Here is a 101,259-nt window from a genome sequence, read left to right as displayed (position 1 = left end):
GATGGATCAGCGCTTGTCTTCAACCTTCCAGGCATTGCCATCGTAGAACGCCTTCCAGCCGGTCGGCTTGCCATCGACCTCGGACTGCACATACTGCTCCTTGGTCTTTCGGCTGTAGCGAATCACCGCCGGGCGGCCATCCGGGTCTTTCTGCGGTGCATCGCACAGGAAGTGGTACTTCGGGTCAATCTCATGTTTGTGCGGCACAATCTCCAGCACCAGCGGCGCACGGGTTTCGCGGTTCTTGGGGAACTGGCTGGCAGCCAGGAACAACCCAGAAGCACCGTCGCGCAGCACGTAGGTGTCGTCGACCTTCTCGCACTTGAGCTCCGGCATGTCCACCTTGTCCATCTTCGGTGGCGCCGCCTCGCCGCTCTTGAGCAGCTTGCGAGTGTTCTTGCACGTCGGGTTGGTGCAGCCGAAGAACTTGCCGAAACGGCCGGTCTTCAATTGCATCTCGCTACCGCACTTGTCGCACTCCAGGCTCGGCCCTTCGTAGCCCTTGATGCGGTAGTTGCCTTCTTCGATCTCGTAACCGGCACAATCCGGGTTGTTACCGCAGATGTGCAGCTTGTGTTTCTCGTCCAGCAGGTAGGCGTCCATCGCCGTGGCGCAGATCGGGCAACGGTGCTTGCCCAGCAACACGCGCGATTCCGATTCGCCCTCATCGTCAGCGGCAATCTCGTCGCCCGGCACCAGGTTGACGGTAGCCTTGCAACGCTCTTTCGGCGGCAGGCTGTAGCCAGAGCAACCCAGGAACACGCCTGTAGAGGCGGTGCGAATCATCATCGGCCGACCACATTCCTTGCACGGAATGTTGGTCATGGTCGGCTGGTTGGCGCGCATGCCGTCTTCGCTGGACTCGGCAGTCTGCAGTTTTTTGCTGAAGTCGCCGTAAAACTCGTCGAGCACGTTCTTCCAGTCACGCTCGCCCTGGGCCACGTCGTCGAGGTTCTCTTCCATGTCGGCGGTAAAGCCGTAGTCCATCAGGTTGGAGAAGCTCTCCGACAAGCGCTCGGTGACGATGTCGCCCATCTTCTCGGAGTAGAAGCGGCGGTTGTGCAGCGTCACATAGCCACGGTCCTGGATGGTGGAAATGATCGCCGCGTAGGTCGATGGTCGGCCAATACCGCGCTTTTCCATCTCCTTGACCAGGCTGGCTTCGGTAAAGCGTGCAGGTGGCTTGGTAAAGTGCTGGCTCGGGTCGATCTGGATCAGTTTCAGCGCTTCACCCTGAACCATCTCTGGCAGCACGTCGTCTTCGCCCGGCTTGCTCTGCTGTGGCAGCACACGGGTGTAGCCGTCGAACTTGAGGATGCGGCCCTTGGCACGCAGCTCGAAATCACCAGCAGCGACGGTAACGCTGGTGGACAGGTACTGCGCTGGCGGCATCTGGCACGCCAGGAACTGGCGCCAGATCAGCTCGTACAGGCGCTCGGCGTCACGCTCCATGCCGCTGAGCTTGGTCGGGTGGGTATTCACGTCAGAAGGCCGAATCGCTTCGTGCGCCTCCTGGGCGCCCTCCTTGCTGCCGTAAACCAGCGGCGCCTCCGGCAGGTACTGCTTGCCGAACTCCCGCTCGATGTAGCTGCGAGCCATGTCCAGGGCGTCAGCCGACAGGTTGGTCGAGTCGGTACGCATGTAGGTGATGTAACCGGCTTCGTACAAGCGCTGAGCCATCATCATGGTTTTCTTCACGCCGAAGCCCAGGCGGTTGCTGGCCGCTTGCTGCAAGGTGGACGTAATGAACGGTGCTGATGGCTTGCTGCTGGTCGGGCGGTCTTCGCGCTTGACCACGCTGTAGCTGGAAGCCTTGAGCTTATCCAGCGCAGCCATGGCCTGAGCTTCGTTCAGCGGCTTGAAGGCCTCGCCCTTCTCGCGCGCCACCTCGAAACGCACCTTGGCGTTCTTGGCGGTGCCGAGGTCGGCGTGGATTTCCCAGTACTCTTCCGGGATGAACGCGCGGATTTCACGCTCACGCTCAACCACCAGCTTCACCGCCACGGACTGTACGCGGCCAGCGGACAGGCCACGGGCAATCTTGGCCCATAGCAGCGGCGAAACCATGTAACCGACCACGCGGTCGAGGAAACGCCGCGCCTGCTGGGCGTTGACCCGGTCGATGTCCAGCTCGCCTGGCTGCGAGAACGCTTCCTGAATGGCTTTCTTGGTAATTTCGTTGAACACCACGCGCTTGTAGCGGGTGTCGTCACCCCCGATGGCCTCGCGCAGGTGCCAGGCAATGGCTTCCCCTTCGCGGTCCAAGTCGGTTGCGAGATAGATGGTGTCGGCATCCTTGGCAAGGCGGCGCAGCTCTTCGATCACCTTTTCCTTGCCAGGCAGGATCTCGTACTTGGCCTTCCAGCCATGATCGGGATCGACGCCCATGCGTGCCACCAGCTGGCGACGGGCCTTTTCTTTCGGCGACAGTGCCGGTGCCTCACCCGCAGCCTTGCCACGCTTGGCGGCCGGCTCTTTGCTCGCGCTGGCCGAACCGCTGGTGGGGAGGTCTCGGATATGGCCGATACTCGACTTCACCACGTACTGGTTGCCCAGGTACTTGTTGATGGTCTTGGCCTTGGCCGGGGATTCCACAATGACCAGCGATTTGCCCATGGATCGGAGTATTCCTGAATCTGAAGATAAAAAACGCGCCAAGTGCCAGACGCGGCACCGCTATATATAGTGGCAAAAGTGTGAGGTCAAGCTCGGACGATCACGGGTGCGACTTGCCCAGCAACCCGGCCAGCCCCTCTTCGGCCTTGACCAAAGCAAAGCGTGGCACCTGCTCGCCGTCAAATTCGACCGACTCCTGGAACATCGAAAGGGGACGTACCCAGAAGCTGTAATCACCATACAGGCATTGGTAGAACACCATCCACTCTTCGGTTTCGGAGTGCCGCGCAACACTGAAGACACGGTACTCAGGCCCTTTGTAATGCCGGTATACGCCTGGCTGTATCTGCATGTTGCACACCTCCTGAATAAAACCTGAAAAAACAAAACCGGGGCACAAGGCCCCGGCTGCTGTCCCGCTACGCGATCAGACGCGTTCGAAGACAGTGGTGATACCTTGGCCCAGGCCGACGCACATGGTCGCAACACCCAGCGTACCGCCATTTTGCTTCATGACGTTGAGCAGGGTGCCGGAAATTCGCGCCCCGGAGCAACCGAACGGGTGGCCCAAGGCAATGGCGCCGCCGTGCAGGTTAACCTTCTCATCCATCTTGTCGAGCACTTTCAAGTCTTTCAGCACTGGCAGGGCCTGTGCAGCGAAGGCTTCGTTGAGCTCGATGAAGTCGATATCGGCCATGGTCAAGCCGGCACGCTTGAGGGCTTTCTGGGTCGATGGCACCGGGCCGTAGCCCATGATTGCCGGGTCGACACCGGCCACTGCCATCGAACGGATCACCGCCAATGGCTGGATACCGAGGTCCATGGCGCGCTGGCCGGACATGACAATCATGCACGAGGCGCCATCGGTGATCTGCGACGAGGTACCGGCCGTGACCGTACCGCCTTTCGGGTTGAACGCAGGCTTGAGCGATGCCAGGCCTTCGAGGGTGGTTTCCGGGCGAATGGTTTCGTCGAAATCGAACACCTTCAGGAAGCCGTTCTCGTCATAGCCCTGCATCGGGATGATCTCGTCCTTGAACTTGCCTTCGACCGTGGCCTTGTGGGCCAGCTGGTGCGAACGCAAGCCGAACAGGTCCTGCTGCTCACGGGTGATGCCGTGCATCTTGCCGAGCATTTCTGCAGTCAGGCCCATCATCCCGGAAGCCTTGGCGGCATGCAAGGACAGGTGCGGGTTGGGATCTACGCCATGCATCATGCTGACGTGGCCCATGTGCTCCACGCCACCGACCACGAACACATCACCGTTACCGGTCATGATCGCCTGGGCAGCAGTGTGCAGCGCACTCATGGACGAGCCGCACAGACGGCTGACCGTCTGCGCTGCGGAAGTGTGCGGGATCTGGGTCATCAGCGAGGCCATGCGGGCGATGTTCCAGCCCTGCTCCAGGGTCTGGTTGACGCAGCCCCAGATCACGTCCTCGACTTCTTTCGGGTCAACCTTACCGTTGCGTTCCAGCAGCTTGCTGATCAGGTGCGCCGACATGTCTTCGGCGCGGGTATTGCGGTGCATGCCACCCTTGGAGCGGCCCATTGGCGTGCGACCGAAGTCGACAATCACCACGTCTCTTGGATTCAGGCTCATATCAAATCTCTCGCTCTAGCTCGTTGACCGCTCAGTTGAAGAAGCGCTGGCCGTTCTTGGCCATTTCACGCAGCTTGGCGGTCGGGTGGTACAGCGGCCCCAGGTCGGCATACTGATCGGCCAGGGCGACGAATTCGGCCACACCGATCGAGTCGATGTAACGCAGCGCACCACCGCGGAAGGGAGGGAAACCAATGCCGTAGACCAAGCCCATGTCGGCTTCGGCAGCGGTTTCGACGATGCCGTCCTCCAGGCAACGCACGGTCTCCAGGCACAGCGGGACCATCATCCAGTTGATGATGTCTTCGTCAGTGACTTCACGCTGCTCGAACACGATCGGTTTGAGCACGTCGAGCACGGTGGCATCGAAGACCTTCTTCGGTTTGCCGCGCTTGTCGGTTTCATAGGCGTAGAAGCCCTTGCCGTTCTTCTGGCCCAGGCGGTTGGCCTCGTACAACGCGTCGACCGCCGAGCGGCGCTCGTCCTTCATGCGGTCCGGGAAGCCTTCGGCCATGACGTCACGGCCGTGGTGGCCGGTGTCGATGCCTACCACGTCCATCAAATAGGCCGGGCCCATCGGCCAGCCGAACTTTTCCATGACCTTGTCGATGCGCACGAAGTCAACACCGGCGCTGACCAGCTTGGCGAAACCGCCGAAGTACGGGAACAGCACGCGGTTGACCAAAAAGCCCGGGCAGTCGTTGACCACGATCGGGTTCTTGCCCATTTTCTTGGCGTAGGCCACGGTGGTGGCGACCGCCACGTCACTGGACTTCTCACCACGGATCACTTCCACCAGCGGCATCATGTGCACCGGGTTGAAGAAGTGCATGCCGACGAAGTTTTCCGGGCGCTTGAGCGCCTTGGCCAGCAGGTTGATAGAGATGGTCGAGGTGTTGGAGGCGAGGATCGCATCGGCCTTCACCTGGCCTTCCACTTCCGCCAGTACCGCTTGCTTGACCTTCGGGTTCTCGACCACTGCCTCGACAACGATGTCGACATTGGCGAAATCGCCATAGGACAGGGTCGGGCGAATGGCGTTGAGGGCTTCGGCCATCTTGGCCGGGGTCAGGCGGCCCTTCTCGACGCGGTTGCCAAGCAGCTTGGAGGCCTCGTTCAGACCCAGCTCGATGGCTTCCTCGCGGATGTCTTTCATCAGGATCGGCGTACCTTTGACCGCCGACTGGTACGCGATACCGCCGCCCATGATGCCGGCGCCGAGCACGGCGGCCTGCTTCACGTCGTGGGCAATCTCGTCATGCGCCTTGGCCTTGCGCTTGAGTTCCTGATCGTTGAGGAACAAGCCGATCAGGCTCTCGGCGACCGAGGTCTTGGCCAGCTTGGCAAAGCCTGCGGCTTCGACTTCCAGGGCCTTGTCGCGACCGAAGTTGGCGGCTTTCTGGATGCTCTTGATCGCTTCGACCGGGGCCGGGTAGTTCGGGCCGGCCTGGCCAGCGACGAAGCCCTTGGCAGTCTCGAAGGCCATCATCTGCTCGATGGCATTGAGCTTGAGCTTTTCCAGCTTCGGCTGGCGCTTGGCCTTGTAGTCCAGCTCGCCACTGATGGCACGCTTGATCAGGTCGAGGGCACCGGCCAGCAGCAGCTCAGGGGCGACCACAGCGTCGACGGCCCCCACTTTCAGGGCATCTTCGGCACGGTTTTCCTTGCCGGCGGCGATCCACTCGATGGCGTTGTCCGAGCCGATCAGGCGCGGCAGGCGCACGGTACCGCCAAAGCCCGGGTAGATACCCAGCTTGACTTCCGGCAGACCGATCCTGGCGCTGGTGGACATGACCCGGTAGTCGGCCGCCAGGCACATTTCCAGGCCACCGCCCAGCGCGATGCCGTTGATGGCGGCAACGGTCGGCACTTCGAGGTCTTCGAAGGCGTTGAAGATGCGATTGGCTTCCAGGTTGCCAGCGACCAGTTCGGCCTCGGGCAGCTTGAAGTTGTCGACGAACTCGGTGATGTCGGCGCCGACGATGAACACGTCCTTGCCACTGCTGACGATTACGCCTTTGACCGAGGCATCGGCCTTGATGGCATCGACGGCCTGGCGCAGCTCGTTCAGGGTAAGGCGGTTGAACTTGTTGACGGACTCACCCTTGAGGTCGAACTTGAGCTCGACGATGCCACTTTCAAGAGCCTTAACCGTGATGGCTTTACCTTCGTAAATCATCAACTGATCTCCACGATATGGAAGCTGAACTGTACACGCCGATCGCTGCAGCAGAAGCAGGCCTAAGCTGCCTTGCCCCAGGCACACCCGTCAGCGCGCTAGTCGGAAGTATGGCTTGGCGTCATGACATACAAACGCTCAATTCATACGCCCGTTTGATTTGGGTGTGCACACATTCTCCGAAAAGATCGGCGTTGTCAAATGCTCACGAACAAGGCGAAAACGCGACTTTCCAGTCATTTTCCATCGTCCGGGTACAAAACATGATGACAGTGATCGCCGGTCATTCATGTCAGCGATTGACCACAGGCATTGGCTGACTGCTTTGCGCTTGCGCGGCGAGCCAGGGCGACTACACTGGCACTTGCTTGAATGAATAACCCGGCCTGCCTGGCCTTTTCTGCGCAGCAGAACGCAAAGCGGCGACTTGGCACCCCACCCCTTCAGGGTTATGCCAAGTCGCCGCTTTGTCGTTAAGAAACAGATTTACCAGGCTGGACGCCGACGCTGTGTAGGAGCGGGTTTACCCGCGAAGCAGGCACCGCGCAGTCTGGCACCGGCTATGCCGGTGTTCGCGGGTGAAGCCGCGCCTGCAGGGGCTGCGTATGGGCGGCGCTCAGGCCAGGGTTTCAAGGGCGTAGGCAACATCCTGCAACACAGCAGTATCGCCGCGCTCGGTCCAGTACAGGGCAATCATCCGCGCATCGGCCTCGACCTTGTACACACTCGCCGGCAAGCGCGACAAGGCGCCCAGGAAACGTGGGTCTTCGCAGGGCTCGCGCCACTGGTTCCACCACACCCCGGGGCTGACCTGCCAGAAGCTGAAGCTGTCCTCATGCCCACGGCGCCGGGCTCGGTGATACTGCGGGCAGGGGCTTGGCGGCTCCTTTTCCAGCCAGTGCGGCCACTGCTGCGGCGCCAATTGCATGGCCAAACCCATGCGCCGTGCCTCCAGGCGCAACTTCATCTGCTCGCTCTGCTTGCGCGAACTGCGCAGCCAGGAAAGCGGGCTGAGAATCAGCGCAAGGATTGACACCACCAGCAATACCGTCATATCAGTAGTTCCCATAAAACGTTGCAAATGAGCTGGTTAGCCATTTTTCACGGTAGACCCGCCCTAAAGCGACCATACTTCTTCTATCGCGATTGTCAGGAGTACCGCTCATGCAATACGAACATTTGTTGGTCGCCGTCGACCTGACCGAAGAATGCGACCCGGTGATCAAGCGCGCCATGGCCCTGGCCGCACCTTCGAATGCCAAGGTATCCCTGGTGCACATCGTCGAACCGATGGCCATGGCCTTCGGCGGGGACGTACCGATGGACCTGTCGCAGCTGCAACAGCAGCAGTTCGACCAGGCCAAGGAGCGCATGGACCGGCTGTTCAACAAATACCCGGAAATCAACCGCGGCGACTCGCACCTGACCTACGGCCAGCCGCGCCAGGAAATCCACCAGTTGGCCAAAGAGCAGAAGTGCGACCTGATCGTGGTGGGCAGCCATGGCCGCCATGGCCTGGCGCTGCTGCTGGGCTCCACGGCCAACGATGTGCTGCACGGCGCGCCGTGTGACGTGCTGGCGGTACGCTTGCTGAAGAAGGACTGACTGGACCTGAACCGGCCTCTTCGCCGGCAAACCCGCGCCTACAAGGGTATTGCGATCCCTGCAGGCGCGGGTTTACCCGCGAAGAGGCCGGAACAGGCTAACGCCAATCAGCCTTCCAGCTCAGCCCAGCGCTCTACCAATACATCCAGCTCGCCCTGCAGCTTCTCGATCCGTGCCAGCACCGCCGACGTTTCTGCAATCGGGCGCTGATAGAAGCCCGCCGCATTCACTTCTTCCTGGGCTTCAGCCATACGCTGCTCCAGCTCATCGATCTGCCCCGGCAGCATCTCCAGCTCACGCTGCAGCTTGTAGCTCAGCTTCTTCTTCGAAGCTTCTTCCACCACCGGCGCCGCAACAGGCTCAGGCTTGGCCTCGACCTTCTCCACCACCGCGCTGTTGAGCGCAGACTTACCGCCCTTGCTCTCGGTCACACCCAGCAGCTTCGGCGAGCCGCCCTGGCGAATCCAGTCCTCGTAACCGCCCACATACTCACGCACCTTACCCTCGCCTTCGAACACCAGGGTGCTGGTCACGACGTTGTCAAGGAAGGCCCGGTCGTGGCTGACCATGAGCACGGTGCCCTTGTAGTTGGACAGCACCTCTTCCAGCAGCTCGAGGGTTTCCACGTCCAGGTCGTTGGTCGGTTCGTCGAGCACCAGCAGGTTGGCCGGCTTGCTGAACAGCTTGGCCAGCAGCAGCCGCGCACGCTCACCACCCGACAACGCCTTGACCGGCGTGCGCGCACGCTGGGGGCTGAACAGGAAGTCGCCCAGGTAGCTCAGCACGTGGCGGTTCTGGCCATCGATCTCGATGAAATCACGGCCTTCGGCCAGGTTGTCGATCACGGTCTTTTCCAGGTCAAGCTGGTGGCGCATCTGGTCGAAATAGGCCACCTCAAGCTTGGTGCCGCGCTCCACTTTGCCCGCAGTGGGCTCAAGGTCGCCCAGCATCATCTTGAGCAACGTGGTCTTGCCAGTGCCGTTCGCGCCCAGCAGACCGATGCGATCCTGCCGCTGCAGGACCATGGAAAAGTCCTTGACCAGCAGCGGGCCGTCCGCGTGATGGAAGCTGACATTTTCCAGCACCATCACCTGCTTGCCGGATTTATCTGCGGCTTCGATCTGGATGTTGGCCTTGCCCTGTCGTTCACGGCGCTCGCCACGCTCCACACGCAGGGCCTTCAGTGCACGCACGCGGCCTTCGTTGCGGGTACGGCGGGCCTTGATACCCTGGCGGATCCACACTTCTTCCTGGGCCAGGCGCTTGTCGAACAGCGCGTTGGCGGTTTCTTCGGCGGCCAGTGCGGCTTCCTTGTGCACCAGGAAGCTGGCGTAGTCACCGTTCCAGTCGATCAGGCCGCCGCGGTCCAGCTCGAGGATACGGGTGGCCAGGTTCTGCAGGAACGAACGGTCGTGGGTGATGAACAATACCGCGCCGTTAAAGCCACGCAGGGCCTCTTCGAGCCAGGCGATGGCACCGATGTCCAGGTGGTTGGTCGGTTCGTCGAGCAGCAGCAGGTCGGGCTCGGACACCAGCGCCTGGGCCAGCAGTACGCGGCGGCGCCAGCCACCGGACAGCTCGGCCAGGGTCTTGTCGGCCGGCAGCTGCAGGCGGCTGAGCGTGCTTTCCACCACCTGCTGCAAGCGCCAACCGTCACGGGCCTCCAGCTCGTGCTGGACGTGCATGAGCTTTTCCAGGTCTTCATCGCCTTGGATGTTCATGCTCAGGTGATGGAACTGCGCCAGCAACTCGCCCACGCCGTCCAGACCAGCGGCTACCACGTCGAACACTGTGCGCTCGTCGGCCACCGGCAGCTCCTGTGGCAACTCACCGATCTTCAGGCCAGGGGCACGCCAGATTTCGCCGTCGTCGCCCTTCTGCTCGCCCTTGACCAGGCGCAGCATGCTCGACTTGCCGGTGCCGTTGCGGCCGATGATGCACACCCGCTCGCCACGAGCGATCTGCCAGGACACTTTGTCCAGCAGCGGCATGGCGCCGAATGCGAGGGACACATCGCTGAATTTGAGCAGGGTCATGTTCGTCTCCATAAATCGGGCGCGCATTCTACCTGACTTGGCCCCCGACGGCATCCGCCAAGCCAATCGGTGGGCACCTGGCGACATCTGGTCGAACTTAATATCCCGATACAAGCACAGTGCTTTCACCCACTGCCGGCAAACAGCTAAGCTAAGGCAATAGCTTTCAACAGTGCTGGCTCCGCCGACACTTCCCATGGTTCAACTGCCCGGACGTATCATGCGCAGCCGCCTGTTACATATCGCATCCTGCCTGCTGCTTACCGCTGCCACCTGCGCAGCGCAGGCCACCGACCTGACCCTGCAACGCCAGTACTATGACGAGGCCAAGCGAGCGCTGGCCAAAGGCGACAAAGGCCCGTACCTGCGCTATGCCCAGGCCCTGAGCGACTACCCGTTGACGCCCTACCTGGCCTACGACGAACTCACCGCCCGCCTGAAAAGCGCCAGCAACCAGGAGATCGAAGCTTTCCTTGCCAAGCATGGCGACCTGCCCCAGGCCAACTGGATGAAATTGCGCTGGTTGCGCTGGCTGGCCGAACGCGGCGAGTGGGATACCTTCGTCAAGTACTACGACCCCAAGCTCAACTTCACCGAACTGGACTGCCTCAACGGCCAGTACCAGCTCAGCCACGGCTTGCGCGCCGAAGGTTACGCCACCGCCGACAAGCTGTGGAACGTCGGCAAATCGCAACCTGAGGCCTGCGACACGCTGTTTGGCATGTGGGCAGCCGAAGGCCAACTGACCGAGGCCAAGCGCTGGGAACGCACCAAGCTGGCAGCCCAGGCGCGCAACTACGCCCTGGCCAACACCCTGGTCAAGACCCTGACCACCCTCGGCCCGCAAGGGCGCCTGCTGGTCGACGTCGCCCAGAAGCCCGAGCTGCTCAACCAGCCGTCGCGCTTTACCCCAGTCAACGAAGCCATGTCCGACGTGGTCAGCCTCGGCCTTCGTCGCCTGGCCCGGCAGGACCCGGAGCGGGCCATGGCACTGCTCGACGATTACGCCCAGCGCATGCACTTCTCGCGAGACGAAAAGGTGGCCATCGCCCGCGAAATCGGCCTGACCCTCGCACGCCGCTACGACCCACGCGCACTCGACCTGATGACCCGCTATGACCCCGAGCTGCGTGACAACACGGTCAGCGAATGGCGCCTTCGCCTGCTGCTGCGCCTGGGCCGCTGGGAGGACGCCTACGAGCTGACCAAGCGCCTTCCCCAGGACCTGGCCAGCACCAGCCGCTGGAGGTACTGGCAGGCTCGCAGCCTGGAACTGGCCCAGCCAAACAACCCGCAGATCCCGCTGCTTTACAAGACCGCAGCGCGTGAGCGCGACTTCTATGGCTTCCTCGCCGCCGACCGGGCGCAGACACCGTACCAGCTGAACAACAAGCCGCTGCTGCTGAGCCCACAACTGGTCAAGAAGGTCCGCAACACGCCCGGGATCCAGCGCGCACTGGAATTCCACGCCCGCGGCCAGATCGTCGACGGCCGCCGTGAGTGGTACCACGTCAGCCGCCACTTCACCCGTGACGAAATGGTTGCGCAGGCACGCCTGGGTTATGAGCTGCGTTGGTACTTCCCGGCCATCCGCACCATCAGCCAGGCCCAGTACTGGGACGACCTGGACATCCGCTTCCCCATGGCCCACCGCGACACGCTGGTGCGTGAAGCCAAGGTTCGCGGCCTGCATTCGAGCTGGGTATTCGCCATCACTCGCCAGGAAAGCGCCTTCATGGAGGACGCACGCTCACCCGTGGGCGCCAGCGGCCTGATGCAGCTGATGCCGGCCACGGCCAAGGAAACCGCACGCAAGTTCAGCATCCCGCTGGCCTCACCGGCGCAAGTGCTGAACCCGGACAAGAACATCCAGCTGGGTGCAGCCTACCTGAGCCAGGTACACAGCCAGTTCAACGGCAACCGGGTGCTGGCTTCGGCAGCCTACAACGCCGGGCCAGGGCGCGTGCGACAGTGGCTCAAAGGGGCCAAGCACCTGAGCTTCGATGTGTGGGTGGAGTCCATCCCGTTCGACGAAACACGCCAGTATGTACAGAACGTGTTGTCGTATTCGGTGATCTACGGGCAGAAGCTGAATTCACCGCAGCCGTTGGTGGATTGGCATGAACGGTATTTCGATGACATGTGATTGCTGTTGAGCCTGTACCAGCCTCTTCGCGGGTGAACCCGCTCCTACAACGACCGCGTAGCCCTTGTAGGAGCGGGTTCACCCGCGAAGAGGCCGGTACAGGCAGCACACCTACTCCAGGACTTCTACTTCCATCCCCACCTCCAGCCACCCGCTGCCATCCACCGCCAGGTTCTGCCCGAACAGCACATCCCCCTCCTTCTCGCGAAAGGTCTTGAGCGTCGCCATCGGCTCGCGGTCGGCAGTGCGCTCACCGGTAGCCGGATCAATGGTCGTGAAGATGCACCGCACACTGGGCTTGAGCACGCGAAACGCCAAGCTGCCGATGCGAATTCGCTTCCAGCCATCCTCGGCAAATGGCTCCGCACCCTGCACCACCAGGTTGGGCCGAAAACGCCGCATCGACATGGGCCGGCCAATACGCCGGTTAAGCTCGTCCAGCGAGCCCTGCCCAATCAGCAGCAAGGGGAAGCCATCCGGAAACGCCGCGCGGTCACTGTTGAAACCGTAACCATTGGGTAGGTAACGCGCACGCTGCTCCGGGCAATGCACCAGTCGTACGGCCCTGCCCAGCAACTCACTCAACCAGGCCGCTGCGGCATCGCCAGCGTCCGGCACACGCAGGGTATCGCGCCAGATCGTCACGCCGCGCAGGGCCTCATCGGCAGGCGGTACAGGCACCCGCAACGGCGCCTGTCCAGGGGTTTGCAGCAGCAACTGGCCGCTGTCGTCATCGCTCGCGTCGATCTGGCCAAGTTGTGGCCAGGCACGCTGGGTCAGGAAGCGTCCGTTTTCTTCCTCGACCACCATCCAGCGCCGGTCGCCTTGCAACCCCAGCAACCCCACCGGTGATGCCTTCAGGCTTTGCGCCTGCGCCGACTTCACCGGGTATCTATACAACTCACTGAGAAACATCCCTGCTGCCTCGCTTCATGCCAAAAGCCCAGCTTATACCTGGCCGGCACAACGTTCACGCGGCAGTGCTATCCAGCAGCAGGCGTTGCTTGACCACATCGACCAGGCGATCGGGCTGGAACTTGGAAAGGAAGTTGTCACAGCCCACCTTCTTCACCATGGATTCGTTGAAACTGCCCGACAGCGATGTGTGCAGCACCACATAGAGCCGGCGCAGACGGGCATCGCTGCGGATCTCGGTGGTCAGCCGATAGCCGTCCATCTCCGGCATTTCTGCATCGGTGAACACCATCAGCAGCTTTTCGCACACGTCCTCACCGGCGTCGGCCCAGCCCTTTAGCAAGCGCAACGCCTTCAGGCCATCACTGGCCACATGCAGCTTCATGCCCAGCTGTGACAGGGTATCGCGCAATTGCGCCAAGGCCACACTGGAGTCGTCCACCAGCAGCACTTCGCGGCCGCGGGCCCGGGCCAGCACCGGGTCGGCCAGCTTGTCGCCAGAGACCCGGGCGTTGTAGGGCACGATTTCGGCCAGCACCTTCTCCACGTCGATCACCTCTACCAGCTTCTCATCGACCTTGGTGATGGCAGTCAGGTAGTGCTGGCGACCGGCACTGGAAGGCGGCGGCATGATCGACTCCCAGTTCATGTTGACGATGCGGTCAACACCGCCCACCAGGAAAGCCTGCACCGAGCGGTTGTATTCGGTGACGATGATGGTGCTGTCCGGCCCCGGCTGTAGCGGGCGCATACCGATCGCCTGGGACAGGTCGATCACCGGCAGGGTCTGCCCACGCAGGTTGACCACACCGCAGACATAGGCGTGGCGCTGGGGCATCAGGGTCAGCTTGGGCAGTTGCAGGACTTCCTGCACCTTGAACACGTTGATCGCGAACAGCTGGCGACCGGCCAGACGAAACATCAGAATTTCCAGGCGGTTCTCACCCACCAGTTGCGTGCGTTGGTCTACCGTGTCGAGAATGCCAGCCATTGGAAAGCCCCCAGGCTTGAGTCTTAAAAGGTGAAATCATCTACCCTGTATCGGCGGCTTCCTGCACACCTTGACCCTTGCGGGAAAATGCAGCGCAGATAATTGATATCACTTTACCATCATGTTTTACTGACGAGACGCCAGGGCAAATCAGGGACACGATAAAAGTTCCCCACCCTAGCCCTTGATCAGGGAAACCCTTAGCGGCAATCAGGTGCAACCTGATGTTCGCGATATCCTTTAGCCATTAATGTGACGCCATTCTCATTGCATGAATGGAGTCAGGCTTTTGCTAGCTATCGTTTCGGCGTGCCCGCCCCCTGCGCCTACCCCACGCGCGGGGACTTGATGATGGACACTGCCTTATCGTTCGATGACGCCCTGCAAGGCTTCCTGCTGGACGCCCAGGTACTGCTGACACAGGCTCAGGAATGCCTGCAGCACCTGGAACTGATAGACAACGACCCGGATGCCTGCAGTTGCCTGGACAGCACCCTCGACACTATCGCCCGTCAAGCTGCGTGCCTGGGCCTGCGTGAAGTTGCCCACTACACCACCGCCCTGCAACAGTTGCTCGCTCCAGCCTGTCACGGTGGTTGCCTACAGCGCGACGCCCTACCCGCAATAGGGGCGTGCCTGACCTTGCTGGCCTGGCAATTGGAACTGGTCGATAGCCGTACAGGGCGGCTGAACCTGGACATCGGCGAACAACTGGTGCTACTGGGTGAACTGGCCAAAGTCGTACAAGCCCCCTTTGCACCAGCCTGCGGGTCCTGCGATGAAGAAGGCGGCACCTGCATTCACCCGCATAGTGACGTGGCAACCGGCAACCGCCCCAGCCGCTCTAATCGCATGCATTAACCTGATGCAAAGTGCAACTAAGCAACTTTATTCAAACCCTGCCATGGCTGAACTTGGAAAGCGCTCCAGGTTTTCAGTGCAGGTCGTTGAATGATTGCCGCGCTAGTTACAGCACAAGTGGGTACTGCGCGATTAAAGGGTGGCACTTTGCTACCCGAAAAGGCCCGCCCTGTGGGCGTTTCAAGGCGTTAGCCGGCCGCGACCGATGCAATGCAAAGTGGTAATATGCGCCCCCACACACGCTTGCTACTGGAACAAAGGTGGCAGGAATGTGTGTTCGAAAATACATCGAAAGTACTGCGCCAAAGCCTCTGACCAGCATTGTGCAAGGCCTCCATCAGCAATACTTCAGTGGCCTCCCTACCTATGTTCCCACGCTTGAAGACTTCTTTGCATTGCTGCTCCCGCGCCGCCGTGCTGCGCTGGGCAACGGTCGGGCTGTGCGTGGCCTCAATGGTTGCCAACATGGCGCTGTACCTGGCCAACCAGACAATCCCGGCCAGCCTGCTGGTGTTGCAGTTGGCCGCCACACTGGGTGCTGCTGTGCAACTGGGCCTGGGCGCGAGGTCGATCCACCTGCGCCCGGCTGAACTGGCCGAGCGCATGCTCAAGGTGCAAGAAGACGAGCGTCAGCATCTGAGCCGGGAACTGCACGACGACATCGGCCAACTGCTCACCGCCGCCAAGCTGCAATTGCAGTGGCTGCAACGGCGCATGCCCGATGAGTTGCAGGGGCACTGCGACGCCCTGCGCAGCACGCTGGATGACACCCTCGGTAACGTGCGCGATGTTTCCGCGCTGCTCAACCCCCGGCAGTTGGCCAGCCTTGGCCTGGAAGCCAGCCTGCGCGCACACCTGGTACGCACCCTGGCCAGTAGCGGTGTGCACTGGAGCCTGGCGTGCAACCAGCGCCTGGGCGGCATCGACGAAGCCGTGGCCATGGCGGTGTTCCGTATTACCCAGGAGGCAGTGACCAACATGCTGCGCCACGCCCAGGCACACAACCTGGTCATCCGCCTGCAACGCACCCCAGAGGGGCTGGCGTTGTCGATCCACGACGATGGTCGTGGTTTCGCCCCTGCCCGGCACCCGGCCGAGGCCGGTCAGCGCGGCCTGGCCGGCATGAAGGAGCGGGTAATCGCGCTGCGGGGCAGCCTCGACATCACCAGTCAGCCTGGCCGAGGCACGCAGATCGAAGCGATGTTCCCGTGGTCCCCGCGCACTCAGCAACGCGCCAGGAGTATTACCAACCATGACCTGTAGACTACTGCTGGTAGACGACCACTCGCTGATCCGCGCCGGGGTGCGCGCACTGGTCTGCGATATCCCCGGCTATGACGTGGTCGGCGAAGCCGGCGACGGCAACCAGCTATTCGACCAGGTACGCACACTGGCGCCCGACATCATCCTGCTGGACATCTCCATGCGTTCGACCAGCGGCCTGGACGCCCTCACCCAGCTGCGGGCCAGCGGCAGTACCTGCAAAGTGCTGATACTGTCCATGCACACCGACCCGGACCTGATCATGCGGGCCCTGGAAAGCGGCGCCCACGGCTACCTGCTCAAGGACACCAGCGCCACCGAGCTGGAACAGGCGCTGGATGCGGTACGCCACGGTGAGCGCTACCTCAGCCCGGCCATCGCCCACACCGTCATCAACCAGGCGCTGCGACACACCAAGCAAGGCAAGCAAAGCGCTGGCGAACGGCATAATCTGACTTCACGGCAGCTTGAAATCCTGCGCCTGATCGTGCGCGGCAAGTCCACCCGGGAAATCGCTGCGGGCCTGGGCCTGTCGATCAAGACCGTGGAAACTCACCGCTCGCAAATCATGAAGCGCCTGCAGATTCACGACGTGGCCGGCCTGGTGTTGTTCGCCGTACGTGAAAAAATCATCAGCCTGGACGACTGAGCAACGGCGACCCGGCTGGCAGGTGCAGCTGCAACGCCGCAGGCCTTGCCTGAAAGCGCAGGTTGGCAGCCTGCAACGGCTCGCCATCGAGGTTGATGTCCAACCCTTGCGAACTCTTGATCTCGACCCATGGCAGCCTGGCCCGAACGAACAGGCCGTCACCGCCCAACAAGTCCCGCAGAGCCCCTACCACTTCCTGTGGTGCAGGCAGAATGGCGACGTCAAGCAAGCCGTCGTTGACCATGGCCTCTGGGCACAGCACCTGCCCACCCCCAGCCTGGCGGCCATTGCCGATACCCAGCGCCAGCAAATCCCCTTGCCAATGGAAGCCTGGCCCCTGCAGCTCCACCGAAGCCGCCTGTAGCTCACTGAAGCGGGATAACCCGGTGAACAGATAGGCGGCAGCGCCCAGCACTTTCTTGAGGTCTTCGGAGGTATTGGCGGTGACCTGGCTGCCAAAGCCCCCCGTGGCCATGTTGAGGAACAGCTGATCGCCTGCCTGCCCCAAGTCTATCGGTTGTGGCGCGACATTCAGCAAGGCCAGCGCCGACGCCGGTTCCAGGGGGATGCCAGCGGCTTTGGCAAAATCGTTGGCCGTCCCCAATGGCAACAACGTCAGGCTGGCTTGGGTAGCGGCCAAGCCCATGGCCTCGGCCACATCACGCAACGTGCCGTCCCCGCCACCGGCGACGATATGGCTGTAACCCGCCGCCAGTGCCTCGGCGACCAACCGTTGGGCGTCGCCCGCCTCCCAGGTAACCCGTACATCCAGCACCCAGCCGCTTTCGCGCAGGTCGCGCACGGCGCTGCGCACGTCTTCGTTCATCGCCTGCTTGCCGTGCAGCACCAGCATTGCCTTGCGCCCTTGCATGTGCGCGTCTCCGTAAAATGGACCAACCCCTATCTCGACCACTGGCCCGCCCGGATCGTTGCATGCCCTGGAAAAAACAGTGCGCCAGCACCAGGCCTGCAACTGATCGCGTCGCCGGTCATTTTTTCCACACTTGGCAATCCCGGCTATGCTCAGCAGATACCCCTATTGCCATGGACGCGCCCGGCAGTGGTTCCCCCACTGCTGCCACGGGCGCGTTTTGCTATCTGCAGCCTTTCGCGAGGACTTCGGGTCATGCGCATTCTCTGGACACTGCCCTATCTGCCTTGGCCGACCACCAGCGGCCACAAGACCCGGCAATACCATCTGCTGCGCGCACTGGCCCAGCGCGGTCACCGGATTACCCTGCTGGTGCAGTCGAAAATTCCTCTCAGCGATGCAGCACGTGAGGCCCTTGAGCCACTGCTCGAACGCCTGATCGTGCTACCCCGCAGACCGCTGCACAGCCCACTCAATCTGCTGGCTTCCCCCATTATCGACTACCCCATGCGGGCAATCATCAATGGCCTGGCGCCTTGCCTGCGGCACCGGTTCGAGCAACTGCTGGACGAACCCTGGGACGTGATCCAGATCGAGCACAGCTACAGCTTCCAGCCGTTCGAAAAAGCCCTGCAGGCTCGCAGGCTGCCCTACATGCTTAGCGAGCACACCCTGGAGTCAGTAATGGGCGGTGCCTGCCACGATCGCCTGCCGCTGTGGCTGCGCCCCCTCAACGCCTTCGACCGCTGGCGCTACCGGCGCTGGGAGCACCGTGTGCTGCGCCAGCCCACCGAACTGGTGGCAGTCAGTGCCCATGATGCCGAGCTGATCGCGCAGATCAGCGGGCGCCCGGTGAATGTGGTGGTCAACGGCGTGGACTGTGATTTCTACCAGCAGGTGCAACCTGCGCTGCACAGCCAGCGTCTGTTGTTCGTCGGCAATTTCGAATATGGCGCCAATCTGGAGGCCATCGAGTGGGCACTGGACGACATCATGCCGAAGGTGTGGATGAGCAACCCGGCGGTGCGCCTGGCGATTGCCGGGCATGCCATGCCGGCCAACTGGAAGCTTCACTGGAACGACCCACGCATCGAATGGTTCGGCTACCGCCCCGACCTGCGTGAGCTGCAACGACGTTCAGCGCTGTTCTTTGCCCCCCTGCGCTATGCCGGTGGCTCGAAAGTGAAAATTCTCGAAGCGATGGCCGCCGGCTTACCCGTGATCACTACCGACAAGGGCGTTTCAGGCCTGAGCGTGAATAACGGCGAACACTACCTGGGCAGTGACGACGGTGATCAACTGGCATTGCTGATCACCCAGCTGCTCAATCAGCCCTGGCGCATGAGCCAGTTGAGCGCCGCCGGGCGCCAGTTTGCCCGCCAGCGCCACGACTGGAGCGTGGCGGCCCAACAACTGGAGAATGTGCACATACGCCTGACCCAGGCGGCACCGGCCGAGGCGGCGCCGCTGGCCAGTGCCTGGCTGGGCCGTTCAGCCAAGTAGCTCGCTGAAGGGGATGAATGGCACGCTGTCGCCCTGCTTCGGCGTGCTGCCTTCACGCACTTCCACCAGCCCCTCGGCCCAGGCTGCGCTACGCAGCACACCCGAGCTCTGGTTCTTGTAGATGCGCACCCGGCCTTGCTCGATGCGCGCGCGCAGGTATTCGCGACGCGTACCCGGCTTGGGCCAGTCAAACCCGGCCGGCATGTCGAAACGCAGCGGCATGACGTCATTCACACCCTGACGACGCAGCAGATAGGGTCGGGTCAGCAGACCGAAGGTGACCAGGGTCGAGGCCGGGTTGCCCGGCAAGCCAATCACCGGTACGCCCTGGAAGTGGCCGAAGGTCAGCGGCTTGCCCGGTTTGATCGCCAGCTTCCACAACGCCAGTTCGCCGGCCTCGCGCAGGGCGGCACCGAGGTAGTCGGCTTCGCCCACCGAGACACCGCCGGTGGACAGGATCAGGTCTACGCCACCCAGTTCAGCCAGGCAGGTGCGAGTACGCGCCAGGTCGTCCGGCAGGATGCCGGCATCAACCACTTCGCAACCCAGCCGCTGCAACCAGCTGACCAGCAGCCTGCGGTTGCTGTTGTAGATCTGCCCGGGCCCGAGCGGCAGGCCTGGCTCGACCAGTTCGTCGCCGGTAGACAGCACCGCCACTTTCACCTTGCGCACCACGTCCAGGCGACCATGCCCCAAGGTCGCCGCCAGGCCAAGCTCAATCGGCCCAAGGCGGGTGCCGGCGCTCATCACCTGCTCGCCCTTGCGGGTTTCCTGCCCCTGAGGGCGGATGTTCTGCTCGGTGCGCAACCCTTCGAGAAAGCGCACCCGGCCATCTTCGAGTACTTCGGTGTTTTCCTGCATTTCGACGCAGTCGGCCCCCTCCGGCACAGGCGCACCGGTGAAGATCCGCGCGCAGGTACCTGGTTGCAGCGGCTGGGGCGCATGACCGGCGAAAATACGCTGGCTGACCGGCAGCGGCTGGCCCTGCCAGTCAGCCAGGCGCAAGGCATAACCGTCCATGGCGCTGTTCGGCCAGGGCGGCAGGTCGAGCGAGGCCACCAGGTCGGTGGCCAGCACGCGGCCTTCGGCTTCGGCCAGCGGCAGGTTTTCGGTCTCGCGTATGGGGGCAGCCTCGGCCAGCGCCAGCAGTTGTTCCAGCGCCTGTTCCACCGGCATCAGTGGCCGGGCCAGGATGGCCTCAGCCACGGCTGTCACAGGCCGCTGCCTGCTTCAGGTGCGCCACGAAGTTGCACGGGCGATGACGGGCATCAAGCTGCTCGGCAAGGATGCCATCCCAAGCGGTGCGCACAGCGTTGGTCGAGCCCGGCAGGCAGCACACCAGCGTGCCGTTGGCCAACCCGGCCAAGGCACGCGACTGCACGGTGGAGGTGCCAATGTCGGCCACGGAAATCTGCCGGAACAGCTCACCAAAGCCGTCCACCTGCTTGTCCAGCAGGCAGGCCACCGCCTCGGGGGTGCTGTCGCGGCCAGTGAACCCGGTACCGCCTGTGATCAGCACCACTTGCACGCTGTCATCGGCGATCCACGTGGCGACCTGGGCTCGAATCTTGTACAGGTCATCCTTGAGCAGCACGCGCTCGGCAAGGCGGTGACCGGCGGCGCTCAGGCGGTCGACGAACAGCTGGCCAGAGGTGTCGGTGTCGAAGGTACGGGTGTCGCTGACCGTGAGCACGGCGATGTTTAGCGCCACGAAGGGGGTATCTGCCTTGGCTTTCATGGGTGTCCGTCACAACTGGATGAGATGGACGCAGTTATATCACAGCGCATCTTTTCCAGCGTTGCCCCCTCAGCCTTGCCCTGGGTCAAGGAGACGAATTAGTCGCTATGCTGAACTTGGAGTGAACTTGCACTAACGTCCCGCGTCATACATGTCATCTAGCACCATCGCACTTGGAGAAACACGATGATCAAACGGACCCTACCCGCCTTCCTGCTTGCCTTGGGTTTGGGCGCCCTTGCTGGCTGCTCGACTCCAACCGTCATTACCCTGAACGATGGCCGGGAGATCCAGGCAACCGACAAACCGTCCTACGACGAAGACTCTGGCTTCTATGAATTCGAGCAACTGGACGGCAAGCGCACGCGCCTGAACAAGGACCAGATCCGCACCGTCAAAGAGCTCTGATCTAGGCCCCGTTCAGGCATGGCCCTTTAAACAACAAGGGCTTGCGGGCAAAAACGGGATGCAGTAGGATTTTGGTCATCGGAGTGTAGCGCAGCCAGGTAGCGCGTCTCGTTCGGGACGAGAAGGCCGCAGGTTCGAATCCTGTCTCTCCGACCAAATCCTTGTCAAAAAGCCCGCCTTGCGCGGGCTTTTTGTTGTGTGCGAAAACGCGTCAGGCGGTCAGCCGGGACGTCACTTCGCCCAACTGCCCTGACAAACCATGCAGGCGCTGCCCCGCCTGCTCGGTATGCTGCACCGCTTCCTGGTTGGCCGTGGCAATTCGGGTAATTTCGATCAGGTTACGCGAGATATCTTCGGCCACGCTGGTCTGCTCCTCGGCCGCTGTGGCGATCTGCCGGTTCATGTCGCGGATCGCCTCCACCGCCTGGGTGATACGTTGCAGCATCTGCCCGGCCTGCTCGACCTGCTCAGCCCCTTCCTGGCTACGTTGCTGGCCACTTTCGATGGCCTTCACCGCCTCCACAGCCCCCGACTGTACCGCTTCGATGATCTGGTGAATTTCGGCAATCGACGCGGCCGTGCGCTGGGCCAGGCTACGCACTTCATCGGCGACCACCGCAAAACCACGCCCGGCTTCGCCAGCACGGGCCGCTTCGATGGCCGCGTTAAGCGCCAGCAGGTTGGTCTGTTCAGCAATGCCGCGGATCACTTCAAGCACTTTGCCTATCCGTGTGCTGTCATGCTCCAGATCGCGAATGACCGTCGCCGTGCCGGCGATTTCGCGGTTGACCGCGCCGATAGTGTCGATGGTCTGCTTCATCACCTGCTCGCCGGCCTGGGCACTGTGGTCGGCGTCATCGGCCGCACGGGCAGCCTCGGCGGCGTGGCGAGCGACCTCTTGGGCAGTGGCGGACATTTCGTGCATGGCCGTGGCCACCTGGTCGGTACGCTGGAACTGGTCATGAGTACCGCGGGCCATGTCACCGGCAATACTGCGCAACTGGCCGCTGGCACCTTCCAGCTCCTGAGCGTTGTCCTGCAGCCGGCCGACAGTATCGGCAAGGAAGTCCCGCAGGGTGTTGGCCGCCCGCGCCAGGCGCCCCAGCTCATCTTCCCGACGGCTGTCGACCCGGGCCGCAAAGCAGCCTTGGCTGAGCTGCGCGACGTACTCGATCAACTGGCGGATCGGCCCGATCAGGCTACGGTTGACCAGCCACAGGCTGAGCAACCCCACCAGCACCGCCGAAGCCAGCATCACCAGCAGGCCCAACCACACCGTGCGCTCGGCACTGGCATTGAGGCTGGCGGCACGCTGGCGCGCATCGACGCGCAGTTGCTCGACCAGTTCACTCATCTGCTCACTGGCGGCACGATCCACACCTTTGACCGCCCGGTCGCCCGCTACCGGGTCACCGCCTGCCGCAAGGAACGCCTGGCGGCCTTGCGCATAGGCCTGGCCCAACTGGCGGTGGCTGTCGCGCAATTGCTGCAGCGACGCCTTGAGCCTGGCATCGCTGTTGTCGATCAATTGCCCGAGCAGGTGTTGTACTTGCTGTTCGCGGGCCTGGAACTGCTGCCAGTACTTGTCCATCTCCGCAGGCTGGCGCCCGCGCAACAGCACGTTCTTCCATTCCTGCACCTGGATCTTGAACTGCAGGTTGGCTTCGTCAATCAATTGCGAGGCCCGCAGCGGCCCGTCGACCAGCTCGGCGTAGCCTCGCACGCTGGACGACAGGAACTGGAAACACACCAGGGCGATCAGCAACATCGCCAGCACACTGCCGCCGAGCAGGGAGAGAATTTGCACGCTGAGGGATTTACGCAACATCGAGGGTCTCGGAACCAGAGGGAGTAGGCTGAGGCCGCTGAAAGCCCCATTACTGGCAGGCCAAAAAAAAGCTGCCATCACGCAATGGCAGCCAGGTCGAGCACTTACGCAACAGTTGAGGCCAATCTTCTCAGGCAATTACTACAGAAATGTTACAAAGCCACGACACGCTAACCCGTGGTGAACTGCAGCGCTGCCAGCCGCGCATACAGCGGGCTGTCCTCGATCAACTGACGGTGGGTGCCCACCGCCACCAGCCGGCCCTGGTCGATGACCGCGATGCGCTCGGCATGCTGTACCGTGGCCAGGCGATGGGCGATCACCAGCGTGGTACGGCCGGCCATCAGGCTGGGCAGCGCTTGCTGGATCAAGTATTCGCTTTGTGCATCAAGGGCACTGGTGGCTTCGTCCAGCAACAGGATCGGCGCATCGACCAGCAGGGCCCGGGCAATCGCCAGGCGCTGGCGTTGCCCGCCGGAAAGGCCGATGCCGCCCTCCCCAAGTTGGGTCTGGTAGCCTTGGGGCAGTTGCCGGATGAATTCGTCGGCATGGGCGCCGCGGGCTGCTGCTTCAACTTCAGCCAAGGTCGCTTCGGGCCGGCCATAACGAATGTTGGCCTCCACCGTGCCACGGAACAGCGAGGGGTTCTGTGCCACCAAAGCGAATTGCCGGCGTAGCTGGTCGGGATCAAATTCGGTAACCGGCTGGCCATCAAGCAGGATGCGCCCTTTTTGGGGGTCGTAAAAGCGCAGCAACAAATCGAACAGGGTCGACTTGCCTGCCCCGGAAGGGCCTACCAGGGCGACGGTCTGCCCGGGCTCGATGGTCAGGCTCAGGCCGTCGACGGCTGCCACCGTGGGCCGTGAAGGGTAAGCGAACACTACCTGCTGCAGCTCGATACGCCCGCTGGCCCGCTGCTGTGGCAGCACCTGCGCCACGGCGGGCGGCAGGATGGCACTACGCGCAGCCAACAGTTCGGCAATGCGCTCGGCGGCACCCGCGGCCCGCTGCAGTTCGCCGATCACCTCACTGAGGGTACCGAAGGCGCTGCCGACGATCAGGCTGTAGAACACGAATGCAGCCAGCTCGCCTGCAGATATACGCCCGGCGATCACATCCATGCCGCCAACCCACAGCATCACCCCCACCGCCCCCAGCACCAGCACGATCACCAGGGTAATCAGCCAGGCACGCTGGGTAATCCGCTTGCGGGCAACAGTAAACGCTGCTTCGACCGTATCGGCGAACAGTTCGCGGTCGTGCGCCTGATGGTTGTAGGCCTGCACGGTCTTGATCTGCCCTAGCGTCTCAGACACGTAGCTGCCCACATCGGCGACCCTGTCCTGGCTCTGCCGCGACAGGCTGCGCACCCGACGGCCGAACAACAGGATCGGTGCCAACACCAGCGGCAGCGTGACCACCACGATGCTGGTGAGCTTGGGGTTGGTGATGAACAGCAATGCCACACCACCAATGACCATCAGCGCGTTGCGCAGGAACATCGACAGCGATGAGCCGATCACTGATTGCAGCAAGGTGGTGTCCGCAGTCAGCCGCGACTGGATCTCGGAGCTGCGGTTGTCCTCGAAAAAACCCGGATGCAGGCCGATAAGATGATCGAAGACGGCACGACGGATGTCGGCTACACAACGCTCGCCAATCCACGACACCAGATAGAATCGGCTGAAGGTACCCACCGCCAGCGCTAGCACCAGTAGCAGGAACAGCCCGATGGTCTGATTGAGCTGGTGAGCGGAGCGGGTCATGAAGCCTTGATCCACCAGCAGGCGGATGCCTTGGCCCATCGACAGGGTGATAGCAGCGGTGACCACCAGCGCCAGAAGTGCCAGTAGAACCTGACGGCGATAAGGGCGAACGAACTGCCAAGCCAGGCGCAAGGCGCGGCGTTGGCGCGGGGAAACCGATTCGGGCATGGCAACGACCACAAGGGGGTGGGGAAGCCGCAGCCTACCACTCATCCCGGTCGGGAGACTGCATGAAGGTTGCTATAACGCATCGATCTAACCCGCTTATGGAGCTTTCACAGAGTTTCTGCTGGACTGTTGCTGCCGTGACCAGCAGCTGTCACAGGCCAGTCACGGCGCAGGGCTACCCTGAGCTTGAACCTGAAGAGGAGACAGTGCATGAGCTTGCAGCATGGCAGTGATAACCAGAAGCCCCAGACAACGCCGCAACCGCAAGTATGCGGTTCGATCATCGACGCCAAGGGGCGCGAAGTGCCGATCACCGAGCAGATGATCCAACAGGCCTGCAAGGCCCTGGAAGAAAGCCGTGTCGAGCGCGTACGCAAAGGTTGATCGGCGAATTCTTTGCAACCCGGCGCTTGCGCCGGGTTTTTATTTGCCCAGCCAGTGGGCTTGGCCGCCCCCACAGGCAACCGCACTTACCTGCAAGCTCAAGACAAGGCTTGCCTAGACCAACACCCCACCCAGGGCACTGACCAATTGCGCCAACTGCGGCGCCTCCCCGTGCAAGCGCACTGCCAGCCCCTCGATCTCGCGCCTTGGCGGGTATTGCTTGCGCAACTGGTCGAACGCCGCTCGCTGTTGCTGCGGATCATCGCTGAGGCTACGGCGGAAATCGGCATCATCACGGCGCGGGTCATACACGGCGCGACACAGGGTGGCCAAGGCCCAGGACAGGTCGGTGCTGGCATCCAGCTCGATCTGCGCCAGCGGTGGCCTGGGCAGCAGCTCGGCCAGTCGCACCTGCTCGTTCACACCGAGGAAGCGGCACAGCGCCTGGTAGATCTGCGCCGTGCCACGCTGGCGGCCGTCGAGGCTATAGCCGGCAATGTGCGGCGTAGCCAGGGTGCACAGGTCAGCCAACTGCAGGTCGACCTGCGGCTCCCCTTCCCACACATCCAGCACCGCGTGCACGTCTTCGCGGTCCAGCAGCAGCTCGCGCAGGGCCAGGTTGTCCACCACCGGGCCACGGCTGGCGTTTACCAGCCAGGCACCAGGGCGCAACTGTGCCAGCTGCGCCTGCCCCAGCAGGTGCCAGGTCGGGTGCTGGCCGCCGCGTTGCAACGGGGTATGCAAGCTGATCACATCGCACTGCTGCAGGATGGTATCGAGGCTGACGTAGTCGCCGCCTTCTGCGGCCTGACGCAACGGGTCGCACACCAGCACCTTCCAGCCCAGGCCATGCAGCACCCGCACGAGGCGGCCACCCACTTCTCCCGCGCCCACAACGCCATACACGCGCTCAGGCAGTGCCACGCCATCCAGCTCGGCCAGGGTCAGCAGGCTGCCCAGTACGTAATCGACCACGCCGCGGGCATTGCAGCCAGGTGCGCTGCTCCAGCGGATGCCAGCTTCTGCAAAGTAGTTCAGGTCCAGGTGATCAGTACCGATGGTGCAAGTGCCGACGAAGCGTACGCGGCTGCCTTCGAGCAGCTGACGGTCGACCTTGGTCACCGAGCGCACCAGCAGGATATCGGCGTCCTTGACGCTGGCAGCATCGAGGCTTCGGCCGGGGTAGCGGCGAATTTCACCGAAGCCCTGGAAGAAGGCATCGAGCAGCGGGATGTTCTCGTCGGCAACTATCAGCATGGCGCTCTCCTGTCTGGGGAGCGCAGTGTAGGCGCAACGCCGGGCGTGTTCCAGAGCGATTCAGTCGGCTTTCTTGCGGATCCAGTACAGGAAAGTGCCGGCGTCCTCTTGCTGCCGCAGCAGCTCGTGGCCGAGGAAGTTGCAGAACTTGGGGATGTCGCGGCGGGTCGACGGGTCGGTGGCGATGACCTTGAGCAGGCCGCCGGCGGCCAGGCTGCGTACGTGCTGGTGCAGCATCATCACGGGTTCCGGGCAGTTCAGGCCGGTGGCATCGAGGATGGCGTCGGGGGTGAAATCGGTCATGGGGGGCTCCGAAAATGATCGCTATTGTCGCGCATAGCGCGACGCGGTCCAAGCACAGCGTTCTAACCCGGCGCGCTTGATCCTTCTTCTTGCTTCTTGCTTCTTGCTTCTTGCTTCTTGCTTCTTGCTTCTTGGATGTGGGCATTCACACTGAGTAGGTATTCATTCACGCAGGTGGCGCATAGTCACCTTTCCGCCCTTACGGCGGGTCCCTTTTTGTCGTGGCAAAAAGGAACCAAAAACCGTCGGCTCCCATCATCCGGCCCCTGCGCTACGCTCCGGGGTCCCCTCGCTCCGGGCTTGCTCCCGGGAGGACCGCGCTGCAGGCCCCATCCTGGGGCCCAGCGCTTGACGGGCATCCATGCCCGTCACCTCCCTTCGCAAGCCCTGCGCTCGGCCTCCTGAAGTCGCAATCTGCGTCGCCTGAACTACCGCGCGCTTAGAAGCAAAAGCAAAAGCAGAAGCAGAAGCAGAAGCAGAAGCAGAAGCAGAACGACGCGCTGGATTCAGCGTGGCTTCAAGTCGAGCCGCCGCAGGTGACACGTCACTTCCTCTCGGTCGTGGTACAGCTGCTTGCAGGCAATCGACACCTTGATCTTGCGTGCCTTGAATGTGGCCTCCATACGGTCAAGCAGGCGCCGTACTTCAGCGTAACGCTGCTTCATCGGCAACTTCAGGTTGACCACCGCCTCGCGGCACAACCCCTCACCCAGCCAGGTTTCAATCAGCGAGGTGGTACGCGCCGGCTTCTCGACGATATCGCACACCATCCAGTCTACCGGCTGCTTCGGCTGCCAGGTAAAGCCATCGGCCATCAAGTGCTGGACCAGGCCTGTGTCCATCAGGCTTTCGGCCATCGGCCCGTTATCGATGGCTGTCACCAGCATGCCCCGGCGCACCAGCTGGTAGGTCCAGCCACCCGGCGAGGCTCCCAGGTCGACGCCGGTCATGTCATCACCCAGGCGCTGCTCCCACTGCTCACGCGGGATGAACTGGTGCCAGGCCTCTTCCAGCTTGAGTGTCGAGCGGCTAGGCGCCTCGCGAGGGAACTTCAGGCGCGGGATGCCCATGGGCCACAAGGCGCTGTTGCTGGCCGATGCAACGCCGACAAATACTCGCCGGCCGCTGATGAAGGTCAGCAGCAAGCGTGGGCGGCCAGGGTCGTCGACCAGGCGGCCGGCCTTCTCCAGGGCCTTGCGCAACGGCACTTCGAACTTTCGGCAAAAGGTGGACAATTCCTTGCCATCGTTGCTGTCCAGCACCTCCAGCCAAAGGCTACCGAACACCGGGAAGTCAGCCAACTGCGCCAGCAAAATGCTGATGCGGTCACTTTCCGGCAGTTCGACGTAACCGCCACGCGCCCACTGCCGCGGGAAGATAAGCTGGTTGAAACGCAGTTCCCCCATCAAGCGCTCGGCACCGCCCTCCTCGCTACAGACAAACTCGGCACTGGCACTTTGCGGCTTGCCTTTGGCATAGCCGGCAACACCCAGGCGGGCGGCATGTTCGCTGATTTCGGCGCAAACCTCGCCCTCGAAACCGGGCCGGCAATGCATGAACAGGGTATTCATCTCTCACTCCACGACGGCTGGCGCACCACAGGCGCCGGCAGGGCGGCGATGATAAAGGAAGTTCGGAACCTGCGACACGCCCCGCCGGTCCAGAAAAGGGTCAGGTAGCGTAAACCGGTCTAACCTGACCATTCAGCCAGGTCCGTGCCGTGCGGACCGATACAGAGCGGTGCTGCCGGCAAACTGTGATTATTTGCCGGGCACCGGCGCAGAAGGAGTTGGCAATGCCCTCGCTCGATAGCCTGAACACCCTCAAGCCCCTCAAGGTTGGCGACCAGACCTACCACTACTTCAGCCTCACCGAGGCCGCACGCCAGCTGGGTGACCTGCAGCGCTTGCCCATGTCGCTGAAAGTGCTGCTGGAAAATCTGCTGCGCTGGGAGGATGGCGCGACCGTCACCGGCGACGACTTGCGCGCCATTGCCCATTGGCTTGGCGAACGGCGCTCCGACCGCGAGATCCAGTATCGCCCGGCGCGGGTGCTGATGCAGGACTTCACCGGCGTACCCGCCGTGGTCGACCTGGCCGCCATGCGCGCCGCCATGGCCAAGGCCGGCGGCGACCCGCAACGGATCAACCCGCTGTCACCGGTCGACCTGGTGATCGACCACTCGGTAATGGTCGACCGCTACGGCACGCCGCAAGCCTTCGCCGAGAACGTCGACATCGAAATGCAGCGCAATGGCGAGCGCTACGCCTTTCTGCGTTGGGGCCAGAGCGCCTTCGACAATTTCCGCGTGGTCCCCCCGGGCACCGGCATTTGCCACCAGGTCAACCTGGAATACCTGGGCCGCACGGTTTGGACCCGTGAGGCTGATGGCCGCACCTATGCCTTCCCCGATACCTTGGTGGGCACAGACTCGCACACCACCATGATCAACGGCCTGGGCGTACTCGGCTGGGGTGTCGGCGGCATCGAAGCGGAGGCAGCCATGCTCGGCCAGCCGGTATCGATGCTGATCCCCGAAGTGATCGGCTTCAAGCTGACCGGCAAGCTGCGCGAGGGCATCACTGCCACTGACCTGGTGCTGACCGTGACGCAGATGCTGCGCAAGAAAGGCGTGGTGGGCAAGTTCGTCGAGTTTTACGGCGACGGCCTGGCCGAGTTGCCCCTGGCCGACCGCGCGACCATCGCCAACATGGCACCGGAATATGGCGCCACTTGTGGCTTCTTCCCGGTCGATCAGGTCACCCTGGACTATCTTCGCCTTTCGGGCCGACCCGAAGCGACCGTGCAGCTGGTCGAGCAGTACTGCAAGGCGCAGGGTATGTGGCGCCTGCCCGGCCAGGAGCCGTTATTCAGCGACACGCTGGCTCTGGACATGGACCAAGTCGAAGCCAGCCTGGCCGGGCCGAAACGGCCGCAGGACCGCGTAGCGCTGGGCGAGGTCAGCCAAGCCTTCGACCAGTTCATCGAGCTGCAGCCCAAACCGCTGGCCAAAGAAGTTGGCCGCCTGGAAAGCGAAGGTGGCGGCGGTGTGGCGGTGGGCAACGCCGACCAGGCCGGTGCAGTCGACTACAGCCATCAGGGCCAGACCCACACCCTGCGCGATGGGGCCGTGGTGATTGCCGCGATCACCTCTTGTACCAACACCTCCAACCCCAGCGTGATGATGGCTGCCGGGCTGGTGGCAAAAAAAGCACTGGAAAAAGGCCTGCAACGCAAACCATGGGTCAAGAGCTCGCTGGCGCCAGGCTCCAAGGTAGTCACCGACTACTTCAAGGCAGCCGGGCTCACGCCTTACCTCGACCAACTGGGTTTTGATCTGGTCGGTTATGGCTGCACCACCTGCATCGGCAACTCCGGCCCGCTGGACGAGGCGATCGAAAAAGCCATTGGCAGCGCCGACCTCACCGTGGCTTCGGTGCTATCGGGCAACCGCAACTTCGAGGGCCGCGTGCACCCACTGGTCAAGACCAACTGGCTGGCCTCGCCGCCGCTGGTGGTGGCCTACGCGCTGGCCGGCAGCGTGCGCCTGGACCTGACGCGCGACCCGCTGGGCTTAGGCAAGGACGGCCAACCGGTCTACCTGCGTGATATCTGGCCGAGCCAGCAGGAAATTGCCGAGGCCGTGGCCAAGGTCGATACGGCGATGTTCCACAAGGAATACGCCGAAGTGTTCGCCGGCGATGCGCAATGGCAGGCCATCGAGGTGCCCCAGGCCGCCACTTACGTGTGGCAGGCTGACTCCACGTACATCCAGCACCCACCGTTTTTCGACGGCATCGGCGGGCCGCCGCCACAAATCGCCAATATTAACGGCGCACGGGTGCTGGCGCTGCTGGGCGACTCAGTGACCACCGACCACATTTCCCCTGCGGGCAACATCAAGACCGACAGCCCGGCCGGGCGCTACCTGCGGGAACAGGGTGTTGAGCCACGCGACTTCAACTCCTACGGTTCGCGACGGGGCAACCACGAAGTGATGATGCGTGGCACCTTCGCCAACATCCGTATCCGCAACGAAATGCTGGCAGGTGAAGAAGGCGGCAACACCTTGCATGTGCCCACTGGCGAGAAGCTGTCGATCTACGACGCGGCCATGCGTTACCAGCAGGAAGGCACCCCGCTGCTGGTGATTGCCGGTCAGGAGTACGGCACCGGCTCGAGCCGCGACTGGGCAGCCAAGGGCACCAACCTGCTGGGGGTCAAGGCCGTGCTGGCAGAAAGCTTCGAGCGTATTCACCGCTCCAACCTGGTGGGCATGGGTGTGTTGCCACTGCAATTCATGGCCGGGCACAACCGCAAACAGCTGGGGCTGACGGGCAAGGAGCAGATCGATGTACTTGGGCTGGACGGCGCACATATCCGCCCCGGCATGAGCCTGCCCTTGCGCATTACCCGCGAGGATGGCCAGCAGGAACAGATCGAAGTGCTCTGCCGGATTGATACCTTGAACGAGGTGGAGTACTTCAAGGCAGGGGGGATTCTGCATTATGTGTTGCGCCAGATGATCGCCGGTTGAGACGGAGCGTCTGGCCGAAAATCTGTTCCGTTCTCGAAACCGAGCGCTGCGTTGGCGGCGCTCGCTCTCCTAGGCGCCGATGCCCAAAGCCATACGCTTCTGAGTCCCTCGCAACAGCACTGGCCCTTGGCCATCCATTCGGTCATCATCTGACCTACCCGTCATTGAATGCAATCAATGAACCAAATATCCATTCAATAAAACCAGCGGCTTGCCGATACCTGTCGAAAGCCCTGCGGACTATCACCCATGCGTAACAACCAGCCGATTACCCAGAGAGAACGGACTTTCCCTGCCCAGCAGCGGTTGATCTCCACTACCAACGCCAAGGGTGTGGTCACCTACTGCAACGATGCCTTTATCGAAATCAGTGGATTCACCCGCGAGGAGCTGACTGGCGCACCACACAACCTGGTGCGTCACCCCGACGTACCGCCTGCCGTGTTTGCCCATATGTGGCAAACCCTCAAGCAGGGCCAGCCGTGGATGGGTATCGTCAAGAACCGCTGCAAGTCCGGCGACCATTACTGGGTCAACGCCTATGTCACGCCCATCTTCGACAACAACCAGGTTGTCGGCTTCGAGTCGGTGCGGGTCAAGCCCACCGCCGAGCAGATCCGACGCGCCGAGGCCCTGTACCAGCGCATCAACCAGGGCAAGCCAGCGGTGCCGCGCCGCGACAAATGGCTGCCAGTGCTGCAGGACTGGCTGCCGTTCATCCTGATCAGCCAGGTGGGCTTCCTGATCGGCAACTGGCTGGGGCATTCCTGGGGCTTTGCCTTGGCCGCTGGGCTTTCGGTACCACTGGGCCTGCTCGGCCTGAGCTGGCAGCAGCGCGGCCTCAAGCGCCTGCTGCGCCTGGCCGAGCAAACCACTTCCGACCCGCTGATCGCGCAGATGTACACCGACAGCCGTGGCGTGCAGGCGCGCCTGGAAATGGCCATGCTCAGCCAGGACGCACGCATGAAAACCTGCCTGACCCGCCTACAAGACAGTGCCGAACACCTGAGCGACCAGGCACGCCAGTCCGATGCCTTGGCGCACAAGAGCTCTACCGGGCTGGAGCGCCAGCGGGTGGAAACCGAGCAAGTCGCCGCTGCGGTAAACCAGATGGCCGCCACCACTCAGGAAGTGGCCAACCATGTGCAGCGCACCGCCGATGCCACCCAGGAAGCCAACCGCCTGACCAGCCAGGGCCGGCAGATTGCCGGAGAAACCCGCGAGGCCATCGAGCGTCTGTCGGCGGCAGTGGGCGAGACCGGCCAGACGGTTACGCAACTGGCCAAAGACAGTGACGAGATTGGTGGCGTGGTCGACGTGATCAAGGGCATCGCCGACCAGACCAACCTGCTGGCACTGAACGCCGCCATTGAAGCCGCGCGCGCCGGTGAAATGGGCCGTGGATTCGCCGTAGTGGCTGATGAAGTGCGTCAGTTGGCCCAGCGTACCGCCGAATCCACCGGGCAAATCCACGGCCTGATCGCCAAGCTGCAACAGACCGCCAGTAACGCAGTGCTGACCATGGAAACCGGCCACCGCCAGGCACAGGAAGGCGTCGACCGGGTAATGCAGGCCGACGAGGCGCTGGTAGGCATCAGCGAAGCGGTGGCCAATATCACCGACATGGCCACCCAGATTGCAGCTGCAACCGAGGAGCAGACCGCTGTGGCTGACGAGATCAGCCGCAACATCAGCACCATTGCCGAACTGGCCGACCAGACCGCCGAACAGGCGCAGCACTCGGCACTGCTGAGCGAGGAACTGACCAGCACCGCGGGAAGCCAGTATTCGCTGGTGGAGCGCTTCAACCGCTAAAGCTCGCGACTTCCGCTGGGGGTGGCACCGGCTCCGCCGGTGTTCGCGGGTGAACCCGCTCCTACGACGGCTGCGCCCAACCACCGAGGTGTGTCCACCATCAATCTGTGTAGGAGCGGGTTTACCCGCGAATACGGTGGCGGCGACAACGGTGAACAGCCAATGGTGATTGGCCAGCAGGCCCGGTCCTTTCGCGGGTGAACCCGCTCCTACGACGGCCTGTGTCCAACCACCGAGGTGTGTCCACCATCAATCTGTGTAGGAGCGGGTTTACCCGCGAATACGGTGGCGACGGGAACGCTGAACAGCCGGTGGAGATTGGCCAGCAGGCCCGGCCCTTTTGCGGGCAAGCCTGCTTGCTGTGTTACCAGTCCAACCGCAAGCGGCTCTCGAAGTAGCGCTCTTCGCCACTCAGCGGGTCCTCGAAACGCAGGCTCTGCGCCAACAGTTTCAGCGGCCGCTCGTAGTCATCCTCTTCATTAAGCAATTGCGGATAGAACGGGTCATTGCTGATCCCTGCCCCCAAGGCAGCCATGTGCACACGCAACTGATGGGTCTTGCCGGTCACGGGCGACAGCCCATAGCGCCATCGCTCACCGTTCTTCTCCAGCACCTCGGCCAGGGTTTCACTGTTGGCCTCACCCTCCACCTCATGCATGCGGAAAAAGGGCTCGCCATGCACCAGGCGGCTTTTGTGCACCAACGGAAATGCGTGCTGCGGCATGGCAGCGGCAATGGCTTGGTAACGCTTGTCGATACGCCGCTCGGGGAACAGCCGCTGGTAGGCGCTGCGGCTGTGCGGGTTGGCGGAAAACAACACCAGCCCGGCGGTGTGCCGGTCGATGCGGTGCAACGGCACCAGGTGCGGATTGTCCAGGCGTCGGATCAGGCGGCGCAACAAGGTCTGCTCGACGTATTCACCGGTCGGCGTCACCGGCAGGAAATGCGGTTTATCGGCCACCACCAGGTGCTCGTCCACATGCAGCACCACCTCCTGCACCGGAATCGGCCGTTCGTTCTGCACTTCGCGGAAGTAATGCAAACGCATGCCACGCTTATAAGGCAGGTCGGCGGCAACTGCCTGCCCCTTGGCATCCAGCACCCGGCCACGGGCAAAGCGGTCAAGCCACTGGGCGCGGTCGATGGCCTTGAAATGGTCACACAAGCAATCGAGCACCGTCACCCAGTTACCAGGAGGCAGGCACACCGTACTGGCTTGCTGGCGGGCGGGGTCAAAAGGCGTCATGGCTGGGCTCGAGACGTTCATGGCCGCGCATTATCGCCCAACCCCGCCCCCTCAACCAGCCTGGGCCATCGCCTCGCAGCGTTCCTTCAACCAGCGCAGTACCTGCACCGGCTCCCAGCGGCCAGGGTCGTAGAGTGCATAGAGCAACCCTTCATAGCCCACCACATCCAGCCCTCGGTGGTAACCGGCCCGCTGGAACAAGGCCTCGATCTCGGCGAAGCAGGAATTGAAGTGGACTTTGCCGAACGGCGTGCAGTCGCCGATTACCAGGCCTTCGAGGCGCAGTTCCAGAACGGCGTCAGCCACCCGATCCACGGGCATGCGGTTGACGCTGTACTTGAGTTGCTCGACATTGAGCATGGATTCACCTCGATACTGTATTTATATACAGCATACGAACATCCCCTTGCTGCCGTCAACGCGCTTCATTGCAGCCCCGCCAGGTAGCCGCTGCCTTTGCGCAGGGTCAGCACCTGCCTGCGCGGCGTCCCGCGCGTCACTGACAGATGCACCCATTTGTCGAATTCAAGGATCAGCTGATCGAAGGGCACAGCACTTTCGCTGATTCGCCGGACGGTCTCGCGCGGGCTGACCTCGATCACCGTGAAGTCCGCCGCCAGCCCTTGAACGTGCTGGCTACCGGAGGCGCCACCGATCAATCGATTGACCCTTTCACTGCGATACCCGCTGCTGATGATGATGGGCGCGTCGAACAATGCACGTACCTGTTCCAGCGCACAGCACAGCAATTGCAGGTTGGCCCTGGCTTCGAGGGGCGGTGCATTATCGAACCCTTCGCGGGCGGCGAGCTGGGAAACGGTCATTTCATCGAAGGTGAAATGTGGAGTGATGAACATGGCGAGCTATTCCGATGATGGAGAAGGTTACCGGCGACGGTGCGCCTCCACCGGATCATCAGCTCGCTTCACGCATCATGGAGCAGGGTTGCAACTCCTCTGCAGCCATCATTGCCCAAGAAAGGCCACCACTTGTTCGGTATCGAACGGCCAGTGCAGTTCGGCGCCGTTGTCACAGCGCCGCAGCACCGGAATGATCAGGCCATAACGCTCGAACAAAGGCTCACTCTCGGCGATGTCGACCAGCTCTACCAGCAGGCCGTGATCGACGAGAGGCATCAACACCGCCTCGGCCACTTCGCACAGGTGGCAGCCGAGGGTGCCGAACAGTTGACATTCAGGCAGCATGGGGCAGGTCCCGGGTGGCATACACAGAAGCCTATTCTAGGCGCCCCACGCCCACCCTGCACCTGACCTGGCTCAATCCTGGCTGGTAGCACCGATCCGGTGCAGCGACAGGTCCGCGCCCTGGAACTCCTGCTCATGGCTCAAGCGCAGGCCATGCAGCGCACGAATGGCTCCGTACACGGCAAAGCCACCGGCCAAGGCCACCAGCACGCCCATCAGGCTGCCCAGCAGTTGGCTGGCCAGGCTGACACCGCCCATGCCGCCCAGCGCCACCTGGCCGAACACGCCACAGGCGATGCCACCCCACACACCACACAGGCCATGCAACGGCCACACACCCAGGACGTCGTCGATTTTCCAGCGATTTTGCGCGGCGGTGAAGGTCCAGACAAACAGCGCTCCGGCCACTAGGCCGGTGGCGAGCGCACCCACCGGGTGCATCAGATCGGAACCTGCGCAAATCGCCACCAGCCCGGCCAGCGGGCCGTTATGCAGAAAACCCGGGTCGTTGCGCCCGGCCAGCAACGCCGACAGGGTGCCACCCACCATCGCCATCAGCGAGTTGATCGCCACCAGGCCGCTGACGCCCTGCAAGGTCTGGGCACTCATGACGTTGAAGCCAAACCAGCCGATGATGAGGATCCAGGAGCCCAACGCCAGAAAGGGAATGCTCGACGGCGCAAACGCCACCAATCGGCCCTCGCGGTAGCGCCCACGGCGCGCCCCCAGCAGCAGCACCGCCGCCAGCGCCAGCCAGCCCCCCATGGCGTGTACCACCACAGACCCGGCGAAGTCGTGGAACGGTGCGCCGAAGCGTGCCTGCAGCCAAGCCTGCAAGCCCAGGTTGCCGTTCCACACCACGCCCTCGAAGAACGGATAGACGAATGCCACGATCAACGCTGTGGCGCACAACTGCGGCACGAACCGCGCCCGCTCGGCAATGCCCCCGGAGATGATCGCCGGAATCGCCGCCGCAAAGGTCAGCAGGAAGAAGCACTTGACCAGCGCATAGCCATGGTCGACAGCCAGCGTTGTCGCCGGCTGGAAGAAGTTGACCCCATAGGCGATCCAGTAGCCTATAAAGAAGTAGACCAGTGCCGAGATGGCAAAGTCGCTGAGGATCTTCGACAAGGCGTTGACCTGATTCTTGTGACGCACCGTGCCCACTTCAAGGAACGCGAAGCCGGCATGCATGGCCAGCACCAGAATGGCGCCCATGAGGATGAACAGGGTGTTGGAACCGTGGACCAGAGAGTCCATAGCGCTGTGCATGTTTTCCATGAAATAGGCAGACCTGCTGAAAAAGGCACCAGGACAGTTCAAGAACCTGCATCCCTGCACCGAATCGGTGCCAGCCCCTACCCGATTCAAGTGAGCGGGGTGAAGCCTGCGTGGTTTTTTCTTGGGTTTGTCGTGGATTGGGTTAAGGTTTATCGGTATTCGCTGCGCGGGCGCCCTGAATCGGCGCAAAACCGGTCATCGGTGCTCCGCAACGTGGCAAAAACTTAGCAAGGCCCATACCAGCAGCCGCACTTGAACCTTCCATGCGTGCTGTCACTCGAACTACCAACATTGATCGACAGGGAGAGACCCATGGCCAGCAAATCGGCAAAGAATGCACAAGAGATATTGATGGCTGACTTCCAGGCCTTGGTGCGCGACACCGAGAAGCTGCTGGCTGACACCGCCAACCTGGCCGGCGACCAGGCCGACGAATTGCGCGAGCAGATTCACGAGCGCCTGGCCCAGGCCCGCGAAACCCTGCAACTGACCCAGGACTCGGTACGTGAACGCGGTCAGGCAGCGCTTGGCAGCGCCGAGCAGTACGTGCAGGACAACCCGTGGCGGGCAATCGGCATCGCGGCCGGCGTCGGCCTTTTGATCGGCCTGCTGGCCAACCGACGCTAGGGGGAACCCATGGAGAATGACGCCAACGGCGCCGGCGCTTCGGGCAAGCGCCTGGGCGCAGCCATGCTTGGGCTGCTGCACAGTCACATCGAGCTGTTCGGTATCGAGTTGCAGGAGCAGAAGGGCCGCACCTTGAGCCTGCTGCTGTTCGCCGGCCTGGCGCTGGTGTTCGCCCTGCTGCTGCTGACCGCACTGTCGGGGCTGCTACTGGTGCTGCTGTGGGACAGCTATCGACTGGCCGGTATCATTGGCCTGTGCGTGTTCTATGGCATTGCCGCACTGTATTGCGGGGTACGCCTGAAGTCGGCGGTGTTCGACGAATCATCGCCCTTCGGCGCCACCCTCGACGAACTTGCCAAGGACAGGGAGCGCCTGTTGCCATGAGCCTGCCAGAACTGCCAAACACGCATAACCCGCGCGAACTGCGCAAGGCCCTGCTGCGCCTGCGCATGGAGATGCACCGCCAGGAAATCCGTCATGAGTCCGGTCAGTTGCTTGAACCGCTGCGCCGCGTGCGCGGTATGGGCAGCTCGCTACATGAAGGCCTGGGTATCAAGCATGCGCCACTGTGGGGCATCGGCGCCGTGGTGGCGCTGGGCTTTCTCACCGGCAAGGGCGTACGCAGCGGCAACCTGACGCGCCTGGTACGGTTGGGCAGCACCCTGCTGCCGCTGGTACGCCTCTACCTGCAAGGCGGCCGCCGCCCCTGACCTGCTCGCCCCGGCAGAAGCAGCCTTGTACTGCGAAGCGGCCCGCTCGATCGATACAAATGCATCAACGGGCCGGTCTCTTCTTCGCAGCACAATGCGCTTCCTGCAGGGTATGCTGCTGCCTTCGAACGACAGGAGACCGCGCCTTGGACTGGCACACCTTGCTTACCCGCGAACGGCTGGGCAAAGCCCTGTACAGCGCCGATGAACTCGGGCGCAGCCCCTTCCACAAAGACCATGACCGCATCATTTTCTCCGGTGCCTTCCGCCGCCTTGGCCGCAAGACCCAGGTGCACCCGGTGTCGAGCAACGACCATATCCATACGCGCCTGACTCATTCGCTGGAAGTCAGCTGCGTCGGCCGCTCGCTGGGGATGCGCGTCGGCGAGACCCTGCGCGACAACCTACCGGACTGGTGCGCCCCCAGTGACCTGGGGATGATCGTGCAGTCAGCCTGCCTGGCCCACGACATCGGCAACCCACCATTCGGCCATTCCGGCGAAGACGCCATTCGCCACTGGTTCCAGCAGGCCGCCGGGCGTGGCTGGCTGGACGACATGAGCGATGACGAACGGGCAGACTTTCTCAACTTCGAAGGCAATGCCCAGGGCTTTCGCGTGCTCACCCAACTGGAATACCACCAGTTCGATGGGGGGACCCGGCTGACCTATGCCACCCTCGGCACCTACCTCAAGTACCCTTGGAGCGCCCGCCATGCCGACGCCCTGGGCTACAAGAAGCACAAGTTCGGCAGCTATCAGAGCGAACTGCCCCTGCTCGAACAGATCGCCCGCAAGCTCGGCCTGCCGCAGCTGGAACACCAGCGCTGGGCGCGCCACCCACTGGTGTATCTGATGGAGGCTGCCGATGACATCTGCTACGCGCTGATCGACCTGGAAGACGGCCTGGAAATGGAGCTGCTGCAATACGCAGAAGTAGAAGCGCTGTTGCTTGACCTGGTCGGCGATGACCTGCCAGAAACCTATCGCCAGCTCGGCCCACGCGATTCTCGTCGGCGCAAACTGGCCATCCTGCGCGGCAAGGCCATCGAACACCTGACCAACGCTGCCGCCCACGCCTTCGTCGAGCAGCAACAGGCGTTGCTGGCCGGGCAACTGGCGGGTGACCTGGTGGAACACATGCACGGCCCAGCCAAACGCTGCGTACTGCAAGCCAAGGACATGGCACGCAACAAGATCTTCCAGGACAAGCGCAAAACCCTGCACGAAATCGGCGCCTACACCACCCTGGAGATTCTGCTGAACACGTTCTGCGGTGCGGCCCTCGAGCAGCACGGTGGACGTACGCCATCGTTCAAGAGTCGCAGGGTGCTGGACCTGATCGGCAACAATGCGCCAGACCCTCATGCCTCGTTGCACAGCGCCTTCCTGCGCATGATCGACTTCATCGCCGGCATGACCGACAGCTATGCCAGCGAAATGGCCCGGGAGATGACCGGGCGCTCCAGCCCGACCTGAAACGCGTCGGTGCAGCCCGGGTACGGCCGGCGCTGCACCACGCTTGCAGGAAACTTCCTACACCGACGGGAGCCGCATAAACGGCACGTATAAAAACTAATGAAAAGTTACCAAAATCGCTTTGACAGCGAGTTGAGCACACCTATTCCGTAGCCCATTTTGCTTTATCTTGTAAGCCGTTTCCTATATAGGCCTGACAGCCATTCCTCGCACGTCTGAGGACTTCCAACTGCGATAAGGTGCCCATTGTCACCCTCAATCGACCGCAGGGAAGTTGAACATGCATTCCATATTTATCGTTGACGACCATCCGGTGATTCGCCTGGCCGTCCGTATGCTGCTGGAAAACCAGAATTACAAGATTGTCGGCGAGTCGGACAATGGCGTAGACGCCATGCAGATGATCCGCGAGAGCAACCCTGACTTGGTCATCCTCGACATCAGCATCCCCAAGCTAGACGGCCTGGAGGTGCTTGCCCGCTTTCAGAGCATGGCCCTGCCCTTGAAGGTTCTGGTATTGACTGCACAGTCCCCGGCGTTGTTTGCCGTACGTTGCATGCACTCGGGCGCAGCAGGTTATGTCTGCAAGCAGGAAGACCTGGGTGAACTGCTCAGTGCAATCAAGGCCGTACTGGCCGGTTATAACTATTTCCCCAGCCAGGCAATAAAAAACAACCAGACGACAGACAGTGACCTGCAACTTTTCCGTCAGGTAAATGACCGAGAACTGATGGTGCTTCAACTTTTCGCCCAAGGCCGCAGCAACAAGGAAATTGCCAAGGGCATGTTCCTCAGCAGCAAGACTGTCAGTACCTACAAGAAGCGGCTCATGCACAAACTGCAAGTCAATACGCTGGTCGATCTGATCGAGATGGCCAAGCGCAATGCGCTGGTCTGAACGTGGTCATGGTCCGAGCTATCAATCGCCTGCTGCTCACCCTGCTGCTGCTCAGCGGGGCGACACAGGCTGGTCATCGCGAAGCCGCGTCTTTTACATTACTGGCGCGCTCATCGGCCCACCCCGTTCAGCCCGAGCTCACGCCCGAACAACGGCAATGGCTTGAAGCCCGGCAGGAACTGGTGCTGGGCACGTCGGCCCCCGACTATCCGCCGTTCGACATCACCGGTGGCGGCAATGACTACCAGGGCCTGACCGCCGAGTATGCAAACCTGATCGGCAAGGCCTTGCAGTTGCCCGTGAGGGTGCTGCGTTTTTCCAGTCGGCAGGCGGCGGTGGAGGCGCTCAGGCACGGTGATATCGACCTGCTGGGCAGCGCCAATGGCTACGAAGCGGCCAGTGATGGCCTGGTACTGTCGCGGCCCTATGCTGTAGACCAACCTGTACTGGTCACGCGTGAAGACGAGAACCGGGCGCTGGACATGGACCTTGCCGGCATGCGCCTGGGTATGCTCTACCACTATCTGCCCAGACAGGAAGTACTCACCGCCTACCCCAAGGCCGAGCTGCTGGCCTTCGGTTCTTCCAGCCAGGCTCTGAATGCTGTCGCGTTCGGCCAGGCCGACGTGTTCATCGGCGACACCATCTCCACGCACTACCAGCTCAACCGTGGTCATCTGCCCCGCCTGCGCATGGCCAACTTCGGCAAACACGAGGCCATCGGCTTCGGTTTTGCCTTGCGTCAGCAAGATACCGTGCTGCTGGACCTGGTGAACACCATTCTGGACACTCAAAACCCGGCCATACGCTCCAGTATCTTCAAACGCTGGAGCGCCGGCAGTGACCTGCTACTGAGTGATCGCCAACTGCAATTGAGCGCGGCCGAGCAGCAGTGGCTGCAGAAGCATCCCGTGATGCGCGTGGCAGCCGATGACGCGGCTGCACCACTGTCCTATTTCGATGATTCGGGGCATTTCCGAGGCATCACCGCCGACCTGCTGGAACTCATTCGCCTGCGCACCGGGTTACGTTTCGAAGTGCAGCGCGCCAGTGGCATTGCCGACATGGTCGCCCGCCTCAAGGATGGCCGGGCCGATGTCATCGCCGCACTTGCCAGCGCCGGGAAAGCAGGGGACGACCTGCAAATCAGCCGCCCCTACCTCGAAAGCGCCTATGTGCTGGTCAACCACAAGGACAACGACACACTGAGTTCACTGGAGCAGTTGCAGGGGCATCGCATCGCCATTACCCGGGACAGCACCCTGAACGCCATGCTGTCCCGCGACTATCCAAAGATAAGCTGGGTCGAAACCGAAAGCGCGTTCTACTCCATGGCGTTGCTCAACAGCGGGGCCGTCGATGCGGTGATCACCACCCTGATCGACGCCAACCACGCCTTGGCCAGCAACCCCGAACTGGTCATCCGCACCTCGGTCGGCAGCGAACCGGCCAACTTCTCCATGGCCACCACTGCCCCGTCACCGGCGCTGTTGTCTATCCTCGACAAGGCTTTGCTGAGCATCTCGCCGGAGGAGCTGGGGGTAATCAACAACCGCTGGCGCGGCTTTGGCAGGCATGAGGATGACAAAACCAAAGGCTACAGCCGCCTTGCCCTGCAGGTGGTACTGGCAACGGCCGTGCTTTTGTTGCTGGCCCTGCTCTGGAATGCCCGCCTGCGCCTGCAGATTCGCCAGCGCCAGCGTGCCGAACGCGCGCTGAACGACCAGTTGGCATTCATGCGCGCCCTGCTCAACGGTACGCCCCATCCCATGTATGTGCGGGACCGCGAGGGATGCCTGAAAAGTTGCAACTACAGCTACCTTGAAGCCGTGCAGGCCCGCTCCGATCAGGTGATCGGCAGAAAGCTGAACGACAGCCTGTTTGCCGATTCCGAGCAGGCTCGGCAGATCCAGGCTGATTACCAGAAAGTCATGGCGGCGGGCTCACCACTGATCAAGGACCGCCCACTACGGATCAAGGGCCGGGACCTGACCATCTACCACTGGATCTTGCCGTACCGCGACTCCCTGGGTGAGGTGCAGGGGATCATCGGCGGCTGGATCGACATCAGCGAACGCCGCCAACTGGTCCTGGAACTGCGCCAGGCCAAACAGCAGGCCGACGATGCCAACCGCGCCAAGAGCACGTTCCTGGCGACCATCAGCCACGAGATCCGCACCCCGATGAACGCCGTCATCGGCATGCTGGAGCTGGCGGTCAAGCGTGCCGACCAGGGCCGGGTGGACCGCAGCGCGCTGGAACTGGCGCACCATTCGGCCAAGGACCTGCTAGGCCTGATCGGCGACATTCTCGACATCGTGCGCATCGAGTCCGGGCACTTGTCCCTGACCCCGGAGGTGGTAGACCTGGCGGCGCTGGTCGAATCGGTGGGGCGCATTTTCGATGGCCAGGCGCGGCAGAAAGGCCTGGCCCTGGAGGTGCAGATCGCCCCGGCCGCACGCTGCCATGTCCTGCTCGATCCGCTGCGCTTCAAACAGGTGCTGTCCAACCTGGTGAGCAATGCCATCAAGTTCACCGAGCACGGTCAGGTGCGCATCAGCGTCAGCCTGCTGGATGACGGTACCAGCACACCAGCGGTACTGGAGCTAGAGGTGCGCGACAGTGGCATCGGCATCCACCCCGACGACCTGCAGCGCCTGTTCAACCCGTTCATCCAGGCCAACCCGCACAGCCAGGGCGCCCGCGCAGGTACCGGGCTGGGCCTGGCTATCTGCCGCAACCTGTGCGAAATGATGGGCGGCAGCCTGTCCATGAAGAGCCTGGAAGACGTCGGTACCCAAGTGCGCCTGAAGATGCCGCTGCAACGGGTTGATGGCGCAGCGCAGCCGACACCGTTGCCCGAGCAGCTCGACGTGCCTGACCCACGGCTGAACGTGCTGATCATTGATGATCACCCGGCCAATCTGCAACTGATGGCGCAACAACTTGGCTACCTGGGCCTGGAACACGCCAGCGCCCGCGATGGCCGGGAAGGCCTGGCCGCCTGGCGGGCGGGCGACTTCGATGTAGTGGTACTCGACTGCAACATGCCGCACATGAACGGTTACCAGCTGGCGACTGCCGTGCGCGCCGAAGAACGCCATGGCAAGCGGCCACGCTGCACCATCCTCGGCTATACCGCCAACGCACAGCCGGAAGTACGCCACAAGTGCCTGACCGCCGGCATGGACGATTGCCTGCTCAAGCCCATCAGCCTGAGCACCCTCAGCCAACGCCTGGCTGCCATTCGCCCGCGCCGCCAGCAACGCCCCCGCCGCAAGGTGTACCAGCTGGACGGCCTGGCCGCCGTGGTCGGGCCCGACCCGGTCGATCGCCAGCGCTTCCTGGAGGCCCTGCAACAGAGCCTTCAGGCCGATCTGGCCAGCCTGATGGCGCTTGACCCGCAACATGACAGCGGCGCCATTGCCGAGCAGGCCCACAAGGTACTCAGCGCCGCACGCATGCTGAATGCCCCTGACCTGATGGCGGCTTGTGAGGCACTCGAGGCCAGCGGCTTGCCCGCTGCCCAGGTGCGCCTGCGGCGCCAGGCACTGGCACGGCATATGTGCCGAGCGGAACGTGCCCTGGCCAAGGAATTGGCCACAAGCACAGATACTCAGGCAGGCAACCAGACGTGTTAACTGGTATATTGCGCGGCGTTATTACCTAAGAGGATTGTTTCATGGCCACAAACCGCTCCCGTCGTCTGCGCAAGAAGCTGTGTGTCGACGAGTTTCAGGAATTGGGCTTCGAGCTGAACCTGGAATTCAAGGAAGATCTGGATGACCAGGCAATCGATGCTTTCCTCGACGCGTTCCTGGAAGAAGCCATGGACGCCAACGGCCTGGATTATGTAGGCGGTGACGATTTCGGCCTGGTGTGCTCGGTCAAACGCGGCTCGGTCAGCGAAGAGCAGCGCGCTGCCGTTGAAGCCTGGCTCAAAGGCCGTAGCGAACTGACCAAGATTGAAGTCAGCCCGCTGCTGGATGCCTGGTACCCGGAAAAGCCGATCAACAAGGCTGAGTGATACTTGTCAGCTTCGGGCTGAAAGGTTGATTGCTGAAAAGGCCACCCCACTCGGGTGGCCTTTTTATTGGCGATGCTTTTCCGTCGAACGTGACGCATCGTGGCTGCGCTTGGGGCATAATGCGTAGTGTTTACGTCGTGGGGCCATCATCTCTTACAGCCCCAAAGTCCTTTTCCCTCGCCGTAGGGTTTTCACTCACTATGATCAAAACGCTTCGTCCCCTCGTTCTTGCCGGCCTGCTGTTGCCCCTTGCCTTGCCCAGCCATGCCGCCGTCAATACCACCCTGCCTGCCAAGGTGCAGCAGGCGCTCAAGGCCAACAAGCTGCAGGACACAGCGCTGTCGCTGGTGATGCTGCCGCTGGATGGCCCCGGCACACCGACCGTGTTCAATGCCGATGTGTCGGTGAACCCGGCCTCGACCATGAAACTGGTCACGACCTACGCCGCCCTCGAACTGCTTGGCCCGACCTTCCAGTGGAAAACCGAGTTCTACACCGACGGCACCCTGAGCAACGGTGTGCTTAACGGCAACCTGTACCTTAAAGGTGGCGGTGACCCCAAACTGAACATGGAAAAGTTGTGGTTGCTGATGCGTGACCTGCGCGCCAATGGCGTGCGCACCGTCACCGGTGACCTGGTGCTGGACCGCAGCCACTTCGTGCAACCCAACCTGCCACAGTTCAACGACGACGGCGGTGATGAAAACAAGCCGTTCCTGGTCAAGCCCGACTCGCTGCTGGTCAACCTCAAGGCCCTGCGCTTCGTGGCGCGCAATGATGGTGGCAGAGTCACCGTCGCAGTCGAGCCACCGATTGCCAGTATCCGTATCGACAACCAGGTCAAGCCGGTAGCCTCGAAGAAATGCACCGGTGATGTGCGCTACAACCCGGTGCCCCAGGCCGACGGCATCAGTGTCACGGTCAGCGGCCAACTGGGTGACGGCTGCAACTCGCAAACCTACTTGTCGCTGCTCGACCATTCCACCTACGCCGCCGGTGCCGTGCGCGCAATCTGGAACGAACTGGGTGGCAACATCCAGGGTGGCGACCGCATCGAGAATGTGCCCAAGAGTGCTCGCCTGTTGGCCCGCGCCTTCTCGCCAGACCTGGTGGAAGTGATCCGCGACATCAACAAGTACAGCAACAACACCATGGCCCAGCAGCTGTTCCTGAGCCTTGGCGCGCAGTTCCGCACCGATGCCGATGGCGACGACGCCCGCGCTGCCCAGCGCGTGGTCCGCCAATGGCTGGCGAAAAAGGGCATTACCGCGCCGCATCTGGTGATGGAAAACGGCTCTGGCCTGTCGCGTGCCGAACGGGTCAGTACCCGGGAAATGGCCGAGATGCTGAAAGCCGCCTGGAAGAGCCCTTACGCTGCCGAATTCATGAGCTCGATGCCGCTGGTGGGCATGGACGGCACGATGCGCAAGCGTCTCAAGCGCACCGCGATGACCGGTGAAGGGCACATCAAGACCGGCACACTGAACACTGTGCGGGCGATTGCCGGCTTCAGCCGCGACAGCAACGGCCATACCTGGGCGGTGGCGGCGATTCTCAATGACCCTAAACCGTGGGGTGCCTCGCAGGTGCTGGATCAGGTGTTGCTTGACCTGTATCGCCAGCCGAAGCTGGCTGGCAGTACTGCAGCTAATTGATTGGTTAGCCTGCACTGGCCCTTTCGCGGGTGAGTCCGCCCCCACAGGATGGACCCGCACGGTTTGCCAAACCTGTGCAATCTGTGGGATCGGCTTTAGCCGCGAAAGGCCCGGTACCGGCAACCGGCAGCGCTCAGGCCGACTCCCCCGCCACCCTGTCCCGCCCGGCCTGTTTGGCCGCATACACGCCGGCATCGGCGCGCAACAGCAAGGCATCGGCGCCTTCGCCCGGCCGCCAGCCCGCCACACCAAAGCTTGCGGTCACCTGGCCCACGCCTTCCACCGGTACATTGCGCACCCCTTGCCACAACTCCAGCGCCAGCAGCCGGGCCTGATCGACATCGCTGCCCGGGCAAAGCACCATGAACTCTTCCCCGCCCAAGCGGCAGAACACATCGGTACGCCGTAAACGCTGACCGATGCGCTGGCACAGGCTGCGCAGCACCCGGTCGCCGACGGCATGGCCGAAGCGGTCGTTGATGCGCTTGAAGTGATCGATGTCGAGCATGATCACCGCCAGCGCCAAGCCATCGCGCTGGGCGCGTTCCAGTTCGATCTTGAGACGCTCCTGGAAATAGCGACGGTTATGGATACCGGTCAGCGAGTCGGTGACCGACAGCGCCCGCAACTCTTCCTCCACGCCCTTCAGGTCGGAGATGTCCGTCAGGTAGCCATGCCACAGGGTGCAGCCCTGCTCGCCCATTTCCGGGGTCGCCTCGCCACGCACCCAGCGCAGGCCCGCCCGGGGCAGGCAGACCCGATACTCCTCGCGCCAGGGTGACAGGTGTTCGGCCGAATAGCGCACCGAGCAGCGCACGCGCTCCAGGTCATCGGGGTGGATACGTTCGAACACCGCCGAGGCATCCTCACGCAACTGCATCAGGTCGACCTCATAAATGTCATACAGGCCCAGGCTGGCGTATGGAAAGCACGAATGGCCGTTGGCATCCAGGCGATATTGGTAGATGCCGCCCGGCACCTCGGCACTGAGCTTTTCCAGCAACCGGTCACGCGCTGCCAACGCCTCATGCACCCGGCGTCGCTCGGTGACGTCAATGCAGATGGCCAGGTAGCCAACCCACAACCCCTGTTCGTCGAGCATGGCAGTCACCAGCATGTTGGCGACCAGCTGGCTGCCATCGGCACGTAGCAAGGTCCACTCGCCAGGCTCGGCCCCGTGCGCCTGCACCGTTTCAGCGAACATCGCCTGGCCCCCAGCAATGGCGCGGCCAAAGCGCAAGCTCAAGGCCTGGGCACGCAGGTTCAGCTCCTCCGGCAGTACCAGGTCTTCAAGGCGCAGCCGGCCGATCGCTTCGCTGGCCGCGTAACCGAGCATGCGTTCGGCACCGGCATTGAACGTGCTGACCACCCCCTTGAGATTGGTAGCGATGATCGCCACTTGGGTCGCGGCCTCCAGCACACTGCGCAGTTGGTTGTGGGTGCCACGCAACGACTGCTCGCTGACCTGCAACTCGGCAGTACGCTGAGCGACCAGGGCCAGGGCGCGCTGACGCTGACTGAACAGGCTGTAGAGCAGCACGCTGAGCAACAGGCTCAACAGTCCGCCCAACAAGCCGACCGCCAGCACTGCCGAGGAGCGGTTCGCCTGCACGAACGCCTGGCTCGGCTGAATGCTCAGCTGAAAAGGGTGATCGGCCAGGCGCAACGACTGATTGCTGGTCAGGGCCAAGGGCGCGACCGGGTTTTGCGAATCGAACAGCACCACGGGGCCTTGTAAACCAGACGGGTCCGTGATCCGCACGACAAGGTTGTCATCGGCCGCTACCGGCCGACCGTCGCTGACCAGCTCGCGCATGCTCAGCAAGGCCACCACATAACCCGCTGCCGCACCGCGGGGGTCGGCATCGGAAAACACCGGCGCGACCATCAACAGGCCGCGCTCCAGCGAGTGGGTATCGAACAGGGCCAAGGGCTCGGAAACCGCCATGCTGCCTGGCCCCAGAGCCCGCGCCAAGGCCGCCTGAGGCTCGCTTCGGCCAGCGAGGTCCAGGCCGTAGGGCAACCCAGGCAGTTCGCCCGATTGGGTATAGAGTACCGGGAAATAATGGTCGCGCTGCGATGCCGGGCGCCACTGGCCTTGCGCGTCCTGGTCCCGGATCACGTAGCCTGGGCCGGTATGGGTACTGGCCAGGCGCTCGAATTCGGTGCGTTGCGTAGCCTCTACCCGCGGCGCCCAGGCATAGGCCAGGGTGCGCTGCAGCAGTGGCCGGGCATAGCCATCAAATTCGCGCGGGCTGATTTCGTTGGAAAAGCTGAAAAACCGCCGCAGCCCGTCCAGGCGCTGCTGCTGTTCATCAAAGCGCTCGGCAATACGGCTGGAGCGCTCGCTGGCCAGCAGCTCAAAGCGCTGGCGCAGCTGCTGTTTGTAGAAGGTGTGCGCGGCATATGCCAAGGCAGTGGTCAACACGCCGCCCGCCACCAATGCAATCAGCGCCATCGCCCAAGCGGACGCCCTCTCTGTGCACAAGCCAAGCAACCGCGCACGCACGCCACACTTTGACATACACCCATCTCGTCACGTCAGCGTCCTGCGGATTATCTTGCCCTGCCCTCAGTTATAGCTATTGGCCATTAGCCGTGCAATGTATGTCGTCGCCTCACCGAAGCTGCAAACGCCAGGCGCGATGGATACGGTTATTACGGGCGAAGTCCGGGTCCAGGGTCTGGGCGCTGATTTCTTCCACCGCGTAACGCACCATCAGATGCTCGTCCAGCTGGAACTTGCGGAAGTTGTTGGAGAAATACAGCACACCACCCGGCGCCAGACGGGCCATGGCCAGGTCCAACAGCTGGACATGGTCACGCTGCACGTCGAATACACCTTCCATGCGCTTGGAGTTGGAGAAGGTTGGCGGGTCGATGAAGATCAGGTCGTAGCTGTCACGGTTGCCTTCCAGCCAAGCCATTACGTCGCTCTGCTCCAGGCGGTTGCGCTCGGAATAGCCATTGAGCGCCAGGTTACGCCGCGCCCAGTCCAGGTAGGTTTTTGACAGGTCCACGCTGGTGGTGCTGCGCGCACCGCCCTTGGCCGCGTGCACGGTGGCCGTGGCGGTGTAGCAGAACAGGTTGAGGAAGCGCTTGCCGGCAGCTTCACGCTGGATGCGCATACGCATCGGGCGGTGGTCGAGGAACAGCCCGGTATCCAGGTAGTCCGTGAGGTTGACCAGCAGCTTGACACCACCTTCGTTCACCTCCTGGAAGCGGCCCTCGGTAGCCTGACGTTCGTACTGGCGCGTGCCGCTCTGCCGCTCGCGACGCTTGAGCACGACACGCTGCGGCGAAATGCCCAGCGCCTGCGGGATGGCAGCCAGTGCATCGAGCAGACGCGCCTGAGCCTTGTCCGGGTCCACCGAACGTGGCGCGGCGTATTCCTGCACGTGTACCCAGTCCTGGTACAGGTCGACCGCCAGGGCATATTCAGGCATGTCGGCATCGTACAGGCGGTAGCAGTCGATCTGCTCGCGACGGGCCCACTTGCCCAGTTGCTTGAGGTTTTTCTGCAGGCGGTTGGCAAACATCTGCGCCCCTTCCGACAGCCGTGCGGGCTCGCTGGCCTGCGGCGCCTGCTGGCGGGTTTCGGAGCCTTCAGGCTGTGCCTCGCGGCGTTCACCGGTGACGAACTGGTCAGGCTGCACCTTGAACAGCAGCAGCTTGCATGGCAATGCGCCGTTCCAGAACGCGTACTGCTTGTGGCTACGAATGCCCATGCGCTTGCCCAGTTGCGGCGCACCAGTGAATACCGCTGCTTCCCAGCCCATGCAGGCCTGGCGCAGGCGCTCGCCCAGATTCTGGTAGAGGTACAGCAGGCTGGCTTCGTCACCCAGACGCTCACCGTAGGGCGGGTTGCTGATGACCAGGCCTTTCTGGTTCTGGTCCGGGCGTGGCTCGAAGGTGCTGACTTCGCCCTGGTAGATCTTTACCCAGTCGCTCAGGCCGGCACGCTCGACGTTGTTGCGGCCCGGCTGGATCAGCCGCGGGTCAGCCTCGTAGCCACGGATCCACAGCGGTGGCCTGGCCAGGCCAGCCTGCGCGCGCGCCTGCGCTTCGTCATGCACCTTGCGCCACAGCGCCGGCACATGGCCGAGCCAGGCACTGAAGCCCCAGCGTTCGCGCTTGAGGTTGGGGGCAATATCGGCGGCGATCATCGCCGCCTCGACCAGGAAGGTACCCACACCGCACATCGGGTCAGCCAGCGCACCACCTTCGGCAGCGATACGCGGCCAGCCAGAACGGATCAGCACCGCTGCCGCCAGGTTTTCCTTCAGCGGCGCGGCGCCCTGCTGCAGGCGGTAGCCACGCTGGTGCAGGCTGTGTCCGGAAAGGTCGAGGGACAAGATGGCCTCGCCGCGGTCCAGACGCAGGTGCACACGCACATCAGGGTCGATCTTTTCCACTGACGGGCGCAGGCCTTCGCGGTTGCGCAGCTTGTCGACGATCGCGTCCTTGACCTTCAGCGCACCGAAGTGGGTATTGTCGATGCCTGAGCCATGACCGCTGAACTCCACCGCCAGGGTACCGTCGGCTGCCAGGTGGTCAGCCCAGTCGACGGCGTGCACGCCGTCGTAAAGGTCGTCGGCGTTCTTCATCGAGAAGCGCTTTAGCACCAGCAATACGCGGTTGGCCAGACGTGACCAGACACACAGGCGGTAAGCAGTTTCCATGTCGGCGGCGCCGCGAATGGCCGAGGTGTGCTCGCGCACCTCGTCAAGGCCGAGGCCCTTGGCCTCTTCGGCAAGCAGGCTTTCAAGGCCTTTGGGACAGGTGAGGTAAAGTTCGAAACGGTCCGACATGAGTATTCCAGCGCCTTGGGCTATTTGACTGACGGGGCGACGCATCGCCCCGCGATGTTTGCCCGTACACCTTTCCAGCAGGCGTGCGGGTGGCCTTCTGCGGCACACAACGTGCTGCAGAAAAGCCGGGCCGCCTGACCGATCCGTGCTTGGCCCAGGGGCAAAGACAGCTTAGATCATCAGGCAGTACGCGTAATTCTGGCGATCTGCGGGCCAATGTGACCCTTCGTCGCATTTCAAAATATTTCTGTCATCCGCAAACAACGCTGGCGAAATGACGTCAAAGAACGGCAAACCCCGATTATTGCGGGGCTGAACACCAAACAAGGTTGAGTCGCATTTATTTACTTATCCCCTCACCCTTGGAAACGTTACGTGCTTATGACAAATCGATCATTCACACCGTGACTCGCATTCGATAGAACTGGTCTCAGGCCGCTTCGCAACGAGGCGGCACTTTCAGCTCGCCACGCCGGCAGCGAGCGCAAACCGGCAGAACGACTCTGCCCGGCCTCGGAGAGGCCGACGGGACATTACAGTCAACAAGTGAGGGCAACACCCTATGAGAAGACTTAAGCGTGATCCGTTGGAAAGAGCATATTCACGTGGCTACCAATACGGGGTCACCGGCAAATCCCGCGAACTTTGCCCCTTCAATCTTCCTTCTGTTCGCCAAGCCTGGATCAACGGCTGGCGTGAAGGTCGCGGTGATAACTGGGACGGAATGACTGGCACCGCTGGCATCCATAGACTCAACGAAAATCACGCCGTTGGCTGAACGAGGACACTGAATTCGATTTACCATGCACGCCCCATCCGGGCGGCGGGCGAAGGCCCAGGGGCCCCTTGAAGGGGCCCTTTTTTATGCTTGGCAAACTCATCAGCTGTACCGGTCTCTTCGCCGTCAGATTCGGCCCCCACTACCCCTGTAGGAGCGGGCTTGCCCGCGAATGGGCCTGTCAAGTCACCGCGGCATTGCCGCGATAGCATCCACCGCTTCGCGAATCAGCGCCGGCCCCTTGTAAATGAAACCCGAGTAGATCTGCACCAGGCTCGCCCCGGCCGCGATCTTCTCGGCAGCATGGCGGCCTTCGGTAATGCCCCCGGCGGCAATGATCGGCAACTTGCCGCCCAGCTCACCCGCCAGCACCTTGACGATATGGGTGCTCTTCTCCAGCACCGGTGCGCCCGACAGGCCGCCTGCCTCGCCACCGTACGGCAGTGCTTCGACACCTTCACGCCCCAGCGTGGTGTTGGTGGCGATCACCGCATCCATACCCGACTCCATCAGCGCGGCGGCCACCAGCGCCGTTTCTTCGTCGCTCATGTCCGGTGCAATCTTGATTGCCAAGGGCACGCGCTTGCCATGTGCACCGGCCAGTTGCTCGCGTCGCTCGGCCAGGGCATCGAGCAACTGCTTGAGCGAGTCCCCGAACTGCAGGCTGCGCAGGCCCGGGGTATTGGGCGAGCTGACATTGACCGTGATGTAGCTGGCGGCGGTGTAGACCTTGTCCAGGCAGATAAGGTAGTCATCGACGGCACGTTCGACCGGGGTATCGAAGTTCTTGCCGATGTTGATGCCCAGCACCCCCCTGTAGCGCGAGGCGCGTACGCGCTCGAGCAGGTGATCAACGCCCAGGTTGTTGAAGCCCATGCGGTTGATGATGGCCGTGGCTTCCGGCAGGCGGAACAACCGTGGCTTGGGGTTGCCTGGCTGCGGACGCGGGGTGACAGTGCCGATTTCGACAAAGCCGAAGCCCAGCTGGGCGAAGCCGTCGATGGCCGCGCCGTTCTTGTCCAGGCCAGCTGCCAGCCCCACCGGATTGGCGAAGTTCAAGCCCATGACCGAAACCGGCAATGACGCCGGTTGCTTGCACAGCATGCCGTTGAGGCCCATACGGCCACCGGCGCCGATCAGGTCCAGGGACAGGTCGTGGGAAGTTTCCGGGGAAAGCTTGAACAGCAGCTGGCGGGCCAGGGTATACATGGGCGGGCAAGGCTCAGGGTGAGTGAGGGGGCGATTATAGCCAGCGACGGGCTGGCAGGACAGCAAATCGTGGAGCGCTTGGCACATCGGTTGCACCTGTTCAGCCCACAGCCTTATCAGTAAGGGCGAGGACTCTTGTGAACACTGTACCCCGAGCAACGCCCCTGGCCTGGGTCAACGGCAGCGACGCGCCGGAAAAAACCAGCCTGAACATCGGCTACATGGCCCTGACCGACTGCGCCTCGGTCGTGGTCGCCGCCACCCAGGGCTTCGCCCAGCAGCACGGCCTTACCCTCAACCTCAAGCGCCAGGGCTCGTGGGCCGGGCTGCGCGACAAGCTGGTCAGCGGCGAACTGGACGCCGCGCATTGCCTGTATGGCCTGGTCTACGCTGTGCACCTGGGCATTGGCGGCGTACCTGCCGGCGACATGGCAGTGCTCATGGGCCTGAACCAGAACGCCCAGGCCATCAACCTGTCCCCTGCCCTGCAGCGCAAGGGCGTGACCAACCCTGAGGCACTGGCGCGCCTGGTGCACCAGCATGGCGCACGCCTGACGTTCGCCCAGACCTTCCCCACCGGCACCCACGCCATGTGGCTGTATTACTGGTTGGCCAGTCAGGGCATTCACCCGCTGCGCGACGTCGACAGCGTAGTGGTGCCACCGGCGCAGATGGCGGCACACCTCCAGGCCGGGCGCATTGACGGCTTCTGCGTGGGTGAGCCTTGGGCCGCCGACGCCGTGGCCAAAGGCCAAGGCTTCACCCTGGCCACCAGCCAGTCCATCTGGCCGGATCACCCGGAAAAGGTCCTGGCCTGTGCGCGTGCCTTTGCCGAGCAATACCCCAACAGCGCCCGTGCATTGATCAAGGCGATCCTCACCGCCAGCCGATTCATCGAGCAAAGCCCGGAAAACCGCCGCAGCACCGCGCAACTGCTCAGCGCAAGCGCCTATCTGGACACCCCGCTGGACAGCATAGCCCCCCGCCTGCTCGGCCACTATGAGGATGGCCTGGGCAACCAATGGCAAGACCCACATGCCCTGCGCCTGTTCGACCAAGGCCGGGCCAACCTGCCCTACCTGTCCGACGGTATGTGGTTCATGACCCAGTTCCGCCGCTGGGGCCTGCTGCGCGAAGACCCCGACTACCTCGGCGTGGCCCGGCAGGTCCAGCAACTGCAGTTGTTCAGCGAGGCCGCACAGAGCCTGGGCATCGCTTGCCCGGGCCAACCGACGCGCAGCAGCCTGCTGATCGATGGCTCACGCTGGGACGGCAGCGACCCCTTCGGCTACGCCCGCAGTTTCAGCTTGCATGCCTTGGGCGAACTGCCCGATGCCCATGTCGGCGCGTGAGGGGGGACGAACATGTTGCGCATCCTATTGATCGACGACACCCAGAGCAAGCTCGGTCGCCTCAGGGCGGCGTTGAGTGAGGCCGGCTTCGAGATCATTGAAGCCCCAGACCTGACTATCGACCTGCCCGCCTGCGTTGAAACGGTGCGCCCCGACGTGGTGCTGATCGATACCGACTCACCCGACCGCGACGTGATGGAACAGGTAGTGCTGGTCAGCCGTGACCAGCCGCGGCCCATCGTGTTGTTCACCGACGAGCACGACCCCGGAATGATGCGCCAGGCAATTCAGGCAGGGGTCAGCGCCTATATCGTCCAAGGCATCCATGCTGCGCGGCTGCAGCCGATCCTGGACGTGGCCATGGCCCGCTTCGAAAGCGACCAGGCACTGAAGACGCAGTTGCTGGCGCGCGACCAGCAACTGGCCGAACGCAAGCGCATCGAGCAAGCCAAGGGTTTGCTGATGAAGATGAAGGACTGCAACGAAGAGCAGGCCTATACCCTGATGCGTCGCCAGGCCATGAGCCGGCAGCAGAAGCTGATTCAGGTGGCCGAACAGATTATTGCCATGCATGAGATGCTGGGCTGAGGCGCCATAAATCTAAAGACAGACGCGGCCAATACTTGGCCCATCTCTTGCTCAACAAATCTCACCGGTAGCCAACGGCGGTTACCCCACTTGAATCCCGACAAAGACGTCGCTCTCCCCTCCACGCCCGTGGAGCGGGTAGCGGCGTCTTTTTCGTTCCGTTGTACTACCGAGTGAGGTGTTCGATGAGTACCAGCTTCTGGAAATCCGGGCATGTGCCCACGCTGTTCGCCGCGTTTCTGTACTTCGACCTCAGCTTCATGGTCTGGTACCTGCTGGGGCCGTTGGCGGTGCAGATTGCTGCCGACCTGCAACTGAGCGCACAACAACGGGGCCTGATGGTGGCCACGCCGATCCTGGCCGGGGCAATCCTGCGCTTTGCCATGGGCGTTCTGGTCGACCGCCTGTCGCCCAAGACTGCCGGCCTGATCGGCCAGGTGGTGGTCATCGTCGCCCTCGCCACCGCCTGGTACCTTGGCGTGCACAGCTATGAACAGGCCCTGCTGCTGGGCGTGTTCCTGGGCTTTGCCGGTGCGTCCTTCGCCGTCTCGCTGCCGCTGGCCTCGCAGTGGTACCCGCCGCAGCACCAGGGCAAAGCCATGGGCATCGCCGGCGCCGGCAACTCCGGCACGGTGTTCGCGGCCTTGCTGGCACCGGCACTGGCAGCGGGCTTTGGCTGGAACAATGTGTTCGGCTTTGCGCTGATCCCGCTGTCGCTGGCGCTGGTGGTGTTCGCCCTGTTGGCGCGCAATGCCCCGCAACGGCCCAAGCCGAAAGCCGTGGCCGACTACCTCAAGGCATTGGGTGACCGTGACAGCTGGTGGTTCATGTTTTTCTACAGCGTTACCTTCGGCGGTTTCATCGGCCTGGCCAGCGCCCTGCCCGGTTACTTCAGCGACCAATACGGCCTGAGCCCGGTCACCGCCGGCTACTACACTGCCGCTTGCGTGTTCGCCGGCAGCCTGATGCGCCCGCTCGGCGGCGCCCTGGCTGACCGTTTTGGCGGCATCCGCACGCTGCTGGGCATGTACGGCGTGGCCGCCATCTGCATTGCCGCAGTCGGTTTCAACCTGCCCTCTGCCGCGGCCGCATTGGCGCTGTTCGTCAGCGCCATGCTCGGCCTGGGGGCCGGCAACGGCGCAGTGTTCCAACTGGTGCCACAACGCTTCCGCCAAGAGATCGGGGTAATGACCGGCCTGATCGGCATGGCCGGTGGCATCGGCGGCTTCCTGCTGGCGGCCGGGCTTGGCACCATCAAGCAGCACACTGGCGATTACCAACTGGGGCTGTGGCTGTTCGCCAGCCTGGGCCTGCTGGCCTGGTTCGGCCTGCACGGTGTGAAACAGCGCTGGCGCACCACCTGGGGCTCGGCTGCAGTCACTGCAGCGCGGGTCTGAGGCACGCCAATGAGCCTGCAGCTGAGCTTTGCCCAGGCCAGCGCCACCGGGCCGCGCGCGGAAAACCAGGACGCCCTGCGCCTGGTGACGCCAGCGCCCGAACTGGCCGCCAGCAAAGGCTACCTGTTCGCCCTGGCCGACGGCGTCAGCCAATGTGCCGACGGCGGCCTGGCGGCACGCGCCAGCTTGCAGGCACTGGCCCTGGATTACTACGCCACGCCGGCCACCTGGAGCGTGGCCCAGGCCCTCGACCGCCTGCTGCTGGCGCAAAACCGCTGGTTGCGCGCCCAAGGCAGCGGCCAGCCGTTGTTGACCACGCTCAGCGCGTTGGTGTTGCGCGGCCGACGCTTTACCCTGGCTCATATAGGCGACTGCCGGGTGTACCGCTGGCATGAGGGGACGCTGCAATGCCTGAGCGAAGACCATGTCTGGGACCAACCGGGCATGCAGCATGTACTGAAACGGGCACTGGGCCTGGACCAGCACCTGCTGGTGGATTACCTGGAAGGCGAGCTGCAACCGGGCGAGTGCTTCCTGCTGCTCAGCGACGGGGTCTGGGCCAGCCTGGGCGAAGGGCACATCCAGGCCGTGCTGCGCGAGCAAACTGACCTGCAACTGGCTGCCGACACCCTGGTGGCCAGTGCCCACCTCAACGGCAGCAAGGACAACGCCAGCGCCTTGCTGGTGCAAGTCGATCAACTGGGCACGGCTAACCTGGGCGATACCCTGGCGCAACTGCAACAATGGCCAGTGCCGGGCCCGCTGCGCGAAGGCCAGGTGATCGACGGCTGGCAGGTCGAGACACTGCATGCGCACAGCCGCCAGTCCTTGCTGTACAAAGTGCGCGATAGCCAGAACCAGCCTTGGCTGCTCAAGACCCTGCCCACTGCACGCGAACAGGAACCGGGGGCGGCACAAGGGCTGTTGCTGGAAGAGTGGTTTCTGCGCCGCATCGCCGGCCGGCACTTCCCCGAACTACACACCGCCAGTCAGCGCCAGCACCTGTATTACGTGATGCGCGAATATCCCGGCCAAAACCTGGCGATGTTGCTGGCCGAACAAGGCCCGCTGCCCTTGCCGCAATGGCTGGAAGTTGCCCGGCAACTGCTGCAGGCAGTCGGTGTTTTGCATCGGCGCAACTTGCTGCACCGCGATATCAAGCCAGACAACCTGCACCTGGGCCGCGATGGCCAGTTGCGCCTGCTGGACTTCGGCCTGGCTTATTGCCCCGGCCTGTCCGAAGACCCGCTGCACGAGCTGCCCGGCACGCCGTCGTACATCGCCCCGGAAGCATTCGACGGCCACCCGCCCAGCCCGCGTCAGGACTTATATGCAGTAGGCGTGACCCTGTACCACCTGCTGACCGGACACTACCCGTACGGTGAGGTGGAGGCCTTCCAGCGCCCACGCTTCGGCCAGCCGGTCAACGCCGCGCGCTACCGCCCCGACCTGCCGGAATGGCTGCAGCACAACCTGCTGCAGGCTGTTGCGAGCGACCCGGCGCAGCGCTTCGAAACCGCCGAACACTGGTTGCTGCTGCTCGAACGCGGCGACCGCCAGGAACTACCCAGCCGACCCCGACCGCTGCTGGAGCGCGAGCCGCTGAAGGTGTGGCGCACCCTGGCGCTGATGTCGTTGCTGATAAATCTGATACTGCTGTTCACCCTGCTCAAGGGCTGAACGCACCTTGCCGATGGGGAAACTCCGATGAATGCAAAAGTATGGCTGGTCGGTGCCGGCCCTGGTGACCCTGAACTGCTCACCCTCAAGGCAGTGCGTGCGTTGCAGCAAGCTGCCGTGGTCATGGTCGACGACCTCGTCAACCCGGCAGTGCTCGAGCATTGCCCGCAGGCCCGGGTAATGACCGTGGGCAAGCGCGGCGGCTGCCGCTCTACACCGCAAGCGTTCATCCAGCGCCTGATGCTGCGCCACGCACGACAGGGCCGTTGCGTGGTGCGGCTCAAGGGCGGCGACCCTTGCATCTTCGGCCGTGGCGGTGAGGAGGCACTGTGGCTGCACGGACATGGCATCGAGGTGGAGGTGATCAATGGCATCACCGCCGGCCTTGCCGGGGCCACGCAATGCGGGATACCCCTGACTTCACGGGGCGTAAGCCGAGGGGTGACGCTGGTCACGGCCCACACCCAGGACGACAGCGAGCTCAACTGGGCGGCCTTGGCTCAGGGCGGGACAACGCTGGTGGTATACATGGGGGTGGCGCGGCTGGAACAGGTGCGCCAGGGATTGTTGGCGGGAGGGATGGTACCGGGAATGCCGGTGGCGATGATCGAAAATGCCTCGCTGCCGCAGCAGCGGGAATGCAGAAGCGATGTGCAGGGAATGGTGGAAGCTGCCCGGGAGTTTGGCTTGCGTAGCCCGGCAATCTTGGTGATTGGGGAGGTGGTTGGGGAGCAGCAGGCTGTGGGGCGGATCGCAATCGCAGGCTGACTGCAGGAGCAGCCTTCAAGGCCGGGTAAACCCCAGGCAAAGAAAAACCCGGCCGAGGCCGGGTTTTTCATGAAGCGTCAAACCAATTACTTGGCCTGGGCTTCTACCTGAGCTTCAACGCGACGGTTGATAGCACGGCCTTCTTCGGTGGCGTTGTCAGCAACCGGACGGGTTTCGCCGTAGCCAACCGAGTCAACACGGCTGGATTCTACGCCGTACTGCTGGGTCAGCACTTGCTTGACAGCGTTGGCACGACGCTCGGACAGCTTCTGGTTGTAAGCGTCTGGACCCACGGAGTCAGTGTGACCTTCAACCACGGTGGTGGTTTGTGGGTACTGCTTCATGAAGTCAGCCAGGTTTTTGATGTCGCCGTAGCTGTTAGGCTTGACGACCGACTTGTCGAAGTCGAACTTGACGTCCAGCTCAACGCGAACGACTTCGGCAACAGCCGGGCAGCCGTCAGCGTCAACGGTAACGTTGGCCGGGGTGTCTGGGCACTTGTCGACGTTGTCGCACACGCCGTCGTTGTCGGAGTCGGAGCAGACTTCAGCAACTGGAGCAGGAGCAGCTTCAGCTTGCTTCGGGCTACCGCCGAAGTTCAGGCCAACACCAACGCTCGGGGCCCACTCGGTGTCGCCCTGGTCGATGTTGTACTGAGCTTCTACGCCGGCACGGGCATAGAACATGTCGGTGATGTACCACTTGGCGCCAGCGCCAACGTTGGCGAAGGTGGAGTGGTCACGACCGCCACGGCCGGTCTGGCCCAGCGACTGGTGCGAGAAACCAGCGGAAACGTACGGACGGATAGCGTCGTACGGGTTGTTGAAGTGGTAAACGGCGTCCAGGGCGGTGTTCGAGCCCTTGATGTTCTTGCCGTCTTCGCCACGAGCGTTGTGCACTTCGTCGTAGCCCAGACGCAGCTCAACGTCGTCGGTCAGGAAGTAACCGATCGAGCCGCCGAACAGGTTGCCGTCGTTCTTGAAGTCGCGCTGGCTGTCGAAGAATTCTTTCTTGTAAAAGATTTCAGTCTCGACGGCGCCTTGACCTTGTGCCATAGCGCCAATCGAAGTGGCGGCTACAAGCGAACCAATGGCCAAGCCCAAGGTGTTTTTCAATTTCATCCGTTAAATCCCCATCTGGTGATAGTTAAGCAGTCCCACCACAAACAAGAGGGACAACTCGACGGCGAGTTTAGCAGAACTCGCCGGTTCGTTAGAGATATTTGCACGCCACTAAGTTTCATCAAGGCCGGCAAATTTCTCTCGAAGCTTGTCTAGCGCGCGCTTGTAACGCATTTTCGTCGCGCTCAGGCCCATGTGCATGATGTCGGCAATTTCCTGGAACTCCAGCTCTGCGACAAAACGCAGCACCAGAATTTCCCGGTCAATCGGGTTCACATGCACCAGCCACTTGTCCAGCCCGCCTTTTTCTTCCGGCTTTGGAGCCTTGTCTTCGGACGCCTCTTCAACAGGGTCCAGGCTCAAGGCATCCATCAACCGACGCTTGCGGCGCTCCTTGCGGTACTGGGTAATGCACTCGTTGTAGGTGATGCTGTAGAGCCAGGTCTTGAACTTCGACTTACCCTCGAAGTTTTTCAGCCCGTACAGCACTTTCAGCATCACTTCCTGACAGACATCGTCCGCGTCACGGTCGTTCCCCAGATAACGCGCACAGACGTTGAACAGGGTCCGTTGGTAGCGCCGCATGAGCTCCTCATAGGCGCGGGTAACGTGGTACAGCTCCTCATGCGAACGCGCCACCAACTCTTCATCTGTGAGCTCGCGGGGGTCATAGCGCATGGGCGGCGAATGAACTTTATTCAAAACGGATCTGGCCGACAGTCAGGTCAATGTCGCCGCGCGACCCCGTGGGTCGAATTTCGCGGCGGCATACATTAACAGCTTTTGTGCGGTTAGCGGCTATTGACGCGCTGTTCAAGCAGCTCGCGGTTAGCCAGCGACACCAGTTCGCCATCATCGGTCAGCAGCGTCGTCTTCACCGTACCGATCTCCTCGATATGCCCTTCGACCTCGCCAATCCGCACCTGCTGGCCCACTTGGTACAGCTCGCGCACGTAGATGCCGGCCAGGATCTGCCCGGCAATTTCGCGACTGCCAAGGCCCATGGCCAAGGCAACGGCCAGACCAACGGTAATCAGCCCGATAACGATGACGTGGTTCAGCAGGTCGGTTTTCACTTCCAGCTGGCTGATGGCCACCGATATGCTGATGATGATCACAAGCCCTTGGGTGATACGCCCCAGGCCCGCCGAGTATTCCAGGCCAATACCTTCGGCAGCGCCACGCACCAGGCCGTTAGCCACCTGCGCCAGCAGCACGCCGGCCAGCAGCACCAGGGCCGCGCCGAACACCTTGGGCAAGTACAGGGCGAGCATGTCGAGGGTGGCCGAAACCCGCTCAAGGCCCAGCGATTCGGCGGCCGAGACCAGGAAGATGAGCAGCACGAACCAGTAGACAATCTTGCCGATCAGGGTCGAGATCGGCACCTGGATGCCGCCCCGGCCGAGCATTTTGGTAAGGCCGGTACCGGCCATCAGGCGGTCCAGGCCAAATTTGGCCAACAGTTTGGACAGCAGCGTGTCGAGCAGCTTGGCCACCACGAAACCGAGCAGCACCACGACCAGCGCGCCGAACAGGTTGGGGATGAAGTTCGCTACCTTGGTCCAAAGGGCAGTCATCGCGGTGACCAGGCTCTGGGTCCAGAGATCGAGTTCCATATTCAATCGGCCTTATCTGCTTTGCTGCCGGTGGCAGCGTTGCGGGAAGAGTGTCGACGCACCGGCGCAACATGCGCCGAGCCATTGTTCACGGCAATCAGCAGCGCCTGGCTCCAACGGCCAAGCAGGCTGAACAGATCACCCGCGCCAACCTGGCGGTTGGCGGTTTTCAGCACGCGACCCAGGCAAGCGGCGTCGTCCCGGTCGTCCCGGTCATTGCCGGAGGGTGACGCCTTGAGCAGGTCGCGCAGGGATTCTTCAAACGGATCGTGCATGGGCACCTCGCGCAGTGTCAGCAAGAGACGAGATGGCCGGGCGATGGGTCACACATCCCATTGGCACGAATGTTTCAAAATGCACAGCTATACCCATCGCAACCGACGGAACAGCCACCACTGCCCTGCGGCCAACCCCAGCACGACAATGCAGGCGAACAGGAAGCCCAAAGGGTTTTGCGCCCCGGGGATGCCGCCGACATTGATGCCCAGCAGCCCGGTGACAAAGCTCATGGGCAGGAAGATGCAGGTGATGATGCCAAAGCGGTACATGGTGCGGTTCATCCGCTCGCTGCGCCGCCGGTCCTCGCTTTCCAGGACAAGCGCTGCGCGTTCGCGGGCCAGTTCCAGCTCTTCGAGGTAGCGGATCAGGCTGTTGTTGAGCTCATTCCAGTAATCGGCGTCGGCATTGGCGAACCAGCTCCATTTGCTGCGCGACAACTGGGCGTAGATTTCCCGTTGCGGGGCGAGAAAGCGGCGCAAGCCCGCGGCACGCCGACGGATCTGCTGCAGGCTACCCTGCTCCGGGGTATACCGCTCGTCGGATTCGACCTTTTCTTCCTCCAGGTCGACGAGCTCGGCCAGGTCGCTGACCAGGCCCTGGACCTTTTCGGTCAGCAACTCACCCATCAACAACAGCAGTTCTGAGGCCGATTTCGGTCCCCTGCCCTGTTCCAGCAGCTGGAGCACTTCATCGCTGGCGCGCAACGGCCGCAGGCGCAGCGAGATAACCCGCTGCGGCTCGGCAAAGATACGTACCGAAACCATGTCTTCGGGCTCGGCACCCGGGTTGAGGTTGACCCCCCGCAGGAACAGCAACAGCTGTTCGTCCGCCATGGGCAGCAGGCGCGGCCGGGTGTTTTCTTCCAGCAGCAGCTCGCAGGCGAACTCGCTCAGGCCGCTGTCGTGCAGCAGCCAGGAGCGGGTTTGCGGATGGCTGCGGTCCCAGTGCAGCCACAGGCTCTGCTCCGGTTGCAACTGCAGGTCGTCCAGTTCGGTACGGGCAATCGAGCGCGCGCCGCCTTTGCCATCGAGCACCAGGGCATGCACCAGCCCCCACTGCGCGTTGTCTTCCTCGAACATCAAAGCTCCATCAGCGCGTGCGGCGCATTACTCCGGCATTTTCAGCGGGCTTGTCGAAACCAACACGCCATTGTTGTCGGCATATACATATTCGCCCGGGCGGAAGGTTACCCCGGCGAAGGTCACCACCACGTTGAGATCGCCGATACCGCGCTTGTCGGTCTTCATTGGGTGGCTGGCCAGGGCCTGCACGCCAACGTCGGTCTGGATCAGCACGTCGACATCACGCACACAACCGTAGATCACCAAGCCTTCCCAACCGTTTTTTGCGGCTTTTTCGGCGAGCATGTCGCCGAGCAGCGCACGGCGCAGCGACCCCCCGCCATCGACCACCAGCACTTTGCCCTTGCCGTCGAGTTCGACCTGCTCCTTGACCAGCGAATTGTCCTCGAAACACTTGATGGTAACGATCTGGCCACCGAACGAATCGCGGCCACCGAAATTGCTGAACATCGGCTCCAGCACTTGTACCAGGTCCGGGTAGGCGTCACACAGGTCGGGCGTTACGTAATGCTGCATGGGAAGCTCCTGTCAGTCACAACGAAAGCGGGTATCGGCCAAGGCTACACCTTGAAGGCTGTCGTAGTCATCCGGGACCGGGCAGTCATTTGGTTTCATCCTGTACCGGCCCTTTCGCGGGTGAACCCGCTCCTACGACAGGTTGTGTCCAACCCCCGATGTGGGTCCACCGCCGTGGTAGGCGCGGGTTTACAGGCGTAGAGGCCATAACAGGTACGGCAAAGTCAGCTGGCACGCACCGGTTGCGCAACGACAGTGGACGCATGCACCGGCAGCAGCGGGTTGCGCAGCCAGCGCTCCACCAGCGGCCACACCTGCACTTGGGCGGCCTTGCTCACCAGCATGTCGACATGCCCAAAGGCCTCGAAACCTTCTTCAAGCCCCAGCCGCAGGAACTGCTTGCGCTCGCCACCCAACTGCTCGAACAGCTTGCGACAGGCCCATACCGGGTCCTGGAAGTCCCCTGCGCCGGCCACTGCCAGCAGCGGTACATCCACTTCAGCCAGCCCAGCCCACCAATCGTTCTGTTTGTCGCCAAAGCGCCCGAACAGGCCGTGCCAGCGCATGCTCTCCAGGGCGAGGCCTATCGGCTCGTCTTCAGGCCCACGCTTGAAACGTGGCCCGGATATCTGCCCCCAGCGCTTGAGCACCAGCTTCGCCCCCCAGGCCAGCGGCGGCACTTTCAACGGCCAATAGACACGGCTGATCTGGGTGCCGAACAGCGCCACGCTGGCGACCTGACCGGGCTCCAGGAAGCCGCCACCCAGCGCTGCCGCCAATGTCGTACCACCCAGCGAATGGCCCACCCAGTGCGGCGCCTGGCCCGATTGCTCGCGCACGAACGCGTTGATCAACGGCAGGTCATCACGGGCATAGTCGGCAACGCTGTTGTGCTTCCAGGCAAGGTTGCGCGGCGACAGGCCGTGGCCTCGCATTTCCGGGATCCAGACATCGAAACCGGCGCGCGCAAGGTAGGCGCCCAGGCCAACCCCTTTGGGCGAATACCAGAAGCGCCGATTGGAAAAACTGCCGTGCAGGAGAATGACCGGCACGCCTTGAGCCTGCCCCTGGTCGGCCAGCCCCAGACGGGTGACGGCGAGCTCGACGCTGGGGTCCGGGCCGTTACCGGCCTTGATCCGATACACGTCTTCGCTGAGATCGCCGCGGCGCTCGGCACTGAGCAGGGCCACGGGGAATAGAGTGCTACTGCTTTGCATAAGGTTGCTTGATGCACAAAAAAGGGCGGGGTCCATTGCTGGAGCTCGCCCTGGAAAAAAACCAGGCGGGAGGACGCCAGACGTCCCCCCGCGTTTTACTGCATCAGGCCGCGCCTTGGCCTTCGGCCAGGAAGAACCAGGTTTCGAGTACCGAGTCCGGGTTCAGCGACACACTTTCGATGCCCTGCTCCATCAGCCACTTCGCCAGGTCCGGGTGGTCCGACGGGCCTTGGCCGCAGATGCCGATGTACTTGCCGGCCTTGTTGCACGCGGCAATGGCGTTGGCCAGCAGCTTCTTCACCGCAGGGTTACGCTCATCGAACAGGTGGGCAATGATGCCCGAGTCACGGTCCAGGCCCAGGGTCAGCTGGGTCAGGTCGTTGGAGCCGATCGAGAAGCCGTCGAAGTATTCCAGGAACTCTTCGGCGAGGATGGCATTGGACGGCAGTTCGCACATCATGATCACGCGCAGGCCGTTGTCGCCGCGGGCCAGACCGTTTTCGGCGAGCAGGTCGACGACTTGGCTGGCTTCGCCCAAGGTGCGTACGAACGGCACCATGATCTCGACGTTGGTCAGACCCATCTCATTGCGCACACGCTTCAGTGCACGGCACTCGAGCTCGAAGCAGTCACGGAACGACTCGCTGATGTAACGCGAAGCACCACGGAAGCCCAACATCGGGTTTTCTTCTTCCGGCTCGTACAGCTTGCCGCCGATGAGGTTGGCGTACTCGTTGGACTTGAAGTCCGACAGGCGCACGATGACCTTTTTCGGGTAGAAGGCCGCCGCCAGGGTGCTGATGCCTTCTACCAGCTTCTCGACGTAGAAGCCGACCGGGTCGTTGTAGCCGGCGATGCGCTTGTCGACGCTGTCTTTCAGGTCGGCAGGCAGCCCCGCATAGTTCAGCAGCGCCTTGGGGTGCACGCCGATCATGCGGTTGATGATGAACTCCAGGCGTGCCAGACCGACACCGGCGTTGGGCAGCTGGGCGAAGTCGAAGGCGCGGTCCGGGTTGCCGACGTTCATCATGATCTTGAACGGCAGTTCCGGCATGGCATCGACCGAGTTCTGCTTGATGTCGAAGCCCAGTTCACCTTCGAAGATAAAGCCGGTATCGCCTTCGGCACAGGAAACGGTCACGCCCTGGCCGTCTTTCAGCACCTGGGTAGCGTTGCCGCAACCGACAACCGCCGGGATCCCCAGCTCACGGGCGATGATCGCCGCGTGGCAGGTACGGCCACCGCGGTTGGTGACAATGGCGCTGGCGCGCTTCATCACCGGCTCCCAGTCAGGGTCGGTCATGTCGGACACCAGTACGTCGCCCGGCTGGACCTTGTCCATTTCCGATACGTCGTTGATGACGCGAACCTTGCCGGCGCCGATACGCTGGCCAATGGCACGGCCTTCGACCAGCACGGTGCCTTTCTCCTTGAGCAGGTAGCGTTCCATGACGTTGGCGCTGGAACGGCTCTTCACCGTTTCCGGGCGGGCCTGGACGATGTACAGCTTGCCGTCGTCACCGTCCTTGGCCCACTCGATGTCCATCGGGCGCTGGTAGTGCTGCTCGATGATCATGGCCTGCTTGGCCAGCTCGCTGACCTCGGCATCGGTCAGGCAGAAGCGTGCGCGCTCGGCGCGGTCGACTTCGACGGTCTTGACCGAACGGCCGGCCTTGGCTTCTTCGCCATAGACCATCTTGATCGCCTTGCTGCCCAGGTTACGGCGCAGGATGGCCGGACGACCGGCCTGCAGGGTGTTCTTGTGCACGTAGAATTCGTCAGGGTTGACTGCACCCTGTACGACGGTTTCGCCCAGGCCATAGGCGCCAGTGATGAACACCACGTCGCGGAAGCCCGACTCGGTATCGAGGGTGAACATGACGCCGGCGGTGCCAGTTTCGGAGCGGACCATGCGCTGCACACCGGCAGACAGGGCAACCAGCTTGTGATCGAAGCCCTGGTGCACGCGGTAGGCGATGGCGCGGTCGTTGAACAGCGAGGCGAACACTTCCTTAGCCGCGCGGATCACGTTGTCGACGCCGCGGATGTTGAGGAAGGTTTCCTGCTGGCCGGCGAACGAGGCGTCCGGCAGGTCTTCGGCAGTGGCCGAGGAACGCACGGCAACGGCCATGTTGTCGTTGCCAGCGGCCATTTCGGCGAAGGCCGTACGGATTTCCGAATCCAGACGTGGTGGGAATTCGGCTTCCATGACCCACTGGCGAATCTGCGCGCCGGTCTTGGTCAGGGCATTGATGTCGTCAACGTCCAGCGCGTCGAGCGCGGCGTGAATGCGATCGTTCAGCCCGCTCTGCTCGAGAAAGTCACGGTACGCCTGAGCCGTAGTGGCAAAGCCGCCCGGCACCGACACGCCGGCACCGGCGAGGTTACTGATCATCTCGCCCAGGGATGCGTTCTTGCCCCCCACATGCTCCACATCATGGACGCCGAGCTTATCGAGGGAAACTACGTACTCTACCAAGGTGATCTCTCCACTAACTGTGTTGGAAAAGCTCAAAAGGCGCCCGCCTGTCTTCTATGACTTGGCCGGGCGTTTGTGGCCTGTACCTGGAAAATAGGCGCTGCAAATGTGGCAGAATGTCGACAGCCGCATTCGGCAAACCGAACTTATCATATCCAAGAATCGTCATCAGCTTAAGGCCCAGATCGCAAATGAAACGAACCGCGTTCTTCATCTCCGACGGCACCGGTATCACTGCCGAAACACTGGGCCAGAGTTTGCTCGCGCAATTCGAGAGCATTCCCTTCAGCAAATTTACCCGCCCTTACATCGATTCGCCGGACAAAGCGCGGGCCATGGTCCAGCAAATCAACGCTGCGGCCGAGCGGGATGGGGTCCGCCCGATCATCTTCGACACCATTGTCAACCAGGACATCCGCGAGATCCTGGCGACGTCGAATGGCTTCATGATCGACATCTTTTCTTCGTTTTTATCCCCTCTTGAGCAGGAATTGATTGCCCATTCGTCGTATTCCGTGGGCAAATCCCACTCGATCGGCGGCAATTCCAACTATATGGAACGCATCGAGGCGGTGAATTTCGCCCTGGATAACGACGATGGCGCACGCACCCACTACTACGACAAAGCCGACCTGATTCTGGTTGGCGTGTCGCGTTGCGGCAAAACCCCAACCTGCCTGTACATGGCCATGCAGTTCGGCATCCGTGCCGCCAATTACCCGCTGACCGAGGACGACATGGAGCGCCTGCAGCTGCCGGCGGTGCTGAAAAAGCACCACAACAAGCTGTTCGGCCTGACCATCGACCCCGACCGCCTCACCGCCATCCGCCACGAGCGCAAGCCCAACAGCCGCTACTCCAGCTTTGCCCAGTGCGAATTCGAAGTCCGTGAAGTGGAAAGCCTGTTCCGCAGGGAGAACATTCCCAACATCAATTCCACGCATTTTTCGGTGGAAGAGATTTCGGCGAAGATCCTGGTCGAAAAAGGCGTGGAGAGACGGTTCAAGTAAACCTGTCACACCCCCGTAGGAGCGGGTTTACCCGCGAAAGGGCCGGCCCAGCAAAAAAAAGCCCCGACATCACTGCCGGGGCTTTGTTTTACCTCACCACAAGGCTCAGGACGGCACCACCGTCGCCTGCCCGCTCATGGCCAGGTCGACCAGCTCGCGGTTGGCCACCGCGTACATCGCATAGTCAGTACCGGTGGCATTGCGCAGGTCGTCGAGCATGGCGCGCCAGCGCTCCACCATTCCCCGGTGCTGCTCTGACCACAGCGCCACGCGGGCATCCATGTCTTGCGGTGCATCGGCCATCTGCAGGACCGAAATGGTGATCGCCCGCTGCTGCAAGTCGATATCGTCGCGGAATGCCTCGCGGGCCAGTGCCTGCCAGTTGTTTTCCACCGGCAGGTTGCTGATTTCCTGCAGGTACCAGGTCAGGTCCAGCGCGCTGCCCACGGCAAAGAATGCCTTGGCCACCTGCGCCGGCTCATGGCCGGTAACGTCGGCCGCTTCAATGATCGGCAGCAGGGTGTACAGGTGGCTGGTACCCGCCACCATACGCGCCAGCAACTCCGGCACACCGGCCTCGACAAAGCCCTGGTAGCGCACCATCCAGCGTTCGCGGGTGGGGCCTTCGAGCAGCTCATCAAGCTTCAGCCCCAACTGCGCAATCTTCGGCCCGAAGTGCGCGGCATCGCGCCCGGCGTCCTGTTCGTTGCGGCGGCTTCGCAGGAACCAGCGGGTGGCACGGCGCCCCAGTCGCATCAGCTCGTCCATCAGGGTGAGCTGGATTTCTGCCGGCACCTGGTAGTCCAGCGCCTCGATCTGGCGGAACCAGTGCGGCAGGTGGAAGATGTCGCGCACGATCACGTAAGCACCGGCCACGTTGGCCGGGCTCATGCCGGTCGACTCCTTCAGGCGCTGGACGAAGGTGATACCCATGTTGTTGACCAGGTCGTTGGCGATCTGGGTGCTGACAATTTCACGCTTCAGGCGGTGGCGGCGCATGGCCTCGGCGAACTTGCTGACCAGGGACGGCGGGAAAGCGGTTTCCATGTCACGGGTCAGGTAGTCGTCGTCCGGCACCAGCGACTTGAGCAGTTGTTCCTTGAGGTCGATCTTGCTGTAAGAGATCAGCACCGACAGCTCGGCGCGGGTCAGGCCCTGGCCGGCAGCCAGGCGTTCGGCCAGCTGCTCTTCGGACGGAAGGAATTCGATGGCACGGTCCAGCTTGCCCCGCGCCTCGAGGTCGGCCATCAGGCGCTTGTACTCGGCAATCCGCTCGCGGGCGCGGCGAGCGGCCAGCGACAGCGCCTGGGTCTGCTTGTAGTTGTTGCCCAGCACCAGCCCGGCGACTTCGTCGGTCATGCTGCCCAGCAGCTGGTTGCGCTGCTTCTCGGTCATGTCGCCACCCTGCACCACTTCGTTGAGCAGGATCTTGATGTTGACCTCGTGGTCGGAACAGTCCACGCCGCCGGCGTTGTCGATGAAGTCGGTGTTGGTGGCGCCGCCGTTCAGGCCAAACTCGACGCGGCCGAGCTGGGTCATGCCCAGGTTGCCGCCCTCGCCCACTACCTTGCAGCGCAGTTCATTACCGTTGACCCGCAGCGCATCGTTGGCCTTGTCGCCGACATCGGCGTGGCTTTCAGTGCTGGCCTTCACGTAGGTACCGATACCGCCGTTCCACAGCAAGTCCACCGGCGCCTTGAGCAGCGCGTTAAGCAGCTCGGTCGGGGTCAGGCGGTCGGCTTCGATGGCGAAGCGCTCCTTCATCTGCGCACTGATGGCGATGCTCTTGGCACTGCGCGGGAAGATCCCGCCGCCTTCGGACATGATGCTGGTGTCGTAGTCGCTCCAGGCCGAGCGCGGCAGGTCGAACAGGCGCTTGCGCTCGGCAAAGCTGGTGGCAGGGTCGGGGTTGGGGTCGATGAAGATATGCAGGTGGTTGAACGCTGCCACCAGTTGTAGCTTGTCGGACATCAGCAGGCCATTGCCGAACACGTCACCGGCCATGTCGCCGACCCCGATGACGGTGATCGGGTCTTCCTGCACGTTGATGCCACGTTCGCGGAAGTGACGCTGCACGCCCACCCAGGCGCCGCGTGCGGTAATGCCCATCTTCTTGTGGTCGTAACCGGCCGAGCCGCCCGATGCAAAGGCGTCGCCAAGCCAGAAGCCGTAGTCGATGGCAATGCCGTTGGCGATGTCGGAGAACGTCGCGGTTCCTTTGTCGGCCGCCACCACCAGGTACGGGTCGTCATCGTCATGACGCACCACGTTGGCCGGCGGCACCACGCCGCCGTCCTTCAGGTTGTCAGTGATGTCGAGCAGGCCGGAAATGAAGATGCGGTAGCACGCCACGCCTTCGGCGGCAATCTCGTCACGGCTGCCGCCCAGCGGCAGGCGACGCGGCAGGAAACCACCCTTGGCGCCGACCGGCACGATGACCGAGTTTTTCACCTGCTGGGCTTTGACCAGCCCCAGCACTTCGGTACGGAAGTCCTCTTCACGGTCGGACCAGCGCAGGCCACCACGGGCAACGTTGCCAAAGCGCAGGTGCACGCCCTCGACGCGTGGCGAATAGACGAATATCTCGAACTTTGGCACCGGTTTGGGCAGTTCGGGGATCAACTTGGGGTTGAACTTGAAGCTGAAGTACGACTTGTTCTGGCCGTTTGCGTCGGGCTGGTAGAAGTTGGTACGCAGGGTGGCCTTGATCAGGTCCAGGTAGCGTCGCAGGATACGGTCTTCGTTGAGCACCTGCACGTCGTCCAGGGCGCTCAGAATGGCCTGCTCCAAACGCAGTTGCTTGTCGTCCAGGTCGTCCTGGGTCAGCTTGCGCGCCAGGTAGAAGCGGGTCTTGAACAACCGGGTCAGCTCACGGGCGATCTCGGTGTGGTTGTTCAGGGTGCTGGCGATATAGCCCAGGTCGAAGCCCAGCCGGATCTGTTTCAGGTAACGGGCGTAGGCACGCAGCAGGGCCACGTCGCGCCACGGCAGGCCGGCGGTGAGCACCAGGCGGTTGAAAGCGTCGTTCTCGGCATCACCCCGGACAATGTGGATGAAGGCGTCCTGCAGGGTGTCGTTGAGCTGCTGGATATCCAGGCTCAGGCCTTCGCTGTAGGTAAAGGCGAAGTCGTGGATCCAGTATTCGCGGCCATTGGCATGGCGCAGGCGATACGGGAACTCGCCGAGCACACGCAGGCCGAGGTTTTCCAGGATCGGTAGCACATCGGACAGCGCCAGCGGGGTGTCGGCGTGGTACAGCTTGCAGTGCAGGATGCGCTCGCCAACCTGGGTCAACGGCTGGTAAAAGCTCATTGCCAGCGGCTTGCTTTCCGACAGGTTCAGCACATGCTGCAGGTCGACCACCGCCGAATGCGCGGCGAAGCGCTCGCGGTAACCGGCCGGGAAGCCTTTGGGGAAATCGGCAAGGATGTTGGTGCCCTGGGCTTCGCCGAAGTTCTCCACCACCAGCGTCGAGTAGTCGTCATGCCACGAGCGGCAGGCCTGGATGACTTCGCGCTCCAGCTGCTGCGGGTCGATGTCGATACGGTTCTTGGGGTCGACCCGCAGAATCAGTTGCACACGGGCCAGCACCGATTCGGAGAAGAATGTCCAGAACTCGCAGTCGCTGGCCTTCAGGCGCTCCATCAGCACCTGCTGGATCTTCTGCCGCACTTCGGTGGAGTAGATTTCCCGCGGGACATAGGCCAGGCAGTAGCAGAAGCGGCCATACGGGTCTTTGCGCAGGAACACGCGGATCTTGTTGCGCTCCTGGATCTGCACGATTGCCATGACCGTGCTGAACAGCTCGTCGATTGGCGTCTGGAACAGGTCGTCGCGCGGTAGCACTTCCAGCACCTGGGCCAGTTCCTTGCCCAGGTGGGCCTTGGGATCGAAGCCCGAACGGCGCTCGACTTCGGCCACCTTCACGCGGATGTATGGAATGGCATGCACGCTTTCGCCATACACCGAAGAGGTGTACAGCCCCATGAAGCGGTGCTCCTTTATGACCTTGCCGTCGGCGTCCAGCTGGCGGATCGACACGTAGTCCGGGTAGGCCGGGCGGTGCACGCGGCTGGGCAGCGCGGCCTTGGCGAACGACAGCAGCAGCGGCTCGTTGAGATAGGCCACGGCATAGTCTTCGATGCGCAACTCTTCTGCGGTCAGGCCCACGCGCAGACGGCGCGGCAGGCCGAGGAACGACTGCTCGTCGTAGACCATCTGGCCGCCATCGGCGTCGCCCTTGACGGTGAATTCTTCATAGCCCAGGAAGGTGAAGTGGTTATCCAGCAGCCACTCGAGGAAGGCCTTGACTTCGCCTTTCTCGTTTTGGGCAGGACCAAAGCCGGTCTGTTCCACCTGCGCCACCACGTCACGCAGCTTGGCCTTCATCGGTTCGAAGTCGGCCACCACCACCCGTACCTCGGCCAGCACCTGCTCGATCTCGCGGGTCAGCACGGTCAGCTCGGCGGCATTGGCGCAGCGGTCGATCTCCAGGTACATCAGTGACTCGTAGCGCACGCCTTCGCCCTGGGTTCCCTTGGGCAGCAGTTCCAGCAGCTCGCCCTTGGCGCCACGGCGCACGCTGAGCACGGTGGTTTGCAGGGTGTGGATGCTGTAGCCACGGCGGTTGAGTTCGGTGCGCACCGAGTCGACCAGGAACGGCAGGTCATGGTGCAACACTTCGACCACGGTATGGGTCGACTGCCAGCCATTGCGTTCGTAATCAGGGTTGTACACCCGCACTTGCGGGTATTCGGGGTCGAAACGCTCGATGATGCGCCAGGCTGACAGGGTGCAGCCGGCCAGGTCGGAAAGCCTGCGCTGGGTGAGTTCGTCCAGAGAGATGATGCCGAAGAATTGCTCGGCGAACAGCGCCACTTGTGGCAGGGACTGCTCGCTGATGTGCTGCGCCAGGGCCGCTTGCAGTTGGTGCTGGAAGTCGGCTTTGCTGGCTGCGGTGAAGAACGCCATCTGTGGTACTCCGCTTGGGCTTTGTAATAATTGAAGCGTCGCTGCGTGCGCCGTGTACGGATCAACGATAGCCAACCCGTGGCATGGCGCACGGTAAAAACCAGACGTTGAACGTGCGCAGGCACGCCCAGGGCTCGGCGAAGCTTAACGACTGATCGGTCATCTACGCTTGCAGCGCTGCGACAATTTCGGTCAAGGGGCGGTAACTTTACGTTTATGCCTGTACGCAAGACTGTCAGAATTCCCTTCCGTTTCCCTTGACCCGAGCCTGCTCATGCAAATCAACACCGCCCTGCTGTTCGCCACCCCTTGCGATGACGAGGAAGACAACATGGCGACCCTGTGCTTCCACAGCGACAAGGGTCAGATGTTCCTGCTTACCCGTTACCCGGACGAGGACACCGTCGACCTGACGCTGGATGACGAGCCGTCGACGCTGGATGGCCTCAAAGTGACCCTGAGCGCCAAGCGTCTGCTGATCGAAGTGGCGGCCGGCGACCGGGACGCGCTGAAGGGGGATGAAGCCCTGGAAATCAACCTGACCAGCGAGCTGAGTGACATGGAGGAAGTGAAGGAAACCCTGGAGAACATCCTGGCCGGGACAGGGACCTTGGTCTGCGAGCTTTAAGCCCTGCCTCTGCCTAGTGGGAGCGCGGGCCCTGTAGGAGCGGCCTTGTGTCGCGAAAGGGCAGCGCAGCAGCCCCGGCACTTGCTGCCGTGATGCTGAAAACCTGGGGCCGCTTTGCGGCCCTATCGCGACACAAGGCCGCTCCCACAAAGAGCATGCCAGGCCTTAAATCAACGCTGCCTGCATCGCCTGCGCCTGCGCCCGCAACGCCTCGCAAAACGGCTCGACCGCTGCCGATGCCGGCCGGTGGTCAGGACGTATCAGCATGACCTGGTACGGCACCGACACCCGTAACCTGCGGATCGGCAACCCGCTCTGGGCCGCCTCCAGCCCGCTGAGCGGGTTGATGATCGCCACCCCCAGGCCTTGCCTGACCATGGCACACACCGAGGCGGCACTGGTGGTCTCGATCACCGTACGACGGTTCACCCCGGCCGTGCGGAAGTGCTGGTCCAGGCGTTGTCGGTAGGTGTCCAGCCTGGCCAGGTTGATGAACTCGATATCGTGGAAATCAGTCAATTCCAGTTCGGCCTTGGCCTGCAACGGGTGATGCTCAGGCAGTACGCACACCATGTTGGCGCTGAACAACAGTTCGCCATAAGCCCCCCGCGGGATCTGCTCGACTTCGGTCAAGCCCAGGTCATGCTGCTGGGCAACCAGCGACTCCTCCAGCAAGGGCGATTCCTGCGCCAAAATGCTCACGCTTACCCCTCGGTGCTGCTGGTGAAAGCGCTGGCAAGCCTTGGGCAACAGGGTTTGCGAGAACAGCGGCAGGCAGGTGATGGCCAGCCGGCCCTGCTCGAAGTTGCGAATGGCCTGGGCAAAGCGATCGATCCGCTCCAGCCCGACGTAAGCGCGCTCGACCTCTTCGATCAACAGCAGCGCCTGGGCCGTCGCCACCAGGCGGCCGCCTTCGCGCTCGAACAGGTTCAGCCCGGTCACTTGCTCCAACCGGGCCAACTCGCGGCTGACGGTGGGCTGAGAAGTGAACAGCAGGCGCGCCGCACCTGTGACACTGCCAGCGGCCATAATGGCGCGGAACACTTCGATATGGCGGACGGAAAGTTTCAGGGCAATACCTCCAAGCTCGGCACCCATATCAAATATGAATGGCACATGGAAAAAAAGATATTTTTCTGAATCGCCGCTTTCGCTCATTCTCGTGGTCTTCCTTTTATGAGTAACGCCACCATGACCGCACCCTTCACCCTCCTGGCCGAGGCGGTTCGCCAGCACGGCTCGCCGCTGTGGGCCTACGATGCCAGCACCATCGCCGAGCGCGTCGCGCAGCTGAAGGTGTTCGACACCGTGCGCTTCGCCCAGAAAGCCAACCCGAACTTGCATGTGCTGCGCCTGATGCGCGCCCATGGCCTGGTGCTGGACGCAGTGTCGCTGGGTGAGATGGAGCGGGCCTTCGCCGCCGGCGCGAGCGTTGACGGTGACCCTGCCGGCGTGGTGCTGACCTGCGATGCCCTGGACCGTCCCACACTGGAGCGGGTGGTGGCAGAGAAGATAGAAGTCAACGCCGGCTCCATCGACATGCTGCGCCAGCTCGGTGAACGCTCACCTGGCCACCGCGTGTGGATCCGCATTAACCCGGGCTTCGGCCATGGGCACAGCCGCAAGACCAACACTGGGGGCGAAAACAGCAAGCACGGCATCTGGCACGAAGCGCTAAACGACGCGCTGGCGTGCATCAAGGCCCACGGCCTGCACCTGGTCGGCGTGCACATGCACATTGGTTCCGGGGTGGACTACCAGCACCTGGAACAGGTCGCCCGTTCGATGATCGAGCTGATCGGCCGCCTGGGCGTGGACATCGAGGCGTTTTCCATCGGCGGTGGGCTTTCTACTCCCTATCGCCACACCGACAAGCCGGTCGACCTGCAGCGCTATGCCCAGACCTGGGCGGTGGCACGCAAGGAAATCGAAGCGATGCTGGGCCACCCCGTGCGCATGGAAATCGAGCCAGGGCGCTTCCTGGTGGCCGAGTCGGGCTACCTCGTAGCGGAAGTGCGCGCCGTCAAGCAGGTGGGCCGCAATACCTTCGTCATGATCGACGCCGGCTTCAACGACCTGATGCGACCGGCGATGTACGGCGCCTACCACGGCATGACCCTGCTCGATGCCAACGGCCAGCCGGTGGACCGCCCACGGCAGCCGACCGTGGTGGCAGGGCCGCTGTGTGAATCGGGTGACGTGTTCACTCAGGATGACCAGGAACTGACCCCACAGAACCTGCCCCAGGCACAGGTGGGCGACCTGCTGGTGATTCACGATGCCGGGGCCTATGGCGCGTCGATGTCGTCGAACTACAACAGCCGGCCGCTGCTGCCGGAGTTCCTGATCGAGAACGGTGCCCTGCGGATGATCCGCCGACGGCAGACGGTGCAGGACCTGCTGAGCCTTGAGGCCGGGTTCTAACCACTTGCACGACGCTTTGTGGGAGCGGCCTTGCGGCCCTATCGCGACGCAAGGCCGCTCCCACAGCGCGTGTGCTCGCGGTCCTTGCATTAAGCCCCGCCTCTCGCGACAATGCGATCAATTCCCATTAATATTGCGGTTTTGACGCCATGGCAACGCTCGATCCCCAGGCCCTGCACCAGCTGTACAGCGAAAACAACAGCTGGCTGAAGGGCTGGCTGCGCGCCCGCCTGGGCAACGCCGCCGATGCTTCCGACCTGGCGCACGACACGTTCCTGCGGGTAATGACCGCGCGTAACCCGTTGCCGATCCGCGAGCCGCGCAACTACCTCAGCGCTATCGCCCGCGCACTTCTGATCGACAAAGCCCGCCGTCGTATCATCGAAAAAGCTTACCTGCAGGCTCTGGCCCTGCGTCCGGAGCCGGTAGAGGTATCGCCGGAGGTGCGCTTGTCCATCATAGAAATGCTGGTGGCCGTGGACAGCCTGCTCGACGAACTCGGCGCCAAGACTCGCGCCATCTTCCTGGCCGTTCAACTCGAAGGCCTGACCTATGGCGCTGCGGCCGAACGCTTCGGCGTGTCGGTCACCACCGTGAAGAATCACCTGATCAAGGCCATGACGCGCTGCCTGCTGGCAGTCGAAGGCTGAGGCCCATGGATCTCAAGACACTCGAAGCCGCTGCCACCTGGTATGTCCAGCTCAACGACGGCGCCCATAACGAGGCCCGCACCCAGGCCTGGCGCCAGTGGCTGCAGGCCAGCCCCCTGCACGCAGCCGCCTGGGCGCGGGTAGAAAAGCTGCAGCAGCAATGGGCCATGGTACCGCCGCAGGCGGCGCTGTCCGGCCTTGGCGCGGCCCAGGCGCAGCGGCGTGACATGCTGAAAGTGTTGGGCCTGCTGGTGGTCATGGGTGGCGGCAGCTGGATGGCGGTCGAGCAGGTGCCCTATCGTGCCTTGCTGGCCCAGCAACGTAACCGCAGCGGTGAGCGCCGCACCCTGCACCTGGAAGATGGTTCACAGCTGGAGCTGAACGTGGATACCGCGCTGGATGTGCGCTACGACACGAAGGTGCGGGCGATTCAGCTGTATCAAGGGGAAATTCTGGTGCGTCCGGTCAGCGACCGTCAGCAGCGCCCGTTCATCGTGCACACCGATGACGGCAGCGTACTTGCCCGCAGTACCGCGTTCAGCATCCGCAAACTGACGCAGCAGACCCGTGTGGGCGTGCTTCAGGCCAGCGTCGAGGTTCGCCCCCTGCGCCACCCTGATCGCGTGCTGCAACTGCACGCTGGCCAGCAAGTGAGTTTTGACCGGGATGACGTCCTTGGCACCCATGCCCTCCCCGCCGACTCCACGGCCTGGTTGCAGGGCATGCTCAGCGTGAACGACTGGCGCCTGGGCGATTTCCTCGAAGAACTGGGGCGCTATCGGCCAGGCGTGCTGCGCTGCGCCTCGTCGATCCAGGCCATGAGCATTTCCGGCGCGTTCCGCATCGACGACACCGATATCGCCCTGGCCAACCTGCCGAAAACATTGCCCGTGAAGGTGCGCTACTTAAGCCGCTACTGGGTGAGCGTGGAGCCCGCCTGAGCAACTGCGGAAAAACTTTCGCCGCAATCTGGCTGATTTCGATTCTCGTCCGTCCCTGACACAAGCCGCGACGACAGCGACTTTCTGCCATGACTCGGAAGGACCACGAAATGCCACACCTGCACCCTACCCCTGCAACCAAGCTGAGCCAGGCCGTGCGCCTGGTGCTGTTCGGCATGTCCCTGGCCGGCGCGCCCGGCCTGCTGCTGATGCCTGCCCAGGCTATGGCCCAAAGCCAGACCACCTACCATGTCCCCGCTGGCCCACTGGGCAACGCCATCACCCAGTTTGGCGTACAGGCGGGTGTGACCATTTCGTTCGACACCGCACAGACACGCAACCTCGGCAGCGCGGGCCTGGAAGGCAGCTTCAGTGTCGAGGAAGGACTGGCGCGGCTGCTGGGCAACAGTGGCCTACAGGCGCAGCGTCAGGGTAATGGCGGCTATGTGCTGGTCCCTGCGCAAAACGGTTCGGCCATGGAACTGGCGCCGATGAACATCGACGCCAACCGGCTGGATGCGACCAGCGAAGGCACCCAGTCCTACGCCGCCCGTGCTGTTACCATCGGCAAAGGCGTGCACACGCTGAAAGAAACCCCGCAGTCGGTTACCGTGATAACCCGCAAGATGCTCGACGACCAGAACCTCAACACGCTGGAGCAGGTGCTGGACAAGACGCCGGGCATCACCGTGTACGACTCGCCCATGGGCGGCAAGTATTTCTATTCCCGTGGTTTCAACCTGGATGGCCAGTACCAGTATGACGGCGTGCCCCTGGACGTGGGCGGCAACTACGTGCAGGCCAACAGCTTTTCCAGCGACATGGCGTTTTATGACCGCGTCGAGGTGCTTAAAGGTGCGGCCGGCATGATGAAAGGCTCTGGCTCCTCCGCCGGGGGCGTCAACTTCGTGCGTAAACGGGGGCAGGAAAAAGCCGCCACCACCGTCACCTTGTCTGCCGGCAGCTGGGACAACTATCGTGGGCAAGTGGACGTGGGCGGCCCGCTGAACACGTCGGGCACCGTGCGGGGGCGCGCCGTGGCGACGCTGCAGGACCGCCAGTACTTCTATGACACGGCCAAGCGCCAAGACCAGATACTGTACGGCGCCATCGACTGGGACGTCACAGCCGACACCACCGTGGGCTTTGGCCTGGCTTACGAGGATATCGATGCCACCCCATGCTACGCCGGCCTGCCACGCTACGCCGATGGCAGTGACCTGAAGCTGTCGCGCTCCACCTGCCTGGGGGCCAGCTGGAACGACTTGCAAAGCCAGCGTATTACCGGCTTTGCCGACCTCAAGCACCGCTTCAACGATGACTGGACCCTGAACTTCGCCTCGATCTACACCCACAACACCCAGGACATCGAATACGCCTACTCCGAAGGCACGGTACCGGTCGGCGCCAGCACCGCTGGCATGAATGTCCGGGCCGGCCGTTTCGACTATGATCAGGACGACTACGGCTTCGATAGCTATGTCGATGGCAAGTTCGAGGCGTTCGGCCTGCAGCACGAGCTGATCATGGGTGCCAACGCCAGCCGACAGAAAACCCATGATTACTTCGCGCTGATGCTGCTGGACGGCAAGCAGGACCCCTTCGCCCCCTCGCCGCACTTCCCACACCCGTCCAAGGGCGATTACCTGGTCAACCCGACCCGCGGCGGCAGCGTGCCAACCGACTCCACCACCACCCAGTACGGCACCTACGCCAACCTGCGCCTGAAGCTGGCAGAGCCGCTGACCCTGGTGCTGGGCGCGCGGGTCAGCTGGTACCGCAACAAGAGCGACTCCTATACCCAGTTCTACGATTACTGGGTGAATAACCGCAGCCAGGAAAACGGCCAGGTCACGCCGTTCGCCGCCGTGCTGTACGACTTGAACGACCAGTGGACCGCCTACGCCAGCTACGCCGACATCTTCCAGCCGCAGAGCGACAAGGTGAACGTCGAGCGGCAGTCACTTCAGCCCAAGACCGGCGCCAACTACGAGGTTGGCATCAAGGGCGAGCTGCTTGGCGGCGCGCTGAACACCTCGTTCAACCTGTTCCGCACTGTCGAGAAGCACCGCGCAGAAAGCGACTACAACGAAGCCTGCCCGTCAGGCGACGGCTATTGCTACACCGACAGCGGCAAGGTGCGTGCGCAGGGTTTCGAGGCCGAGATCAGCGGCTCGCCAATCGAGCGGCTGCAGCTGCTGGCGGGTTACACCTACACCCAGACCAAGTACCTGAGTACCATCGAAGACACCGATCCCACCGAGCTGACCTTCACCTCCAGCTTCATCCCGCGGCACATGCTCAAGGTGTGGGGTGACTACCAGCTGGGCGGTGCGCTGGAGCGCTTCACCGTCGGCGCTGGCGTGAACAGCCAGAGCGAAAACTTCCGCACTACCGGCACTACCCGTGTCGAGCAGGCGGGCTACACCGTATGGAACGGCCGCGTGCAGTACCGCATCGACCCGAACTGGACTGTCGCCCTCAACGGCAACAACCTGTTCGACAAGAAGTACTACGCCACCATCGGTGCGCCGGCCTGGGGCAACTTCTATGGCGAACCGCGCAACTTCATGGTGACCTTGCAAGGGGCGTTCTGAAGTACTTCACGAAGTGCGATCGGGCCGCTTTGCGGCCCTATCTCGATGCAGGACCGTATAAAAAAAGCGACCAGGGTGGCGCTTCCACAATGGCGCAACGAGAAGCAGACGGGTTGACGTGAAAGGCGATGAAAAGCCTGGCAACGTCAACGATACTGCTTAACCAGAAATTTCCTACGCACCTATCGGAAGCGCAATGCTCCTTTAAGAAGTGATTCCTCGCTAGTGTCCAGCCTCGGGTCGAATGCAACGCGTTCCATGCATTTGATGATCATCCCTGCTCGCTGGAGCTATCCATGGATTCGTTGAAAGAAACCCTCGAACTGTGCAGGCGCATCACCTCCGGCTACCGCCCTGCCCTGCGCAACAGCCCCGTCGCCGACTGCACCCGCCGCTTCGAACTGCTGCCCCTGCGCTACGCCGCCGTCGGCGGCAACCCGGCGCAACGTGCCCGCCTGCCCAAATTGCCGGGCTATCTCAGCCCGTTCCAGGATGTCGGCGAGCTGACCCACTCCAGCTACGCCATCCGCCCTTTGCGCGAGGGCTTTCTCTACCTGCTGATCAAGCGCCATAGCGCACCGGCATACGAATGGCACAGCCAGTACCGCGTGGCGCCCAATGGCTCGCTGCTGTACATCAGCAGCGACGCCCCCTGGGAGCCTGCACCCAGCGCCGGCAATCTGGATGACATCCTTCGCGGTTTCGGCTGGACCATCACCCTCTACGACCTGGATGACATCCAGGAGCTGCGCCCCCTGTTCAGCCCTTCCCCGCTGACCCCGCGCATGCTCGACAACTACCGCCTGCTCGACGACGAATACCGCAGCAGCCTGCCCACGATCGATATCGCCCGCTTCATCCAGCCTTCCGACGCCCCGCCACAGCCCCATGTCCTCAAGCATGACCAACTGAACTGGGTCGCCGACTTCAAGGCCCAGGACGATACAGACCTGCAGGCACTGCTGGACCTGCAGCCGTTCAACAACGACCAGATCGTCTCGCCGCACGCATCACGCCAAGCGCTGGCTCCGCAGGTGAACCACAGCAAACCCCGTGGCGCCGCCATCGTCATCGAAGACGCCATCGGGATCACCCAGGAGCTCAACGCCTGGCGCAACGCCGCGGTCGAGGATGTGAAGACCCAGTGGCTGGAACGCACCGTGGAGCCCGGGGTCGACAACGAGCGCAAGCTGCTGGTCGCGCAGTCGTTTCTGGAAATCGAAAAGCTCTACCCGCAGATGGTGGCCGAGCAGATCGTCAAGCGCGAAGTCATGGCCGAGAAAGTACGCAACCAGCCCCACCTGCATCCCGAGATCTACTTGTTCTCCGAACGGGCCAGGCAACAGGCCGACGCCCATGACGAACGCATGAAGCCGCACATGGCGCAGTTCGAGCGCGACATCCGCGGCAAAGTCCAGGCTCGCCAGGACGCCGGCGAGTTCACCAAGAAATTCGATCAGAAATACGGCCACCTGGTCGACCGCCAGGCCATGCACGATCAGCTCGACGCTTTCGAGCAGGCCATGCAACACGCCCAGCAAGCCGCCGAAGACCGCGCCAAGGACCATGCCCGCTGGGTGATCAGTGAACGCTTGTTGCAGGCACTGGACCGCTACGACAACGCCGACCTCATCAGCGGCCTGGCCTTTGCCGAGCAGACCGGCCAGTGCGTGATCGGCATGGAGTTGAGTGAATGGGGCACGAAGGTGCTGGACCACTGGTGGCGCAGCGGCGTGGCAGACCGGGGCAACCTGGCAATGCGCGGCATCACCTACAACCAGGAGGACCTGCGGGAAGAACTGGCGGCGCTGCTGGAAGCGGCCAAAAGCGAACCGCCGTCAGCGTCCTCCTTCGCCCTGCCCGAAGCGCTTGCCAGGCAAGCCCATGCCGCTGCCAATGCCTTTGGGCGCATCAACACCCTGTACGAACAGATGCAGGCACAGAGCAGCACGGCCAACATCGGCCTGTATGCCTGGTACGTAGCTTTGGGGCGGCAAGTGCTGCGCACCGCGACACCCAACAGCATGGACCGCGCGCTGCACCATGGCCTGCGCCTGGCGTTGTTTGCCTCGGTACATGAAACAGCTGTCGACGTACGCCTGAGTGAAGCTGCACGTAGCGGGCAACCGCTTAATTCACCACGTAGTGGTGGCCAGATTGCGCGCTATCTGGATCAGGCCTGGGCTGAAGGCTTGATGCAGGCGGACGGTCAGAAGAGTGACTTCTATAAAGTGCGTGCCGCCGGTCTGGTCTGCCTGCTGGAAGGCATGCTGATGGCGTTCAAGGCGCGGGAGCTGCCTGACAGTGATGCGCGACTAAAGACCGAACTCCTGGCAGCCGCGATGACCACGGCAGCAGCGGGCTTTGAAGTCGGCGCCAGCTATGTGGATCAGGTGGCGAACCGATATGGGGCGAAAAGTGTGACCGGCAGAGGTGCTGCGGCAACCTTGGGTAGGTTGAAGCTGTGGGGAGCTGCGTTAGCGGGTACGGGAGGATTCGTCTTGGCGTGGTGGGATTTCGCTGACGGAGCGGAAAACTTCAAAGTAACAAGCGCTTCAAAAAAATCATGGACATTGGCCGGAGCCTACCACACGCGCGCGATGGCAACATTGACGTTATCTATAGGCGAACTGGGAACTGCCATTGCCATAGCGAAGCCTTTTTTTGATTATCTATCCCATAACGCCAAGACTAAATTTGCAAGAATGTTGGCATCCTCTATGAGTGAGCTTGCAAAAAAATTAGGAACCCAAGCTTCGCGTCTGCTACTTGCACGATTGGTAGTCGGAGCTTTCTGGGTAGGGCTCGTCCTGACGATCGCAATTTACCTCCTTGAAGATGATGCATTGGAAAAGTGGTGTAGGCGCTGCTGTTTCCGAATCGGAAAAACAGCTAAGGCTTATGAAGAAGACGAAGAACTAAAGGAGCTTCATTCCGCTTTCAGCGAGGTCTTATAGTGTATCTAGTCGAATGGGGTTTCTGGCAGATGGCAATCGAGTCCGAAGCTGCGCGCAAGGCGTACGTAGCCGAAGTGACGCCAGCAGAAAATCGCGCAATGCGTGACTTTTACGAAGGTGATCTGGAAGAGGAAGTCCATTTTCGGAAGGTAAGCGAAAACCCTCGTGCATGCGGCCCTGTTTATGCCTTCAATGAAAATTTCCTAGAGATGCGATGCGGTGGTTCGGAAGAGAAGCGCGGCATCATCACCCTAATGACCTTGGGCAGCTTGGGACCGATGACCTACTCATGGCTAAACATAACCCTTGGCTCAATCTATATAAATGCAACCCAGCCTGAGTTTCTTTCCGTATTTTCTGTTTTATTTAGCACTTACATGATCTTGCTAGGGGGTGCCGCCTATTATATATATGCAAAATATGGATTTAGACTTTCAAGGCTGGAAATGCTAACCAGCCGTCATCTGCTCATTCGATTCAATCGAAAAACTCAACAGGTCCACCTCCATCGCCCCGGCTACTGTGGCGGCATCGTAACCTTCCCATGGAAAACAACAGGAAGTACAGCCATCGACCCAGAAGATGATCCGCTCAGCGTGGGCATGCGACTCGGCCTAATCTGGCACCCCAGCCGCACCGGCCTGCCCCACATGGAAATGGCCTTGCTGGGCAAACAAGGCCAAGGCGGCAGCGAACTGCGTGATGAGTGGGAATTCATCCGCCGTTACATGGAAGAAGGCCCACACGCCGTCCCCCGCCCCCGCCTGAGCACCCAGCTACCCTCACCCCTCCAGGCATTCAGCGCCCAGTTCGAAGGCCTTGGGCGTTTCTTCCGCAAAAGTAGTTGGCTGTTCAAAGTTGCCCTGCTGTTTGTCTGGCCCGCTTTCGTCATCATCGGCACCGGCCACTGGCTCAGCCTGCTGCTGTGCTGGCGACCGCGCTGGCCAAAAGTTATCCGCGAAGCCGGCCTGCCCGGCAAGCCTGTCCCACCCGTGACAACCCTGAGCGACTACCCACCCGCAATCCAGGCGCGCCTGCTCGCCAACGCCGACCGCTGGCAGCTCAAGCCCGGCAAACGGCCGACGAAAAAACCACGCAAGCGCTCTACACCTCGACAGGCCAATGAAAGTGACTGATCAAACCGCACACTTTATCGGCAGCAAGCTGCAGCACTATGTACAGCCATCATCCCATGACCGCTTCCCGTAGTCCGCCCATGTAGTGCTCCAGGCGACTACGCAGCCAACGCTCGGCCGGGTCGCTGTCGGTGGTGCTCAACCAGACCATGGCCAGCTCCAGTGCAGCAGTCTCGAACGGCAGCGTCTCGGCCTGCAGGTTGCCCCAGCGTTCCATACCCTGTGCGGCATAGTCCGGGCAACAGGCCAGCAGGTCGGTACCGGCCAGAATCGCCGGTAGCGAACTGAACTGCGGCACCGACAACACCACCTTGCGTTCACGGCCGATGGCTTTCAACCAGTCATCGACCACACCCTGGGTGTTGGCAGTTGGCGAAACCTGGACATGCGGACGTTGGCAAAACTCATCCAGTGAAAGCGGCGTGCTGGACTTGTCGGCCCGCACTACCCTGGCTTGCAGGGTGCGTAGCACCTTGCGTTTGGCATTGGCGGGCAGGCCCTTGGTCTGGCTGATACCCACCGTCACGTCGCCCGCCGCCAGCAGGTCAGGAATGCGCCAGTAGTCCACATGCTGCACGACCACCACCACATTTGGCGCCTCCACCCGCAGCGCCCGCAACAGCGGCGGCAGCAGGCCCGACTCGACATCATCGGACAAGCCAATGCGGAAGGTCATCTTGCTGGTCAGCGGGTCAAAATCATGGGTCATGCTGAGGGCGACAGACATCGCATCCAAGGCTGGCGTGAGGTACTTGATCACCTCTTCGGCCCTGGCCGAAGGCTCCATGCGGTTGCCCACACGAACCAGCAACGGGTCGTTGAACATCGCACGCAACCTGGCCAGTGCGGCGCTGACTGTGGGTTGTGCGACGAACAGCTTCTCTGCGGCACGGGTGAGGCTGCGTTCCTGCATCAGCGCTTCGAACACCACCATCAGGTTGATATCGGCTTTGCGCAGTTCGTTGCGGTTCATGGGTGCTCCCGGGCCGTTCTTGTTGTTCGGGTTCAGTTCCAGCATCGACATGCATCCTAGCCGAGTCGAAACCTGCACCGCACCCTATGCAAGGGCGATTGCTCCATACTGCGCGACCGGGGTAATCTTCCGCTCTCTTCCCTTCCGGCCTCCCCTGCCGTGCACCGCCCAGGCGTTGACTCGCGAAGCGGTCATTCATGATGCCGACACTTGCATGGCCGCCGCTCACTGGCGCGCCCATCCGCCATCAATACATTCAGGATGACACCATGATCATTCGCCAAGGCATCGCTGCAGACTACCCGCAGCTGCTCGACATCTGGCTGCGCGCTGTTCGCGCGACGCACCACTTCCTGCAACCCTCCGACATCGACGCACTATTGCCACAGCTGCGCGACGTGTACTTCCCGGCCGTCGAGCTGTGGGTTGCGGTAGACACCGATGACCAGCCACTGGGGTTTATCGGCTTCAATGAAAACCATGTGGAAATGCTTTTCGTCGATCCAGCGCACCACGGCCAGGGCATTGGCCGTGCACTGCTGGACTTCGGCCGCCAATCACGCGGTGCGATGAGTGTCGATGTCAACGAGCAGAACCCACAGGCAACAGCGTTCTACCAGCACTATGGCTTCGTCCAGACTGGCCGTTCACCACTGGATGGCGAAGGTCGCCCGTTCCCCTTGCTGCACATGAGCTTGCCCACCCGGGCGTGAGCAGGAGGCACTCACCGCGATGGCCCGTAAAGCGAAGCCCCTACCGCCGTCCGACTGGGTCATCCGTAGTGCCCAACCGGGCGGTATCGAGCGTATCGAAGCCTGGTTCGGTAGCCACAGCTACGACCCGCATCGCCACGATACCTATTCGATCGGCCGCACGCTGGCCGGTGTGCAAAGCTTCCACTACAAGGGTTCGCTGCGCCACGGCATACCAGGCAACACGCTAGTGTTGCACCCGGACGAACTGCATGACGGCATGGTGCTGCTGCCGCGGGCCCGGCAGCAGCATTGACGGCAGTATCGACCTCTGTAGGCGGCCGGAGCGTTCGGCGTTCGGCCGCTGTTACACTGTCAACCGATAAAACTGGCGAGCCCGAGCAAAGGTATGAACCCGACGCGCTACTCCACCGTGGCAAAGGACTTGATGCAAGCGATTGCCAGCGGCCGCTACCCGGTGGGCAGCCTGCTGCCGACCGAGTTCGAGCTGTGCGACCTTTACAATGTGAGCCGGCACACGGTGCGTGCCGCTATCGACCAGCTGCTCACCCAAGGGCTGGTGTCGCGGCGCAAGCGCGTGGGCACCCGGGTGGAGGCCAGCAGCCCGCGCGGCGGCTATTCGCAGTCGTTGCCCAGCGTGGCCGAGCTGGCGCACCTGGCAGACACCCAGCAGCGGGAAATCCAGAGCGTGCGCCACTTTGTCGCCGACCTGAGCGAGGCGGCGAGGCTGGGGCTGGTGCCGGGGGAGCATTACTTCTGCGTGTCGAGCATCCGCGTCGACCGGCAGCACGAGGGCGCACCGCTGTGCTGGGCAGACGTGTATGCACAGCACGACTATACTGCGGTCATCGAACTGGCCCGCGAGCGCCCTGACCAGCTGATTGCCGGCTTGATCGAACAGCACTATGGCCGGGCAATCGCAGTGGTTGATCAGCAGGTGCGCGCGGTGTTGCTGACAGCGGAAATGGCCCAGGCGCTGAAGGCCGAGGCGGGCTCCCCGGGGCTGAAGATCATTCGCCATTACCGCGAGGAAAACGGCGATTTGATGGCGGTTTCCGAAACCGTGCACCCGGATGACCGCTTTACCCTGGTGACCCAGATGCGCCGGGATCGCTCCCCCACCTGATCCATCCCGAAGGCGCGCGCAATCCCTGTAGGAGTGGCCTTGTGTCGCGAAAGGGCCGCAAAGCGGCCCCAGCAATATCCGTGGCGATGCAGTAATCTGGGGCCGCTCCTACAGCGCCCCCAGTTGCCGCTCGGCTTCGATCAACTGCTGCCCCCACACCGTGGTCACCCGGTGATCACGTGCCAGCCAGGCATAGATCGTCGGTAGCACGAACAAGGTGAACAAGGTTCCCACCAGCATCCCGCACACAATCACCACCCCCAGCCCGAAGCGGCTATTGGCGCCGGCGCCGCTGGCGAACAGCAGTGGCAGCACGCCAAAAGTCATGGCTGCCGTGGTCATCAGCACTGGCCGCAAGCGTATTTGCGCCGCGCGAACAATGGCGGCAGCACGATCGAGGTTGTCGCGCACCTGGATCTCGTTGGCGAACGCCACCATCAGGATACCGTGCTTGCTGATCAGGCCGATCAGCGTCACCAGGCCAATCTGTGTGTAGATGTTCAGCGTGGCCCAACCCAGCGCCAGCGGCAGCAGCGCACCGCAGATCGACAGCGGCACGGTCACCAGGATGATCAGTGGGTCGACCAGGCTTTCATATTGCGCCGCCAGCACCAGGTAGATCACCACCAGGGCGGCGAGAAATGCCCACATCAAGGCAAAGCCCTCCTGCACGTACTGGCGCGATTCCGATTGCCAGTCGTGGCTGAAGCCCGGTGGCAGCTCGGTGGTGAGCTGCTCCAAGAACGCCACCGCGTTGCCCATCGACACGCCCGGCGCCGGGATGGCCTGCAGGGTACTGGCGTTCTGCTGATCGAACTGCAACAGGCGATTGGGTGCCACTTCGATATCCAAGCGCACCAACGTGGCCAGCGGCACCAGGCTGCCATCTTCGGCGCGCACATACTGGCGGCTCAGCGCCGCAGGCGTCAGGCGTTGGTCCTGGATACTCTGCGGGATCACGTCATAAGAACGCCCGAACAGGGCGAAGCGGTTGAGGTACTGCTCGCCCACCAGCACCCCCAGCGACTCACCAATGGCCTGCATGCTGATGCCCAGGCTCGCCGCCTTGGCCCGGTCCACGCGCACCTTGACCACCGGGTTGTTGTAGTCGAGGTCGCTGTCCACCACGGCGAACAGGCCGCTGTCGCGGGCACGTTGCTTGAGCACTTCCATGGTCTGGAACAGCTCGGGGTAATCCTGGGCGCTGCGCAGCACCATCTGCACCGGCAGGCCACCGCTGGAGCCCGGCAGCGACGCGACCTGGAAGGCGAAGATGCTGCTGCCCTCGATATCCGCAACGGCCTGCTGCAATTGCGCCTGCACCTGTGCGGCGGAACGCTCGCGCGCCTGCCAGGCGCTGAGGTTGATGCCACCGAAACTGGCGGCCGGGCCGTCGGTGCCGTTGATGATCCAAGTGTCGGTGGTCTCGGCAATGGACTTCATCACCTGATCGAGCTTCAGCGCAAAGCGTTCTGCGTATTCGAGGCTGGCATGCTGCGGCGACTTGATGGCAGTCAGCACCGCCGCCTGGTCCTCGGGCGGCGCCAGCTCGCGCTGTGGCAGCAGGTAGAGCCAGGGCAGGCTCAGGCACACCAGCAACGCCACACCGCCACTGATCCAGCGGTGTGCCAGTGTGTAGGCCAGCACCCGTCCATAGGCCCCGCTCAGCGCACCAAACCACCGATCGGCGATAGCGGCCATTGCGCCATGCTGCTGACCGGGTTGCAGCAACAGCGAGCTCATCACCGGCGACAAGGTCAGCGCCACAATGCCGGACACGATCACCGCCCCCGCCAGGGTCAAGGCAAACTCACGGAACAGCGTGCCGGTCAGCCCGCCCATCAAGCCAATGGGCGCATACACCGCCGCCAGGGTCAGGGTCATGGCGATCACCGGCCCGGCAATTTCCCGCGCCCCGGCCAATGCTGCCGCGACCGGCGACTTGCCCTCCTCGATATGCCGGTGCACGTTTTCCACCACTACAATGGCATCGTCCACCACCAGACCGATGGCCAGCACCATCGCCAGCAAGGTCAGCAGGTTGAGGCTGAAACCGAACATCAACATCAGGCCCGCGGCTCCCAGCATCGACAGCGGAATGGCCACCACCGCGATCAGCACGCTGCGCAGCGACCCCAGGCACAACCAGATCACCAGCACCACGATCAGCATCGCCTCCACCAAGGTGCGCAGCACTTCATGGAGCGACGCATCGATAAAGCGTGCGGTTTCATAGGCCAGCGCCACTTTCACGCCAGGCGGCAGGGTCTGCTGGATCTGTGGCAGCAGTTGGCGAATACCCTCGACGATCACCAGAGGGTTGCCGCTGGGCGTGGGGAACAACCCCAGGTGCACGGCAGGTTTGCCGTCCATGGTGGCGCTGGTCTGCGTGGCCGCCGCACTCAGCTCGACGGTGCCGATATCGCGCAGGCGCACAAGGTCAGTGCCATCGTTGCGGATGATCAGCTCACGGAAGTCTTCGACCCGGGTCAGGTCGGTGTCCACCTGGATATCGGCCAGCACATACTGCCCGCGCACCTGGCCCGGCGTTGCCTGGTAGTTGTTGGCACGTACCGCCTGCGCCACATCCGCCGCCGTCACCCCGCGCCCAGCCATCTGCTCACTGTCCAGCCACAGGCGCATGGCCAGGCGCTGCCCGCCGAACGACTGCACCTTGGCCACGCCGTCGATACCGGAGAACTGCGGTTCCACCACCCGCGACAGGTAATCGCTCAGTTCCGGTATCGACAGGCTGTCGCTGGCAAACCCCACATAGGCCACGGCAGTGGAGTCGCCCGCCGACAGTTCCACCACCGGGTCGTAGGCTTTTTCCGGCAGGCGATAGCGCACCTGGTTGACCTTGGCCATGGTTTCGGCCAGCGCCTGGGTAGAATCGCGGTTGAGCACCATGCGCAAGGTGATCAGGCTGCGCCCCTGCTGCGACGACGAGGACAGGTAGTCGATGCCCTCGACCGACGACACCGTCTGGGTGATCGGCTGCGTCACGAAACCCTGCATCAATTCGGCGGAGGCACCGGGGTATTCGGTGCTGATGGTGATGGTCGAGCTTTCCAGCAACGGGTACTGGCGGATCGGCAACTTGCCCATGGCAAACAGCCCCATCAGGATGATCAGGCTGCTGACCACCAGCGCCAGCACCGGGCGGCGCACGAAGACATCGGTAAACCTCACGACTGCCGCCCTCCCTGGCCCGCCTGCAGGCTGTCCTGATCCACTGGCTCGACCGGCATGCCATCACTCAGCTTCAGCTGACCGGAAACCACCACCCGGTCACCGGGCGTCAGGCCGGAGGTGATTTCCACCCGCCCCTGCCAGCGCTCACCGGTGCTTACCTGCACCCGGCTCACCCGGGTGCCATGCTGCGGGTCCTGGGTCGCGACAAACACCGTCTGCCCGTAAGCGGTGTAGGTGATCGCGGTTTCCGGCACGGCCAGCACGGTCGACGGCTGCGCAGCATCCAGCCGCACCCCGGCGTACATACCTGGCTGCAACTGCCCTTGCGGGTTCGGCAACGCCGCCTGTACCTGCACGAGGCGTGCTTTGCTGACCACCGGGTCGACCGCCACCACCTGGGCCTGGAAGTCTTGCCCACGCACCGCATCCACCGTCAGTGCCAGCACTTGCCCGGCATGCACCTCGGGGGCGGCCTGCTCGCCCAGGGCGAAGTTCACATGCAACTGGCTGATATCGGCCAGGCTGACGATGGTCTCGCCAGCGCCCAGGTACTGGCCCTGATGCACGCGGCGGATGCCGAGCTTCCCGGCAAACGGTGCGCGAATGGCCTTCTGCGCGATCAGCGCCTCGACATGCTGCAGCTCACCACGGACCACATCCACGTCCGTGGCGGCGTTGTCCAGCAGCTCTTGCGACACGGCATTCATCGCGCGCAGTTTGCGGCTGCGCTGCAGCACCACGTCAGCGTTACGCAACCTGGCCTGCAATTGCACGCGCAGGGCCTGCTCGGGCGCGTCGTTGAGCTGCACCAGCAACTGCCCAGCCGCTACCGTCTGCCCCGACTCGAAGGCGATGCGGGTAATGCGCCCTGCCATCTCGGCTGCCACCTGCACCTGGTTGACCGCCTCCAGCTCCCCCGAAGCAAAGTGCTGCCGCGCCAGTTGCACCTGCTCGACCGTGGCCAACGCCACCTTGGTCGCCGGCCAAACCGCCGCAGCAGGTGGCGCCGAGGCGCTTCCCACCAGCGCATAGGCTGCGGCCAGCGCAGCGGCACCAACGCCGGCCCAGGCCAGTAACGTCCGTTTGTTCATGCACAGCTCCGATCACAGGGAAAGCGGTTGCAGGGAAGACCGGGCAGGACTATAAGAGCTCAACTTAACTTGAGGTCAACAGGCATGGCAGCGGACAACACACGGATGCTCACAGTGGGTGAAGTGGCCAAGCGCAGCGGCGTGGCGGTGTCTGCGCTGCACTTCTACGAAACCAAGGGGCTGATCGCCAGCGTCCGTACAGCGGGCAACCAGCGCCGCTATCCCTCGCTGGTGCTGCGTACCCTGGCAATCATCAAAGTGGCCCAGCGCACGGGTATTGCACTGGAGGAAATCAAACAGGCCTTCAGCCGTTATGCCCCCAACAGCAAGCTCACGGCGGCACAATGGGGCGAGATGTCCACGGCCTGGCGCGAAGACCTGAATGCCCGCATTCGCACCCTCGAAGCACTGCGCGACAGCCTCGACAACTGCATTGGTTGCGGTTGCCTGTCGCTGGAAGACTGCCCGCTGCGCAACCCCGAGGATGTGCTGGGCAAGGAAGGGACCGGGGCGCGGATCCTCGAAAAAAAGGTCCGCTAGCCTAGCGCGCTCAGGTGCGGCCCTTTGCCGGCGCACGTGGCCTGCGGGTGACAAGCAGTTGCTTTGAACCATTGCGGCAATTCACCGCCCTAACCCTGTGCTGTTAACCCAAAGCCGCTCACAGGAAGGAACAAAGCCATCATGAAACGTGAACAGATCGAAGGTGTAGCAGAGGACCTGGCTGGCAAGGCGCAAAGCGCCGTAGGCCGTCTGGTCGAAGATCCGGCACTGGAAGCCGAAGGCGATGCGCGCCAGGCCTCAGGCCAGTTGACCAAGACCTACGGCGACACCCTGGACACGGTGTCTTCGTTCGTCAAGAAAAAGCCCTTCACCGCACTGGCCATCACCGCCGCCGTCACACTGGTGGTCTCTCGCCTGCTGCGCCGTTGAACCACGGCGCCTCAGGCGCCTCAGGGCCGGATATCTCGTCCGGCCTGATCACCAGATGGCGATATCGTAGGTCAGGTAAAGGCGATTGCTGTCTCGGCCGCGGGCGAAATCTGATCGATACACATAGTTTCGCAGCTTTACGCCCAGCCCTTTGAGCGGCCCGCCCTGCACCACGTAGGCAATCTCGGCGTCACGCTCCCATTCTTTGATGCCCTCGCCACCTGAACGGCCATTGTCGCCACTCAGGTACCGCGTCATGAAGGTCAGCCCCGGTACCCCGGCGGCAGCGAAGTTGTAGGCGTAGCTGGCCATCCAGGTCTTCTCTTCCTCCTCGATGAACTTGCCGATGCCAACGTTGCTGAACGAATAGACCGTTGCCCCACTGATATACGGCAGCCCCGCTTCACCATCGAGCACCTGGTAACCTGCGCCGACGGTATGCCCGGAGTGGGCGTACGACAGTTGGCCGCTGAACATGTCGTTGTCGATGCCGCCGCCATACGCCGTACCGCTGTCGCGGCTTTTGAAGTAACGCAGGTCGGTGGTCAGCACGCCGCCGCCCAGCGGCAGGTCATGCACCAGCCCGGCGAAGTCCTGGCGGTAGAAATGCTCGAGCTCGCCATGGAAATAACTCAGGCGCAATTGCTTGCTGACGGCGTAGTCAGCACCGGCGAAGCTGAAATCGCCAGACGCCGGGCCGCCATACCCGTCCAGGTACAACCCCGTGCTATCGGATGAGTCGCGCTGTTTGAAGCGATCCAGGTGGCCGGCGGTGAGGGTGAGGTTGTCGATGTCGGTGCTGGTCAGCTGAGTGCCCTGATAAGTCTGCGGCAGCAGCCGCGCATCGTTGTACACCAGTACCGGTGTCTTGGGCAGCAAGGTGCCGTGCTTGACCACGGTGCCGCCCAGGCGGGCTTTGGCCGTGACCCCGGCACTGGCGAATTCATCCGCCGCGCGGCCATCGTCATGCACCGGCAACAACCCTGTACCGCTGCGCCCACGGCCGGAATCAAGGCGTACGCCCAGCAGGCCCATGGCGTCGACGCCCAAGCCGAGGGTGCCTTGGGTAAAACCCGACTGATAGTCGAGCAGAAAGCCTTGAGCCCATTCCACTCGCTCGCTTTTGGCCGTGGCGGCGGCGCGCGCGCTCATGCCCTGCTCGTCACGGAAGTTCTCGTTGAAATACACGTTGCGCAACTGCAGCTTGAGCTTGCTGTCTTCGATGAAACCGGCGGCACCGGCCACAGGCAGGCAGCCGCACAGCAGGCCACAAGTGGCCCCACGGAAAAGAGATCGGGACATGATGGTTACTCTGTTGTTGTTCTTGGGTGAGTCAGAGGGGCGCCGAGCGGCGCCCTGGGTGCTTCAAACCATGAAGGACAAAGCGCCCGTCAGCAGTGCCAGCGCAGTGATCACCAGGGAGGTGAGCACCGCCCATTTCACGGTGGCTTTCTGGAAGTCGCCAATGTCGCGATCGACCATGCCCACCAGCAGCAGGGTCGAAGCCACCAGCGGGCTCATGAGGTGAACCGGCTGGCCAAGCACCGAGGCGCGGGCGATCTCTACAGGGTCGATGCCATAGGCCGCCGCCGCATTGGCCAGGATGGGGACCACGCCAAAGTAATAAGCGTCATTGGACAGCACGAAGGTCAGCGGCATGCTGGTCAGCGCCACCACCAGCGGGAACCAGTGGCTCCATGCTTCCGGAATCCAGTCCACAAGCGTCTGGGCCAATGCATCGACCATCTTGGTACCCGAGAAAATACCGGCAAAGATGCCTGCGGCGAACACCAGCAGCACCACGGTCATGGCGTTGCCCGAATGGGCGAGGATGCGCTCTTTCTGCAGGTCCAGCTGCGGGTAGTTGATCATCAGTGCGGCGACGAAACCGATCATGAACAGGATGGCCGCGTGCATCAGCCCCAGCACCAGCGCGGTCATCACGGCGATCACCAGCACCAGGTTCACATAGGCCAGGCGCGGGCGCTTGTGCGGGTTGTCGCCGAGGATTTCCTTGATGTAGCAGTTACCGCCACCGGACTCCAGGGCAATATTGCCGATACGCCGGCGCTCGGCACGGCCCAGCAGGTAGGCGGTAAACACCACCCATGCCGCCCCACCGATGACAGTGGGCAACATCGGAATGAAGTATTCGGTCGCATCCAGGCCGAGCGCTGCAATGGCGCGGGTGGCGGGACCACCCCACGGGCTCATGCCGCTCATGATGCTCAATGACAGCATCGATACGGTCGCCAGGATCATCGGGTTCATGCCGATGCGCTTGTACAGCGGCAGCATGGCAGCGCAGGTAATCATGTAAGTCGTGGTGCCATCACCGTCCAGCGCCACCAGCAGCGACAGCAGGGCGGTGCCGATAGCGATCTTGATCGGGTCGCCATTCACCCGCTTGAGAATCTTGCGGATCAACGGGTCGAACAGGCCGGCGTCGATCATCAGGCCGAAGAACAGGATGGCGAACAGCAGCAGCGCGGCAGACGGTGCGACCATTTTCAGCCCATCGAGCATCATCTTGCCCAGGTCTGGTGCGAAACCGCCAATAAGGGCGAAAACAATCGGCACGATGGTCAGCGCGACGATCGGTGACAGGCGTTTACTCATGATCAGGTAGGTGAAGGTCACCACCATGATCAGGCCCAGAAGTGCGAGCATGGTTTGTTCTCTTGTTTTTATTGTCTATGTGGCCACCTGCAGCACAGACGGCCCCCTACCCCCACCCGGCAACACCTGGCGGGGGGCTGTAAAAGGTTTGAGGGTGTCGGGGCTCAGCCGTGACGATGTGGTTCGGTGACCCAGTCGGCTGTTTCAGCGACGGGGCTGACCACCGGCTCGCCATTCAAGCGGCTGTGCAGGGTCTGGCGGTCACAGGCGTTTTCCGACAGCGAAACCACCACCGTCGCCACTGCGTTGCTGGCAAGGCTCGTCAGCGCACGGGCTTCCGACATGAAGCGGTCGACGCCGATCAACAGGGCCAGGCCGGCCAGGGGAATGTCATGGATCACGGTAAGGGTCGAGGCCAAGGCCACGAAACCGCTGCCGGTGACACCTGCCGCGCCCTTGGAGGACAGCAGCATGATCGCCAGCATGGTGACCACCTGGCCCAGGCTCAGGTCGATGTTGCAGGCCTGCGCGATGAACACGGCTGCCAACGACAGATAGATGGCGGTACCGTCCAGGTTGAACGAGTAGCCTGTGGGCAGCACCAGGCCAACCACGCCTTTTTTGCACCCAAGCTTCTCGAGTTTCTCGAGCATTCGCGGCAGCACCGGCTCGGTTGAAGAAGTACCCAGTACCACGAGGAACTCTTCGCGGAAATAGCGCAGCAGCTTCCACAGGCTGAAGCCATGGGCCCGGCAGATGCCACCGAGCACCACCAGCACGAAGAACGCGCAGGCGATGTACAACGTCCCCACCAGCTTGGCCAGCGCGCCAAGGGACGTTATGCCGTACTGGCCCACGGTGAATGCCAGGGCGCCGAAAGCGCCGACCGGGGCAAAGCGCATCAGGTAGCCGAAGATGCGGAACACCATGGTCGAAGCCGACTCCAGCACGTCCAGTACCGGCTTGCCCTTTTCGCCCATCGACGAGAGGGCAAAACCGCTCAGTACGGCGATGAACAGGACCGGCAAGACCTCACCCTTGTTGAAGGCACCTACGAAGGTATCCGGGATGATGTGCATGAAGAAGTCCACAACGCTCAGCTTGGCGGCCGACGCGGTGTACTGGCTCAGGCCCGCCGTACTCAGGGTAGCGGGATCGATGTTCATGCCGGCACCTGGCTTGAACAGATAGACCGCCGCCAGCCCGATCACCAGGCTGACCACCGTCAGGCCCAGGAACAGCAGCAGGGTCTTGCTCATCAAGCGCCCCAGGGAACGCTTGTCGGTCATGCCGGCGATGCCGGTGACGATGGTGCAGAACACCACCGGCGCGATCATCATCTTGATCAGCTTGATAAACGCATCACCCAGCGGCTTGAGGGCCACGGCCTGTTGCGCCCAGAAGTGTCCGACCACCACGCCCAGCAGGACGGCGCAGAGAATCTGGAAATACAGCGATTTGGCGAGTCTCATGGCATCACCCATTGTTGAAATTGTGCGGATGCGCTTGTTACGAATGTGCAGGTCTGGATTGGTGCCTGGAGCTACCCGGCCAACCTGCGGAATGTAGGGGCGTAGACGAACCCTGAGAAGAGCCTCCGGGCGGTTCGCACCACCGAAGCCTGGATCGTCTGGCCGTCGGCACCGCTGCGCGTCAGCGCAACATCGATACCGCCACTGGGGTGCTCCAGGCGGACCTCGGCCAGTTGCTGCGCGCCCTTGCCCAACAAGTCGGCAATCACAGTGCCAGGGCTGACGCAGGCAGTCGCCAGCCCCACGGCTCCAGTGATCGCCAAGGCACGATGGCAGTTGTGCGGCATGAAATAGCGAACCTGCAGCGTGCCGTCGTAGCGCGGCTTGGACACCAGCACTGGCTTGGGAATGACCATGCCACTGACATCGCCCAGGCCCATGGCCTTGCCGGCCTTCAGCCGCAACGCTTCCAGGCGTTCGAGCAGCGCGCTGTTGGCGTCCAGCTGAGCCGGTGTTTCCGAGCCGCTGACCCCCAACTGGCTGGCCTCCACCACCATCATCGGCATGGCCATGTCGATGCAGGTCACCGGCACGCCATCAATCACGTCCTGGGCCTTGCCCGTGGGGAACAGCTTGCCGGTCTTGCTGCCGACCGCGTCGAGGAAGGTCAGGTGCACCGGGGCGGCAGTGCCCGGTACCCCATCGATCGCCGTACGGCCTTCGTAGCGCACGATACCGCCGGGCGTCTCGACCAACGAATTGACGAAGGTGCCGGTGTTGAGGTTGCGAATGCGCACCAAGGTCTTGCCTTCCTGGCCTTTTACCAACCCCTGTTCGATGGCGAACGGCCCAACCGCACACAGCATGTTGCCGCAGTTGGGGGCCGTATCGACCCGGCGCTGGGCGACCATGACCTGCACGAACAGGTAGTCGACGTCGGCGTCGGCGTGCAATGACGGGCTGATGATCGCCACCTTGCTGGTCTGCGGGCTGCCGCCACCGATGCCGTCGATTTCCAGCTCATGGCCAGAGCCCATGAGGTTGATCAGCAACTCGTCGCGCTCGACCACATTGGCAGGCAGGTCCCAGGCGTGGAAGAACGGCCCTTTGGAGGTACCGCCGCGCATGAGTACGCAAGGAATTCGTTGCATGATTTCGCACTCTTGTTGATCAATGGACATCATTGATGCTGTGAGCAAAAGAGTGACAGGGATGGATAAATCAATCCAATGCAAATATCGTAGCGATTATTGCTTTTCACAAAATAATTCCTCTTTGAACGGGCCAAGGCTTTTATATGGAATATGAGCTGCAAGATATCCGATCTTTCGTGAAAATCGCCGAACTAGGCAGTTTTCATGAAGCTGCCGAAGCACTGCATCTCTCTCAGCCAGCGCTAAGCCGGCGCATAAAGAAGCTGGAGGAAGGCCTAGGGACATCCTTGCTCGAGCGCACCACCCGTCGAGTCAGCCTGACCAGCGTTGGGCGCGACTTTTTGCCCAAAGCCAGACGGTTACTGGACGACTTCGAAGACTCCATTCTCAGCATCCGCGAACTGGCAGAGCGACAAACCGGCCAGGTCACCCTTGCCTGCATACCCACGGCAGCGTTCTACTTCCTGCCTTCGGTGATCCGCGACTACAACGAGCAGTACCCCAAAATCCGCATTCGCCTGCTCGATCTAAGCGCCAACGACGGGCTTGAAGCCGTGCTGCGGGGTGAAGCTGACTTCGGCATCAACATGATGAGCGGGCAACACCCGGACATCGAGTTCGTCTCGCTGGTGCAGGAACACTTCGTCCTGGCCTGCCGACGCGACCACAAACTGGCAGGCCGTGACGCCGTCACCTGGACCGAGCTTGCCGATTACCGACTGATCGGCGTAGGTCGATTGAGCGGTAATCGCATGCTGCTCGACCACGCGTTATCCGGGCTCAACTTGCGCCCAAAGTGGTTTTACGAGGTGCAGCACCTCTCGACCTCGCTCGGCATGGTGGAGGCCGGGCTGGGGGTATCGGCCATGCCCAGCCTGGCCATGCCCAACGCCGACCATCCGACCTTGGTCAGTGTTCCGTTGATCGAACCCCAGGTCACCCGAACACTCGGTCTGGTTTACCGACGCGGTGCCTCGCTTTCGCCTGCAGCTGAAAAGTTCGTGTCGATCCTGCTGGAGAAATGGCCCAATCGTTGACTGGGCGTGCCCGTCAGACCGCCGACATCCACCCTGTGCTGCCGCCGCGTCCATCCATCAGTCGCTGCCCAGGCCGAGTGTGTCGGGGCGGCGCTTTTCAAGCGCGAACTTGAGCAGCGCCGCGCTGCGGAACAGGCCGTGGGCGAACTTGCCGTAAGGCAAGGTGATGAACAGCGCCATGACCGTGCCCAGGTGAACGGCCAACAGCACCGCCATGGCCCCGGTGTCCCTCAGGCCCAACAGGGCGAGCCCGGTGAGGCTGACCAACAACAGCAGCAGGATGAAGGCCCTGTCCATTGGCCGCTGCCTGGGGTCGCCCTGTTCCGGCGCGCGGCGCAGGTTCAGCACAAGCAGCCCGGCGGGGCCAATGACCAGGCCGATCCCCCCGACCGTGCCCAGCAGCACAGGCAGGCTCAGCACGGGGTAAGGCGCCTGAAGATCAAGCAAGTAGTGATAGGCCGTGGCGACCCCTGTAGCCGCAAAGCACAGCAAGAATCCGTAGAAGGTCAAGTGGTGGAAACGGCGCCGCCACAGGGTGTAGCGATCATCCTCGTTGTTACAGCCCTGGCCATGCCCTCCGTCGAGGTACTTCAAGGTCAGCACAGCTGTTGAAGCTTCAAGGATTGCCCCGTCAACAGGCGGAGCCTGAGGCTCGGCCGGCGAAATGCTGCGCCAGAACCGCCTTATCGCCACCGCCAGCGCGACACCGCTCAGGCAAAAGACACTGCCGAACAACAGCGCCAGCATGTTGTGTGGAAAAACCGCATAGAAGTCGCCGCCCAGGCGACCAGGCAACAGGGTTCCGTTGACCTGCAAGGCCAGTAGCAAGAACAGCGACAAGGCAATCGCCAGCGCAGTGACCACATAGATGCCATTGTGCCGGTAAAGACGGCCGAACGCGGCCGGCCAGGCATAGTCAGCGTACGTCTGGCCACGGACCTTGGCCATGGCCTGAGGCACGTTGACGGCAAACTCATGAGGCGCAGCGTACTGGCAGGCATGCAAGCAGGCGCCGCAGTTATGGCACAGGTTGGCCAGGTAATGGATATCCGCCTTGGCAAATGTCAGCCTTCGGGTCATGGCCGGAAACACGGCGCAGAAGCCTTCGCAGTAGCGACAGGCATTGCAGATGCGCATCTGCCGGTCGACTTCCGTTTCATCCATGTTCAATACCGGAATCAGTTCGGCCCGGCCCGCCGGGTCATACGTATAGGGTTCAGGCAATTGCGCGGTCATGACAGGCCTCGTTTGGGGATGAAATACGTGCAGCAGCAGCCGCGGAATGGGTGCCGGCGATACGGCCGAAGGCGGTGCCTATGGACATGCCGACGCCAGCGGTGTAGCCCTTGCCCAGCACGTTGCCCGCCATCATTTCGCCCGCAACGAACAGGTTCGGGCTGCGCCGGCCGGCGAAATGAACGGCAGCGGTCTCATCCGTGCGTAGCCCCAGGTAGGTGAAAGTCACCCCTGGACGCAACGGATAGCCATAGAATGGTGGCGTATCGATCGGTCGTGCCCAGTGGCTCTTGACCGGTGTCACGCCTTGCGTGTGGCAGTTGTCCAGCCGGGTATGATCGAAGCTGCCCGCCTGACACGCCCGGTTGTAGGCGTGAACCGTGTCAAGGAAGGTCGCTACCGGAAGACCCAGAAGCTGCGCCAGTTCGTCCAGGGTATTGGCCGTGATACCCCCGAAAACCGGCGGCATGAACCGCCCCAACGCTTTCTGGTCGATGATGGAGAACCCCACCTGCCCCGGCTGATGGGCTACCAACCTGCCCCAGATCGCATAGCGCTTGGGCCAAAAGTCCTCCCCTTCATCATAGAAGCGCAAGCCTTCACGGTTGACCACCACACCCAGCGAAACGCAATCGATACGCGTGCAGATACCGCCGTCGTACAAAGGCGCGCGGGCGTCTATGGCTACCATGTGCGCCTGGGTCGGGTCACCGATAGTATCGGCCCCCAGATCAATCATCCGTCGCAGCAGTACACCGTCGTTGAAGCGAGTGCCACGGACCAGAAAGTTGTCCGCTGGCCACTCACCGCGTTCATTCTGCCCCCACGCCTCTCGCAACCAGCTTCTGTTCGACTCAAAGCCTCCAGCCGCCAGCACACAGGCTCGCGCCTGGATGCGTTCGGCCGGCAAGCGGCGCCCTGCGACATCACGCGCCGG

80 protein-coding genes, 1 tRNA gene and 2 pseudogenes (1 of these 83 cut by a window edge) are annotated in these 101,259 nt (G+C 62.5%); 39 read left to right on the top strand and 44 right to left on the bottom strand.

What is annotated here, in order from left to right; all coding sequences use genetic code 11:
* Nucleotides 1-6: 6 nt before the first annotated feature.
* The 5 genes from topA to LVS58_RS18305 form a co-directional block, all read right to left on the bottom strand.
* Nucleotides 7-2,616 (bottom strand): type I DNA topoisomerase, encoded by a 2,610-nt coding sequence (gene topA / locus LVS58_RS18325; protein WP_233692214.1) that lies wholly within the window; start codon nucleotides 2,614-2,616, stop codon nucleotides 7-9.
* 100 nt (nucleotides 2,617-2,716) lie between these two features.
* The gene (locus tag LVS58_RS18320) at nucleotides 2,717-2,968 is read right to left on the bottom strand and encodes a DUF1653 domain-containing protein (protein ID WP_233692213.1); all 252 of its coding nucleotides are present in this window, start codon (nucleotides 2,966-2,968) and stop codon (nucleotides 2,717-2,719) included.
* Nucleotides 2,969-3,043: 75 nt separating this feature from the next.
* A complete protein-coding gene (gene fadA / locus LVS58_RS18315) occupies nucleotides 3,044-4,219 on the bottom strand; it encodes an acetyl-CoA C-acyltransferase FadA (protein WP_003248768.1) in 1,176 nt (391 codons plus the stop codon).
* Nucleotides 4,220-4,250: 31 nt separating this feature from the next.
* A complete protein-coding gene (gene fadB / locus LVS58_RS18310; protein ID WP_233692212.1) occupies nucleotides 4,251-6,398 on the bottom strand; it encodes a fatty acid oxidation complex subunit alpha FadB in 2,148 nt (715 codons plus the stop codon).
* Between the two features lie 616 nt (nucleotides 6,399-7,014).
* A complete protein-coding gene (locus tag LVS58_RS18305; protein ID WP_233692211.1) occupies nucleotides 7,015-7,452 on the bottom strand; it encodes a hypothetical protein in 438 nt (145 codons plus the stop codon).
* Between the two features lie 110 nt (nucleotides 7,453-7,562).
* Here LVS58_RS18305 and LVS58_RS18300 point away from each other — a divergent pair, with 110 nt between their 5' ends.
* Entirely contained in the window at nucleotides 7,563-8,003 is a 441-nt protein-coding gene (locus LVS58_RS18300; RefSeq protein ID WP_233692210.1) for a universal stress protein, read from the top strand.
* A gap of 107 nt (nucleotides 8,004-8,110) precedes the next feature.
* Here the strand turns inward: LVS58_RS18300 and LVS58_RS18295 are convergent, their stop codons facing one another.
* On the bottom strand, nucleotides 8,111-10,039 hold the full coding sequence (locus LVS58_RS18295; RefSeq protein ID WP_014591783.1) for an ATP-binding cassette domain-containing protein: 1,929 nt from the start codon (nucleotides 10,037-10,039) through the stop codon (nucleotides 8,111-8,113).
* 220 nt (nucleotides 10,040-10,259) lie between these two features.
* On the opposite strand from LVS58_RS18295, the gene LVS58_RS18290 reads away from it, so the two are divergent.
* Nucleotides 10,260-12,185 carry a transglycosylase SLT domain-containing protein gene (locus LVS58_RS18290; protein WP_233692209.1) on the top strand — a complete coding sequence of 642 codons (1,926 nt, stop codon included), beginning with the start codon at nucleotides 10,260-10,262 and terminating at the stop codon, nucleotides 12,183-12,185.
* A 111-nt stretch (nucleotides 12,186-12,296) separates the two neighbouring features.
* Here the strand turns inward: LVS58_RS18290 and LVS58_RS18285 are convergent, their stop codons facing one another.
* Entirely contained in the window at nucleotides 12,297-13,100 is an 804-nt protein-coding gene (locus tag LVS58_RS18285) for an MOSC domain-containing protein (RefSeq protein WP_233692208.1), read from the bottom strand.
* A 55-nt stretch (nucleotides 13,101-13,155) separates the two neighbouring features.
* Nucleotides 13,156-14,091, bottom strand: coding sequence for a chemotaxis protein CheV (locus tag LVS58_RS18280; RefSeq protein WP_233692207.1), 936 nt, complete (start codon nucleotides 14,089-14,091; stop codon nucleotides 13,156-13,158).
* Between the two features lie 351 nt (nucleotides 14,092-14,442).
* On the opposite strand from LVS58_RS18280, the gene LVS58_RS18275 reads away from it, so the two are divergent.
* The 3 genes from LVS58_RS18275 to LVS58_RS18265 all read left to right on the top strand — a co-directional run bounded on the left by LVS58_RS18275 (nucleotide 14,443) and on the right by LVS58_RS18265 (nucleotide 16,864).
* The gene (locus LVS58_RS18275) at nucleotides 14,443-14,952 is read left to right on the top strand and encodes a histidine kinase (RefSeq protein ID WP_233692206.1); all 510 of its coding nucleotides are present in this window, start codon (nucleotides 14,443-14,445) and stop codon (nucleotides 14,950-14,952) included.
* Nucleotides 14,953-15,318: 366 nt separating this feature from the next.
* Nucleotides 15,319-16,215, top strand: coding sequence for a sensor histidine kinase (locus LVS58_RS18270; RefSeq protein ID WP_233692205.1), 897 nt, complete (start codon nucleotides 15,319-15,321; stop codon nucleotides 16,213-16,215).
* Entirely contained in the window at nucleotides 16,205-16,864 is a 660-nt protein-coding gene (locus LVS58_RS18265) for a response regulator (RefSeq protein ID WP_233692204.1), read from the top strand. The genes LVS58_RS18270 and LVS58_RS18265 overlap by 11 nt, the downstream gene beginning before the upstream one ends.
* Here LVS58_RS18265 and yegS read toward each other — a convergent pair.
* Entirely contained in the window at nucleotides 16,848-17,735 is an 888-nt protein-coding gene (yegS, locus tag LVS58_RS18260; protein ID WP_233692203.1) for a lipid kinase YegS, read from the bottom strand. The two genes, LVS58_RS18265 and yegS, sit on opposite strands and share 17 nt — an antisense overlap.
* 255 nt (nucleotides 17,736-17,990) lie before the next feature.
* On the opposite strand from yegS, the gene LVS58_RS18255 reads away from it, so the two are divergent.
* Nucleotides 17,991-19,238: a glycosyltransferase family 4 protein gene (locus LVS58_RS18255; protein ID WP_233692202.1), complete on the top strand. Its 1,248-nt coding sequence runs from the start codon at nucleotides 17,991-17,993 to the stop codon at nucleotides 19,236-19,238.
* Here LVS58_RS18255 and LVS58_RS18250 read toward each other — a convergent pair.
* Together LVS58_RS18250 and moaB are read right to left on the bottom strand one after the other, a co-directional pair.
* The gene (locus LVS58_RS18250) at nucleotides 19,227-20,453 is read right to left on the bottom strand and encodes a molybdopterin molybdotransferase MoeA (protein WP_233692201.1); all 1,227 of its coding nucleotides are present in this window, start codon (nucleotides 20,451-20,453) and stop codon (nucleotides 19,227-19,229) included. The genes LVS58_RS18255 and LVS58_RS18250 overlap by 12 nt on opposite strands.
* Nucleotides 20,437-20,976 (bottom strand): molybdenum cofactor biosynthesis protein B, encoded by a 540-nt coding sequence (gene moaB, locus LVS58_RS18245; protein ID WP_233692200.1) that lies wholly within the window; start codon nucleotides 20,974-20,976, stop codon nucleotides 20,437-20,439. Before moaB ends, LVS58_RS18250 begins: the two co-directional genes overlap by 17 nt.
* Nucleotides 20,977-21,162: 186 nt before the next feature.
* Between moaB and LVS58_RS18240 the strand changes: the two genes are divergently transcribed.
* Both LVS58_RS18240 and LVS58_RS18235 read left to right on the top strand, forming a co-directional pair.
* The gene (locus LVS58_RS18240; protein WP_003248738.1) at nucleotides 21,163-21,384 is read left to right on the top strand and encodes a YgdI/YgdR family lipoprotein; all 222 of its coding nucleotides are present in this window, start codon (nucleotides 21,163-21,165) and stop codon (nucleotides 21,382-21,384) included.
* Between the two features lie 79 nt (nucleotides 21,385-21,463).
* Nucleotides 21,464-21,540 (top strand) — tRNA-Pro (locus LVS58_RS18235).
* 55 nt (nucleotides 21,541-21,595) lie between these two features.
* Here the strand turns inward: LVS58_RS18235 and LVS58_RS25360 are convergent.
* The 3 genes and pseudogenes from LVS58_RS25360 to LVS58_RS18225 form a co-directional block, all read right to left on the bottom strand.
* Entirely contained in the window at nucleotides 21,596-22,309 is a 714-nt protein-coding gene (locus LVS58_RS25360; RefSeq protein WP_442796476.1) for a methyl-accepting chemotaxis protein, read from the bottom strand.
* Nucleotides 22,310-22,480: 171 nt separating this feature from the next.
* Nucleotides 22,481-22,639 (bottom strand): annotated as a pseudogene (locus LVS58_RS25355) (HAMP domain-containing protein); the annotation flags it as partial.
* Between the two features lie 743 nt (nucleotides 22,640-23,382).
* Entirely contained in the window at nucleotides 23,383-25,146 is a 1,764-nt protein-coding gene (locus LVS58_RS18225) for an ABC transporter transmembrane domain-containing protein (protein ID WP_233692198.1), read from the bottom strand.
* A 210-nt stretch (nucleotides 25,147-25,356) separates the two neighbouring features.
* Here LVS58_RS18225 and LVS58_RS18220 point away from each other — a divergent pair, with 210 nt between their 5' ends.
* Nucleotides 25,357-25,530 carry a PA1571 family protein gene (locus LVS58_RS18220; RefSeq protein ID WP_233692197.1) on the top strand — a complete coding sequence of 58 codons (174 nt, stop codon included), beginning with the start codon at nucleotides 25,357-25,359 and terminating at the stop codon, nucleotides 25,528-25,530.
* A gap of 114 nt (nucleotides 25,531-25,644) precedes the next feature.
* Here LVS58_RS18220 and pdxB read toward each other — a convergent pair whose 3' ends face one another.
* The 3 genes from pdxB to rlmM form a co-directional block, all read right to left on the bottom strand.
* Nucleotides 25,645-26,787, bottom strand: coding sequence for a 4-phosphoerythronate dehydrogenase PdxB (gene pdxB / locus LVS58_RS18215; protein ID WP_233692196.1), 1,143 nt, complete (start codon nucleotides 26,785-26,787; stop codon nucleotides 25,645-25,647).
* 60 nt (nucleotides 26,788-26,847) lie between these two features.
* The gene (gene tusA, locus LVS58_RS18210; RefSeq protein WP_233692195.1) at nucleotides 26,848-27,090 is read right to left on the bottom strand and encodes a sulfurtransferase TusA; all 243 of its coding nucleotides are present in this window, start codon (nucleotides 27,088-27,090) and stop codon (nucleotides 26,848-26,850) included.
* Nucleotides 27,091-27,596: 506 nt separating this feature from the next.
* The gene (rlmM, locus tag LVS58_RS18205; protein WP_233692194.1) at nucleotides 27,597-28,661 is read right to left on the bottom strand and encodes a 23S rRNA (cytidine(2498)-2'-O)-methyltransferase RlmM; all 1,065 of its coding nucleotides are present in this window, start codon (nucleotides 28,659-28,661) and stop codon (nucleotides 27,597-27,599) included.
* Nucleotides 28,662-28,885: 224 nt separating this feature from the next.
* On the opposite strand from rlmM, the gene acnA reads away from it, so the two are divergent.
* Both acnA and LVS58_RS18195 read left to right on the top strand, forming a co-directional pair.
* Entirely contained in the window at nucleotides 28,886-31,627 is a 2,742-nt protein-coding gene (gene acnA / locus LVS58_RS18200) for an aconitate hydratase AcnA (protein WP_233692193.1), read from the top strand.
* A gap of 249 nt (nucleotides 31,628-31,876) precedes the next feature.
* Nucleotides 31,877-33,442, top strand: coding sequence for a methyl-accepting chemotaxis protein (locus LVS58_RS18195; protein WP_233692192.1), 1,566 nt, complete (start codon nucleotides 31,877-31,879; stop codon nucleotides 33,440-33,442).
* 364 nt (nucleotides 33,443-33,806) lie between these two features.
* Here the strand turns inward: LVS58_RS18195 and LVS58_RS18190 are convergent, their stop codons facing one another.
* The 5 genes from LVS58_RS18190 to LVS58_RS18170 all read right to left on the bottom strand — a co-directional run bounded on the left by LVS58_RS18190 (nucleotide 33,807) and on the right by LVS58_RS18170 (nucleotide 37,174).
* Nucleotides 33,807-34,709 carry a pseudouridine synthase gene (locus LVS58_RS18190; RefSeq protein WP_233692191.1) on the bottom strand — a complete coding sequence of 301 codons (903 nt, stop codon included), beginning with the start codon at nucleotides 34,707-34,709 and terminating at the stop codon, nucleotides 33,807-33,809.
* A 30-nt stretch (nucleotides 34,710-34,739) separates the two neighbouring features.
* On the bottom strand, nucleotides 34,740-35,048 hold the full coding sequence (locus tag LVS58_RS18185) for a transcriptional regulator (protein WP_233692190.1): 309 nt from the start codon (nucleotides 35,046-35,048) through the stop codon (nucleotides 34,740-34,742).
* A gap of 65 nt (nucleotides 35,049-35,113) precedes the next feature.
* The gene (locus tag LVS58_RS18180) at nucleotides 35,114-35,545 is read right to left on the bottom strand and encodes a D-Ala-D-Ala carboxypeptidase family metallohydrolase (protein WP_233692189.1); all 432 of its coding nucleotides are present in this window, start codon (nucleotides 35,543-35,545) and stop codon (nucleotides 35,114-35,116) included.
* Between the two features lie 108 nt (nucleotides 35,546-35,653).
* Complete coding sequence (locus LVS58_RS18175; RefSeq protein ID WP_010953106.1) at nucleotides 35,654-35,893, bottom strand: glutaredoxin family protein; 240 nt, start codon at nucleotides 35,891-35,893, stop codon at nucleotides 35,654-35,656.
* Between the two features lie 72 nt (nucleotides 35,894-35,965).
* The gene (locus LVS58_RS18170) at nucleotides 35,966-37,174 is read right to left on the bottom strand and encodes an ammonium transporter (RefSeq protein ID WP_233692188.1); all 1,209 of its coding nucleotides are present in this window, start codon (nucleotides 37,172-37,174) and stop codon (nucleotides 35,966-35,968) included.
* A gap of 312 nt (nucleotides 37,175-37,486) precedes the next feature.
* Between LVS58_RS18170 and LVS58_RS18165 the strand changes: the two genes are divergently transcribed.
* The 8 genes from LVS58_RS18165 (at nucleotide 37,487) to dacB (ending at nucleotide 46,569) form a co-directional block, all read left to right on the top strand.
* Nucleotides 37,487-37,801 carry a DUF883 family protein gene (locus LVS58_RS18165; protein ID WP_233692187.1) on the top strand — a complete coding sequence of 105 codons (315 nt, stop codon included), beginning with the start codon at nucleotides 37,487-37,489 and terminating at the stop codon, nucleotides 37,799-37,801.
* A gap of 9 nt (nucleotides 37,802-37,810) precedes the next feature.
* Entirely contained in the window at nucleotides 37,811-38,185 is a 375-nt protein-coding gene (locus tag LVS58_RS18160; protein ID WP_233692186.1) for a phage holin family protein, read from the top strand.
* Nucleotides 38,182-38,511, top strand: coding sequence for a hypothetical protein (locus LVS58_RS18155; RefSeq protein ID WP_233692185.1), 330 nt, complete (start codon nucleotides 38,182-38,184; stop codon nucleotides 38,509-38,511). The genes LVS58_RS18160 and LVS58_RS18155 overlap by 4 nt, the downstream gene beginning before the upstream one ends.
* 146 nt (nucleotides 38,512-38,657) lie before the next feature.
* A complete protein-coding gene (locus LVS58_RS18150) occupies nucleotides 38,658-39,989 on the top strand; it encodes a deoxyguanosinetriphosphate triphosphohydrolase (RefSeq protein ID WP_176684422.1) in 1,332 nt (443 codons plus the stop codon).
* Nucleotides 39,990-40,269: 280 nt separating this feature from the next.
* A complete protein-coding gene (locus tag LVS58_RS18145) occupies nucleotides 40,270-40,887 on the top strand; it encodes a response regulator transcription factor (RefSeq protein ID WP_233692184.1) in 618 nt (205 codons plus the stop codon).
* 8 nt (nucleotides 40,888-40,895) lie between these two features.
* Nucleotides 40,896-44,528 (top strand): ATP-binding protein, encoded by a 3,633-nt coding sequence (locus tag LVS58_RS18140; RefSeq protein WP_233692183.1) that lies wholly within the window; start codon nucleotides 40,896-40,898, stop codon nucleotides 44,526-44,528.
* A 41-nt stretch (nucleotides 44,529-44,569) separates the two neighbouring features.
* Nucleotides 44,570-44,914, top strand: coding sequence for a YggL family protein (locus LVS58_RS18135; RefSeq protein ID WP_003248695.1), 345 nt, complete (start codon nucleotides 44,570-44,572; stop codon nucleotides 44,912-44,914).
* 200 nt (nucleotides 44,915-45,114) lie between these two features.
* Nucleotides 45,115-46,569, top strand: a complete 1,455-nt coding sequence (gene dacB / locus LVS58_RS18130; RefSeq protein ID WP_233692182.1) for a D-alanyl-D-alanine carboxypeptidase/D-alanyl-D-alanine endopeptidase — start codon at nucleotides 45,115-45,117, stop codon at nucleotides 46,567-46,569.
* A gap of 133 nt (nucleotides 46,570-46,702) precedes the next feature.
* Here the strand turns inward: dacB and LVS58_RS18125 are convergent, their stop codons facing one another.
* Both LVS58_RS18125 and rlmKL read right to left on the bottom strand, forming a co-directional pair.
* The gene (locus tag LVS58_RS18125) at nucleotides 46,703-49,093 is read right to left on the bottom strand and encodes a sensor domain-containing diguanylate cyclase (RefSeq protein ID WP_233692181.1); all 2,391 of its coding nucleotides are present in this window, start codon (nucleotides 49,091-49,093) and stop codon (nucleotides 46,703-46,705) included.
* Nucleotides 49,094-49,187: 94 nt separating this feature from the next.
* A complete protein-coding gene (gene rlmKL, locus LVS58_RS18120) occupies nucleotides 49,188-51,380 on the bottom strand; it encodes a bifunctional 23S rRNA (guanine(2069)-N(7))-methyltransferase RlmK/23S rRNA (guanine(2445)-N(2))-methyltransferase RlmL (protein ID WP_233692180.1) in 2,193 nt (730 codons plus the stop codon).
* Nucleotides 51,381-51,942: 562 nt separating this feature from the next.
* Here rlmKL and rmf point away from each other — a divergent pair.
* Nucleotides 51,943-52,158 (top strand): ribosome modulation factor, encoded by a 216-nt coding sequence (rmf, locus tag LVS58_RS18115; RefSeq protein WP_003248687.1) that lies wholly within the window; start codon nucleotides 51,943-51,945, stop codon nucleotides 52,156-52,158.
* Between the two features lie 186 nt (nucleotides 52,159-52,344).
* On the opposite strand, the gene LVS58_RS18110 is transcribed toward rmf, so the two are convergent.
* Nucleotides 52,345-53,367 (bottom strand): quinone-dependent dihydroorotate dehydrogenase, encoded by a 1,023-nt coding sequence (locus LVS58_RS18110; protein ID WP_233692179.1) that lies wholly within the window; start codon nucleotides 53,365-53,367, stop codon nucleotides 52,345-52,347.
* Between the two features lie 137 nt (nucleotides 53,368-53,504).
* Here LVS58_RS18110 and LVS58_RS18105 point away from each other — a divergent pair, with 137 nt between their 5' ends.
* The 5 genes from LVS58_RS18105 to cobA all read left to right on the top strand — a co-directional run bounded on the left by LVS58_RS18105 (nucleotide 53,505) and on the right by cobA (nucleotide 59,152).
* A complete protein-coding gene (locus LVS58_RS18105; RefSeq protein ID WP_233692178.1) occupies nucleotides 53,505-54,719 on the top strand; it encodes a CmpA/NrtA family ABC transporter substrate-binding protein in 1,215 nt (404 codons plus the stop codon).
* 12 nt (nucleotides 54,720-54,731) lie between these two features.
* Nucleotides 54,732-55,307, top strand: a complete 576-nt coding sequence (locus LVS58_RS18100) for an ANTAR domain-containing response regulator (protein WP_233692177.1) — start codon at nucleotides 54,732-54,734, stop codon at nucleotides 55,305-55,307.
* 185 nt (nucleotides 55,308-55,492) lie between these two features.
* Entirely contained in the window at nucleotides 55,493-56,704 is a 1,212-nt protein-coding gene (locus LVS58_RS18095) for a nitrate/nitrite transporter (RefSeq protein ID WP_233692176.1), read from the top strand.
* A gap of 9 nt (nucleotides 56,705-56,713) precedes the next feature.
* On the top strand, nucleotides 56,714-58,384 hold the full coding sequence (locus LVS58_RS18090; protein ID WP_233692175.1) for a bifunctional protein-serine/threonine kinase/phosphatase: 1,671 nt from the start codon (nucleotides 56,714-56,716) through the stop codon (nucleotides 58,382-58,384).
* A gap of 27 nt (nucleotides 58,385-58,411) precedes the next feature.
* The gene (gene cobA, locus LVS58_RS18085; RefSeq protein WP_233692174.1) at nucleotides 58,412-59,152 is read left to right on the top strand and encodes a uroporphyrinogen-III C-methyltransferase; all 741 of its coding nucleotides are present in this window, start codon (nucleotides 58,412-58,414) and stop codon (nucleotides 59,150-59,152) included.
* An 86-nt stretch (nucleotides 59,153-59,238) separates the two neighbouring features.
* Here cobA and LVS58_RS18080 read toward each other — a convergent pair whose 3' ends face one another.
* The 8 genes from LVS58_RS18080 to ppsA all read right to left on the bottom strand — a co-directional run bounded on the left by LVS58_RS18080 (nucleotide 59,239) and on the right by ppsA (nucleotide 67,462).
* Nucleotides 59,239-60,273 (bottom strand): OmpA family protein, encoded by a 1,035-nt coding sequence (locus tag LVS58_RS18080; protein ID WP_003248667.1) that lies wholly within the window; start codon nucleotides 60,271-60,273, stop codon nucleotides 59,239-59,241.
* A gap of 111 nt (nucleotides 60,274-60,384) precedes the next feature.
* The gene (gene sigX, locus LVS58_RS18075) at nucleotides 60,385-60,951 is read right to left on the bottom strand and encodes an RNA polymerase sigma factor SigX (RefSeq protein WP_003248665.1); all 567 of its coding nucleotides are present in this window, start codon (nucleotides 60,949-60,951) and stop codon (nucleotides 60,385-60,387) included.
* 113 nt (nucleotides 60,952-61,064) lie between these two features.
* Nucleotides 61,065-61,889, bottom strand: a complete 825-nt coding sequence (locus LVS58_RS18070) for a mechanosensitive ion channel family protein (protein WP_010953088.1) — start codon at nucleotides 61,887-61,889, stop codon at nucleotides 61,065-61,067.
* A gap of 2 nt (nucleotides 61,890-61,891) precedes the next feature.
* Nucleotides 61,892-62,164 (bottom strand): hypothetical protein, encoded by a 273-nt coding sequence (locus LVS58_RS18065; protein ID WP_014591816.1) that lies wholly within the window; start codon nucleotides 62,162-62,164, stop codon nucleotides 61,892-61,894.
* Between the two features lie 87 nt (nucleotides 62,165-62,251).
* Entirely contained in the window at nucleotides 62,252-63,247 is a 996-nt protein-coding gene (locus LVS58_RS18060) for a zinc transporter ZntB (RefSeq protein ID WP_233692173.1), read from the bottom strand.
* A gap of 27 nt (nucleotides 63,248-63,274) precedes the next feature.
* Entirely contained in the window at nucleotides 63,275-63,766 is a 492-nt protein-coding gene (gene rraA, locus LVS58_RS18055; RefSeq protein WP_233692172.1) for a ribonuclease E activity regulator RraA, read from the bottom strand.
* A 224-nt stretch (nucleotides 63,767-63,990) separates the two neighbouring features.
* Nucleotides 63,991-64,983: an alpha/beta fold hydrolase gene (locus tag LVS58_RS18050; protein WP_233692171.1), complete on the bottom strand. Its 993-nt coding sequence runs from the start codon at nucleotides 64,981-64,983 to the stop codon at nucleotides 63,991-63,993.
* A 103-nt stretch (nucleotides 64,984-65,086) separates the two neighbouring features.
* Nucleotides 65,087-67,462 (bottom strand): phosphoenolpyruvate synthase, encoded by a 2,376-nt coding sequence (gene ppsA / locus LVS58_RS18045; protein WP_017147807.1) that lies wholly within the window; start codon nucleotides 67,460-67,462, stop codon nucleotides 65,087-65,089.
* 191 nt (nucleotides 67,463-67,653) lie between these two features.
* On the opposite strand from ppsA, the gene ppsR reads away from it, so the two are divergent.
* A complete protein-coding gene (gene ppsR / locus LVS58_RS18040; RefSeq protein WP_233692170.1) occupies nucleotides 67,654-68,472 on the top strand; it encodes a posphoenolpyruvate synthetase regulatory kinase/phosphorylase PpsR in 819 nt (272 codons plus the stop codon).
* Between the two features lie 105 nt (nucleotides 68,473-68,577).
* On the opposite strand, the gene LVS58_RS18035 is transcribed toward ppsR, so the two are convergent.
* Nucleotides 68,578-73,443 (bottom strand): NAD-glutamate dehydrogenase, encoded by a 4,866-nt coding sequence (locus LVS58_RS18035; RefSeq protein WP_233692169.1) that lies wholly within the window; start codon nucleotides 73,441-73,443, stop codon nucleotides 68,578-68,580.
* 274 nt (nucleotides 73,444-73,717) lie between these two features.
* Between LVS58_RS18035 and LVS58_RS18030 the strand changes: the two genes are divergently transcribed.
* Nucleotides 73,718-74,071: a hypothetical protein gene (locus LVS58_RS18030; protein ID WP_233692168.1), complete on the top strand. Its 354-nt coding sequence runs from the start codon at nucleotides 73,718-73,720 to the stop codon at nucleotides 74,069-74,071.
* Between the two features lie 165 nt (nucleotides 74,072-74,236).
* Here LVS58_RS18030 and LVS58_RS18025 read toward each other — a convergent pair whose 3' ends face one another.
* On the bottom strand, nucleotides 74,237-75,142 hold the full coding sequence (locus LVS58_RS18025) for a LysR family transcriptional regulator (RefSeq protein ID WP_233692222.1): 906 nt from the start codon (nucleotides 75,140-75,142) through the stop codon (nucleotides 74,237-74,239).
* 120 nt (nucleotides 75,143-75,262) lie between these two features.
* Here LVS58_RS18025 and lysA point away from each other — a divergent pair, with 120 nt between their 5' ends.
* The 6 genes from lysA (at nucleotide 75,263) to LVS58_RS17995 (ending at nucleotide 84,776) form a co-directional block, all read left to right on the top strand.
* The gene (gene lysA / locus LVS58_RS18020; protein WP_233692221.1) at nucleotides 75,263-76,495 is read left to right on the top strand and encodes a diaminopimelate decarboxylase; all 1,233 of its coding nucleotides are present in this window, start codon (nucleotides 75,263-75,265) and stop codon (nucleotides 76,493-76,495) included.
* 149 nt (nucleotides 76,496-76,644) lie between these two features.
* Nucleotides 76,645-77,145, top strand: coding sequence for a sigma-70 family RNA polymerase sigma factor (locus tag LVS58_RS18015; protein WP_233692167.1), 501 nt, complete (start codon nucleotides 76,645-76,647; stop codon nucleotides 77,143-77,145).
* A 5-nt stretch (nucleotides 77,146-77,150) separates the two neighbouring features.
* Nucleotides 77,151-78,086 carry a FecR domain-containing protein gene (locus LVS58_RS18010; protein ID WP_233692166.1) on the top strand — a complete coding sequence of 312 codons (936 nt, stop codon included), beginning with the start codon at nucleotides 77,151-77,153 and terminating at the stop codon, nucleotides 78,084-78,086.
* A gap of 110 nt (nucleotides 78,087-78,196) precedes the next feature.
* Nucleotides 78,197-80,683 (top strand): TonB-dependent siderophore receptor, encoded by a 2,487-nt coding sequence (locus LVS58_RS18005; protein WP_233692165.1) that lies wholly within the window; start codon nucleotides 78,197-78,199, stop codon nucleotides 80,681-80,683.
* A gap of 296 nt (nucleotides 80,684-80,979) precedes the next feature.
* The gene (locus tag LVS58_RS18000) at nucleotides 80,980-83,640 is read left to right on the top strand and encodes a T6SS effector BTH_I2691 family protein (protein ID WP_233692164.1); all 2,661 of its coding nucleotides are present in this window, start codon (nucleotides 80,980-80,982) and stop codon (nucleotides 83,638-83,640) included.
* A complete protein-coding gene (locus tag LVS58_RS17995) occupies nucleotides 83,640-84,776 on the top strand; it encodes a DUF6708 domain-containing protein (protein WP_233692163.1) in 1,137 nt (378 codons plus the stop codon). Before LVS58_RS18000 ends, LVS58_RS17995 begins: the two co-directional genes overlap by 1 nt.
* Nucleotides 84,777-84,825: 49 nt before the next feature.
* Here the strand turns inward: LVS58_RS17995 and LVS58_RS17990 are convergent, their stop codons facing one another.
* The gene (locus tag LVS58_RS17990; protein ID WP_233692220.1) at nucleotides 84,826-85,749 is read right to left on the bottom strand and encodes a LysR family transcriptional regulator; all 924 of its coding nucleotides are present in this window, start codon (nucleotides 85,747-85,749) and stop codon (nucleotides 84,826-84,828) included.
* Nucleotides 85,750-86,018: 269 nt separating this feature from the next.
* Here LVS58_RS17990 and LVS58_RS17985 point away from each other — a divergent pair, with 269 nt between their 5' ends.
* The 3 genes and pseudogenes from LVS58_RS17985 (at nucleotide 86,019) to LVS58_RS17975 (ending at nucleotide 87,588) form a co-directional block, all read left to right on the top strand.
* Entirely contained in the window at nucleotides 86,019-86,462 is a 444-nt protein-coding gene (locus tag LVS58_RS17985; RefSeq protein WP_233692162.1) for an acetyltransferase, read from the top strand.
* 19 nt (nucleotides 86,463-86,481) lie between these two features.
* A pseudogene (locus LVS58_RS17980) lies at nucleotides 86,482-86,724 on the top strand (AraC family ligand binding domain-containing protein); the annotation flags it as partial.
* Between the two features lie 126 nt (nucleotides 86,725-86,850).
* Nucleotides 86,851-87,588: a GntR family transcriptional regulator gene (locus LVS58_RS17975; protein WP_233692161.1), complete on the top strand. Its 738-nt coding sequence runs from the start codon at nucleotides 86,851-86,853 to the stop codon at nucleotides 87,586-87,588.
* Nucleotides 87,589-87,696: 108 nt separating this feature from the next.
* On the opposite strand, the gene LVS58_RS17970 is transcribed toward LVS58_RS17975, so the two are convergent.
* Complete coding sequence (locus LVS58_RS17970; protein WP_233692160.1) at nucleotides 87,697-90,780, bottom strand: MexW/MexI family multidrug efflux RND transporter permease subunit; 3,084 nt, start codon at nucleotides 90,778-90,780, stop codon at nucleotides 87,697-87,699.
* Complete coding sequence (locus LVS58_RS17965) at nucleotides 90,777-91,874, bottom strand: efflux RND transporter periplasmic adaptor subunit (protein ID WP_233692159.1); 1,098 nt, start codon at nucleotides 91,872-91,874, stop codon at nucleotides 90,777-90,779. Before LVS58_RS17965 ends, LVS58_RS17970 begins: the two co-directional genes overlap by 4 nt.
* An 84-nt stretch (nucleotides 91,875-91,958) precedes the next feature.
* Here LVS58_RS17965 and soxR point away from each other — a divergent pair, with 84 nt between their 5' ends.
* Together soxR and LVS58_RS17955 are read left to right on the top strand one after the other, a co-directional pair.
* Nucleotides 91,959-92,414: a redox-sensitive transcriptional activator SoxR gene (gene soxR, locus LVS58_RS17960; RefSeq protein WP_233692158.1), complete on the top strand. Its 456-nt coding sequence runs from the start codon at nucleotides 91,959-91,961 to the stop codon at nucleotides 92,412-92,414.
* Between the two features lie 141 nt (nucleotides 92,415-92,555).
* Nucleotides 92,556-92,804 carry a CsbD family protein gene (locus LVS58_RS17955; protein WP_233692157.1) on the top strand — a complete coding sequence of 83 codons (249 nt, stop codon included), beginning with the start codon at nucleotides 92,556-92,558 and terminating at the stop codon, nucleotides 92,802-92,804.
* Between the two features lie 48 nt (nucleotides 92,805-92,852).
* Here LVS58_RS17955 and LVS58_RS17950 read toward each other — a convergent pair whose 3' ends face one another.
* The 4 genes from LVS58_RS17950 to LVS58_RS17935 form a co-directional block, all read right to left on the bottom strand.
* On the bottom strand, nucleotides 92,853-94,106 hold the full coding sequence (locus tag LVS58_RS17950) for an OprD family porin (protein WP_233692156.1): 1,254 nt from the start codon (nucleotides 94,104-94,106) through the stop codon (nucleotides 92,853-92,855).
* Between the two features lie 63 nt (nucleotides 94,107-94,169).
* Nucleotides 94,170-95,474: a CitMHS family transporter gene (locus LVS58_RS17945; RefSeq protein WP_070383853.1), complete on the bottom strand. Its 1,305-nt coding sequence runs from the start codon at nucleotides 95,472-95,474 to the stop codon at nucleotides 94,170-94,172.
* Nucleotides 95,475-95,587: 113 nt separating this feature from the next.
* On the bottom strand, nucleotides 95,588-96,895 hold the full coding sequence (locus tag LVS58_RS17940; protein ID WP_233692155.1) for a dicarboxylate/amino acid:cation symporter: 1,308 nt from the start codon (nucleotides 96,893-96,895) through the stop codon (nucleotides 95,588-95,590).
* A gap of 71 nt (nucleotides 96,896-96,966) precedes the next feature.
* On the bottom strand, nucleotides 96,967-98,046 hold the full coding sequence (locus tag LVS58_RS17935; protein ID WP_233692154.1) for a 4-oxalomesaconate tautomerase: 1,080 nt from the start codon (nucleotides 98,044-98,046) through the stop codon (nucleotides 96,967-96,969).
* A gap of 146 nt (nucleotides 98,047-98,192) precedes the next feature.
* Between LVS58_RS17935 and LVS58_RS17930 the strand changes: the two genes are divergently transcribed.
* A complete protein-coding gene (locus tag LVS58_RS17930) occupies nucleotides 98,193-99,086 on the top strand; it encodes a LysR family transcriptional regulator (RefSeq protein WP_021784030.1) in 894 nt (297 codons plus the stop codon).
* Nucleotides 99,087-99,143: 57 nt separating this feature from the next.
* Here the strand turns inward: LVS58_RS17930 and tcuB are convergent, their stop codons facing one another.
* Nucleotides 99,144-100,322 carry a tricarballylate utilization 4Fe-4S protein TcuB gene (tcuB, locus tag LVS58_RS17925; RefSeq protein WP_267954551.1) on the bottom strand — a complete coding sequence of 393 codons (1,179 nt, stop codon included), beginning with the start codon at nucleotides 100,320-100,322 and terminating at the stop codon, nucleotides 99,144-99,146.
* On the bottom strand, nucleotides 100,303-101,259 hold the 3' portion of the coding sequence (gene tcuA, locus LVS58_RS17920) for an FAD-dependent tricarballylate dehydrogenase TcuA (protein WP_233692153.1). The gene runs 498 nt beyond the window's last position; only the last 957 of its 1,455 coding nucleotides appear in the window; the start codon falls outside the window, past its right edge; the stop codon is at nucleotides 100,303-100,305. Before tcuA ends, tcuB begins: the two co-directional genes overlap by 20 nt.

Source organism: Pseudomonas sp. JR33AA (genome assembly GCF_021378985.1).
GTDB lineage: Bacteria > Pseudomonadota > Gammaproteobacteria > Pseudomonadales > Pseudomonadaceae > Aquipseudomonas > Aquipseudomonas alloputida.
The sequence above is the reverse complement of the archived record's forward strand: the minus strand, read 5'-3'. Positions and strand labels throughout refer to the sequence as shown.

Excerpts from the sequence above, each read along its gene's own strand:
- LVS58_RS18060 (WP_233692173.1), bottom strand. The coding sequence starts at position 63,247 with ATGTTCGAGGAAGACAACGCGCAGTGGGGGCTGGTGCATGCCCTGGTG.
- LVS58_RS18005 (WP_233692165.1), top strand. The coding sequence starts at position 78,197 with ATGCCACACCTGCACCCTACCCCTGCAACCAAGCTGAGCCAGGCCGTG.
- LVS58_RS18290 (WP_233692209.1), top strand. The coding sequence starts at position 10,260 with ATGCGCAGCCGCCTGTTACATATCGCATCCTGCCTGCTGCTTACCGCT.
- LVS58_RS18155 (WP_233692185.1), top strand. The coding sequence starts at position 38,182 with ATGAGCCTGCCAGAACTGCCAAACACGCATAACCCGCGCGAACTGCGC.
- LVS58_RS18090 (WP_233692175.1), top strand. The coding sequence starts at position 56,714 with ATGAGCCTGCAGCTGAGCTTTGCCCAGGCCAGCGCCACCGGGCCGCGC.
- LVS58_RS17945 (WP_070383853.1), bottom strand. The coding sequence starts at position 95,474 with ATGCTCGCACTTCTGGGCCTGATCATGGTGGTGACCTTCACCTACCTG.
- LVS58_RS18275 (WP_233692206.1), top strand. The coding sequence starts at position 14,443 with ATGGACACTGCCTTATCGTTCGATGACGCCCTGCAAGGCTTCCTGCTG.
- LVS58_RS17975 (WP_233692161.1), top strand. The coding sequence starts at position 86,851 with ATGAACCCGACGCGCTACTCCACCGTGGCAAAGGACTTGATGCAAGCG.
- pdxB (WP_233692196.1), bottom strand. The coding sequence starts at position 26,787 with ATGCTGATAGTTGCCGACGAGAACATCCCGCTGCTCGATGCCTTCTTC.
- LVS58_RS17940 (WP_233692155.1), bottom strand. The coding sequence starts at position 96,895 with ATGAGACTCGCCAAATCGCTGTATTTCCAGATTCTCTGCGCCGTCCTG.
- LVS58_RS17950 (WP_233692156.1), bottom strand. The coding sequence starts at position 94,106 with ATGTCCCGATCTCTTTTCCGTGGGGCCACTTGTGGCCTGCTGTGCGGC.
- LVS58_RS17935 (WP_233692154.1), bottom strand. The coding sequence starts at position 98,046 with ATGCAACGAATTCCTTGCGTACTCATGCGCGGCGGTACCTCCAAAGGG.
- rlmM (WP_233692194.1), bottom strand. The coding sequence starts at position 28,661 with ATGAATACCCTGTTCATGCATTGCCGGCCCGGTTTCGAGGGCGAGGTT.
- LVS58_RS18095 (WP_233692176.1), top strand. The coding sequence starts at position 55,493 with ATGAGTACCAGCTTCTGGAAATCCGGGCATGTGCCCACGCTGTTCGCC.
- fadB (WP_233692212.1), bottom strand. The coding sequence starts at position 6,398 with ATGATTTACGAAGGTAAAGCCATCACGGTTAAGGCTCTTGAAAGTGGC.
- dacB (WP_233692182.1), top strand. The coding sequence starts at position 45,115 with ATGATCAAAACGCTTCGTCCCCTCGTTCTTGCCGGCCTGCTGTTGCCC.
- LVS58_RS18265 (WP_233692204.1), top strand. The coding sequence starts at position 16,205 with ATGACCTGTAGACTACTGCTGGTAGACGACCACTCGCTGATCCGCGCC.
- moaB (WP_233692200.1), bottom strand. The coding sequence starts at position 20,976 with ATGAAAGCCAAGGCAGATACCCCCTTCGTGGCGCTAAACATCGCCGTG.
- rmf (WP_003248687.1), top strand. The coding sequence starts at position 51,943 with ATGAGAAGACTTAAGCGTGATCCGTTGGAAAGAGCATATTCACGTGGC.
- rlmKL (WP_233692180.1), bottom strand. The coding sequence starts at position 51,380 with ATGTCGGACCGTTTCGAACTTTACCTCACCTGTCCCAAAGGCCTTGAA.
- LVS58_RS18280 (WP_233692207.1), bottom strand. The coding sequence starts at position 14,091 with ATGGCTGGCATTCTCGACACGGTAGACCAACGCACGCAACTGGTGGGT.
- LVS58_RS17990 (WP_233692220.1), bottom strand. The coding sequence starts at position 85,749 with ATGAACCGCAACGAACTGCGCAAAGCCGATATCAACCTGATGGTGGTG.
- LVS58_RS18080 (WP_003248667.1), bottom strand. The coding sequence starts at position 60,273 with ATGAAATTGAAAAACACCTTGGGCTTGGCCATTGGTTCGCTTGTAGCC.
- LVS58_RS18195 (WP_233692192.1), top strand. The coding sequence starts at position 31,877 with ATGCGTAACAACCAGCCGATTACCCAGAGAGAACGGACTTTCCCTGCC.
- LVS58_RS18270 (WP_233692205.1), top strand. The coding sequence starts at position 15,319 with ATGTTCCCACGCTTGAAGACTTCTTTGCATTGCTGCTCCCGCGCCGCC.
- LVS58_RS18225 (WP_233692198.1), bottom strand. The coding sequence starts at position 25,146 with ATGCCCGAATCGGTTTCCCCGCGCCAACGCCGCGCCTTGCGCCTGGCT.
- tusA (WP_233692195.1), bottom strand. The coding sequence starts at position 27,090 with ATGACCGATTTCACCCCCGACGCCATCCTCGATGCCACCGGCCTGAAC.
- topA (WP_233692214.1), bottom strand. The coding sequence starts at position 2,616 with ATGGGCAAATCGCTGGTCATTGTGGAATCCCCGGCCAAGGCCAAGACC.
- LVS58_RS18100 (WP_233692177.1), top strand. The coding sequence starts at position 54,732 with ATGTTGCGCATCCTATTGATCGACGACACCCAGAGCAAGCTCGGTCGC.
- LVS58_RS18255 (WP_233692202.1), top strand. The coding sequence starts at position 17,991 with ATGCGCATTCTCTGGACACTGCCCTATCTGCCTTGGCCGACCACCAGC.
- LVS58_RS17965 (WP_233692159.1), bottom strand. The coding sequence starts at position 91,874 with ATGAACAAACGGACGTTACTGGCCTGGGCCGGCGTTGGTGCCGCTGCG.
- LVS58_RS18320 (WP_233692213.1), bottom strand. The coding sequence starts at position 2,968 with ATGCAGATACAGCCAGGCGTATACCGGCATTACAAAGGGCCTGAGTAC.
- LVS58_RS18220 (WP_233692197.1), top strand. The coding sequence starts at position 25,357 with ATGAGCTTGCAGCATGGCAGTGATAACCAGAAGCCCCAGACAACGCCG.
- LVS58_RS18185 (WP_233692190.1), bottom strand. The coding sequence starts at position 35,048 with ATGCTCAATGTCGAGCAACTCAAGTACAGCGTCAACCGCATGCCCGTG.
- LVS58_RS18175 (WP_010953106.1), bottom strand. The coding sequence starts at position 35,893 with ATGCTGCCTGAATGTCAACTGTTCGGCACCCTCGGCTGCCACCTGTGC.
- LVS58_RS18140 (WP_233692183.1), top strand. The coding sequence starts at position 40,896 with ATGGTCCGAGCTATCAATCGCCTGCTGCTCACCCTGCTGCTGCTCAGC.
- LVS58_RS17985 (WP_233692162.1), top strand. The coding sequence starts at position 86,019 with ATGATCATTCGCCAAGGCATCGCTGCAGACTACCCGCAGCTGCTCGAC.
- LVS58_RS18165 (WP_233692187.1), top strand. The coding sequence starts at position 37,487 with ATGGCCAGCAAATCGGCAAAGAATGCACAAGAGATATTGATGGCTGAC.
- LVS58_RS18295 (WP_014591783.1), bottom strand. The coding sequence starts at position 10,039 with ATGACCCTGCTCAAATTCAGCGATGTGTCCCTCGCATTCGGCGCCATG.
- ppsR (WP_233692170.1), top strand. The coding sequence starts at position 67,654 with ATGAAACGAACCGCGTTCTTCATCTCCGACGGCACCGGTATCACTGCC.
- LVS58_RS18160 (WP_233692186.1), top strand. The coding sequence starts at position 37,811 with ATGGAGAATGACGCCAACGGCGCCGGCGCTTCGGGCAAGCGCCTGGGC.
- LVS58_RS18145 (WP_233692184.1), top strand. The coding sequence starts at position 40,270 with ATGCATTCCATATTTATCGTTGACGACCATCCGGTGATTCGCCTGGCC.
- LVS58_RS18015 (WP_233692167.1), top strand. The coding sequence starts at position 76,645 with ATGGCAACGCTCGATCCCCAGGCCCTGCACCAGCTGTACAGCGAAAAC.
- LVS58_RS17930 (WP_021784030.1), top strand. The coding sequence starts at position 98,193 with ATGGAATATGAGCTGCAAGATATCCGATCTTTCGTGAAAATCGCCGAA.
- LVS58_RS18030 (WP_233692168.1), top strand. The coding sequence starts at position 73,718 with ATGCAAATCAACACCGCCCTGCTGTTCGCCACCCCTTGCGATGACGAG.
- LVS58_RS18135 (WP_003248695.1), top strand. The coding sequence starts at position 44,570 with ATGGCCACAAACCGCTCCCGTCGTCTGCGCAAGAAGCTGTGTGTCGAC.
- LVS58_RS18070 (WP_010953088.1), bottom strand. The coding sequence starts at position 61,889 with ATGGAACTCGATCTCTGGACCCAGAGCCTGGTCACCGCGATGACTGCC.
- tcuB (WP_267954551.1), bottom strand. The coding sequence starts at position 100,322 with ATGACCGCGCAATTGCCTGAACCCTATACGTATGACCCGGCGGGCCGG.
- LVS58_RS18180 (WP_233692189.1), bottom strand. The coding sequence starts at position 35,545 with ATGTTCATCACTCCACATTTCACCTTCGATGAAATGACCGTTTCCCAG.
- yegS (WP_233692203.1), bottom strand. The coding sequence starts at position 17,735 with ATGCAAGGGCGCAAGGCAATGCTGGTGCTGCACGGCAAGCAGGCGATG.
- LVS58_RS18000 (WP_233692164.1), top strand. The coding sequence starts at position 80,980 with ATGGATTCGTTGAAAGAAACCCTCGAACTGTGCAGGCGCATCACCTCC.
- LVS58_RS25360 (WP_442796476.1), bottom strand. The coding sequence starts at position 22,309 with ATGCACGAAATGTCCGCCACTGCCCAAGAGGTCGCTCGCCACGCCGCC.
- LVS58_RS18190 (WP_233692191.1), bottom strand. The coding sequence starts at position 34,709 with ATGAACGTCTCGAGCCCAGCCATGACGCCTTTTGACCCCGCCCGCCAG.
- sigX (WP_003248665.1), bottom strand. The coding sequence starts at position 60,951 with ATGCGCTATGACCCCCGCGAGCTCACAGATGAAGAGTTGGTGGCGCGT.
- LVS58_RS18125 (WP_233692181.1), bottom strand. The coding sequence starts at position 49,093 with ATGTCAAAGTGTGGCGTGCGTGCGCGGTTGCTTGGCTTGTGCACAGAG.
- cobA (WP_233692174.1), top strand. The coding sequence starts at position 58,412 with ATGAATGCAAAAGTATGGCTGGTCGGTGCCGGCCCTGGTGACCCTGAA.
- LVS58_RS18050 (WP_233692171.1), bottom strand. The coding sequence starts at position 64,983 with ATGCAAAGCAGTAGCACTCTATTCCCCGTGGCCCTGCTCAGTGCCGAG.
- LVS58_RS17955 (WP_233692157.1), top strand. The coding sequence starts at position 92,556 with ATGAAACGTGAACAGATCGAAGGTGTAGCAGAGGACCTGGCTGGCAAG.
- LVS58_RS18285 (WP_233692208.1), bottom strand. The coding sequence starts at position 13,100 with ATGTTTCTCAGTGAGTTGTATAGATACCCGGTGAAGTCGGCGCAGGCG.
- LVS58_RS18035 (WP_233692169.1), bottom strand. The coding sequence starts at position 73,443 with ATGGCGTTCTTCACCGCAGCCAGCAAAGCCGACTTCCAGCACCAACTG.
- fadA (WP_003248768.1), bottom strand. The coding sequence starts at position 4,219 with ATGAGCCTGAATCCAAGAGACGTGGTGATTGTCGACTTCGGTCGCACG.
- LVS58_RS18010 (WP_233692166.1), top strand. The coding sequence starts at position 77,151 with ATGGATCTCAAGACACTCGAAGCCGCTGCCACCTGGTATGTCCAGCTC.
- LVS58_RS18240 (WP_003248738.1), top strand. The coding sequence starts at position 21,163 with ATGATCAAACGGACCCTACCCGCCTTCCTGCTTGCCTTGGGTTTGGGC.
- LVS58_RS18305 (WP_233692211.1), bottom strand. The coding sequence starts at position 7,452 with ATGACGGTATTGCTGGTGGTGTCAATCCTTGCGCTGATTCTCAGCCCG.
- acnA (WP_233692193.1), top strand. The coding sequence starts at position 28,886 with ATGCCCTCGCTCGATAGCCTGAACACCCTCAAGCCCCTCAAGGTTGGC.
- LVS58_RS18170 (WP_233692188.1), bottom strand. The coding sequence starts at position 37,174 with ATGGAAAACATGCACAGCGCTATGGACTCTCTGGTCCACGGTTCCAAC.
- LVS58_RS18300 (WP_233692210.1), top strand. The coding sequence starts at position 7,563 with ATGCAATACGAACATTTGTTGGTCGCCGTCGACCTGACCGAAGAATGC.
- LVS58_RS18110 (WP_233692179.1), bottom strand. The coding sequence starts at position 53,367 with ATGTATACCCTGGCCCGCCAGCTGCTGTTCAAGCTTTCCCCGGAAACT.
- LVS58_RS18065 (WP_014591816.1), bottom strand. The coding sequence starts at position 62,164 with ATGCACGATCCGTTTGAAGAATCCCTGCGCGACCTGCTCAAGGCGTCA.
- lysA (WP_233692221.1), top strand. The coding sequence starts at position 75,263 with ATGACCGCACCCTTCACCCTCCTGGCCGAGGCGGTTCGCCAGCACGGC.
- rraA (WP_233692172.1), bottom strand. The coding sequence starts at position 63,766 with ATGCAGCATTACGTAACGCCCGACCTGTGTGACGCCTACCCGGACCTG.
- soxR (WP_233692158.1), top strand. The coding sequence starts at position 91,959 with ATGGCAGCGGACAACACACGGATGCTCACAGTGGGTGAAGTGGCCAAG.